Origin of the sequence: Mesorhizobium album (genome assembly GCF_033977205.1) — a bacterium.
Taxonomy (GTDB): Bacteria; Pseudomonadota; Alphaproteobacteria; order Rhizobiales; family Rhizobiaceae; genus Mesorhizobium; species Mesorhizobium album.
Map to the genome: position 1 here is coordinate 1 of NZ_JAVIIW010000022.1, position 111,541 is coordinate 111,541.

General features: G+C 64.4%; 114 protein-coding genes and 1 tRNA gene. 70 read left to right on the forward strand and 45 right to left on the reverse strand.

From position 1 onward, the window contains the following. Window positions 1-396: 396 nt before the first annotated feature. The gene (locus tag RFN28_RS18890) at window positions 397-846 is read right to left on the reverse strand and encodes a universal stress protein (protein WP_320288837.1); all 450 of its coding nucleotides are present in this window, start codon (window positions 844-846) and stop codon (window positions 397-399) included. Window positions 847-1,372: 526 nt separating this feature from the next. Here RFN28_RS18890 and RFN28_RS18895 point away from each other — a divergent pair. The 5 genes from RFN28_RS18895 (at window position 1,373) to RFN28_RS18915 (ending at window position 4,128) form a co-directional block, all read left to right on the forward strand. Then, window positions 1,373-2,314 carry a DUF1003 domain-containing protein gene (locus RFN28_RS18895; protein WP_320288838.1) on the forward strand — a complete coding sequence of 314 codons (942 nt, stop codon included), beginning with the start codon at window positions 1,373-1,375 and terminating at the stop codon, window positions 2,312-2,314. A 188-nt stretch (window positions 2,315-2,502) separates the two neighbouring features. Then, window positions 2,503-2,579: transfer RNA gene (locus RFN28_RS18900), tRNA-Arg, on the forward strand. A gap of 343 nt (window positions 2,580-2,922) precedes the next feature. Further along, complete coding sequence (locus RFN28_RS18905; RefSeq protein ID WP_320288839.1) at window positions 2,923-3,258, forward strand: hypothetical protein; 336 nt, start codon at window positions 2,923-2,925, stop codon at window positions 3,256-3,258. A gap of 70 nt (window positions 3,259-3,328) precedes the next feature. After that, window positions 3,329-3,640 carry an ArsR/SmtB family transcription factor gene (locus RFN28_RS18910; RefSeq protein WP_320288840.1) on the forward strand — a complete coding sequence of 104 codons (312 nt, stop codon included), beginning with the start codon at window positions 3,329-3,331 and terminating at the stop codon, window positions 3,638-3,640. A 2-nt stretch (window positions 3,641-3,642) separates the two neighbouring features. Further along, entirely contained in the window at window positions 3,643-4,128 is a 486-nt protein-coding gene (locus tag RFN28_RS18915; RefSeq protein WP_320288841.1) for an SRPBCC family protein, read from the forward strand. A 194-nt stretch (window positions 4,129-4,322) separates the two neighbouring features. Here the strand turns inward: RFN28_RS18915 and RFN28_RS18920 are convergent, their stop codons facing one another. Next, window positions 4,323-5,918, reverse strand: coding sequence for an aminotransferase-like domain-containing protein (locus tag RFN28_RS18920; RefSeq protein WP_320288842.1), 1,596 nt, complete (start codon window positions 5,916-5,918; stop codon window positions 4,323-4,325). A 579-nt stretch (window positions 5,919-6,497) separates the two neighbouring features. Here RFN28_RS18920 and iolE (RFN28_RS18925) point away from each other — a divergent pair. From iolE (RFN28_RS18925) to RFN28_RS18960, 8 genes are read left to right on the forward strand one after another with little or no spacing between them, the layout of a single operon-like run. Beyond that, on the forward strand, window positions 6,498-7,442 hold the full coding sequence (iolE, locus tag RFN28_RS18925) for a myo-inosose-2 dehydratase (RefSeq protein WP_320288843.1): 945 nt from the start codon (window positions 6,498-6,500) through the stop codon (window positions 7,440-7,442). After that, window positions 7,439-8,536: an ABC transporter ATP-binding protein gene (locus RFN28_RS18930; protein ID WP_320288844.1), complete on the forward strand. Its 1,098-nt coding sequence runs from the start codon at window positions 7,439-7,441 to the stop codon at window positions 8,534-8,536. Before iolE (RFN28_RS18925) ends, RFN28_RS18930 begins: the two co-directional genes overlap by 4 nt. Continuing rightward, entirely contained in the window at window positions 8,533-9,846 is a 1,314-nt protein-coding gene (locus RFN28_RS18935) for an extracellular solute-binding protein (RefSeq protein ID WP_320288845.1), read from the forward strand. Before RFN28_RS18930 ends, RFN28_RS18935 begins: the two co-directional genes overlap by 4 nt. Next, window positions 9,846-10,751: a carbohydrate ABC transporter permease gene (locus RFN28_RS18940; RefSeq protein ID WP_320288846.1), complete on the forward strand. Its 906-nt coding sequence runs from the start codon at window positions 9,846-9,848 to the stop codon at window positions 10,749-10,751. The genes RFN28_RS18935 and RFN28_RS18940 overlap by 1 nt, the downstream gene beginning before the upstream one ends. Continuing rightward, window positions 10,748-11,566 (forward strand): carbohydrate ABC transporter permease, encoded by an 819-nt coding sequence (locus RFN28_RS18945; protein ID WP_320288847.1) that lies wholly within the window; start codon window positions 10,748-10,750, stop codon window positions 11,564-11,566. Before RFN28_RS18940 ends, RFN28_RS18945 begins: the two co-directional genes overlap by 4 nt. 60 nt (window positions 11,567-11,626) lie before the next feature. Beyond that, window positions 11,627-12,619: an inositol 2-dehydrogenase gene (gene iolG, locus RFN28_RS18950; protein ID WP_320288848.1), complete on the forward strand. Its 993-nt coding sequence runs from the start codon at window positions 11,627-11,629 to the stop codon at window positions 12,617-12,619. Between the two features lie 32 nt (window positions 12,620-12,651). After that, on the forward strand, window positions 12,652-13,590 hold the full coding sequence (locus RFN28_RS18955) for a sugar phosphate isomerase/epimerase family protein (RefSeq protein WP_320288849.1): 939 nt from the start codon (window positions 12,652-12,654) through the stop codon (window positions 13,588-13,590). Beyond that, window positions 13,590-13,856: a hypothetical protein gene (locus tag RFN28_RS18960; RefSeq protein WP_320288850.1), complete on the forward strand. Its 267-nt coding sequence runs from the start codon at window positions 13,590-13,592 to the stop codon at window positions 13,854-13,856. The genes RFN28_RS18955 and RFN28_RS18960 overlap by 1 nt, the downstream gene beginning before the upstream one ends. Window positions 13,857-13,859: 3 nt before the next feature. On the opposite strand, the gene RFN28_RS18965 is transcribed toward RFN28_RS18960, so the two are convergent. Beyond that, window positions 13,860-14,612 (reverse strand): class I SAM-dependent methyltransferase, encoded by a 753-nt coding sequence (locus RFN28_RS18965; RefSeq protein WP_320288851.1) that lies wholly within the window; start codon window positions 14,610-14,612, stop codon window positions 13,860-13,862. A 308-nt stretch (window positions 14,613-14,920) separates the two neighbouring features. Beyond that, window positions 14,921-16,036 (reverse strand): LacI family DNA-binding transcriptional regulator, encoded by a 1,116-nt coding sequence (locus RFN28_RS18970; protein ID WP_320288852.1) that lies wholly within the window; start codon window positions 16,034-16,036, stop codon window positions 14,921-14,923. Window positions 16,037-16,646: 610 nt separating this feature from the next. Here RFN28_RS18970 and RFN28_RS18975 point away from each other — a divergent pair. The 7 genes from RFN28_RS18975 (at window position 16,647) to RFN28_RS19005 (ending at window position 23,826) form a co-directional block, all read left to right on the forward strand. Beyond that, the gene (locus RFN28_RS18975) at window positions 16,647-17,609 is read left to right on the forward strand and encodes a sugar-binding protein (protein ID WP_320288853.1); all 963 of its coding nucleotides are present in this window, start codon (window positions 16,647-16,649) and stop codon (window positions 17,607-17,609) included. 121 nt (window positions 17,610-17,730) lie between these two features. After that, on the forward strand, window positions 17,731-19,302 hold the full coding sequence (locus RFN28_RS18980) for a sugar ABC transporter ATP-binding protein (protein ID WP_320288944.1): 1,572 nt from the start codon (window positions 17,731-17,733) through the stop codon (window positions 19,300-19,302). Further along, window positions 19,299-20,294 carry an ABC transporter permease gene (locus RFN28_RS18985; RefSeq protein WP_320288854.1) on the forward strand — a complete coding sequence of 332 codons (996 nt, stop codon included), beginning with the start codon at window positions 19,299-19,301 and terminating at the stop codon, window positions 20,292-20,294. Before RFN28_RS18980 ends, RFN28_RS18985 begins: the two co-directional genes overlap by 4 nt. A gap of 189 nt (window positions 20,295-20,483) precedes the next feature. Next, window positions 20,484-21,326 (forward strand): transporter substrate-binding domain-containing protein, encoded by an 843-nt coding sequence (locus RFN28_RS18990; RefSeq protein WP_320288855.1) that lies wholly within the window; start codon window positions 20,484-20,486, stop codon window positions 21,324-21,326. Window positions 21,327-21,520: 194 nt separating this feature from the next. Next, window positions 21,521-22,267 (forward strand): ABC transporter permease, encoded by a 747-nt coding sequence (locus RFN28_RS18995; protein WP_320288856.1) that lies wholly within the window; start codon window positions 21,521-21,523, stop codon window positions 22,265-22,267. A 9-nt stretch (window positions 22,268-22,276) separates the two neighbouring features. Next, window positions 22,277-23,008, forward strand: a complete 732-nt coding sequence (locus RFN28_RS19000) for an ABC transporter permease (protein ID WP_320288857.1) — start codon at window positions 22,277-22,279, stop codon at window positions 23,006-23,008. After that, entirely contained in the window at window positions 23,008-23,826 is an 819-nt protein-coding gene (locus RFN28_RS19005) for an ABC transporter ATP-binding protein (protein ID WP_320288858.1), read from the forward strand. Before RFN28_RS19000 ends, RFN28_RS19005 begins: the two co-directional genes overlap by 1 nt. 45 nt (window positions 23,827-23,871) lie before the next feature. Here the strand turns inward: RFN28_RS19005 and phnN are convergent, their stop codons facing one another. From phnN to RFN28_RS19050, 9 genes are all read right to left on the reverse strand, one after another. Beyond that, the gene (phnN, locus tag RFN28_RS19010; RefSeq protein WP_320288859.1) at window positions 23,872-24,498 is read right to left on the reverse strand and encodes a phosphonate metabolism protein/1,5-bisphosphokinase (PRPP-forming) PhnN; all 627 of its coding nucleotides are present in this window, start codon (window positions 24,496-24,498) and stop codon (window positions 23,872-23,874) included. Further along, window positions 24,495-25,634, reverse strand: coding sequence for an alpha-D-ribose 1-methylphosphonate 5-triphosphate diphosphatase (locus tag RFN28_RS19015; RefSeq protein WP_320288860.1), 1,140 nt, complete (start codon window positions 25,632-25,634; stop codon window positions 24,495-24,497). The genes phnN and RFN28_RS19015 overlap by 4 nt, the downstream gene beginning before the upstream one ends. A gap of 31 nt (window positions 25,635-25,665) precedes the next feature. Next, a complete protein-coding gene (locus RFN28_RS19020) occupies window positions 25,666-26,373 on the reverse strand; it encodes a DUF1045 domain-containing protein (RefSeq protein WP_320288861.1) in 708 nt (235 codons plus the stop codon). A 148-nt stretch (window positions 26,374-26,521) separates the two neighbouring features. Then, complete coding sequence (gene iolB / locus RFN28_RS19025) at window positions 26,522-27,334, reverse strand: 5-deoxy-glucuronate isomerase (protein WP_320288862.1); 813 nt, start codon at window positions 27,332-27,334, stop codon at window positions 26,522-26,524. Window positions 27,335-27,706: 372 nt separating this feature from the next. Then, window positions 27,707-27,919: a DUF3329 domain-containing protein gene (locus RFN28_RS19030; RefSeq protein ID WP_320288863.1), complete on the reverse strand. Its 213-nt coding sequence runs from the start codon at window positions 27,917-27,919 to the stop codon at window positions 27,707-27,709. Window positions 27,920-27,983: 64 nt separating this feature from the next. Beyond that, window positions 27,984-28,898: a myo-inosose-2 dehydratase gene (gene iolE, locus RFN28_RS19035; protein ID WP_320288864.1), complete on the reverse strand. Its 915-nt coding sequence runs from the start codon at window positions 28,896-28,898 to the stop codon at window positions 27,984-27,986. 154 nt (window positions 28,899-29,052) lie between these two features. Beyond that, window positions 29,053-30,903, reverse strand: coding sequence for a 3D-(3,5/4)-trihydroxycyclohexane-1,2-dione acylhydrolase (decyclizing) (gene iolD / locus RFN28_RS19040; RefSeq protein WP_320288865.1), 1,851 nt, complete (start codon window positions 30,901-30,903; stop codon window positions 29,053-29,055). Between the two features lie 35 nt (window positions 30,904-30,938). Continuing rightward, a complete protein-coding gene (locus RFN28_RS19045) occupies window positions 30,939-32,873 on the reverse strand; it encodes a bifunctional 5-dehydro-2-deoxygluconokinase/5-dehydro-2-deoxyphosphogluconate aldolase (RefSeq protein WP_320288866.1) in 1,935 nt (644 codons plus the stop codon). 155 nt (window positions 32,874-33,028) lie between these two features. After that, window positions 33,029-33,874, reverse strand: a complete 846-nt coding sequence (locus RFN28_RS19050; RefSeq protein WP_320288867.1) for a MurR/RpiR family transcriptional regulator — start codon at window positions 33,872-33,874, stop codon at window positions 33,029-33,031. 156 nt (window positions 33,875-34,030) lie between these two features. On the opposite strand from RFN28_RS19050, the gene RFN28_RS19055 reads away from it, so the two are divergent. Next, window positions 34,031-35,140, forward strand: coding sequence for a Gfo/Idh/MocA family protein (locus tag RFN28_RS19055; protein ID WP_320288868.1), 1,110 nt, complete (start codon window positions 34,031-34,033; stop codon window positions 35,138-35,140). Between the two features lie 12 nt (window positions 35,141-35,152). Here RFN28_RS19055 and RFN28_RS19060 read toward each other — a convergent pair whose 3' ends face one another. After that, entirely contained in the window at window positions 35,153-35,854 is a 702-nt protein-coding gene (locus tag RFN28_RS19060; RefSeq protein ID WP_320288869.1) for a helix-turn-helix transcriptional regulator, read from the reverse strand. A 125-nt stretch (window positions 35,855-35,979) separates the two neighbouring features. On the opposite strand from RFN28_RS19060, the gene RFN28_RS19065 reads away from it, so the two are divergent. Beyond that, window positions 35,980-36,615, forward strand: a complete 636-nt coding sequence (locus tag RFN28_RS19065; protein ID WP_320288870.1) for a LysE family translocator — start codon at window positions 35,980-35,982, stop codon at window positions 36,613-36,615. A 25-nt stretch (window positions 36,616-36,640) separates the two neighbouring features. On the opposite strand, the gene RFN28_RS19070 is transcribed toward RFN28_RS19065, so the two are convergent. The 7 genes from RFN28_RS19070 to RFN28_RS19100 form a co-directional block, all read right to left on the reverse strand. Then, on the reverse strand, window positions 36,641-37,732 hold the full coding sequence (locus tag RFN28_RS19070; protein ID WP_320288871.1) for a 3-deoxy-7-phosphoheptulonate synthase: 1,092 nt from the start codon (window positions 37,730-37,732) through the stop codon (window positions 36,641-36,643). A gap of 261 nt (window positions 37,733-37,993) precedes the next feature. Next, on the reverse strand, window positions 37,994-38,788 hold the full coding sequence (locus RFN28_RS19075; protein ID WP_320288872.1) for an SDR family oxidoreductase: 795 nt from the start codon (window positions 38,786-38,788) through the stop codon (window positions 37,994-37,996). A gap of 378 nt (window positions 38,789-39,166) precedes the next feature. Continuing rightward, entirely contained in the window at window positions 39,167-40,159 is a 993-nt protein-coding gene (gene iolG / locus RFN28_RS19080; RefSeq protein WP_320288873.1) for an inositol 2-dehydrogenase, read from the reverse strand. An 82-nt stretch (window positions 40,160-40,241) separates the two neighbouring features. Further along, a complete protein-coding gene (locus RFN28_RS19085) occupies window positions 40,242-41,012 on the reverse strand; it encodes an ATP-binding cassette domain-containing protein (RefSeq protein WP_320288874.1) in 771 nt (256 codons plus the stop codon). Window positions 41,013-41,014: 2 nt separating this feature from the next. Then, the gene (locus RFN28_RS19090) at window positions 41,015-42,091 is read right to left on the reverse strand and encodes an ABC transporter permease (RefSeq protein ID WP_320288875.1); all 1,077 of its coding nucleotides are present in this window, start codon (window positions 42,089-42,091) and stop codon (window positions 41,015-41,017) included. 182 nt (window positions 42,092-42,273) lie between these two features. Further along, window positions 42,274-43,215 carry a sugar ABC transporter substrate-binding protein gene (locus RFN28_RS19095; protein WP_320288876.1) on the reverse strand — a complete coding sequence of 314 codons (942 nt, stop codon included), beginning with the start codon at window positions 43,213-43,215 and terminating at the stop codon, window positions 42,274-42,276. A 369-nt stretch (window positions 43,216-43,584) separates the two neighbouring features. After that, entirely contained in the window at window positions 43,585-44,616 is a 1,032-nt protein-coding gene (locus RFN28_RS19100) for a LacI family DNA-binding transcriptional regulator (protein ID WP_320288877.1), read from the reverse strand. Between the two features lie 176 nt (window positions 44,617-44,792). Here RFN28_RS19100 and RFN28_RS19105 point away from each other — a divergent pair, with 176 nt between their 5' ends. The 4 genes from RFN28_RS19105 to RFN28_RS19120 are packed head-to-tail and all read left to right on the forward strand — an operon-like array spanning window position 44,793 to window position 48,341. Beyond that, window positions 44,793-45,899, forward strand: coding sequence for a fatty acid desaturase family protein (locus tag RFN28_RS19105; protein ID WP_320288878.1), 1,107 nt, complete (start codon window positions 44,793-44,795; stop codon window positions 45,897-45,899). Between the two features lie 46 nt (window positions 45,900-45,945). After that, on the forward strand, window positions 45,946-46,260 hold the full coding sequence (locus RFN28_RS19110; protein ID WP_071100904.1) for a MocE family 2Fe-2S type ferredoxin: 315 nt from the start codon (window positions 45,946-45,948) through the stop codon (window positions 46,258-46,260). Between the two features lie 5 nt (window positions 46,261-46,265). After that, window positions 46,266-47,495, forward strand: a complete 1,230-nt coding sequence (locus tag RFN28_RS19115) for an NAD(P)/FAD-dependent oxidoreductase (protein ID WP_320288879.1) — start codon at window positions 46,266-46,268, stop codon at window positions 47,493-47,495. 36 nt (window positions 47,496-47,531) lie between these two features. Next, a complete protein-coding gene (locus RFN28_RS19120; protein ID WP_320288880.1) occupies window positions 47,532-48,341 on the forward strand; it encodes a 3-methyl-2-oxobutanoate hydroxymethyltransferase in 810 nt (269 codons plus the stop codon). An 18-nt stretch (window positions 48,342-48,359) separates the two neighbouring features. Here the strand turns inward: RFN28_RS19120 and RFN28_RS19125 are convergent, their stop codons facing one another. The 5 genes from RFN28_RS19125 to hslV form a co-directional block, all read right to left on the reverse strand. Beyond that, window positions 48,360-49,319 (reverse strand): DUF1402 family protein, encoded by a 960-nt coding sequence (locus RFN28_RS19125; protein ID WP_320288881.1) that lies wholly within the window; start codon window positions 49,317-49,319, stop codon window positions 48,360-48,362. A gap of 228 nt (window positions 49,320-49,547) precedes the next feature. Then, window positions 49,548-50,861, reverse strand: a complete 1,314-nt coding sequence (gene hslU, locus RFN28_RS19130; RefSeq protein ID WP_320288882.1) for an ATP-dependent protease ATPase subunit HslU — start codon at window positions 50,859-50,861, stop codon at window positions 49,548-49,550. A 5-nt stretch (window positions 50,862-50,866) separates the two neighbouring features. Next, window positions 50,867-51,466 (reverse strand): DUF2585 domain-containing protein, encoded by a 600-nt coding sequence (locus RFN28_RS19135; RefSeq protein ID WP_320288883.1) that lies wholly within the window; start codon window positions 51,464-51,466, stop codon window positions 50,867-50,869. Between the two features lie 4 nt (window positions 51,467-51,470). Beyond that, window positions 51,471-51,995 (reverse strand): GNAT family N-acetyltransferase, encoded by a 525-nt coding sequence (locus tag RFN28_RS19140; RefSeq protein ID WP_320288884.1) that lies wholly within the window; start codon window positions 51,993-51,995, stop codon window positions 51,471-51,473. 75 nt (window positions 51,996-52,070) lie between these two features. After that, entirely contained in the window at window positions 52,071-52,622 is a 552-nt protein-coding gene (hslV, locus tag RFN28_RS19145) for an ATP-dependent protease subunit HslV (protein ID WP_320288885.1), read from the reverse strand. Window positions 52,623-52,839: 217 nt separating this feature from the next. On the opposite strand from hslV, the gene hisB reads away from it, so the two are divergent. The 9 genes from hisB to coaA all read left to right on the forward strand — a co-directional run bounded on the left by hisB (window position 52,840) and on the right by coaA (window position 58,616). Beyond that, a complete protein-coding gene (hisB, locus tag RFN28_RS19150) occupies window positions 52,840-53,439 on the forward strand; it encodes an imidazoleglycerol-phosphate dehydratase HisB (protein ID WP_320288886.1) in 600 nt (199 codons plus the stop codon). 4 nt (window positions 53,440-53,443) lie between these two features. Beyond that, window positions 53,444-53,917, forward strand: coding sequence for a DUF2628 domain-containing protein (locus RFN28_RS19155; RefSeq protein WP_320288887.1), 474 nt, complete (start codon window positions 53,444-53,446; stop codon window positions 53,915-53,917). A 1-nt stretch (window position 53,918) separates the two neighbouring features. Beyond that, window positions 53,919-54,569 (forward strand): imidazole glycerol phosphate synthase subunit HisH, encoded by a 651-nt coding sequence (gene hisH / locus RFN28_RS19160; RefSeq protein ID WP_320288888.1) that lies wholly within the window; start codon window positions 53,919-53,921, stop codon window positions 54,567-54,569. 2 nt (window positions 54,570-54,571) lie between these two features. Then, entirely contained in the window at window positions 54,572-54,862 is a 291-nt protein-coding gene (locus RFN28_RS19165; RefSeq protein ID WP_040972857.1) for a DUF1330 domain-containing protein, read from the forward strand. A gap of 2 nt (window positions 54,863-54,864) precedes the next feature. Next, window positions 54,865-55,611 carry a 1-(5-phosphoribosyl)-5-[(5-phosphoribosylamino)methylideneamino]imidazole-4-carboxamide isomerase gene (gene hisA, locus RFN28_RS19170; RefSeq protein ID WP_320288889.1) on the forward strand — a complete coding sequence of 249 codons (747 nt, stop codon included), beginning with the start codon at window positions 54,865-54,867 and terminating at the stop codon, window positions 55,609-55,611. Further along, complete coding sequence (locus RFN28_RS19175) at window positions 55,608-56,447, forward strand: arginase family protein (protein WP_320288890.1); 840 nt, start codon at window positions 55,608-55,610, stop codon at window positions 56,445-56,447. The genes hisA and RFN28_RS19175 overlap by 4 nt, the downstream gene beginning before the upstream one ends. Then, a complete protein-coding gene (gene hisF / locus RFN28_RS19180) occupies window positions 56,444-57,238 on the forward strand; it encodes an imidazole glycerol phosphate synthase subunit HisF (RefSeq protein ID WP_320288945.1) in 795 nt (264 codons plus the stop codon). Before RFN28_RS19175 ends, hisF begins: the two co-directional genes overlap by 4 nt. 71 nt (window positions 57,239-57,309) lie before the next feature. Beyond that, window positions 57,310-57,633 carry a phosphoribosyl-ATP diphosphatase gene (locus RFN28_RS19185; protein WP_320288891.1) on the forward strand — a complete coding sequence of 108 codons (324 nt, stop codon included), beginning with the start codon at window positions 57,310-57,312 and terminating at the stop codon, window positions 57,631-57,633. Window positions 57,634-57,656: 23 nt separating this feature from the next. Continuing rightward, window positions 57,657-58,616, forward strand: coding sequence for a type I pantothenate kinase (gene coaA, locus RFN28_RS19190; protein ID WP_320288892.1), 960 nt, complete (start codon window positions 57,657-57,659; stop codon window positions 58,614-58,616). A gap of 29 nt (window positions 58,617-58,645) precedes the next feature. Here coaA and RFN28_RS19195 read toward each other — a convergent pair whose 3' ends face one another. Further along, on the reverse strand, window positions 58,646-59,407 hold the full coding sequence (locus RFN28_RS19195) for a phosphatase PAP2 family protein (RefSeq protein WP_320288893.1): 762 nt from the start codon (window positions 59,405-59,407) through the stop codon (window positions 58,646-58,648). 314 nt (window positions 59,408-59,721) lie between these two features. Between RFN28_RS19195 and RFN28_RS19200 the strand changes: the two genes are divergently transcribed. Continuing rightward, entirely contained in the window at window positions 59,722-59,973 is a 252-nt protein-coding gene (locus RFN28_RS19200) for a hypothetical protein (protein WP_320288894.1), read from the forward strand. Here RFN28_RS19200 and RFN28_RS19205 read toward each other — a convergent pair. Continuing rightward, a complete protein-coding gene (locus RFN28_RS19205) occupies window positions 59,951-61,168 on the reverse strand; it encodes a glycosyltransferase family 87 protein (protein WP_320288895.1) in 1,218 nt (405 codons plus the stop codon). The two genes, RFN28_RS19200 and RFN28_RS19205, sit on opposite strands and share 23 nt — an antisense overlap. A 188-nt stretch (window positions 61,169-61,356) precedes the next feature. Here RFN28_RS19205 and RFN28_RS19210 point away from each other — a divergent pair, with 188 nt between their 5' ends. The 3 genes from RFN28_RS19210 to RFN28_RS19220 are packed head-to-tail and all read left to right on the forward strand — an operon-like array spanning window position 61,357 to window position 64,465. Next, window positions 61,357-62,394 carry a glycosyltransferase family 2 protein gene (locus RFN28_RS19210; RefSeq protein WP_320288896.1) on the forward strand — a complete coding sequence of 346 codons (1,038 nt, stop codon included), beginning with the start codon at window positions 61,357-61,359 and terminating at the stop codon, window positions 62,392-62,394. A gap of 2 nt (window positions 62,395-62,396) precedes the next feature. Next, window positions 62,397-62,882: a GtrA family protein gene (locus RFN28_RS19215; protein ID WP_320288897.1), complete on the forward strand. Its 486-nt coding sequence runs from the start codon at window positions 62,397-62,399 to the stop codon at window positions 62,880-62,882. A gap of 41 nt (window positions 62,883-62,923) precedes the next feature. After that, a complete protein-coding gene (locus tag RFN28_RS19220) occupies window positions 62,924-64,465 on the forward strand; it encodes a hypothetical protein (RefSeq protein WP_320288898.1) in 1,542 nt (513 codons plus the stop codon). Here the strand turns inward: RFN28_RS19220 and RFN28_RS19225 are convergent. The 3 genes from RFN28_RS19225 to RFN28_RS19235 form a co-directional block, all read right to left on the reverse strand. Then, entirely contained in the window at window positions 64,432-65,088 is a 657-nt protein-coding gene (locus RFN28_RS19225; protein WP_320288899.1) for an alpha-ketoglutarate-dependent dioxygenase AlkB family protein, read from the reverse strand. The two genes, RFN28_RS19220 and RFN28_RS19225, sit on opposite strands and share 34 nt — an antisense overlap. 87 nt (window positions 65,089-65,175) lie before the next feature. Continuing rightward, the gene (gene arfB / locus RFN28_RS19230) at window positions 65,176-65,613 is read right to left on the reverse strand and encodes an alternative ribosome rescue aminoacyl-tRNA hydrolase ArfB (protein ID WP_320288946.1); all 438 of its coding nucleotides are present in this window, start codon (window positions 65,611-65,613) and stop codon (window positions 65,176-65,178) included. Window positions 65,614-65,696: 83 nt separating this feature from the next. Continuing rightward, window positions 65,697-67,307: a phosphoenolpyruvate carboxykinase gene (locus RFN28_RS19235; protein WP_320288900.1), complete on the reverse strand. Its 1,611-nt coding sequence runs from the start codon at window positions 67,305-67,307 to the stop codon at window positions 65,697-65,699. A gap of 342 nt (window positions 67,308-67,649) precedes the next feature. On the opposite strand from RFN28_RS19235, the gene RFN28_RS19240 reads away from it, so the two are divergent. The 15 genes from RFN28_RS19240 (at window position 67,650) to RFN28_RS19310 (ending at window position 86,424) form a co-directional block, all read left to right on the forward strand. After that, on the forward strand, window positions 67,650-68,351 hold the full coding sequence (locus tag RFN28_RS19240) for a response regulator transcription factor (protein ID WP_006201274.1): 702 nt from the start codon (window positions 67,650-67,652) through the stop codon (window positions 68,349-68,351). 108 nt (window positions 68,352-68,459) lie between these two features. Further along, entirely contained in the window at window positions 68,460-70,244 is a 1,785-nt protein-coding gene (locus RFN28_RS19245) for a sensor histidine kinase (RefSeq protein ID WP_320288901.1), read from the forward strand. 35 nt (window positions 70,245-70,279) lie between these two features. After that, window positions 70,280-70,741, forward strand: coding sequence for an HPr kinase/phosphorylase (locus RFN28_RS19250; protein WP_320288902.1), 462 nt, complete (start codon window positions 70,280-70,282; stop codon window positions 70,739-70,741). Window positions 70,742-70,905: 164 nt separating this feature from the next. After that, on the forward strand, window positions 70,906-71,307 hold the full coding sequence (locus tag RFN28_RS19255; RefSeq protein ID WP_320288903.1) for a PTS sugar transporter subunit IIA: 402 nt from the start codon (window positions 70,906-70,908) through the stop codon (window positions 71,305-71,307). Next, window positions 71,304-71,600 (forward strand): HPr family phosphocarrier protein, encoded by a 297-nt coding sequence (locus RFN28_RS19260; RefSeq protein WP_320288904.1) that lies wholly within the window; start codon window positions 71,304-71,306, stop codon window positions 71,598-71,600. The genes RFN28_RS19255 and RFN28_RS19260 overlap by 4 nt, the downstream gene beginning before the upstream one ends. Before the next feature lie 206 nt (window positions 71,601-71,806). Next, window positions 71,807-73,207, forward strand: coding sequence for an adenosylhomocysteinase (ahcY, locus tag RFN28_RS19265; protein ID WP_320288905.1), 1,401 nt, complete (start codon window positions 71,807-71,809; stop codon window positions 73,205-73,207). A gap of 188 nt (window positions 73,208-73,395) precedes the next feature. Next, entirely contained in the window at window positions 73,396-75,960 is a 2,565-nt protein-coding gene (locus RFN28_RS19270; RefSeq protein ID WP_320288906.1) for a sensor histidine kinase, read from the forward strand. Window positions 75,961-75,978: 18 nt separating this feature from the next. Continuing rightward, entirely contained in the window at window positions 75,979-77,469 is a 1,491-nt protein-coding gene (gene tsaE, locus RFN28_RS19275; RefSeq protein WP_430678394.1) for a tRNA (adenosine(37)-N6)-threonylcarbamoyltransferase complex ATPase subunit type 1 TsaE, read from the forward strand. A gap of 65 nt (window positions 77,470-77,534) precedes the next feature. Next, complete coding sequence (locus tag RFN28_RS19280) at window positions 77,535-78,236, forward strand: nucleotidyltransferase family protein (RefSeq protein ID WP_320288947.1); 702 nt, start codon at window positions 77,535-77,537, stop codon at window positions 78,234-78,236. After that, window positions 78,233-81,367 carry a double-strand break repair protein AddB gene (gene addB, locus RFN28_RS19285; RefSeq protein ID WP_320288908.1) on the forward strand — a complete coding sequence of 1,045 codons (3,135 nt, stop codon included), beginning with the start codon at window positions 78,233-78,235 and terminating at the stop codon, window positions 81,365-81,367. The genes RFN28_RS19280 and addB overlap by 4 nt, the downstream gene beginning before the upstream one ends. Continuing rightward, entirely contained in the window at window positions 81,364-84,876 is a 3,513-nt protein-coding gene (gene addA / locus RFN28_RS19290) for a double-strand break repair helicase AddA (RefSeq protein ID WP_320288909.1), read from the forward strand. Before addB ends, addA begins: the two co-directional genes overlap by 4 nt. A 75-nt stretch (window positions 84,877-84,951) precedes the next feature. Continuing rightward, window positions 84,952-85,275, forward strand: a complete 324-nt coding sequence (trxA, locus tag RFN28_RS19295; protein ID WP_040972836.1) for a thioredoxin — start codon at window positions 84,952-84,954, stop codon at window positions 85,273-85,275. Between the two features lie 130 nt (window positions 85,276-85,405). After that, window positions 85,406-85,687 carry a cupin domain-containing protein gene (locus tag RFN28_RS19300; protein WP_320288910.1) on the forward strand — a complete coding sequence of 94 codons (282 nt, stop codon included), beginning with the start codon at window positions 85,406-85,408 and terminating at the stop codon, window positions 85,685-85,687. A 78-nt stretch (window positions 85,688-85,765) separates the two neighbouring features. Further along, window positions 85,766-86,014: a plasmid stabilization protein gene (locus RFN28_RS19305; RefSeq protein ID WP_320288911.1), complete on the forward strand. Its 249-nt coding sequence runs from the start codon at window positions 85,766-85,768 to the stop codon at window positions 86,012-86,014. Next, window positions 86,011-86,424 (forward strand): type II toxin-antitoxin system VapC family toxin, encoded by a 414-nt coding sequence (locus RFN28_RS19310; protein ID WP_320288912.1) that lies wholly within the window; start codon window positions 86,011-86,013, stop codon window positions 86,422-86,424. The genes RFN28_RS19305 and RFN28_RS19310 overlap by 4 nt, the downstream gene beginning before the upstream one ends. Before the next feature lie 121 nt (window positions 86,425-86,545). On the opposite strand, the gene RFN28_RS19315 is transcribed toward RFN28_RS19310, so the two are convergent. From RFN28_RS19315 to RFN28_RS19340, 6 genes are all read right to left on the reverse strand, one after another. Next, a complete protein-coding gene (locus RFN28_RS19315) occupies window positions 86,546-86,965 on the reverse strand; it encodes a VOC family protein (RefSeq protein ID WP_320288913.1) in 420 nt (139 codons plus the stop codon). Window positions 86,966-87,019: 54 nt separating this feature from the next. Continuing rightward, window positions 87,020-88,345 carry a bifunctional folylpolyglutamate synthase/dihydrofolate synthase gene (locus tag RFN28_RS19320; protein WP_320288914.1) on the reverse strand — a complete coding sequence of 442 codons (1,326 nt, stop codon included), beginning with the start codon at window positions 88,343-88,345 and terminating at the stop codon, window positions 87,020-87,022. Between the two features lie 121 nt (window positions 88,346-88,466). Further along, a complete protein-coding gene (gene accD / locus RFN28_RS19325; protein WP_320288915.1) occupies window positions 88,467-89,393 on the reverse strand; it encodes an acetyl-CoA carboxylase, carboxyltransferase subunit beta in 927 nt (308 codons plus the stop codon). A gap of 95 nt (window positions 89,394-89,488) precedes the next feature. Continuing rightward, on the reverse strand, window positions 89,489-90,328 hold the full coding sequence (trpA, locus tag RFN28_RS19330; protein WP_320288916.1) for a tryptophan synthase subunit alpha: 840 nt from the start codon (window positions 90,326-90,328) through the stop codon (window positions 89,489-89,491). A 2-nt stretch (window positions 90,329-90,330) separates the two neighbouring features. After that, the gene (trpB, locus tag RFN28_RS19335) at window positions 90,331-91,581 is read right to left on the reverse strand and encodes a tryptophan synthase subunit beta (protein WP_320288917.1); all 1,251 of its coding nucleotides are present in this window, start codon (window positions 91,579-91,581) and stop codon (window positions 90,331-90,333) included. Window positions 91,582-91,609: 28 nt separating this feature from the next. Next, complete coding sequence (locus RFN28_RS19340; RefSeq protein WP_320288948.1) at window positions 91,610-92,269, reverse strand: phosphoribosylanthranilate isomerase; 660 nt, start codon at window positions 92,267-92,269, stop codon at window positions 91,610-91,612. Window positions 92,270-92,379: 110 nt separating this feature from the next. On the opposite strand from RFN28_RS19340, the gene RFN28_RS19345 reads away from it, so the two are divergent. After that, complete coding sequence (locus RFN28_RS19345) at window positions 92,380-92,598, forward strand: hypothetical protein (protein ID WP_320288918.1); 219 nt, start codon at window positions 92,380-92,382, stop codon at window positions 92,596-92,598. A 320-nt stretch (window positions 92,599-92,918) separates the two neighbouring features. On the opposite strand, the gene RFN28_RS19350 is transcribed toward RFN28_RS19345, so the two are convergent. The 4 genes from RFN28_RS19350 to RFN28_RS19365 form a co-directional block, all read right to left on the reverse strand. After that, window positions 92,919-93,677, reverse strand: coding sequence for a M48 family metallopeptidase (locus RFN28_RS19350; RefSeq protein WP_320288919.1), 759 nt, complete (start codon window positions 93,675-93,677; stop codon window positions 92,919-92,921). A gap of 222 nt (window positions 93,678-93,899) precedes the next feature. Further along, window positions 93,900-94,394 (reverse strand): DUF2852 domain-containing protein, encoded by a 495-nt coding sequence (locus RFN28_RS19355; protein WP_320288920.1) that lies wholly within the window; start codon window positions 94,392-94,394, stop codon window positions 93,900-93,902. Between the two features lie 115 nt (window positions 94,395-94,509). Continuing rightward, window positions 94,510-95,652, reverse strand: coding sequence for a benzoate/H(+) symporter BenE family transporter (locus RFN28_RS19360; protein WP_320288921.1), 1,143 nt, complete (start codon window positions 95,650-95,652; stop codon window positions 94,510-94,512). A 2-nt stretch (window positions 95,653-95,654) separates the two neighbouring features. Next, complete coding sequence (locus RFN28_RS19365) at window positions 95,655-96,425, reverse strand: alpha/beta hydrolase (protein WP_320288922.1); 771 nt, start codon at window positions 96,423-96,425, stop codon at window positions 95,655-95,657. Between the two features lie 227 nt (window positions 96,426-96,652). Between RFN28_RS19365 and infC the strand changes: the two genes are divergently transcribed. The 8 genes from infC to RFN28_RS19405 all read left to right on the forward strand — a co-directional run bounded on the left by infC (window position 96,653) and on the right by RFN28_RS19405 (window position 103,492). After that, window positions 96,653-97,189: a translation initiation factor IF-3 gene (gene infC, locus RFN28_RS19370; RefSeq protein ID WP_320288949.1), complete on the forward strand. Its 537-nt coding sequence runs from the start codon at window positions 96,653-96,655 to the stop codon at window positions 97,187-97,189. A 95-nt stretch (window positions 97,190-97,284) separates the two neighbouring features. Then, a complete protein-coding gene (locus RFN28_RS19375) occupies window positions 97,285-97,932 on the forward strand; it encodes a methyltransferase family protein (protein WP_320288923.1) in 648 nt (215 codons plus the stop codon). A 182-nt stretch (window positions 97,933-98,114) separates the two neighbouring features. Next, complete coding sequence (rpmI, locus tag RFN28_RS19380) at window positions 98,115-98,318, forward strand: 50S ribosomal protein L35 (protein ID WP_027166935.1); 204 nt, start codon at window positions 98,115-98,117, stop codon at window positions 98,316-98,318. 94 nt (window positions 98,319-98,412) lie between these two features. Continuing rightward, entirely contained in the window at window positions 98,413-98,814 is a 402-nt protein-coding gene (rplT, locus tag RFN28_RS19385; RefSeq protein WP_071100686.1) for a 50S ribosomal protein L20, read from the forward strand. A 96-nt stretch (window positions 98,815-98,910) separates the two neighbouring features. Next, complete coding sequence (pheS, locus tag RFN28_RS19390) at window positions 98,911-99,996, forward strand: phenylalanine--tRNA ligase subunit alpha (protein WP_320288924.1); 1,086 nt, start codon at window positions 98,911-98,913, stop codon at window positions 99,994-99,996. Beyond that, entirely contained in the window at window positions 99,993-100,445 is a 453-nt protein-coding gene (locus RFN28_RS19395) for a GFA family protein (protein ID WP_320288925.1), read from the forward strand. The genes pheS and RFN28_RS19395 overlap by 4 nt, the downstream gene beginning before the upstream one ends. Further along, window positions 100,442-102,850 (forward strand): phenylalanine--tRNA ligase subunit beta, encoded by a 2,409-nt coding sequence (gene pheT, locus RFN28_RS19400; RefSeq protein WP_320288926.1) that lies wholly within the window; start codon window positions 100,442-100,444, stop codon window positions 102,848-102,850. Before RFN28_RS19395 ends, pheT begins: the two co-directional genes overlap by 4 nt. Window positions 102,851-102,889: 39 nt before the next feature. Then, on the forward strand, window positions 102,890-103,492 hold the full coding sequence (locus tag RFN28_RS19405; RefSeq protein ID WP_320288927.1) for a nucleotidyltransferase family protein: 603 nt from the start codon (window positions 102,890-102,892) through the stop codon (window positions 103,490-103,492). 256 nt (window positions 103,493-103,748) lie between these two features. Here the strand turns inward: RFN28_RS19405 and RFN28_RS19410 are convergent, their stop codons facing one another. Then, complete coding sequence (locus tag RFN28_RS19410) at window positions 103,749-104,744, reverse strand: aldo/keto reductase (RefSeq protein ID WP_320288928.1); 996 nt, start codon at window positions 104,742-104,744, stop codon at window positions 103,749-103,751. Between the two features lie 96 nt (window positions 104,745-104,840). Between RFN28_RS19410 and RFN28_RS19415 the strand changes: the two genes are divergently transcribed. From RFN28_RS19415 to RFN28_RS19425, 3 genes are all read left to right on the forward strand, one after another. Continuing rightward, window positions 104,841-105,731, forward strand: coding sequence for a LysR family transcriptional regulator (locus tag RFN28_RS19415; RefSeq protein ID WP_320288929.1), 891 nt, complete (start codon window positions 104,841-104,843; stop codon window positions 105,729-105,731). Window positions 105,732-105,861: 130 nt separating this feature from the next. After that, window positions 105,862-106,473: a nucleoside triphosphate hydrolase gene (locus tag RFN28_RS19420; protein WP_320288930.1), complete on the forward strand. Its 612-nt coding sequence runs from the start codon at window positions 105,862-105,864 to the stop codon at window positions 106,471-106,473. A gap of 149 nt (window positions 106,474-106,622) precedes the next feature. After that, window positions 106,623-106,928, forward strand: a complete 306-nt coding sequence (locus RFN28_RS19425) for a hypothetical protein (protein WP_320288931.1) — start codon at window positions 106,623-106,625, stop codon at window positions 106,926-106,928. Window positions 106,929-106,933: 5 nt separating this feature from the next. Here the strand turns inward: RFN28_RS19425 and RFN28_RS19430 are convergent, their stop codons facing one another. The 3 genes from RFN28_RS19430 to RFN28_RS19440 form a co-directional block, all read right to left on the reverse strand. Further along, the gene (locus RFN28_RS19430; RefSeq protein ID WP_320288932.1) at window positions 106,934-107,638 is read right to left on the reverse strand and encodes a glutathione S-transferase family protein; all 705 of its coding nucleotides are present in this window, start codon (window positions 107,636-107,638) and stop codon (window positions 106,934-106,936) included. 166 nt (window positions 107,639-107,804) lie between these two features. Further along, a complete protein-coding gene (locus RFN28_RS19435; RefSeq protein WP_320288933.1) occupies window positions 107,805-109,013 on the reverse strand; it encodes a beta-ketoacyl-[acyl-carrier-protein] synthase family protein in 1,209 nt (402 codons plus the stop codon). 4 nt (window positions 109,014-109,017) lie between these two features. Further along, a complete protein-coding gene (locus RFN28_RS19440) occupies window positions 109,018-109,272 on the reverse strand; it encodes an acyl carrier protein (protein ID WP_040975089.1) in 255 nt (84 codons plus the stop codon). 195 nt (window positions 109,273-109,467) lie between these two features. Between RFN28_RS19440 and RFN28_RS19445 the strand changes: the two genes are divergently transcribed. From RFN28_RS19445 to RFN28_RS19460, 4 genes are read left to right on the forward strand one after another with little or no spacing between them, the layout of a single operon-like run. Beyond that, the gene (locus tag RFN28_RS19445) at window positions 109,468-110,325 is read left to right on the forward strand and encodes an urease accessory protein UreD (RefSeq protein WP_430678416.1); all 858 of its coding nucleotides are present in this window, start codon (window positions 109,468-109,470) and stop codon (window positions 110,323-110,325) included. A 22-nt stretch (window positions 110,326-110,347) separates the two neighbouring features. Next, a complete protein-coding gene (locus RFN28_RS19450; RefSeq protein WP_040975088.1) occupies window positions 110,348-110,650 on the forward strand; it encodes an urease subunit gamma in 303 nt (100 codons plus the stop codon). 10 nt (window positions 110,651-110,660) lie between these two features. Then, a complete protein-coding gene (locus RFN28_RS19455; RefSeq protein ID WP_320288935.1) occupies window positions 110,661-110,915 on the forward strand; it encodes a DUF1272 domain-containing protein in 255 nt (84 codons plus the stop codon). 26 nt (window positions 110,916-110,941) lie between these two features. Next, entirely contained in the window at window positions 110,942-111,535 is a 594-nt protein-coding gene (locus RFN28_RS19460; protein WP_320288936.1) for a HupE/UreJ family protein, read from the forward strand. Window positions 111,536-111,541: the final 6 nt, after the last annotated feature.

Consider the following 111,541-nt stretch of genomic DNA (forward strand, 5'->3'; position numbering starts at 1 on the left):
CTGGCCAGGCGGCCGGTCAAGGTCGCCGTCGTCGCCCAGGCCGCCAAGACCGCCCGCATCATCTGGGCCATGCTCACCACGGGCCAAGAATACAGGGCGCCGGTTGCGGCATAGGCCGCTACCCAGGCCCTTAACAGCGTAAGGAGCAGAAAGGCAGCACGGCAAAATGGTCAGGACCTGGGTCGGGAAAATCCGCCGTCGTCATCGCGCTTCCAAAGCGCGCTAGAATGATTGGAGCCCGATCCGCGTAACCCTTGCTGGTCAGCGGTCATCGCAATCGACCGCACGAAAGGCCGAATACATGACCGCTCCAGACCTACGCCGTCGTCGCCATTTTGCCTCTTGCCCAAAAGGGGCCGTCCATACATGACGAACTGACAGGGGCGCCGCCTCTTCCTATCTAACCACCAGCACCGGGATCTCCGTCAGCGACACCACTTCCGCGGTCTGGCTGCCGAGCACCAGGCGGCCGAGGCCGCGGCGGCCGTGCGAGGCCATGACGATCAGGTCGCAGGCTTGCGCGCGGGCCGTGTCGAGGATCGCCTCGGCGGGTGTCCGGTTCTCGATATGCAGGGTCTTCGCGCTCACGCCGAGCGCCTCGGCCGAGGCCTTGCACCTCTCCAGCACCTCGCCGGCATATTTGCGCGCGCTTTCCTCATAGTAGGTGAGCTCGTCGCCGGCCACATATCCGGCCATGGCGCCGCCCCAGGCAAGCGTTGGGAACGGCTCGGAGACGTGGATGAAGGTCACGGTGGCACCGAGGCCCTTGGCCAGTTCCAGGCCGTGGGCCACGCCCTTGCCGGCGAGTTCCGAGCCGTCGGTGGCGATCAGCAGATGTTTGTACATGGTGGCGATCCCTGTTGTGCGGGGCGACGCGCCCCTGATGGCGGGGGCCCGACCCTGCCAGCGCTTATGGGTGCGATTGGCGGCGGTCAGGCCTGATCTCGATATAATTTCCCTATCAGGCCAACCACAGGGGCCGGCTTGATCCCGATCAAGGCCAAGCGGCGCAGATGATTGCTCCAGCGCAAGACAATCGTGCACGGCGCTCCCCCGCTCCGTCTCGGCTTCGCCGAGCCACCTCTCCCCCGCTCCGCGGGGGCGAGGAACCCAGGCTTGCAAAGGTCGCGGCCTTGGCGATTGGCGTTTCCTCGCGCCCATGAAATGGGGGAGAGGTGGATCGGCGTGCAGCGCCGAGACGGAGTGGGGGCTGGCGCGGCCGTAGGCAGTTGCACGTAGCGGCCGGCGAAAAAGGCGCCCCCCTCCGCCAATCACAAGAACTTGTTCGGTCACACCAGATTCACAGTCACCATGGATATGCCGCGCCGGCTTGGCGTATCGTATCGGAAAGCCGAGAACAGGAGCACTGACCATGGCCAGCGACCCGAAGGCATCCGCGCAGAATCAGGCGGATAACGAGAACGAAAGCGGCGGCGAATATCTCGAGGCGGCCACCGTGCCGGAGGACCAGCACGAAGCGGCGGACGAGATCCTCGAAGCGCCGGAGGTGCCGGATTCGGAACCGCACGTCCCCGGCGCGGCGCGGGTCAAGCCGAAGAAGAAGCCGTCGGCGATCAGCGGCCGCAAATTCCGCAAGCGCGACCTGGTGCGCATCGACGATCTCAGACCCAGCCTTGCCGACCGCATCCGCTCCGACCATCCCGACCTGCCGCGCGGCGCCCGCATCAGCCGCCAGGAGCTTTCCCGCTACCGCATGCGCTACATGGAGGAATTGCTGCAGCAGGAGCACGGCGAATTCTCCGAGCTCGACCGCCAGGTGGTGGAATCGATCGCCAGACAGGACACGATCTCGGAAAACTCGGAAGAGGAGTTCGAGGAGCACCGCTCCTTCGCCGACCGCGTCTCCGACACCATGGCCGAGTTCGGCGGCAGCTGGTGGTTCCTGATCTCGTTTGCGGCCGTGCTCCTGATCTGGATCGGCCTCAACCTCGCCGAGGGCGCGACGAGCGCCTTCGACCCCTACCCCTTTATCCTGCTCAACCTCATGCTCTCCTGCATCGCCGCCATCCAGGCGCCGGTGATCATGATGAGCCAGAAGCGGCAGGAAGCGAAGGACCGGCTGCGCTCCTTCAACGACTACCGGGTGAACCTGAAGGCCGAGCTGGAAGTACGGCACCTGCACGAAAAGCTCGACTATTTGATCTCGCGCCAATGGCAGCGCCTAGCCGAAATGCAGCAGATGCAGCTTGATGCCATGCACGAGCTGACCGCGAAGAAACAGAAGCACACCGCAAGGGGCGTGAGGCGGCGGGCGGCGAAAAGCGAGGCGGCAAAGGGCAGTGTGGCCGAGTAAGGGCCGCGCCGCCGTACGTGCCCGCGGCAACCGGTGGCCGCCTGCCTTACGACCTGTGGGCGCGCGACCACAGCTTTGACGTCAAGTTTCTCGCCACTCCAATTGCCCGTTGAAGCCGGGGGCGGCTTCCGCTAAGAAGCCGTGACTGGCCGGCTCACCGGCCGGTTCGTTTTCCGGTTTCCTGGGAAGCACCCGTAGCTCAGCTGGATAGAGCGCTGCCCTCCGAAGGCAGAGGTCACAAGTTCGAATCTTGTCGGGTGCGCCAGACTCAAATCAAGTTGAACAATTGAAGGCTCTGGCACTATCCAGCGCTGGCGACTTTGTTAGCTGGAGGCGAGAAGATGAATAGGTCTCCTTCCGATTCATCGGTGTATGTGTCATGAGTTCGCCAGACAGCGGGGGAAAAGTGAGCAGCATTCGTTCTGGCATTAGAGACAATCGACGGAGAGGTGCGGCCTCTGAGTTTGTCGTTGAACGCGCCATACCCGGTGGCCGGCTTTCGGTAGTTTCAGCCTATTTTACCACCTTTGCGTACGGCCGGATGAGCGAGACATTGGACCGTATTGCCGGTATGCGCTTCCTCTTCGGCGAGCCTCGGTTCCTGCGTGATGCAGATACCCGCCGCCGCGAACTATGCTCGATCCGCCTGTGAGATGCTTCTGCGTAAGGAATGTGAGAAGCATAAAGTATCGTTTCCCTATGTGCCCGATCCGAAGAAGATCACATTCGAGCAGCTCAAGAAGGGCCTCGAAGGCAAGCTCGCCGGGGATCAGCCGAAACTTGACGCGCTGACGGCGATCACGCCGCATCAGGCCCGTATCCTCAATCCGCTGTCTCACGATCCTACGACTTCGCTTAACGAGGCCGAAGTGGTCGCGGCCATCGACGCGGTCGAAGCACTGATGACGGCGCTGCGAACGTGGACTGAGCACCGAGGGACCTAACTCCCAGACTGGAAATCGCCGCGCGCCTCCACCGCTTGACTCCATCATCAGTCTGTACTTATCATAAGTCATGACTGTTGATAGCGCCCAACTCGCGGCCCTGGGCGACACCACCCGCAGGCAGATTTTCGAGCTGATCGCGGAGCGGCCGCGTTCGGTGGCGGAGATCACGCGGCAGGTCGCCGTGTCGCAGTCAGCGGTGTCGCAGCATCTCAAGGTGCTCAAGGATTCGCGGCTGGTGCGCGCTGAGCCGAAGGGCGCCAGCAACGTCTATCACATCGACCCGCACGGGCTCGGCCAGATGCGCGCCTGGCTCGACCGGTTCTGGAGCAAGACGCTCGCGGCCTACAAGCTGGCCGTCGAGAACCCACCGGAGGATTGACCATGAATACCCAAGTCCCAATCGCGTCCGTGAAACAGTCCGTCGTGGTCGAGGCGCCGATCGAGCGCGCCTTCAAGGTTTTCACCGAAGGCTTCGGCAGCTTCAAACCGGCCGAGCACAATCTGCTTGCCGTGCCGATCGCCGAGACGGTGTTCGAGCCCCGGGTCGGCGGCCACGTCTATGACCGCGGCGTCGACGGCAGTGAGTGCCGCTGGGCCCGCGTGCTGGCCTATGAGCCGCCAACCCGTGTGCTCCTGAGCTGGGACATCAGCCCGCAATGGCGGATCGAGACCGATCCGGCCAGGACCAGCGAATGGGAGGTGCGCTTCACTGCCGAGACGGCAGGGCGCACCCGCGTCGAGCTCGAGCATCGCAACCTGGAGCGCCATGGCCTGGGTTGGGAAGGCGTGCGCGAGGGTGTCGGCGGCGATCAGGGCTGGCCGCTGTATTTGCAGCGATATGCGGAGGTGGTGGCGCGCGGGGCTTGAGGGCAGCCTGGCGCGCAATCGCATAGGGCGCACCCCCTCACCCAGCCTCCGCTTCGCTCGGCTGACCTCTCCCCGAGGAGATCGCCGGCGTCAGCGCCAGTTTCTTCTCCCCAACGGGGAGAAGGTGGCCGCGAAGCGGCCGGATGAGGGGGCGACGCTGCCCTATTGCGATTGGCCGCTAAGGCAGGAATCCCTCACCCCAGCGTCTCGCGGATCGCCGCTGCCAGCCGCTCCACGCCCTCCCGGGTCTGTGCGGCATCACACGCCGCATAGCCCAGCACCAGCCCTTGCGTGGCCGCCGTGTTCTGGAAATATTTCGACAGCGGCGAGACGTTGATCGCGCGCCGCGCGGCGGCCTGGCTGACCTTGATGTCGTCGATGCCGGGCTTGAGGTATCCCACCACCTGGATGCCGGCTTCGGCCGGCGAAAGCGTGATCTCGTCGCGCAGCCGTTCGGCGACGATCTCGCGGAAAAGCTGGCGGCGCTGGGCGTAGATGCGGCGCATGCGCTTCAAATGCCGGCTCATATGACCTTCGGTGATGAAGTCGGCGAGCGCCGCCTGCAAGAGCAGCGGGGCGAACTGGCCGGTGGTGGAAAGCGCGTTGGCGATACGCTCTGCCATGTCTGGCGGCAGCACCATGAAGCCGAGGCGAAGCGCCGGGAACAGAAGCTTGGCGAAGGTGCCGACATAGATGACGCGGCCGGCGCGGTCCATGCTCTGGATCGCCGGCACGGGCCGGCCCTGAAAGCGGTATTCACCGTCGAAATCGTCCTCGATCACCCAGCTGTTGGCCGTCTCGGCGATGTCGAGCAGGCGCAGCCTCTCCTCCATGCGCATGGTGATGCCGAGCGGATGCTGGCAGGCCGGCGTCACATAGATGAGGCGGGGCGAAAAGTCCGGCGCGTCGAGACCGCGACGGCGTTTCGTTGAATCGCCATCACGATCTAACTCTTTGTTGGAGCATGATCTTTCCCCGAAAGCCGGTTCCCACTTTTTGCTTTCGCTGACCTTCGGTTCGGGATCATGCTCTAAGCGCCAGCCGCGCTCCTGGTCGACCGGGATGGGCAGGATCCTGGCGCCGGCCACGGTGAAGGCGGCCTTGGCGCCGTAATAGCCGGGCTCCTCCATCCACACCGTGTCGCCGGGGTCGAGCAGCAGGCGGGCGAGAAGATCGAAGGCGGCCTGCGCGCCGGTGGTGATGACGATCTGCTCCGGCCGGCAACGCACGCCGCGCGCCGAATAGAGATAGCCGGCGATCGCGTCTTTAAGCGCCGGATGGCCGGTCACCTCGTAGGTGCCGAACAGGGTTTCGCCATGGCTGGCGCGGCGCGCCACCAGCCGGCCCCAGACGCCGAAGGGAAAGCTTGCGGCATCCGGCATGCCGGGGTGGAATGCAAAACGCCCCGGCGTGCCGTGGTGGCAGGGCTGGCTGAGCAGCGCTTCGCCGCGCCGCGAGGGCGCGCGCAGCGGCTCAGGGTGCGCCTCGGGCGGGCTCTCACGCGGGCCGTCCGGCAGGTCGACGATCACCGGGCGCGCGCCCTGGCGGTTGGCAAGATAGCCTTCGGTGACGAGCTGGTCATAGGCCGAGACGATGGTGTTGCGGCCAAGGCCGAGTTCGGCAGCCAGCGCCCGCGTCGAAGGCAGCTCCGAGCCCGGCGCCAGCGTGCGGTTGCGGATGATGGCGACCAGGCCGTGATAGAGCTGGCGGGAGAGGTGCTCGGGGCTCGAGCGGTTCACGGCGAGCATGTCGAGCGGGAAGGCCTGGGGTTTGGGGTGGAGGGGGCGCATGGGAGTTAGTCTCTGTGGCCTGCTGGCAATCGCATGGGAAGCATCCCTGAAGTGCAGAGGCTTTGCAGGCCGAGTTCCCGCCGACCCCCCTCCGTCCTGCCGGACATCTCCCCCGCAAGGGGGGAGATCAGATGTCGCCCCGGCTTTCGCCAATCGCCGACGTTGCAAAAGGAGCGACGGCGCCGACACAGCCAATCTCCCCCCTTGCGGGGGAGATGTCCGGCAGGACAGAGGGGGTGCCTCGCGCCGACGATGGACGCTTAGGTCGGGCAACGAACCTCATCTCTTCCATATGCCACACCCTTCCATGGCCCTTCCCCCATCCTGGCACAGCCGGCGACGGACACAACTGGTTCCTTCATTTTCCGGAAAACTGGCCCTCGCGATGGAGACAGAGCGGCGTAGACTCCAATCGCTGACGTTGGGGTAAGACGTCGACGAGAAGACAGGTTCGGGCAAGGCAACTGGGAGGGCGTCTGGCCAAACGAACGAGGCAGGGCTTTGCATCCTGCCGCCCTCAGCCATTCCCTCCCGACATGAACACCGCGCGGCTTTCCGGCCGTGGGTGGAAAGCGAGCAATGACGACCGTTCGACTTGGAATCAACCCGATCACCTGGACCAATGACGACGTGCCTGAATTGGGCGGCGACACGCCGCTCGAGACTTGCCTCAGCGAAACAGCGGAAGCGGGCTACGCCGGCACCGAGCTCGGCGGCAAGTTTCCGCGCGACAGCCGTACGCTGGGGCCCATCCTCGACCACTACGGGCTGGCGCTGGTCTCCGGCTGGTATGACGGCCGCATTTGCGAGAAGGAGGTGGAGGAAGAGTTTGAGGCGATCCTGCCGCATCTGACGCTGCTCAGGGATCTCGGCGCCAAACATGTCGTCTATGCCGACACCTCGCGCGGCCGCCATGGCGCGATCCACGACCCGATCTCGCAGCGGCCGAAGCTTTCGGCCGAGGAGTGGAAGCCCTACGGCGAAAAGATCACGCGATTGGCCGAACGTTTTGCTGATTTCGGCGTCGGCATGGCCTTTCATCATCACATGGGCACGATCGTCGAGACCGACCAGGAGATCGACACGCTGATGAAGACAACGGGCAAGGCGGTCGGCCTGCTCTACGACACCGGGCATTGCGCCTTCTCCGGCGGCGACCCGGAGCAGCTCTTGCGCCGGCATGTCGGCCGCGTCGTCCATGTCCACTGCAAGGATGTGCGCCCGGCGGTGCTGAAGAAGGCGCGCGAGGCCGACATGAGCTTCATGGGCGCGGTGATGGAAGGCATCTTCACCGTGCCCGGCGACGGCGCGATCGATTACCAGACGCTGCTAAAGATCCTGGCCGACAAAGGCTATTCCGGCTGGCTGGTGGTGGAGGCCGAGCAGGATCCGGCCAAGGCGCATCCGCTGACCTACGCCACGATGGGCTATCGCAATCTGCGCGACCTCGCCCGCAAGGCCGGGTTCACGGTCGACGAGCGGAAGGGCCGGGGAACAAGCGGGGAGCTCCGGCAAGGGCGATGAGTTCGGTCCTGTATAAGAACGTGGTCAAGAACTTCGGCGCGCTCAATGTGCTGAGATCGCTCGACCTCGCCGTGCCGGACCACAAATTCCTCGCCCTGCTCGGCCCGTCGGGCTGCGGCAAGACGACGGCGCTGCGCATCCTTGCCGGCCTCGACATGCCCACCACCGGCAAGGTCTTCATCGGCGAGCGCGACGTCACCCGGTTGCAGCCGCGCGACCGCGACATCGCCATGGTCTTTCAGAGCTACGCGCTCTACCCGCAGATGACAGTCGCCGAGAACATCGGCTATCCGCTGTGGATCCGCGGCACGCCCGAGGCCGGGCGCAAGGCCAAGATCGGCGAGGTCGCCGCCATCCTCGAAATCGGTCATCTGCTCGACCGCCGGCCGCGCCAGCTCTCCGGCGGCCAGCGCCAGCGTGTGGCGCTGGCCCGCGCCATCGTGCGCGACCCGGCGGCCTTCCTCATGGACGAGCCGCTCTCCAACCTCGACGCGCGGCTGCGGCTCACTATGCGCGGCGAGATCAAGCGGCTCTGCCAGCGCCTCAGCGCCACCACCATCTACGTCACCCACGACCAGGTCGAAGCCTTGACGATGGCCGACCTCGTCGCCGTCATGCATGGCGGCGAGCTGCAGCAGATGGCGCCGCCTGCCGACATCTACGACCGTCCGGCAAACCGCTTCGTGGCCACCTTCGTCGGCAACCCGCCGATGAACATCCTGCCGGCAGCGCTGGCCGAGCAAGGCGTGATGGCCGGCGGAAAGATCGTCCCGCTGGAGCGGACGCGGCTGACCGCATGCCGCCTCGCCGAGATCGTCGAGATCGGGCTGCGTCCGGAAGATTGCAGCATCGCCCAACCGGGCGAGCCGGGCGCGCTGCCCGGCGAAATCTATGTCGTCGAGCCGATGGGCAACGAGACGCTGGTCAATGTCCGCGTCGATGGCGGCAACGTCTCGGTACGGGCCGGCCGCGATTTCAGGGGCGCGGTCGGCGAAAGCATCGGCGTCGCCTTCGACCCGGCGAACGCCTGTTTCTTCAATGCGGCCGGCCTCACCGCCGTCCACAGGGTCAACAGCAATGGGAGAGAGAAATGATGCATTCCAGCAGACTTACTCGCCGCTCCGTCATCAGGGGCGGGCTCGGCCTGGCGCTCGCCACCACGGCCCTCACCACGCTCGGCATGCCCATGCCCGCCAGGGCAGCCGGCAAGAAGGTCATCATTGGCGCCTTCGCCGATGGCGGGCTGACGCCGTTCAAGCAGAAGATCATCCCGCTGGCGAAGGAGCAGGGCTTCGACATCGAGTTCCTCGAGGATGAATATGGCGTGACGCTGGAGAAGTGGTTCGCCGACGCTCAGAGCGGCGCAGGCCAGTACGACGTCTATCTGCTCGACGATCCATGGGTGCCGCAGTTCGGCGCCGCCAATGTGCTGGAGGATCTCGGCGCCGGCGGCATCGATGGCTCCGACAAGGACTGGATCGGCTCGATGATCGACATGGGCTACTGGCCGCCGCAGATGGGGCCGCGCGTCAAGGGCTTCGAGAATGCCAAGCCGACGCTGATCTGCGTGCCCTTCGTCGGCGACCTGCAGACGCTGACCTACCGCAACGACGTCTTCACCGGCGGCGCGCCCAAGACCTGGGACGAGGTGATCGCCAAAGGCAAGGAAGGTGTGGCGGCCGGCAAGATCAAATATCCGGTCGTCTTCCGCGGCGTTTCGGGCAATCCGATCGTCACCAGCTGGTATCCGATCTTCCTGTCGTTCGGCGGCTCCTTCTTCGACGACAAGTGGAACCCGATCTTCAATTCGGCCGAAGGCAAGGCGTCCGCCGATTTCTTCGTCGGTACGATGAAGCAGAACGCACCGAGCGGCGTGGTCGAGTTCGACTCCGACCAGGAAGGTGCGGCGATCCTCGGCGGCGACGCCGGCGCCATCATCCAATATTCCGGCAATGCCTTGAAGGCCGACGATCCCGCCCAGACCAAGATGGCGGGCAAGCTCGATTTCGGCGTCGTGCCGAAGCAGCAGTCGGCGATCGCCCAGATGGGCATCTTCATCGCCGGCGTGCCGAAATCGGCGCCCAACAAGGCGAACGCGATCGAGTTCCTGAAGTGGTATGTCAGCGCCGAAACCCAGGCCAAGCTGTCGGAAGCGGGCTCGATCCCGGTCAAGCGGAGCGCCTTCGGCATCGCCAAGCCCGGCAACCGGCTGATCCCGGTCGCCCTCAAGCAGCTCGACGCCGGCGCGCTGCCGAGGCCGCGCACGCCCGACTGGGCGAAGGTCGAGGAACTGCTCGGCATCGAGCTCAACAAGGCGCTGCAGGCCGGCTCGGGCGGCGGCGAGGCGTTGGATAGGGCCGCCAAGCAGGTCAAGGACTATCTGACCACGGCCGGGTACTACTGATGCACGGCGCAGCGCAGGCGCGCAAATATCGCCTGCAGGGGGCGGGGCTCGACCTCGCCCTCCCCTATCTCATGCTGGCGCCGGGCCTGACGATCGTGCTCGACGTGCTGGTCTATCCGCTCTGGGACGGTCTCAGGGCCAGTACCAGGGCCTACCGCTATGGCTCGCCGGTCGGCGACGTCGGGTTTCAGAACTACATGCGGCTGTGGAGCGATACGCAGTTCCTGAATTCGCTCTGGGTCACCGTGAAGTTCGTCGCGCTGTCGGTGTCGTTCGAAGCGGTGCTGGGCTTTGCGCTCGCCTTGTTCTGTCTGCGGGAGTTTCAGGGCATCCGCCTGCTCAGGACGGTGCTCATCATTCCGATGGTGGTCACGCCGGTCGTCGTCGCCATCGTCTTCAGGCTCATCTACGCCAGCGACGCCGGCATGCTGACGGCGCTGTCGCAGGCCATCGGCGGCGGTGCGGTGCAGATCCTCGGCAATCCGCTCAACGCCTTCATCGGCCTTGTCGTCCTCGACATCTGGGAATGGACGCCGCTGATGTTCCTGATCCTGCTCGCCGGGCTGCAATCGCTGCCGCATGAGCCATTCGAGGCCGCGCGCGTCGACGGCGCCAGCGCCTGGCGCGTCTTTGCCGATCTCACCTTCCCGATGATGCGGCCGGTGCTGGCCGTGGCGATCGTGCTCCGGACAATCGATGCCTTCGGCACCTTCGACCAGGTCTTCGTGCTGACGCGCGGCGGGCCGGGCGAGGCGACGAGGCTGATCTCCATCTACGGCTACGACACCGCCTTCAAGTTCCAGCAGACCGGGTATGCGGCGGCGCTGTTCGTGACGATCGGCCTCGTCGTGCTCGCGCTCGCCTTCAGCGCCATCAGGCTTCTGCGCAGGGTGGATGCGTCATGAGAACCCGTCTGGCGCGCATCCTCACCACGGTCTTCGTTCTGGCCGTCGTGCTTTTGCCGATCTACTGGCTGGTCTCCACCTCGCTCAAGTCCAACCGCGAGATCACGCAGGAAGGCACGCTCTACCCGCACGTGCCGACGCTCGACAATTACGTCCGGCTGTTCACCGAAAAGCAGTTCGGCTCCTACCTGACGAACTCACTGGTGGTGACCTTCTTCTCCGTCGCCATCGCGCTGGTCGCCGGCGCAATGGGCGCCTACGCGATCGTGCGCTTCCGCTTGCCTTTCGCCATGGAGGGCAAGGTCGGCCTGTTTCTGCTCACGCTGCGCATCATCCCGCCGGTCGTCATCCTGATCCCGGTCTATCTCTTGATGCTCCATCTCGGCTTGCTCGACACCTGGCTGGGGCTGATCGTGACCTACACGGCCTTCAACGTCACCTTCTGCGTCTGGATGATGGAAAGCTTCTTCCGCGAGATCCCCGTCGATCTCGAGGAGGCCGCGATGGTCGACGGCGATTCGCGCTTCGGCGCCTTCCGCCGCATCACGCTGCCGCTGGCCGCCCCGGGGCTCGCGGCGACCGCCATCTTCGCGGTGCTGGTCACCTTCAACGAGTTCCTCTTCGCGCTGGCGCTGACGGCGACGCCGCGGGCGATGACCATGCCGCGCGGCACCGCGACGCTGATCGGCCGCATCGACACCGACTGGGCCTCGATGGCGGCGGCCGGCGTCATCGGCGCGCTGCCAATCGTCTTCTTCGCACTCCTGGTGCAGCGCCATCTGGTGCGCGGCCTCACCATGGGCGCAGTCAAATGAGTGCCGCAGCGAAACATGAACGTGCCACGACAGGCGCGACCTGACAGGAAAGTCGAACGCATGATGGATGTTTGTCTGTTCGGGGTGGGGCTGATCGGCCGTGTGCACGCGGGCAATCTCTCGCGTCACCCGAGGGTGCGGCTGCGCTACATCGTCGATCCGAACCGCGAAGCGGCCGGCAAGGTCGCCGCCATGACCGGCGCCGAAATCGCCGACACCGAAACGGTGATGAACGACCCCGCAGTGAAAATGGTGTTCATTGCCTCGGCCACGCGCACACACGCCGAGCTTGCCATGGCCGCGGCGGCGAAAGGCAAGGCGATTTTTTGCGAGAAGCCGATCGATCTCGATCTCAAGCGCACGGACGAGTGCCTGGCCGCGGTCGAGAAAGCCGGCGTGCCCTTCCAGATCGGCTTCAACCGCCGCTTCGATCCGAGCTTCCGGGCGCTGAAGGAGCGCCTTGCCGCCGGCGAGATCGGCGCCGTCGAGCAGGTCATCATCACCAGCCGCGACCCCGAACCCGAAACCGAGGAAGCGCTGGCAGGCGGCGGAGGCGTCTTCCGCGAGATGACCATCCACGACTTCGACATGGCGCGGAACCTTCTCGGCGAGGAGCCGGTCGAGCTCTTTGCCACCGGCTCCTCGCTGGTGGCGCCGCAATACAGGAAGCTCGGCGACTACGACACCGCGATGTTCATCCTGCGAACCGCGTTCGGCCGGCAGTGCCATATCAACAACAGCGTCAGGGCCGCCTATGGCTACGACCAGCGCATCGAGGTGCATGGCGCCAACGGCATGCTGCAGGCCGGCAACCGGCTGCCGACCTCGGTCGAGATGTTCGGCGGCAAGGGCATTTCGCGCGACAAGCCCTACTACTTTTTCGTCGAACGCTATGCCGAGTCCTACGCCGCCGAGATCGATCACTTCATCACCTGCGTCGAAACCGGCAGGAAGCCTGCCGTCACGGCCAGCGACGGCCGCAAGGCGATGATCCTTTGCGAGGCGGCGCTTGCCTCCACCAGGTCCGGCCGGTTCGAGCCTGTGAAGCTCTGAGCGGATCGCCTCAGTCAACCGGGAGCCCCGACATGAAGATTGGCATGATCACCGACAGCCTGGGCAACCTTTCCTTCGACGAGATGCTGCGCGCCTCGGCTGAACTCGGGCTGGAGACGCTGGAGTTCGCCTGCGGCAACTGGTCGTCCGCGCCGCACATCGATCTGCAGGCGATGCTGGACAGTGCGGCGACCCGCGCCGAATTCGCCGCCAAGGTCCGCGACCACGGTTTGACGATCGCGGCGCTCAACTGCTCGGGCAACCCTCTGCATCCCGGACCGCAGGGCGAGAAGCACCGTCAGGTGACCGAGGACACGATCCGGCTGGCGAGCCTGATGGGCATCGATCGCGTGGTGATGATGTCCGGATTGCCCGGCGGCCCGGGCGATGCCAATCCAAACTGGATCGTCACCGACTGGCCGCCCGAATGCGCCGACATCCTGCGCTACCAGTGGGACGATTGCATCATTCCCTACTGGCGCGGTCTCGTTGAGTTCGCGAACAATCTCGGCATAGGCAAATTGTGCCTGGAACTGCACGGCCATCAGGCGGTGTACAATGTCCAGACACTGCTGCGGCTTCGCGACGCCGTCGGCGAGACGGTCGGCGCGAACTATGATCCGAGCCACCCGCTCTGGATGGGCGCCGACCCTGTTGCCGCCGTGCGCAAGCTCGGCTCGGCAATTTACTACGTGCACGCCAAAGATACGCGCATCGAACCGATACCGGCGGCCATCGACGGCGTGCTCGATGCGCGTCCGCCAAACCACTATGCCGATCGGGCCTGGAACTACATCACGCTGGGCTACGGTCATGGTGAGACCTGGTGGCGGCAGTTCTGCGTCGCGCTGAAGCAGGTCGGCTACGACGACGTGCTCTCCATCGAGCACGAGGATATGATGCTGTCGCCGATGGAAGGCATGCGCAAATCCGTGGCGTTGCTGCGCAACGTCGCCATCAATCTGGCTTGATGCGGGCGGATCGACCCGGAAGGCCGGCACCGCCGCCCGGCCTGGTCGCAGCGCTGGGGTGCGAACCGAAGCTGGTCGCCAAGCATCCGGCGCTCGGCAATTTCCTGCGCAGCCGATGGGCCGACGCCGCCTTCATGACGGCGGCCGGCTTGGCCGAGGCTACCGGCCTTCCCACCACCACGCTGATCAGGCTGCTTGCGCTTCTCGGGTTCCCCAGCTTCCGCAGTTTCCGCGACGCGGTGCGCGCGCAGCTCGGATCGCGGTGAAGGTCAGGGCACAATCCCGCGGCAGGCCCAGGCTACGTTGGCGAACGATCGCGGGCCGTCAGAGCGGCCGGCCTCATAGGCATCGCGCACGGCGGCTTCGGCGCGCGTCCGCCCCGCCTCGTCGAGCGTGGTCATATATTTGCCGAGCGGACCTTCGCCGGCGCCGATCGGCGCCCAGTAGTCGTCGAAATTCTGATAGTCCATCGGGATCATCAGCTCGGTTTCCGTGACATCCGTGAGCCCCTGTTCGACAAAGGTGCGCTTCATCTCGCCGGGCTGCATCATCGGCTGGAAGTAGTAGCGATTGCGCAGCTGGCGGCCGCCTTCGCTGAGCGCCGCCACGGTGTCGATCATCATGCGCATGCCCGGCATGCCGCCGAGATGGTCCCACACCACGGCCGCGACCACGCCGCCCGGCCGCACCACGCGGCGCATCTCGAATACCGCCTTGCCGGCCTCCGGCACGAAGTGCAGCACGAGCAGGGCAAGGGCACGGTCGAATACATTGTCGGCGAAGGGCAGGGCGGTGGCGTCCGCTTGGCTGATGGTGACGCGCGGATCGGTATTCCTCTCCTTGGCCGCCGCGACGAAGACCGGCGAGAAGTCGATGGCATGGATTTCGGCGAGACCGGCGGATTTCGCCAGCTCGAAGGTCAGGCTGCCGGTGCCGCAGCCGACGTCGAGTATCTTCTCGCCGCCGGCCAGGCCCGCGAAATCGATGAACAGCGGCGCGAGCCTGCGGCTCCAGCGGCCCATGAGCTGCTCATAGCCGGACGCGGCATGAACCGCGACGGCATCGCTGCCAAGGCAGTGCGATCGTTGTCAGGCAAAGATAGCGCGGCGCGCACCGACGCATATGTGGCCACTTCACGGTCGCCACGCTCTCGCTGTCGCGGACGCACCAACTTGTGGTGAGTTCCTACGAACGAATGTCAACGCGGCGACGGCGCCGAGAGCGTATCGAATATCCCATCGCAAAGACGGCGGTTCGGCCACATCAGCGTGTTTCCGCTGGCGAGAAAGGAATAGAAGCCGTGCCAGCATAGGCCTGTGTCGGAACCTGGTCATCGGAATTGTGCGGGCACGCTCGCCACGCTCTCCCTTTCCACCAGCGGGCATTCCAGCTTGGTGATGGGGTAGCGGCCGTGGCCGGGCGCCGGCGGCGTCTCCAGCTGCTCGATCGCCCATTGGCCCATCGCCAGATGCGGCAGGATCGATGTGGTCAGCGGCGGGAAGAGGTGGCGGGCGATCTCCTCGTCGTCATAGCCGACCACGGAAATGTCCTGCGGGATATGCAGGCCGGCCTCCTTCAGCGCCTCGTAGCAGCCGATCGCCGTGCGGTCGTTCTGGCAGAAGATCGCGGTCGGTCGGTCTTTCAGCGCAAGCAGCTTGACCGTCGCGGCATAGCCGGCACTGGCCGACCAGTCGCCCTCGACCACCAGTTCCGGGTCGAACGGGATGTCGGCGGTGGCCAAAGCGCGGCGATAGCCTTTCAGCCGATCCTGCGCCGCCTGCATCCAGGGCTCGCCGGTGATTGTGGCGATGCGGCGGTGGCCGTGGCCGATCAGGTGCCGGGTGGAGCTCTGGCCGCCGGCGATCTCGGAAGGCACCACTGCGGGAAAAGCATAGTCGGCGGTGTAGCAGTTGAGCAGGATGACCGGGATGTCGAGGCTGTAGAGGAAATCGGGCGCCGTGATCTCGCGGGTGAAGATGGTCATGTAGATCAGCGCCGAGATGCCGCGTCGGGTCAGCGCTGAAATAGCGCGCGGCTCCATCACCGCGTCGCCCATGGTCTGCGCCACCAGGAGCACGTTGCCGGCATTCCACGATGCCTGGCGCGCGCCCTCGATGGCCACCACCGCCTCGGGGCTGGTGGCGAGCTGGTCGACGGCAAAGCCGATGACGCCATCCAGGCCGTCGAACGGCGTCACCGGCGCACGGAGCGCCGAAAAGACCGGCGGCGAGTAGCCGAGCGCTCTGGCTGCCTCGATCACACGCTCGCGCGTCTGCTGCGACAGCCGGATGCCCGGCGAATTGTTCAGCACGAAGGAGACCGTCGCCTGCGAGCAGCCGGCCGCCCGCGCGATGTCGGTCATGGTGACGCGGCCCTTGGGCTTGGCGGCCGGCTTGCGCCGCCTGGACGTTTCCGGAGGATCGCGCAGTTCCGTCGGTTCGCTCATGGTCGTTTCCAAATCCCGGGCTCTTAAGGGCCGACGGCGATGGCAAGATGATTGAGGTCGGCACACATCTATCGCGAGCGCACCAGATTTATAACTATTACCACGCCAGGCATCTTCCTCGCTAGCCGCTCCGTCTGTCAACGAAAAACAGCTATTGGTCAGCGGAAAACCCGGCGAACTCCCGGAATTTCTTGTGTTGGCAGCGGAGCCTGCCGCCGCCATTTCCCCTCTTTGCCCGAGCGCGCCCGGCAAGATCCTCCCAGCCGTGGGTGCGCATGTTTGCGTTCATAACTAATACTCTTTACTAATAGTTGTAAGCGTTCTACTGTCAACTTGTCGCGACGGGGCGGGGATCTCCGGCCGGTGGCGGCAAGTGGGAAGAGCGCGTTTCGGCTAGCCGGCAATCCACCGGAAGAGGGCCGCTTCGCTCTCACGAAAATGTCAGACAAATCGGACTATTTACGAACGCCAAATCAGTGTCTAGTGTCTTGGTCGCGGCTGGGAGTGGCGCCGTCTTAAGTTGGCAGACCTTGGGCAGGCCCCGTGAGGAGGAGGGCGTCCAGGCCGCAGCCGAGACATCAGCGATGAGTTTCAAAAGGGAGGACGAACCATGAAATCGATGATCCGTAATGCATCCGTCGCCGCGGCGGCCTTGGCTCTTGGCCTGTCGGCGAGCGCGACCGTGCGCGCCGACGACAAGCCGACGCTGGCCTTCGTCGTCAACGGCGCGTCAGACTTCTGGAAGGCGGCGGAAGCCGGCGTGAAGAAGGCGCAGGGCGAACTGCCCGACTACAATCTCGAGCTCAAATATCCGGAACAGTCGTCGGTAGCCATCCAGCAGCGTCTGATGGACGATCTGGTGACGGCCGGCGTGAAAGGCATCATGGTCTCCGCCGTCGATCCCAAGACCTCGACCGACGGGCTGAACAAGATCGCGTCCGAGACGGCGCTGTTCACCACCGACAGCGACGCTCCGCAGACCAAGCGCGTCGCCTATATCGGTTCGTCCAACGTCGACGCCGGCAAGCAGGCGGCCGAGATCGCCAAGAAGGCGATGCCAGATGGCGGCAAGTGCTTGGGCTTCGTCGGCCTGCTCGGCGCCGACAACGCCAAGGAGCGCATCCAGGGCATGAAGGACGGGCTCGCCGGCAGCAAGATCGAGCTGGTCGACGTGCGCGGCGACGACATCGACCAGGCGCGCGCCAAGAAGAACGTCGAGGACGCGCTGGTCGCCAGCCCCGACATCACCTGCATGGTCGGCTTCTACTCCTACAACACGCCGCGCATCTATGAAGCGCTGCGCGATGCCGGCAAGCTCGGCCAGATCACCGTCGTCGGCTTCGACGACGATCCGATCACGCTGGGCGGCGTCAAGGAAGGCACCGTCGCCGCGACCGTGGTGCAGCAGCCCTTCGAATGGGCCTATCAGGGCATGAAGCTGATGGCGTCCTACCTCAAGGGCGACAAGTCGGGCATCCCGCAGAACGGCCTGATCATCGTGCCGACCAAGATCATCGGCAAGGACGATGTCGACGCCTATGCCGCCAACCTGAAGGCGATGGCGGGCAAATAAGTCCAAAACAGTCGCGCCGGCTCGAGGATCGCCTCGAGCCGGCGTCCGTATTGACGGGCCTGCCTAGGCCCGTCAGTCTGTTGCCCACCGGCTGCTGCCAGGTGCCATGAATTGTGGCGTGATGAATTATTCCGACACATCCTTCGCTCAATCGACGACCGCTCCGTTCCTGAGCCTCGAGGCCGTGCGCAAAACCTATCCCGGCGTCGTGGCGCTGGACGGGTTCTCCATGGAGGTCAGGCCGGGCGAGGTGATCGGCCTCGTCGGCGAGAACGGCGCCGGTAAATCGACGCTGATGAAGATCCTCGGCGGCGTGACGCGGCCGGACAGCGGCAGCGTCACCGTCGACGGCGTCGCGCATGACGGGCTGACCGTGGAAGCCAGCATCGGCTCCGGCATCGCCTTCGTGCACCAGGAACTCAATCTGTTCGAAAATCTCGACGTCGCCGCCAACATCTTCTTCGGCCGCGAGCCGCTGAAGGCCGGGCCGCTGAGGCTGGTCGACCGCGCCAGCCTGCGCGAGATGGTGGCGCCGCTCTTGAAACGCGTCGGCGCCAATTTCTCGGCCGACACGCCGGTCGCTTCGCTGTCGCTGGCGCAGCAGCAGATGGTCGAGATCGCCAAGGCGCTGTCGATCAAGGCGCGGCTGGTGATCCTCGACGAGCCGACCTCCAGCCTGCCGATCGCCGAGACCGAGAAGCTGCTCGACGTGATCAAGGGGCTGAGGGCGGAAGACATCAGCGTCATCTTCATCTCGCACCGCCTGCACGAGGTGGAGCGCGTCGCCGACCGCGTCGTGGTGCTGCGCGACGGCATGCTCGCAGGCACGCTGCCCAAGAGCGAGATCAATCACGACCAGATGGTCAAGCTGATGATCGGGCGCATGCTGAAGGAGCGCGAGAAGGCCGCGGAAGCGGGGCGCGCGCCCGGCGGCGTCGCGCTCTCCGCCAGTGCGGTGCGCACCACGGCCTATCCGGATCACCCGGTCGATCTCGAAATCAGGCGCGGCGAAATCCTCGGTCTCGCCGGGCTGGTCGGCTCCGGCCGCACCGAGCTCGCGCGCGTTCTGTTCGGCATCGACGAGCGGCTCGGCGGCAGCGTCGCGCTGGACGGCAAAGCGCTCGATGTCGGATCGGCCGCCGATGCGGTGGCGAACGGCATCTTCCTCGTGCCGGAGGACCGCAAGCTCACCGGCATTCTGCTCGACCTCTCGATAGCGCAGAATATTTCGCTACCCAATCTGCCGGCGCATGCCAGACGCTTGCTGGTCTCGACCGGCGCCGAGATCGCCACCGCCGAGAAGCAGAAGAAGGATCTCGGCATCAAGGCGCCGTCGGTCCTGACCCGCACCGGCACGCTGTCCGGCGGCAACCAGCAGAAAGTGGTTTTGGCCAAATGGCTGGCGATGAACCCCAAGGTGATGATCCTCGACGAACCGACGCGCGGCATCGACATCGGCGCCAAGGCGGAGATCTACGGGCTGATGCGGGCGCTGGCCGATGCCGGTGTCGCGGTGCTGATGATCTCCAGCGACATGGAAGAGGTGATCGGCGTCTCGGACCGCATCGCGGTCATGCATGAGGGGCAGATCTCCGGCATTCTCGACCGGGACGATTTCAGCCAGGAAAACGTGCTTTTGCTGGCGGTGGGCAAGAAGCCAAGGCTGGCGCATGCTGCGGGAGGAGCGCAATGAGCAAGAAAGACCTCGGCCTGCTGGTCCTGATCCTGGTGGTCGGCGCGGTCGTCGCCATCATCAATCCGCGTTTCCTGCTGCCGATCAACCTCGCCAACACCTCCAACCTGATCGGCCTGTTCGGCATCCTTTCCATCGGCCAGGCCTTCGTCATCATCACCGGCGGCATCGAACTCTCGGTCGGCTCGCTGGTGGCGCTCCTCGGCACGCTGTTCATCGACTTCATCGCCGTGCGCGAGATGGACTGGCCGCTGGCCTTCGTGCTGATCATCGCGCTCGGCGCCGTCATCGGCTTCGTACACGGCTGGCTGATCACGCGGCTCAAGATGCAGCCCTTCGTGGTGACGCTCTGCGGCCTCTTGATCTATCGCGGCGTCGCCCGCTTCTACACCGCCGACGGCACCGCCGGCTTCGCCTTCGGCCAGAATTTCCCGGATCTAGAGTTCCTGACCGCCGGCCGGTCGGGGGGCGTGCCGAACAGCTTCATCGCGCTGATCGCCATCGCCATCGTCATGTGGGTGGTTCTGCACCGCTCGGTGTTCGGGCGCTATCTCTACGCCATCGGCAAGAACGAGGAAGCGGCGAAATATTCGGGCATCCGCACCGGGCGCGTTGTGATTGCGGCTTACGTCATCTGCGGCGTGCTGACTGCGCTGTCGGCGATCTATTTCGCCATGTACACGCGCTCGATCTCGCCGGCGAGTCACGGCCAGTTCTACGAGCTTTATGCCATCGCCGCGGCCGTGCTTGGCGGCTTCTCGCTGCGCGGCGGCGAAGGCTCGCTGATCGGCGTCATCCTTGGCACGGTTCTGCTGCAGGAACTGCAGAACCTGGTCAACCTGCTCGGCATCCCCTCCTCGCTCAACTTCGCGGTGATGGGCGGCGTCATCCTGATCGGTGTGCTGGTCGACCAGCAATGGGGCGTGTTCCGCGCCCGGCGCCGGATGCTGGAAGCGACGCGCAGGAACGTCGCCGGCGCTCCGGCGGAGTAGCGTCGCTCCCTGGATCGGACCCCCTCGGGTTCGCACGATTCCCCGTAGAAGCAGCGGACAATCCGGCTTTTGCGGTGGATTGCGTCGAAGCACGCGGAACCGAAAACAGCACTTGTCCGGAAATTGGGGCTGGGCTAAGCAATTCGGCATCGCATGCATCCAAAGAACAAAAAAATGGGAGAAGGTACCGTGGCATCATCGCGTTGGACTGCACTTGCTGCGCTTGCACTGATCTGTTCGACCCCCGCGGTCGCCAAGGACTGGAAGTCCGTTACAGTCGCAATGGAGGGCTCTTACGCCCCGTGGAACCAAACCGACGCCAGCGGCAAGATCGTCGGATTCGAGGTGGACATACTCAACGACGTCTGCGCTCGCATGAAGATAGAATGCACTATCGTGGCGCAGGATTGGGACGGCGTTATTCCTGGCCTCACGGCGGGCAAGTTCGACATTGTGATGGATGGAATGTCGATCACCGAGGAGCGCATGAAGACGATCGACTTCTCGATCCCCTATGCCTCTTCGCCTGTGGCTTTCCTTGCCGACAAGAATGGCCCGCTGGCGCAGTTGTCGAACAGCGGCAAGATGATCGATCTTTCCAAGGACGACGCCGAGTCCAAGGCCGCGCTCGACACGCTGCGCAAGGAACTTGCGGGCAAGAATGTCGGCCTGCAGGTTTCGACCACGGAAGCCACGTTTGCCGACAAGTATCTGAAGGATGTCGCCAACGTCCACGAATACAAGACCACCGACGAGCACGATCTTGACCTGATGGCGGGCCGCATCGACGTGGCCTTCGCCGACACCACCTACTTCCTCGGCACGCTGGCCAAGCCCGATGCCAAGGACCTGGCATTTGTCGGGCCGCAGTTCAAGGGAGGCCCGATCCTGGGGCCGGGCATTGGCGCCGCTTTCCGCAAAACCGATAAAGACCTGCAGGACATGTACAACAAGGCCCTCAAGGCCGCTCTCGACGACGGCTCCGTCAAGAAATACAGCATGCAGTGGTTTAAGATCGACATCACCCAGTGATGTCGTCACGGGAGCAGCCTCGGCTGCTCCCGTTTTGCATTTAGTGCATGTCTCTCAAAAAGCGAGCAGCGATTTTGGGCGAACGACATGCATCAAAACAAGGACTTAAAGCACGTCGCCTGAATCCGTTTCGACGCGACGCGCTTTGAGGTGAGCAGCCAGTCGACGTGTCTCGGCGCCCGGAGGAGGCGTACGTGGAATTTCTCAACAATCTGCTCGATCAGCTGTCAACGGCCTACGAGCTGTTGGCTGCGGGTTGGGGCGTTCAGCTTCTCTGGGGCATTGCTTGGACCCTGGCGGTCACCGTGGTCTCGATGCTGATCGGCGCGACGCTCGGATCGCTCGTGGCGGCAGCCAAGCTTTCACAACGCGGCGGGCTGAGATTCCTCGGCGAAAGCTACACCACCGTGTTTCGCGGCGAACCGGAACTGCTGATCATCTATCTTTTCTACTATGGCGGCACGCAGGTCTTGACGGGCGTGGCGAGGTCCACCGGGTCGATAGGCCCTACCGACATATTGAACATGCCGAGCTTTCTGGGCGGCGTTCTCGCGGTTGGCATCATTTCCGGCGCCTATCAGGCGGAAGTCTTTCGCGGGTCGTTTCTGGCAATCCATCGCGGCGAGCTGGAAGCGGCACGGGCCTATGGCATGTCGGCCCTAACGCGTTTTCGTCTCGTGATAATGCCTCAGGTCTTGCGCCTGGCTGTGCCGGGGCTGGGCAATGTGTGGCAGCTGACCATCAAGGATTCTGCGCTTATTTCGGTTACCGGCGTGGCTGAACTCATGCTGTCGGCCAACAAGGCGGCGCGCTCAACCCACCACTCCCTGCTTTTCTACACCCTTGCAGGCATCCTTTACCTCGTCATGACGTCAGTTTCGACGCCGATCTTCGACAAGGCCGAGCGTTACACCTCACGCAGTTTTGTGCGGCCGAAATGAGGGGTTGCGGTGGATCCTAACTTCTACCTGTCAACCATCTGGAGCGTGCTGAAAGCTCTGCCGCTCACGCTTGAGATCTGGTTCTTTGGTGTCGCAATTGGTCTAGTTCTCGCCTCCGGCCTGACCTGGATGCGAGCGTCGGGCTACAGATTGGGTGAGCTTTTTGCCCGAGCCTACGTCTTTGTTTTTCGCGGGTCACCGCTGCTGGTGCAGCTTTACCTGATCTATTTCGGGCTTTCGCAGTTCGATTTCGTTCGCCACAGCCCGATCCTGTGGCCGATCCTGCGGGATCCCATGTATTGCACGATCCTCGCAATGGCGCTGAACACAGCAGCCTATTCCAGCGAGATTTTCCGGGGAGCGCTGCGGGCAGTGCCTGTCGGCCAGATCGAGGCCGCCAAGGCCTTTGGCATGCCAATGTTTACACGATTCCGCCTTGTCACGCTGCCGATCGCCCTGCGGCTGGCCCTGCCGGCCTACTCAACCGAGATCATTCTCATGACAAAGGCAACGGCGCTCGCCTCTATGGTCACAATCATGGAGATGATGGGAACTGCGCAGAAGATCCAGCACGACACTTTCCGCCCGATCGAGGTGCTGACCTGCGCCGGCGTGATCTATCTGCTTCTCAACCTTTCGATCGCCCGGTTGTTTGCTTTTGTCGAATACCTGCTCTCGCCGCATCTGCGTCCCCCGCCCGAACAATCCCAGCAGATCAAACCCGTCCCGGAGGTGTTGTGATGCCGGCAAATCTTTCCGCCGCCTCGAAAGCAGCATCGTCGCCCGACGACGACAAGGCGGCCATCAGCGTCAAAGACATGCGCAAGTGCTTCGGCGACCATGAAGTGCTCAAGGGCATTTCGCTTGAAGCCCACAAGGGCGATGTCATTTCGATACTCGGCTCCTCGGGTTCCGGCAAAAGCACCTTCCTGCGCTGCATCAACTTGCTGGAAATCCCGGATTCCGGCGAGGTGCGGGTGGATGGCGAGTTGATCCGGATGAAGCAAGGCCGGGATGGCCGGCAAATGCCGGCTGACATGCGCCAGGTCGAGCGGATGCGTGCCAATCTCGCCATGGTTTTCCAGAGCTTCAATCTCTGGTCCCACATGACGGTGCTTGAAAATCTTGTCGCCGCGCCGACGCATGTGCTCAAGCGGCCGCGGGCGGAATGCCTCGAGCAGGCTGAAGCATTGCTGAAGCGCGTGGGCATTTGGGAGCGGCGCAACTATTACCCGCCTCACATGTCGGGCGGCCAGCAACAGCGCGCCGCCATAGCGCGCGCGCTGGCGATGAATCCCAAGGTGATGCTGTTCGACGAGCCTACATCCGCGCTTGATCCGGAACTGGTCGGCGAGGTGCTGCGCGTCATGCGCTCGCTCGCGGAGGAAGGCCGCACCATGCTGGTGGTGACGCATGAAATGGGTTTCGCCCGCGACGTATCGAGCCAGGTGATGTTCCTGCACAAGGGCGAGGTGGATTCGCTGGGTGAGCCAAAAGAGATGTTCGCCCGTCCCCCCACCCAGCAGTTCAAGCAGTTTATCGCGAATTTCAACAAATGACCGCGGCGCTGGCGGCGGCGTTTTGCAGGACCGGCGCCCAGCAAATCAGATCATGCTGGACAGGTCCGAGAACGCCATCGCCTTGCGCAGCACCTCGGCGAAGCGCTCGCCGGCGATCTCTTTCGCGCCGCTGTTATCGATCGAGGTAACGTCCGGACCGGAAAGCGTAACGCTCGTGCTGCGCGCCAGGCGGGCCAGCACCTCGCCGCGCGATTCGCGGCCGCGCGCCGCAAGTCGGTTGGCGAGGATTTCCGGCGCGGCGGTGATCTCAACCACCGCCAGATTGGCATAGCGCTCACGCAGCGCAGGGATGACCGCGCGGGAGACATTCGCCACGGCCACATGGCCATTGGCGACCGCCCAGTCGACATCGGCCGGCAGTCCGTAGCGCAGGCCATGCGCGTCCCAGCAGATGGCGAAGGCGCCGTCTGCTTCCGCCTCGGCAAAAGCGGCATCGGCCAGCGTGTCGTGGTCCTCGCTCGCCGAATCGCTCGGCCGGGTGATGACGCGGCGCACGAATTCCAGCCGCGTTTCGTCGGCGAAGCGCGCCTTGGCATAACCGATCAGCGTGTCCTTGCCGGCGCCGCTCGGCCCGACGACCGCGACGAAGACGCCGTTGCGGATGGGAAGCGTTTCGGTGAGCTCGCGTTCGATCAAAGCCGAAACCATCATGCGACCCGGCGTCCTTCGCGCCAGACGGTGCGAACGACCGGCACATGCTTGTCGACGCGCACGCGCACGAGATCGGCGCGGCGGCCGGGCTCGATAACGCCGCGATCGGAAAGGCCGACCGCGTCGGCCGGGTTCTTCGACACCATGGCGACCGCCTGCGGCAGCGAGATGCTCTCGACGACATCGCCGAGGAAGAAGGCCGACTGGATCAGGCTGAAGGGGATGTAGTCGGAAGACAGGATATCGAGCAGGCCGTCGCCGGCAAGCGCGCGCGCCGACACATTGCCCGAATGCGAGGAGCCGCGCATGACGTTGGGCGCGCCCATCAGCACGCCGAGGCCTGCCGCCTTCGAGGCCCTTGCCGCCTCCTCGGTGGTGGGGAATTCGGCGACACGCACGCCCTGCTCCACCGCCTCGTCGACATGGCCGGCGGTGGCGTCGTCATGGCTGGCGAGCACGATGCCGCGTTCGCGGCAGGCGGCGGAGATGAAGACGCGGTTCGGGCCGGAATTCATGGCCGATTCGGCCATCCGCTTCTCGCAGAACTTCTGGAAGTCGCGGTCGGTCAGCTTCAGCTTGCGCTGGTAGTAATAGGCATAGGTCTCGAGGTTGACGAACTGGCGCTGGCCCGGCGCATGGTCCATCAGCGAGGCGAGCTTCACCCGGTCGTCGGTTTCGAAATTGGCGAAGGCCTCGAGACAGTCCGGCGCCGAGACCTCGCAGCGCAGGTGGATGAAATGGTCGGCCCGCAGCCGATCCTGGCGCACGCTGTCTTCGATCGCGTCGGCGAGCTTGCGCACGTCGTCGGACTTCAAATCGGCATCCTCGTCCATGCCGACGCGCAAGGCATCGAGCACGGTGGTGATGCCGGCGGTCGCCACCTGGGCATCATGGGCAAGCACAGCAGCGATCGGGTTCCAGCGCACCTTCGGGCGCGGCGCGTAATGGCCTTCGAGATGGTCGGTATGCAGCTCGACGAGGCCCGGGATGATGTAGTCGCCGCCCATGTCCTCGCCGGTGCGGACGGCACCCGGCTCGATCGCAGCGATCAGGCCATCGCGCAGCAGCAGCGAGCCCTCGACGATCTCATCGGGCAGGACGATGCGGGCGTTGTTCAGAACGGTCTCGGCGGTCATCTCAGGCGGTCCTTGGTCTCGGGCAATAGCATCAGGCGGTCTTTCTGGCCGGTCGGCGGCCGAGTTCATGGTGGGAAAGCACCATGAAGGGGGCGCCCGGTTCGGTCTCGACGAACAGCGTCAGCGCATCCACCGGCACCGGGTGCTGCAGCACCTCCGCGAACAGGCTGTCGATTGCTGCGCGAAGACGTGGGCTTTCCTGTGGCCCGACGCGCCCGGACAACGTCATGTGGAAGCGGAAGGTCTCGAAAACGTAAGGATAGCCCCACTGGCAGAGGTTGCGGAACTCATCCGGCTTCAGCGAGTCTGGGCTGCGCCGCTCGATCTCTGCCTCGGTCAGCGGCGCGCGGAAGCGGTCGAAAGCGCGCACGACTTCGTCGGCGAAACTGTTGAGCGGCGCGAAAGGGGCTTCCGGCACCAGCGCGAAGAAACCGTCGATCTGGCCGACGACGAGGCGGGGGATGACGACCGGCGGTGCGGCTTCGGCAAAATCGACGAGCGCGGCGCGCAGCGAGGCTTCCGTCTCGTTCGGCGCCAGCCGGAACGGCGCCTTCAGCGTCGCGTGGAACCCGTAGCGCCGTGCCGAGGCAGTGTGGAAGGCAACCTCCGCCGCCGACAGCTCACCGACGGCCTCGACCGGTCGCGTTGCCGCGCCGAAGGGGTCGCGGCCCAGCCAATTGGCGGCGATGCGCGCCAGCGGCTCGTCCTGCCGTGGGGTGAAATAGATGGCGTAGCGCATGGAAAGTCCTCGTCAGCCCGCTGCCATAGGCGATTTCCATGACGGATTGACGAAGCTTTCGTGGGTTTTCGAAGGCAAATAGACCCTCGCGGTCCTTAGCCGACGATTTTTCCCAGCTGGACCAATAGCTTGAGCGCGGTGAGTAACCTTAGGCCTTCATCAGCCACTCATGCTCGGCGGCGTTGTGGAATTTCCAGGTCCGCTTCGGGCCGGCCATGACGTTGAGATAGTAGAGGTCGTAGCCGTGGCAGGCCGCGCAGGGATGATAGCCCTTCGGCACCAAGACGACATCGCCATCCTCGATCGCCATCGCCTCGTCGAGGTCGCGCACGCCGTTCCTGTCAGCGTCGGTGTAGACGCGCTGGAAGGCGAAGCCCTGCGGCGGGTTGAGGCGGTGGTAGTAGGTCTCCTCGAGATAGGATTCGGCGGGGAGGTTGTCCTGGTCGTGCTTGTGCGGCGGATAGCTGGAGGTGTGGCCGCCGGGCGTGATGACCTCGACCACCAGCAGCGAATCCGCCGGCTTGCCCTCGGGCAGGATGTTGGTGACGTAGCGCGTGTTCGTGCCCTTGCCGCGCACCTCCTGGCCGAGATCGTCCGGCGCAATCACACGCGCCGGCAGGCCGCCGCCAAGGCCCGGCGCCGAGCAGACGGCAAGCTCCAGCTCGGTGTCGGCGGTGACCGACCAGTCGGAGCCTTGCGGCACATAGACCGACCAGGGCTTGCCCTCGAAGGGCGACATGCGCTCGCCGAGCAGGCCGAGATCGTTGCCGCTTGCCGAGGCCTTGCCCTTGCCGGTGACGAACACCAGGCAGACCTCGCGCTCGCCCGTCTTGCCGGCAACGGTCTCGCCCGGCCGCAAGCGGTGGAGATCGAAACCGACATAAGTCCAGCCGGCGCTTTGCGGGGTGACGTGAGCGACGTGGCCGTGGCCCTTGTCGGCCTTGACGAGCAGTTTCGACATTATTGTCTCCCTAATTACCCGACACTTCGATTTTCAGGTCTGCTTTGCAGCCAAGGTTTCACCGTTTGATGGACTGTCCGGAAACCTTGGAGATTGGCTGAAGCCTCTCAACTTCGTCATCCTAGGGCGAAGCAGGAGCGCAGCTCCGTCGCGGAGACCCTAGGATCCATGCCGTAACCTCAATCGAAGAGCGCAGCGGAGCCGAATTCTGCACCGCAGCGGGTGTTTTGAAGTCACGGCATGGATCCCGGGGTCTGCGCCGCATCGCTTCGCCCCAGGATGACGAAGCGAGAGGCGTTTCGGCTAGTCACCAACGTATGCGATCCGCCACGCACCCAGTATCCAACCCGTAGAAACTTAGCCATGGATCAGTCATTCCTTCTGCTCGGCTGGAGGCTTGGCCTCCTCAACCGGCTTGTACAGGTAGAAGAACTGCCACACCGCGTAACCGGCGAAGCCGAGCGCAATGACGCCCCAGAACGGCGTGCCGGTGGCGAACTCGATCACCGACCAGATCAGGCAGACGGCGACGACGGCGATGCGTCGCCACAGCGGCCGGAAGAAGGGGTGCTCATAGTCTTTCATCGCGCCAATCCCGGATTTGCCCAAAGCGTGTCAGATAGACCGCGCGCCGTGGCAAATCCACCGTTTACGCCGGGAAGCCCTGCGTCTCCACCGTATAGCCGGCGGCCGTCATCACCCGCATCAGCTCTTTGTGGCCGACCTGAGCCATCTTCAGCGGCGGGTTCTTCTTCGGATCCTGCTCGGCCTCGACAACGAACCAGCCTTCATAGCCGTAATCGGCGAAGCGCTGGACGATGGCGCCGAAATCGAGCGAGCCGTCGCCCGGCACGGTGAAAGCGCCAAGCGCCACGGCATCGAGGAAGGACTGCTTCGTGCGGTCGAGCCCGTCGATCACGCCCATGCGCACGTCCTTCACATGCACGTGGTTGATGCGCTTGTGATGGTTGTCGATGGCGCGCAGCACATCGCCGCCGGCAAAGGCGAGATGGCCGGCATCGAGCAGCAGCGGAATGCCTTCGCCGGAATGGCGCATGAAGGCGTCTAGCTCCGGCTCGGTCTCGACCACAGCCGCCATGTGATGATGATAGGAGAGCGGCATGCCCTGGTCGGCGCACCATTCGCCGAATTCGGTGACGCGGCGGCTATAAGCCTTCATCTCGTCGTCGGTGAGCTTGGGCTTGGTGGCCAGAGGCTTGGAGCGGTCGCCCTGGATGGAGCGGCCGACCTCGCCATAGACGATGCAGGGCGCGTTGACCGCCTTGAACAGGTCGATCATCGGCTGGATGCGATCCTTGTTCCTGCCCAAGTCCTCGTTGACCAGCGTGCCGGAAAACCAGCCGCCGCAGAGCGTCACGTCGGCCTCCTTCAGGATCGGCAGCATCACCTTCGGGTCGTTCGGGAAGCGACGGCCCATCTCCATGCCGGTGAAGCCGGCCGAGCGCGACTGGCGCAGGCATTCCTCCAGCGACACGTCATCGCTCAATTCCACGAGATCGTCGTTCCACCACGCGATGGGGGACATTCCCAGTTTGGCTTTCAAGTCGTCACTCCAGTGTCAGGTTCGTTCCTACCCTCCCCCTTGTGGAGGGTCGCTGCGAAGCAGCGGGGTGGGGGTGCGGCGCCGACCACCACCCGGAGGACCTTCGGTCCGACCTCCCCACAAAGAGGAGGTAGGGGGGTTGGCAGCGCCGGCTTCAATCACCGATGCTCTGCATCTGCTTTTTGTCCTCATACGCCTTGCGCGCGGCGTTCACTTCGCTACGCGACGAGACTTCCGGCACGGCGACATCCCACCAATGGCCCCCGGCTTCGGTCGAGAGCAGCGGATCGGTGTCGATGACCAGCACGGTGGTCTTGTCGTTGCCTCTTGCCTTGGCCAGCGCTGTCTCCAATTCGGCGATCGACGCCACCTTCTCGGCGACGGCGCCAAGGCTTGCCGCATGCGCGGCGAAGTCGACGTCCGGCATCACCTCGTGGCGGGCGTCCTTCAGGAGATTGTTGAAGTTGGCGCCGCCGGTCGCCATCTGCAGCCGGTTGATGCAGCCATAGCCGCGGTTGTCGAGGAGCACGATGGTGAGCTTCAAGCCCAGCATCACCGATGTGGCGATCTCGGAATTGAGCATCAGATAGGAGCCGTCGCCAACCATGACGACGACCTCCTGGTCGGGCTTCGCCATCTTGACGCCAAGCCCGCCGGCGATCTCGTAACCCATGGTCGAGAAGCCGTATTCGGCATGGTAGGAGCCCGGCGCGCCCGCCTGCCAGAGCTTGTGCAATTCGCCCGGCAGGCCGCCGGCGGCATGCAGCAAGGTGACGCCCGAGCCCATCGCGCGCTGCACGGCGCCGATCACCTGCGCGTCCGACGGATAGGCGGCGTTGGTCGAGGCTGTCACCTTGGCGGCGGCCGCCTGCCATTCCGTCTTGCCCTTCAGCGCGTTGTCGGTCCAGGCCGTCGGCGCCTTCCAGCCTTTCAGCGCGGCATTGAGCTCGGCAAGCCCTTCGGCGGCGTCGGCGACCAGCGGCAGCGCCCAGTGCTTGCCGGCATCGAAGACCTGGGTATTCAGGCCAATGATCGTACGACCCGCATTCTTGAACAGCGCCCAGGACCCGGTGGTGAAATCCTGCAGCCTAGTGCCGACGGCAAGCACGACATCCGCCTCTTCCGCCAGTCGGTTGGCGGCGGAGGTGCCGGTGACGCCGACCGCGGCCATGTTGAGCGGATGATCGTCGGGGAGCGAGGATTTTCCCCCTTGAGTCTCGCAGACGGGAATGCCGGCGCCTTGCACCAGCTTCGCCAGCTCGCCCGAAGCTTGCGAATAAAGGACGCCGCCGCCGGCGATCACCAGCGGTTTCTTGGCGCCCTTCAGCGCCGCGACGGCGGCCGCCAACTCGTGGCGATCCGGGCGCAGCCGGCGCGGCGTCCAGACGCGCTCGGCAAACAGGCTCTCGGGATAGTCATAGGCCTCGGCCTGCACGTCCTGGCAGAGCGAGAGCGTGACCGGGCCGCATTCGGCCGGATCGGTCAGCACCTGCATGGCCCGGTTCAGCGCCGGGATGATCTGTTCCGGCCGCGTGATGCGGTCGAAATAGCGCGACACGGGGCGGAAGCAGTCGTTGACGCTCGCCGTACCGTCTGAGAAATCCTCGGCCTGCTGCAGCACCGGGTCTGGCAAGCGGTTGGCGAAGACATCGCCGGGCAGCAGAAGCACCGGCAGTCGGTTGACATGGGCAAGGGCGGCCGCCGTCACCATGTTCAGCGCGCCCGGGCCGATCGAGGTGGTGGCCGCCATGAATCGGCGGCGGAAATTCGCCTTGCCATAGGCGATCGCGGCATGCACCATCGCCTGTTCGTTGTGGGCGCGGAAGGTCGGCAGCTCGTCGCGCACTTGATAGAGCGCCTCGCCGACGCCGGCGACATTGCCGTGGCCGAAGATCGCCCAGACGCCGCCGAAGATCGGCACGTTTCTGCCGTCGATTTCGGTCATCTGCCGGCTGAGAAAGCGGGTCAGCGCCTGCGCCATCGTCAGGCGAACGGTCTTGGTCATCGGTCGTTTCCTCCGGCTTTCCTTGTGCCGTCTTGTTATGCGGCCTTGCGGCCGCGCGCGGCAAGCCATGCCTCGGTCAGCTGCTCGAAGCGCGAGGCCATGTCGGCGATAGCCTCGTCATCCGACATCCTGCCGGCAAGCCATTGTTCGGCGGCGTTGATGAAGATGGTGCGACCGACGGCAAATCCCTTGACGATCGGCGCATTCGCGGTGGCGGCAAAGGCCGCGACCAGCTCGTCCTGCGGCGCCTCCAGGCCTAGCAGCACGACGCCGCGGCACCAAGGATCGTTTTTGACGATCACCTGCTCGATCTTCGCCCAGGCGTTGGCGGAAGCCTGCGGCTCGAGCTTCCACCAGTCGGGTTTGATGCCCAGCGCATAGAGTTCCTCGAGCGCGCGCGGAATGGTGGTGTCGTCGAGCTTGCCGTGCTTCCCGGCGATGATTTCGACGAGCAGTTCGCGGCCGACTTTTCGTGCCGCCTCGAACAGGGCCCGCAGCTTCTGCTGCTGCTCGGCCTTCAGCGCCTCCGGATCGTCCGGATGGTAGAAGCACAGGCATTTGATGCAGTGGTCGACCGGCCATTCGATCAGCTGCGAGCCAATGTCCTGCGAGAATTCGAAGCGCAGCGGCCGCGATCCAGGCAATTCGACCGGACGGCCGAGCCAAGCGAAGGAATGGCGAGCGAATTCGAACATCGCGTCGCGCCCATATTTCTCGTCGATCAGCATGCCGTAACCATCGCGGCCGGCAGCGACTTTTGCCGCCGCCTTGACGGTGAGCACCTTGAAGTCGGGGATGCGCGAAACATCGGCGCCGACCCTGGCCGCGACATCTTCCAGCTGGACGCGGTGGTCGCAGGCAAGCGCCATCAGCGACGGGATATCGCGCCGGCGCGTGGTGGCCCAATGGATGTGGTTGATCGCCTCGTCCTTGCGCAGCGCCAGATGCTTGCTGCCATGCTTCAGGAAGAACTGCAGTTCCTCGAAGGTCGGATATTCCGGTGCGCAGAGCAGGCGCGACACCGCAAAGGCGCCGCAGGCATTGGCCCAGGTTGCCGCCGTCGCAAAACTTTCGCCACCGAGCCAGCCGCGCAGGAAGCCCGACATGAACGCGTCGCCGGCGCCGAGCACGTTGTAGACCTCGATCGGAAAACCCTGGCCGACGATGCCGTCCTCGAGGTTGTCGCTAATCGGGCCGTCATAGACGATGCAGCCCTTGGCGCCGCGCTTCAGCACAATGGTGGCCGCGGACAGCGAGCGGATTGTCTTCAATGCGCTGAGGCAATCGTCGGCGCCCGACGCGATCATGATCTCCTCCTCGGTGCCGACGATGAGATCGCAATCCGGCAGCACCGTCTGCAGCTGCGCCGAGACGCGGTCCGACTTGACGTAGCGCTCGAAACCTTCGGCATGGCCGGCGAGCCCCCAGAGGTTCGGGCGATAGTCGATGTCGAACACCACCTTGCCGCCCCTGGCCTTCATCAGGCGGATAGCTTTGCGCTGCGCGGCGTCCGAATTGGGCCGCGAGAAATGCGTGCCGGTGACGACGACCGCGCGCGCCGACGCGATGAAAGCTTCGTCAATGTCCTCTTCCGCAAGCGCCATGTCGGCGCAGTCGGAGCGATAGAAGATCATCGGCGAGACGCCTTCGTCCTCGACGGAAAGCAGGACCAGCGCGGTCAGGCGCTCCTTGTCGGTCTTCAGGCCGTCGACCGAGACGCCCTCACGTCTGAGCTGCTCGCGAATGAAGCGGCCCATCTGCTCGTCGCCGACGCGGGTGAGCAGCGCCGAGCGCAGGCCGAGTCTTGCCGTGCCGACGGAAATATTGGCCGGGCAGCCGCCGACCGACTTGGCGAAGGAGGTGATGTCCTCCAGCCGCGAGCCGATCTGCTGGCCGTAGAGATCGACCGAGGCGCGGCCGATCGTGATGACGTCGAGCGGCGGATATTTTGCTTCCACGGCTTCGCCCATTCGAACCTCCCATCGGCCTTGTTGTGCAGAGCAGCGTCGTTTTGGGCAGCACGCGCGAACGGCATCGTGGCGCCGTCAATATGAAATAATAATTCCAATCCATAGTCAATATGGAATGAGCATTCCCGGATGGAAAAACTGCCTGTTCGGTCTGCTCAGGCCTTGCGCTTGCGGCCGGCGTCGCGACGCTTCTCGCCGACGGCGACGGTGAGCGCCATGGCGAGCGCCATGGTCGCCGAGATCGAACGGAAGCCGCCGAAATCGGCTTCCGCCACCTCGAACCAGACCTTGGCGAACTGGGCCAGCGGCGAAAACGAGCTGTCGGTGATGGCGACGATCGGCACGCCTTGCTCGGCGATCGCGCGCGTCTCCTCGATGGTCGCGGGAGCGTAAGGCGAGAAGCTGATGGCGATGACGGCGTCGCGCGGCGTGGCGAAGCCGATCATCTCGGCATTGAGCCCCGCCGCCGATTCCACCAGCTGGTTGCGGATCTTGAGCTTGCCCAGTGCGTAGGCGATGTAGGAGGCGACCGGATAGGAGCGGCGCTTGGCCAGCACATAGATTGTCTCGGCTTTAGCCAGAAGCGTGATTGCTTCCTCGAAATGCGCATCGTTCAACGAGCGCGAAATGTCGCTGAGCGAGGTGCTGGCCGCGGCGACGAACCCGTCGAAGATCGCGCGGTGGCCGCCACCTTCCTCGGCCTTGGCGCGCAGTGCCGCCAGCCTTTCGTCATAGGAAGAAGTGCGTTCGCGCAGACGTTCCCGAAACACCTGCTGCAGGCTGGTGAAGCCGTCGAAGCCGAGCTGCTGGGCGAAACGGATCAGCGTCGAGGGCTGGACACCGGCCGAGGCCGCGATGCTCGCCGCCGTGCCGAAGGCGATGTCGTCGGGATTGTCGAGCGCATAGGCGGCGATCTGGGCGATGCGCTTGGGCAGGCTCGCGCGCCGGTCCAGGATCGTTGCGCGCAACGTCTCGAAATCGCGAGGCACCCGTTCGTCCATCGTCGCTCCGCCCACGGCCATACTGGTGTCCCTCTCCTGCCTCATCATAGCGGTTTCGCGCAAGAACACCATAAAAAATGATTTGGACGTTCCATTCCTGGGAAAAATGGATTAACTCATCCACACGAACATTCCCCTATCGCGGAGACAATCGACATGGTCGGAGTGGGCCTCATCGGCACGGGTTTCATGGGCAAGTGCCACGCCATCGCCTGGAACGCTGTCGGCACAGTCTTTCCCGATGTCGAGAAGCCGAGACTGGTGCATCTGGGCGAGGTCAATGACGAGCTCGCAAAGCGCAAGGCCGGCGAATTCGGCTTCGCCAAGGGTTCCGGCGACTGGCGCGCGGTGGTGAACGATCCTGAGGTCGATGTCGTCTCATTGACCACGCCCAACCAGTTCCATCCGGAAATGGCGATCGCCATCCTCGAAGCCGGCAAACATTTGTGGTGCGAGAAGCCGATGGCGCCAAGTTTCGCCGAGGCCGAGGCGATGGCGAAGGCGGCCACGAAATCCGGCAAGGTGGCAGCGCTCGGCTACAACTACATTCAGAATCCGGCCATCCGCCATATCGGCGCGCTGCTCGAGGAAAAGATCATCGGCGACGTCAATCTCGTGCGTATCGAGATGGACGAGGATTTCATGGCCGATCCGGAGGCGCTGTTCTTCTGGAAGCATGAGGCGGCTTCAGGCTACGGCGCGCTCGACGATTTCGCCGTCCATCCGCTGTCACTGATCAAGGTGCTGTTCGGCCGCGTCGCCTGCGTCATGTGCGACATGGCGAAGCCCTATGCCGACCGGCGTGTCGCTTCCGGCGGGCGCCGCGCGGTCGAAACCTACGACATCGCCAGCGTGCTGATGCATCTCGAGAACGGCGTCGCCGGCACGCTGCTGGTCAGCCGTTCAGCCTGGGGCCGCAAGGGGCGCATCGCCATCCAGATCTTTGGCTCGAAGGGCTCGATCCTCTACGACCAGGAGCGGATGAACGAGTTCCAGCTCTACCTCACCGCCGACCGGCCGACCGAGCAGGGTTATCGCACCATCCTGGTGGCGCCGCATCATAAGCCCTACGATTCCTTCCTGCCTGCGCCCGGCCATGGCCTCGGCTTCAACGACCTCAAGATGATCGAGTGCCGCGAGGTGCTGATGCGGATTGCCGGCAAGCCGGCACGGATCATCGACTTCGACGAAGGGCTGGAGATCGAGCGCACGGTGCATGCGATGGCGTGCTCGTTCCAGGAACAGCGCTGGATGGATGTACGGTAGGCCTGCGACGCGTCACGTGCCGGCGGCCGGGCTATTGATCTCCCAGCCGTCCACCCAGATCTGCCGCAGGCGGTCGCCGTCACCTTTGAACCAAAGGCCGGCCGGCTGGCAGTCCTGGATGCGGTCGCTGCGGAAGTTGCGGATGGCCTGGCGCAGTTCGCACCAGGCGACGATGTTGGCGCTCTCGGCATAGTAGATCAGCGCGATCGGTCGGATGATGCGCTTTGTGTCGCGGCCTGCTTCGTCACGATAGGCAAGGTCCAGCTTTTCCTCGTCACGGATGGCGCGGCGCACCAGCGCCAGATCGACCGCCGAGGCCGAAGGCGCTGCAAATCCCCAGGCATGCAGCGCGTTGGCGTCGAGGGTCTGCCGCAAGGGCGGCGGCACCGCGCCGGCGATCTTGGCGCCGACGCGTTTTGCCGCCTGCTTGAGCTCGTCATCGCCGGTGCGCTCGAGCAGCGCCAGCGACAGCACGATCGCCTCCATCTCCTCGATCGAGAACATCAGCGGCGGCAGGTCGAAGCCGGGACGCAGGATGTAGCCGATGCCGCGCCCGCCCTCGATCGGCACCCGCATCGCCTGCAGTGCCGCAATGTCGCGATAGACCGAGCGCACCGTCACTTCCAGCTGTTCGGCGATCGTCGCAGCGGTGACCGGTTTCCTGGCCAGCCGCAGGATCTGGATGATCTCGAACAGGCGCGACGCCTTGCGCATTTCCTCACCCGGCCGAAACGCAACTGACACACCCCCGTCAGTTGGGTGGCCTATAGGGCCGCCTACGCGTTTGAAAATCAACAGATTCCTTCTCGCCCTGGCTGACGAGGAGGCAGGCAACTGACATGAACTACACAGAAAACCTCTGGCTCTTCTTCATCCTGCTGGTCGGCATCATCGCTGTGCCGGGCATGGACATGCTGTTCGTGCTGGCTAATGCGCTGACCGGTGGCGGCAACAGAGGATTGGCCGCGACCGCCGGCATCATGCTGGGCGGCGCGGTGCATACGCTGAACGGCGCGATCGGCGTCGGCCTGCTCATGCATTTCGTGCCAATCCTGTTCAAGCCGCTGCTGATCGCCGGCGCCGCCTACATGGCCTATATCGGCATTTCGCTGATGCGCAGCTCGATCACTGTCGGCGACGATGGGCTCACCGGCAGCCGCTCCGCCTGGAAGGCCTTTCGCCAGGGATTGGTCACCTGCCTGATCAACCCCAAGGCATATCTCTTCATCCTTGCCGTCTATCCGCAGTTCTTGAAGCCGGCTTATGGTCCGATCTGGATGCAGGCGACAATCATGGGGCTGCTGACCGTCGCCATGCAGGCGGGAATCTATGGCGGGCTCGCCATCACCGCCGGCCGCAGCCGGGCGCTGCTGGTCGGCAATCCGCAGGCGACGGTTGTTGCCGTCCGCGCGGCCGGGTTGCTGCTGTTTGCCGTCTCGGTGTTCACCGCATGGGAAGGGCTGAGGGCGGCGTGATTACCGCCCCCTTCCATGACTCGGCTCAGGCGGCGCCTTGTCTGGCTGCCAACATTTCGCGCTTCACCGAGCGGCGCCATTCGACGGCGCCGGCAAGGCCGTGCAGCACCGTCTCGGTGGTCGCCCAGTCGATGCAGCCGTCGGTGATGCTCTGGCCGTAGGTGAGCGGCTTGCCGGGTACCACGTCCTGGCGGCCGGCGACGAGATTGCTCTCGATCATGACGCCGATGATGCGCTCGTCGCCCGCGGCGACCTGCCCCGCCACGTCATGCGCGACCTTGGGCTGGTTCTCCGGCTTCTTGCCGCTGTTGGCGTGGCTGACATCGATCATCAGGCGCGGCGCGATACCGATGCGGCCGAGCTCGGCGGCGGCGGCGTCGACGCTTGCCGCATCGTAGTTCGGCACGACACCGCCGCGCAGGATGACGTGGCAATCCTCATTGCCGGTGGTCGCCGCAATGGCGCTGCGGCCGCCCTTGGTCACCGCCATGAAATGATGCGGCTGGGCGGCCGACTTCACCGCTTCGCCGGCAATGCGCAGATTGCCGTCGGTGCCATTCTTGAAGCCGACCGGGCAGGAGAGGCCCGAGGCCAACTCGCGGTGGATCTGGCTTTCGGTCGTGCGCGCGCCGATGGCGCCCCAGGCGACAAGGTCGGCGATATATTGCGGCGTCGTCATGTCGAGGAACTCGGTCGCCGCCGGCAGGCCGAGATTGTTGACGGCGGAAAGCACGTTGCGCGCCATGCGCAACCCCTTGTCGATGTGGAAGCTGCCGTCGAGGTCGGGGTCGTTGATCAAGCCCTTCCAGCCGACCGTGGTGCGCGGCTTCTCAAAATAGACGCGCATGACGATCTCGAGCCGGTCCGCCAGGGCCTCGCGCAGCGCCGCCAGACGGCTGGCGTAGTCCACGGCGGCGACCGGGTCGTGGATGGAACAAGGGCCGACGATGACTACCAGTCGATCGTCGGCCCCCGTCAGGATGGAATGGATGGCGTTGCGCGAAGCGGCAACGGTGCGCGTCGTCGTCAGTGAGCGCGGTATCTCGCGCATCACCTCGTCCGGCGTGCTCAGGACTTTGAGTTCCTTGACCCGAAGGTCGTCTGTGGTAGTCAACACGGCTTTCTGCTCCTGGTTAGGAGACCTGCCGGCTGAAACGAAAAAGCCGCCAGGTCTGGCGGCTTTTCGGATTTAGCTGCTGCAATCTTCAGATCGAGCGCAATCCTCCCGCCGCCAGCGAGCTGTCGTAATAAAAGTACCAAAACGAGGCGGTCAGGTGGATCATGCGGCTCATATAGTCGATGCCGGGGCGCTTGTCACTCTCTCTTTGTTTGCGCAATTCCGGACGGAAAATCGCTTCACACTTTTCCTGGAATTGCTCTATTCGCCGATCACGCCGGCGATGTTCTGGTCGTAGTCGACCAGTGAGCCGGTCATGACGCCGGCTTGCGGGCTCAGCATATAGGTGATCAGCCGGGCAAGCTGGGCCGGCTTCACAAGCTGGCCCATCGGCTGGGCGGCCTCGGCCTTTGCCAGCCAGTCGTCCGGCGCGTCATGCCACTTCTTCTGCACGATCGCCTCGCCTTCGGTGTCCATCCAGCCAGGCAGCACGGCGTTGCAGCGGATGCGGTTCCGCCGATACGAGCTCGCAACATTCTTGGTCAGCGTCATCAGCGCGCCCTTGCTGGTCGAGTAGGGCGTCAGGAAAGACTGGCCGGCATGCGCCGACATCGACAGCACGTTGACGATCGAGCCTGGCGCCTTGCGCTCCAGAAGATGCGCGACGAGGCTCTGCATCAGGAAGAAGGGTCCGCGCACGTTGGTGTCGAAGATCTGGTCGAAAAGCTCCTCGGTGGTTTCCACCAGCGAGCCGCGCGCCGAGGTGGCGGCGGCGTTGACCAGCGCGTTCAGCGTGCCGAAATGGCCGAGCGCGGTCGCGACGGCACGCTTGCAGTCGGCGACCTTGGCGACGTCGGCGCTGATGAAGATGGCGTCAACGCCGCTCTTCTTCAGCGCGGCGACTGCCTTGTCGCCCTTCTCCTGCGAGCGGCCGATCAGCGCCAGCGCCCGGCAGCCCTCGTCGACCAACGCCTCGGCAACGGCGAAGCCGATGCCTTGCGCGCCGCCGGTGACGATGGCGCGCGTTTCTGAGTTGCGACCGGCCAAACCGTTCATCGCTCTGCTCCTGTGTTTTGATAACCAATGGTTTTCCGAGATTCATTGAGGTTCCGATCGGTTTCTTCGGCGCCTTGTCGCAACGTTAAGAACTTGGTCGAAGCGTCCTCAACTTCGTCATCCTAGGGCGAAGCAGGAGCGAAGCTCCGTCGCGGAGACCCTAGGATCCATGCCGTGACCCCGGCCGAAGAAGGCAGCGAAGCAGAATTTCTGCACCGTTAGCATCGTTCTGATGTAACGGCATGGATCCTGGGGTCTGCGCCGCGTCGCTTCGCTCCTTGCTCCGCCCCAGGATGACGATGCGATGGGTGTTGCGACTAATCGCCAGGCCTGGGAGACTGGCAACCTGACCGTCCTCAAAACATTCGCCTCACCGAATTACTCGACGCGGACAGTCTTGCCCGTCTTCGCCGACTGCAAGGCCGCGTCGGCCAGCTTCAAGGCGACCAGCCCATCCTTGCCGCTCGGCGCCGCCTTCTTGCCGGCAGTCGCCGCGGCAATGAAAGCCGCGATCTCGTTGGCATAGGCGTCGATGTAGCGGGTCATGAAGAAATCGTGCAGCGGCGGGCGCGTATAGCCCTTGTCGTTGGCGAGCTCGATCGACACCGGGCGCTGGTTTTCGGCCGCGACCATGCCCTTGGAGCCATGCACCTCGATGCGCTGGTCGTAGCCATAGGTGGCGCGGCGCGAATTGGAGATGACGGCCTGCTTGCCCGAGGCCGTTTCCAGGATGACGCTGACCGAGTCGAAATCGCCGGCTTCGCCGATCTTCTTGTCGACCAGTACCGAGGCATGGGCGCTGACGGCAACTGGCTCCTCGCCGAGCAGGAAGCGCGCCATGTCGAAATCATGGATGGTCATGTCGCGAAAAATGCCGCCCGAGCGAGCGATGTATTCGAGCGGTGGAGCGCCAGGATCGCGCGAGGTGATGGTGACCATCTCGACCGCGCCGATGGCGCCGTCGTCGATCGCCTTGCGGACCGCGGCGAAATGCGGATCGAAGCGGCGGTTGAAGCCGACCATCAGCGTTGCGTTGGCCTTCTCGACCACGGCAAGGCACTGCTCGACGCGCTTGACGTCGAGGTCGATCGGCTTCTCGCAGAAGATCGCCTTGCCGGCCTTGGCGAAGCGCTCGATGAGGTCCGCATGGGTGTCGGTCGGCGTGCAGATGATGACGGCATCGATGTCCTTGGCCTGCTCTATGGCATCGATCGTGCGCACCTCGGCGCCATAGGCGGAGGCGAGCTCCGTTGCCGCTTTCTCGAAGGCGTCGGCCACGGCCACCAGTTTGGCCTGCGGGTTGGAGGCAACGGCGCGGGCATGCACCTTGCCGATACGGCCGGCGCCGAGAAGAGCGAAGCGGAGAGTCATGGAATGTCCTTCGAGGGTGGTTTTAAAACATGTCCGCGCCTGCCGGCGCGGACGATTTGGTTGATCCCGTCGTGGCGCCCTGTCAGGCGGCCTTAAGCTCCGCCTGTCCGGTCTTGGCGCCGGTGATGTAGGCGACGATGTCGTTGCCGTCGGTATCCTGCTTGCGCAGGTTGGCGACGATGCGGCCGCGGCGGAAGACGACGATGCGGTCGACCAGGTCGAATACCTGGCGCATGTTGTGGCTGATCAGGATCAGCGGCTCGCCGTTTTCCTTGAGCGTGCGGATGATGTTTTCGACCTGCGCCGTCTCCTGCACGCCGAGCGCGGCCGTCGGCTCGTCCATGATGATCAGCTTGGAAGCGAAGGTCGCTGTGCGGGCGATCGCCACGCACTGGCGCTGGCCACCCGACATGTGGCGGATGGTGCTGGAGAGGTTGGGTATCTTCACCGCCGTGCGGACAAGTGCTGCCTCGGTCGCCTTGCGCATGGCCTTGCGGTCAAGGATCGAGAAGGGGCCGAGGTTGAACAGCACCTTCTCGCGGCCGAGGAACAGGTTCGACGGCACGTCGAGGTCGTCGGCCAGCGCAAGGTTCTGGAACACGGTCTCGATGCCCGCTTCGCGCGCCTCGATCGGTCCGGCGAAGTTCACTTCCTTGCCGTCGAACCAGATCTTGCCGTCGGTGCGCTGCTCGACGCCGGTGATCTGGCGCACGAAGGTCGATTTGCCGGCGCCGTTATCGCCCATGATGGCGACATGCTCGCCCTTGCGCAGCTCGAAATTCGCCTCCTGCAGCGCGTGCACGCCGCCATAGTGCTTGGTGAGGTTTTCGGTCTTCAGAACGATGTCTGACATGGTCAAGCTCCTATCGCCCGGCGGCGCTGGCGCCATTGATCGAGAACGACTGCGCCGACGATGATCACGCCCTTGACCATCTCCTGGTAGTAGGCGTCGAGGCGCAGGAAGGTGAAGCCGGAGATGATGACGCCGAAGATCAGCGAGCCGATCACGGTGCCTATGATAGACCCGCGGCCGCCCGACAGCGAGACGCCGCCGATGACCGCCATGGCGATCGCGTCGAGCTCGTACATCACGCCCATGCCGGCCTGGGCGGTGAGGTTCTTGGATGAGAGAACCACCGCGGCGATCGAGGCGAGGATGCCGGCAATCACATAGACCAGCACCTTGTGGTTGGCGATCTTGATGCCGGACATGCGCGCGGCGTCCTCGTTGGAACCAATCGCGTAACAGTGCTTGCCGTATCTGGTGTAGCTCAGGATGAGCTGGAACAGGATCGCCAGCGAAATGAAGATGATGACCGGCATCAGCCCCTTACCGATGGCCGCGAAGCTGTCGGTCGGGAAAGAGATCGGCTGGCCCTTCGACCACCATTTGGCGATGCCGCGCGCGGTGACCATCATGCCGAGCGTGGCGATGAAGGGCGGAATGCGGGTGTAGGCGATCAAGGAGCCGTTGATCAGGCCGGCGATAAGACCGCAGCCGACGGCGACCAGAAGCGGCACGATGACCGGCAGGTCGGTCCAGCCATAGGCGATGAACATCGCCTTCGGGTTGGGATTGCCGTTGACGGTCGCCACCTGGGCAAAGCTCATGGCGATCATGGCGGTGGCGCCGACGATCGAGCCCGAGGACAGGTCGATGCCGCCGCTGATGATGACCTGGGTGACGCCGATGGCGATGATGCCGACGATCGACACCTGCAGGATGATGATCTGCAGGCGCTGCTCGTTGAAGATGCCGGTGACATTCTCGCGGGTGTTGAACAGGAAACTGTCGCCGAGGAATACGCGGCCGATCACTTCGAACGCGCCGACCAGGATGACGAGCGCTAGGAACACGTTGAACTCGGCAGGCCAGGGGCGCTTCTTGGCGTCGTAACTCAAGCCGCCAATGCCATGCGATGTCTGTGACACGTCTTCTTCCTCCGAATGACCGCGCCCGCTCTCCCGCCCGGTGGAGCGGGAGAAGGTCGGGAGCGGCGCCGCTCTGTCAGCAGCCGGTTTCAGCCAGTCCGATGCGTCGGAGCGCCGCTCCAGGGTTTGTCTTCACGCAATTCCGTACGGGAAGCCTTTCCTGGAACTGCGTTGGCGCGGCCTCAGTTCTTCTTCAGGAACTTGTCGATGTTCGCCGGCGTCACGAGCTGGAAGGGGATATAGACCTTGTGTTCCACCTTCTCGCCCTTGGCGAGCTTCAGCGCCGCGTCGAGCGCGCCGGCGCCCTGGCCGGCCGCGTCCTGGAAGACACTTACGTCGAGATCGCCCGCCTGCATCGCGGCAAGCGCATCCTGGGTGGCGTCGACGCCGCCGACCACGACCGACTTCATGTCGATGTTGGCGGCCTTGATCGCCTGGATGGCGCCGATGGCGCTTTCGTCGTTGTTGGCGATGACGCCGTCGAACTGTTTGCCGGACGACAGCCAGTTGGTCATCAGGTTCTGCGCTTCGTCACGCTTCCAGTTCGAGGTCTGCTTGTCGATGATCTTGATGAAGTTGCAGTCGGGCGTGCTGATGACTTCTTCGATGTCCTTGGTGCGCTGCACGGCGGCCTGGTTGGAAAGCTCGCCCATGATCACGTAGACATTGGCTTCCTTCTTGCCGGCTTCCTTGAAAAGGCGGCAGGCCTCCTTGGTCTCGAGCGTGCCGGATTCGGCCTCGTTCGAGGCGACGAAGGCCTGGTTGTCGGGCAGCTTGTCGACATTGACCGGCTCGCGATTGACATAGACCAGCGGGATCTTGGCCGCGGCGGCCGCATCCGACATCGCCTGGGTGGCCGAGGTGTCGACAGGGTTGACGATGATGGCATCGACGCCCGAGGCGGCGAAGTTCTTGATCTGGTCGAGCTGCTTGGCCACGTCGTTCTGCGCGTCCTCGACCTGCAGCTCGACGCCGCTCATGCCCTTGGCCTGCGCGATCATGCCGTTGCGCAGCACGGTCAGGAAGTTGTCGTCGAAAAGGGCCATCGAAACGCCGATCTTGGCGGCAAAGGCGGATGAACACATCAGCGCCGAAAGCGCGACGCCCAAAAGCAGTTTCTTCATTTTATTTCTCCTCCACATGGTGTCCGGCTGCACCGATTGAACCGGAATCCCCGATCTCTCCGGGGAATCTCTCCCTACGGCCTTTCCGGCGGCGTTTTCCTCACACAATGGAACGCCCGGTTCCCCGTTTGAAACAGATGTTCCGGAACGAAAGAACCAAAATACCCAGTTGATGAAATATTTATTCCATTTCGCTTGCGGCCGTCAAGGGAGATTCGGAATGGACATGCCGGTTTTTCGATCTCGACAGGCGTGCGGCGCCCTCCGTGGCCGGGGACGCGAGCGTCCTGCAGCGGAATCCCGGGCGGATTCCCGCCGCGAAAGGATTCCATCAGTCTGATGGATCACATCATTTCGGCGGGCGGCGGCTCAGATGTTTTCCGGCAGATAGATGTCGAAAGGCAGAAAGGTCTGCCCGGGCGCATTGGCGGCGCCGCTCTCAATGGCATGCGCCATCAGCCCGACAAGTTCGCGGCAGAGCGCCGCCAGCGGTGTCGAGATCACCATGGTGAGGATGTTGTCGGCAAGTGCTGCGCGCGACTCGGCGTTGATCTCGTTGCAGATCACCACCGGCATGTTGGCTGGCCGCGCCTCCCTCAGAGCCGCGACCGCGCCCTCCATGCCGCCGCCGGCGACGTAGCAGCCGGCAAGGTCCGCATGCCGGGCCAGAAGATCGAGCATCGCATCATGCGTCACCTGGTTGGCTTCCAGATTGACCAGCGTCTCCATCACCGTGAAATCCGGCGCATGCTCGCGGAAATAGGAGCGGAAGCCGATCTCGCGCAATTCGTGGCCATGGAAGCGGTGGCTGCCGACAAAGAGCGCGACCTTGCCGGGCGTCCTGGCCGCCTTGGCGATCATCCAGGCCGCGGTGCGCCCAACCTTGCGGTTGTCGAGCCCGACATAGCCCTCGCGGATGCCGGCAGCGAAGTCGGACAGCAGCGAAAAGACGGGCTGCCCTCGCGCCTTTAGCGCCTCCACCACCGCTGTCAGCGTCGGATGGTCCGGGCCGACCACGGCGATGGCTCTGGATTTCGCCGCCAGCTTGCGCATCTGGACGGCGATCTCGTCGGGCGCCAGCGAGGCGGCGAAGTCGACCGTCGCGACGCCGCGGAAGCGCTGCGACTGCTCGACTGCAAGCTCCAGCTCCCGCGCGAAATCGCCGTAGAAGACATCATTGCCGCGCAGGAGCAGGAAGCCGAGGCGGTATTCCGGCAATTCCTGGCGCATGCGCTGCTTGATCAGACCGGCGGCGTGATAGCCGATATCGGTCGCGGCCTCGTAGACACGGCGCGCCGTTTCCTCGCGCACCGGCAGGCGGTTGTTCAGCACCCTGTCGACGGTGGCGACGCTGAAGCCGGAGACGCGCGCGAGATCAGTAATGGTCGGCCGCTTTGCCATGAATGCTCCATCGCTTGCCCGACTCAGAATAACTCATCCTGATAGGAAATGATAGAAACTATCTTTGTGACGTTGAGACTATCATGGCTTGGCGCTATGGTGAAGTCGAAGCCAGCCACAGGCGATCCGCGGCATGCCAAGGGCCCATTCGCCAGGTGCTGATGGAGGAACCCGCAATGACGGCAATCACGTCTCCGGCACCGTCCGGACGCGACTACAGCCTGACCGGCCGCGACGCCCGGCTTGCGGTCGAGAACGGGCTGTCGGCGGCCGAGTGGTATCATACCGACATCCCACGCAAGCAGATGAAGGAGCTGATGCAGCGCTCCGACCAGCCGGCGATCCGCGACACCATCATCTGGCTCGCCGTGCTGATCCTCAGCGGCGCCGGCGGCGCCTGGTTCTGGGGCAGCTGGTGGTGCGTGCCGTTCTTCTTCGTCTATGGCGTGCTCTACGGCTCCTCGACCGATTCCCGCTGGCATGAATGCGGGCACGGCACGGCCTTCCGCACCCAGTGGATGAACGATGCCGTCTACCAGATCGCCTGCTTCATGATCATGCGCAATCCGGTGACCTGGCGCTGGAGCCACACGCGCCACCACACCGACACCATCATCGTTGGCCGCGACCCGGAGATCGCCGTCATGCGGCCGCCGGACCTTGTGCGCCTGGTCCTGAACTTCTTCGGCATCCTCGACGTCTGGCACGCGATGACCGACATGGTGCGCAACGCCGCCGGTGTCATCAGCGCCGCGGAGAAAACCTTCATTCCCGAACAGGAGCAGCCCAAGGCCATCCGCGCCGCCCGCATCTGGCTGGCCATCTATGTCGCGACCATCGCGCTGGCGCTCTATCTGCATTCATGGCTGCCGCTGATGCTCGTCGGCCTGCCCCGCCTCTATGGCGCCTGGCATCACGTCATGACCGGTCTGCTGCAGCATGGCGGCTTGGCCGACAATGTCATTGACCACCGCCTGAACAGCCGCACCGTCTACATGAATCCGATCAGCCGGTTCATCTACTGGAACATGAACTACCATGTGGAGCACCACATGTTCCCGATGGTGCCCTATCACGCGCTGCCGAAGCTGCATGAGTTGATCAAGCACGATTTGCCGGCGCCGACGCCGTCGATCCTGGCCGGCTACCGCGAGATGATCCCCGCCTTCCTGCGCCAGCTCCGCAACGAGGATTATTTCATCAAGCGCGAGCTGCCGCCGACGGCAAAACCCTATCGGGAAGAGCTGCACAACGACAATCCGGCAGCGGCTGCGGCCGAGTGACCGGTCCCGACACAACCGACAACGAAGAATTTCGCCGGAGGACGACATGAGCGACTGGGTCGAGGCCTGCGCGGCCGGAGACATCGACGAAGAGGATGTAATGCGGTTCGATCACGCCGGCCGCACCTACGCCATCTATCGCAGCCCGGAGGACGAATATTTCGCGACCGACGGCCTGTGCTCGCACGAGAAAGTACATCTGGCCGATGGGCTGGTGATGGACGACATCATCGAATGCCCGAAGCACAATGGCCGGTTCAACTACAAGACCGGCGACGCGCGCGGCGCGCCGGTCTGCGTCAACCTCAAGACCTATCCGGTCAAGGTCGACGCCGGCAAAGTCCTCATTCAGGTCGGGTGACGGCGATGGCGGGAGGAATGGTCATCATCGGCGCCGGCGAATGCGGCGGGCGCGCCGCGCTCACCTTGCGCGACCTCGGTTTCGAAGGGCCGGTGACGCTGGTTGGCGACGAGCCGCATCTGCCCTATGAGCGGCCGCCGCTGTCGAAAGAGGCGATGACCAGCGAGGCGCCGCTGATCAAGGCGATCGCCAGCGACGAGCTGCTGGCCGAGCGCTCGATCCGCCATATCCATTCCGTCCGGGCCGTGGCGATCGACCGCGCCGCGCAAATCGTGCGCCTGTCGGACGGCTCTTCGCTTGCCTATGACAAGCTGCTGCTTGCGACCGGGTCCGTGCCGCGCAAGCTGCCGATGCCGGGCCTGGGCGGCCGCTGCGTTTATCTCCGGACCTTCAACGACGCGCTCGCCATCCGCGCCCACCTCAGCGCCGGCAACCGCGTCGCCATCATCGGCGGCGGCTTCATCGGCCTCGAGCTTGCCGCTTCGGCGCGCAAGCTCGGCGCCGCGGTTACGGTGCTGGAGGCGCAGCCGCGCATCCTGATGCGCGGCGTGCCGGCCGAAATCGCGGAAATCATCCACAAGGCGCATGAGGCTGAAGGCGCGAAAGTGCTCACCGGCCAGGGCGTCGCCGCGATCGCCGATGACGGCGCCGAGGTTTGCATCACGCTTGCCGACGGGCAGGAGATCGTCGCCGATCTCGCGGTGATCGGCATCGGTGCCGTGCCGGTGACGACGCTTGCCGCCGAAGCGGGCCTGGCGATCGACAACGGCATCGCCGTCGATGGCACGCTGCGCACCGAGGATCCGGACGTCTTCGCCGCCGGCGACTGCTGCTCCTTCCCGCTGGCAATCTATGGCGGCCGGCGCGTGCGGCTGGAGGCCTGGCGCAACGCGCAGGAACAGGGCGCGCTCGCCGCGAAGAACATGCTGGGCGCCGATGAGCCGCATGCCGCTGTCCCGTGGTTCTGGTCGGATCAGTACGGGCTGACGCTGCAGATCGCCGGGCTTTCGGACGAAGGGCGCTCGACGGTGCGGCGCGACCTCGATGACAATGCCTTCATCCTGTTCCATCTGGCGGAAGACGGAAGGCTGGTCGCCGCGAGCGGCATCGGCCCCGGCAATGCGGTGGCGCGCGATATCCGTCTGGCGGAAATGCTGATCGCCAGAAAGGCTACGCCGGCGCCCGAGGCGCTGGGATCGCAAGCGGTCAAGCTGAAGTCGCTGCTGGCGGCATAGTCCGCCAATCTAACCGGCATTGTGGGGATCAGGGATATGGCACGCAACAGACCGACCGTCGCCGATCTGCAGGCGCTGAAGGGCAAGCGCCAGCTTTCGAAGCTGCGCGTCTTTTCGCTAGAAGAGGCCGAGGCCGCAGAGCACGCGGGCATCGACATCATCTCGGTCACTTACGATGTGATGTTCGATCCGCGTTTCCGCGACGCCGCGCCCACCTGCTTTGCCATTCCCGGCGACGAACGCATCAAGCTGGGCGCCACCACCGACGAGATCCTGCGCATGGCGGTGAAGCTGCGCGCCGCCAGCGCCGACGCCATGTATTGCTCGGCCAGTCTGCAGACCATCCGCCGGCTGCGCGACGAACACATCCCGGTTTGCGGCCATGTCGGCCTGATCCCCGCGCATGCGACCTGGACGGGCGGCTTCAAGGCGGTCGGCAAGACGGCCGAGAGTGCCGCCTTCGTGTGGAAGCAGGTCAAGGACCTCGAAGCCGCCGGCGCCTTCGCCGCCGAGATCGAGGTGGTGCCGGCTGGCGTCGCAAGCGCGATCTCCAGGCGCACGCCGCTGATCATGATCTCGATGGGCGCGGGCGCCGGCTGCGATGCGCAATATCTGTTCTCGGAAGACGTGCTCGGCACCAATCGCGGCCGCTACCCGCGCCATGCCAAGCGCTACCGCGACTTCGCGGCGGAATTCGACCGGCTGCAGAACGAGCGCATCGCCGCCTTCTGCGAATATGCCGACGACATCCAGTCGGGCGCCTATCCGGAGCCGCGCCACATGGTCGAGGCTGATCCGGAGGAATTGCGCAAGTTCGAGGTGTTCTTGGCTTCGGAAGGCTACTGAGCGGTCGAATTCAAGCCGCTAGAACAGCGCCCTCAGCTCGTCCAGCTTGTCGTTGATCAGCCAGCCGTAATAGTTCTCTTCCGGCAGCTTTTCAGGTTCCCCGGCAGCGCGGCGCTTCTCGTTCTCCTCCTTCAGCGCATAGGCGCGCTGCTCGGGATTGCCGACATTGTAGAGCGTGGCCGTCAGGCCCGGATTGTGCGAGATGTCGAAGCCGGCGATACTCTTGTAGGCGTCGATCGACTTCCTGATGGTCGCGGCGACGTAAGGCAGCGTGAGATCCGGATCCATGATGGTCTTGTAGACCGTGTTGGGGTCCTTGACGTCGAGCTCGGGCAGGCCGGAGACCTTGTGCACGAGGTCGCTCATCTGCAGCGCCGTCAGCGGGTTGAGCTGGCCGAGGCCGAAGGTCTGGCCGGCATAGTAGGGCTGGAAGAAGGTGGCGCCGAAGCGGTCGTTGGGGAAGCTTGTTCCGTCGACCGTCTTGCCGCGGAAGGAGCGGTTCCAGACCTGCTCGCGGCATTCCCAGAGATCGTAACTGTCGTCCTTGCCGGCGCATTTCTTGAATTCCGGCCGTTGCACGAAATCGCTCACGTCCTCGCCGTCATAGGCGAAGGTGAGCTTGCTCGACAGGTAGGAGATCGCCTTGACGTAATAGGTCTGCAGCCGGTCGTAGGCGTCGACATTGTAGGTGTGCTCGCCGACGATGGCGCCGACGATGTGCATCGGATCGATGCCGTAGGCCGCCGCCGCCTTCTTGATCTTGGCGCGAAGCTCGGCGTCGTTCTGCAACAGCGCATAGACCTTGCGGTACTTGGCCTGGAAGGTGGTGTTGGTGGCCTGGGTGCGCCGGCTGGACGCACCGGGAATATCCGGCTGCACGCTGTTGCGGTTGCCCGGCGGCACCATGGTTGCGGCATCGGCGCTCGCCACCGCCGCCGCTAATGCCAGGCCAACAAGGAGAAGTACGCGTTTCTTCATGCGCCGCCGCTCTGGAGCAGCTCAGCCATCAATGAAAGCCGACCCGCTCCAATCATTTGTTTATGCAATTCCTGACGGAAAACCGCTAGGCACTTTTCCGGGAACTGCTCCCAGGAATCGGCGGCAAACTAGGTAAAGCGGGCCAGAGAGTCGAGACAGGGCTAGCTTGCGCCGGAACGAAAGGTGGCCAGATGGTACCGTCTGGCCACACATCGCCCGGGCTTACTTTTAGAGGATGAACCGAGACAGGTCGGTGTTGCGCGACAGATCTCCGACATGCTTCTGCACATAATCGGCATCGATGGTGACCGCCGTGCCGTGGCGGTCCGGAGCGTCGTAGGAAATCTCGTCCAGCACCCGCTCCATCACCGTCTGCAGGCGCCGGGCGCCGATGTTCTCGACGCTGGCGTTGAGATCGACGGCAATGCCGGCGAGCGAATCGATGGCGTCGTCGGTGAAGACGAGATCGACGCCTTCGGTCTTCATCAGCGCGATGTATTGCTTGATGAGGCTGGCCTCGGTCTCGGTGAGGATGCGGACGAAATCCTCCTTCTCCAGCGCGCGCAGCTCGACGCGGATCGGCAGGCGGCCCTGGAGCTCCGGCAACAGGTCCGAGGGCTTGGAGACATGGAAGGCGCCTGAGGCGATGAACAGGATGTGGTCCGTCTTGACCGGCCCGTATTTGGTCGCGACCGTCGTGCCTTCGACCAGCGGCAGCAGGTCGCGCTGCACGCCCTCACGTGAAACGCCGGCGCCCATGCCGCCCTCGCGCGAGGCGATCTTGTCGATCTCGTCGAGGAAGACGATGCCGTCATTTTCCGTCGATTCCAGCGCACGGCGCACCACCTCGTCCTGGTCGAGCAGCTTGTCGGATTCGTCATTGACCAAAAGCGTATAGGAATCGCGCACCGTGGTTTTGCGGGCCTTGGTCCGGCGGCCGCCCATCGCCTTCGACAGCATGTCGTTGATGTTGAGCACGCCGATATTGGCGCCGGGCATGCCGGGGATCTCGAAACCGGGCATGCCGCCGGTGCCGGTGTCGGCCACCTCGATCTCGATCTCCTTGTCGTCGAGCTCGCCATCGCGCAGCCTCTTGCGGAAGCTGTCGCGCGTGGCCGGGCTCGCCGTCTTGCCGACGAGGGCTTCCAGCACCCTTTCCTCGGCATTGACCTGGGCGCGCGCCCTGACGTCCTCGCGCATCTTCTCGCGCGTCAGGCCGATGGCGACCTCGACAAGGTCGCGCACGATCTGCTCGACATCGCGGCCGACATAGCCGACCTCGGTGAACTTGGTGGCCTCGACCTTGACGAAGGGTGCGCCGGCCAACCGCGCCAGGCGGCGCGAGATCTCGGTCTTGCCGACGCCGGTCGGGCCGATCATCAGGATGTTCTTCGGCATCACCTCCTCGCGCATCTGGCCTTCCAGCTGCTGGCGGCGCCAGCGGTTGCGCAAGGCTATGGCCACGGCGCGCTTGGCGTCCTTCTGGCCGATGATGAAGCGATCGAGTTCCGAAACGATTTCGCGGGGGGAGAAGGTGCTCATACCACTCAAATTCCACTTTGCCACTGCTTGATGGACTCGAACGGATGCAGCAGCATGATCACGTTGAGCGTCAGATTGTCCCGGATGATGTAGCCCGTGCCGAACTCGAAAATGAGCGCCAGAGCGACAATCACCCATATAGGAAGCTTTCGCGCCATCACAAATCCCAGCACCATGAAGAGGGTGTCGGACACCGAGTTGATGACGCTGTCGCCGTAGTAATTGAGAGAGATAGTGCCGGAGCGGTAGCGGTCGATGATGAAGGGGCTGTTTTCGAGCAGCTCCCAGCCGCCCTCGATGAGGACGGCGAAGGCAAGCCGCAGCCCGACCGGCGAGCGCGGGAACAGGAACCGCGCCAGCGCATAGAACAGGAAACCGTGGATGATGTGCGAGAAGGAGTACCAGTCGGCGATATGCTGGGAATTCTCCGAGCTGTTCACCACGCCGTGCCAGAGCTTGACATAGCCGCAGGTGCAGATCGGCGGGTGCCCCATGCCGTAGAGCGCTCCGGCCTGGAAGATGACCATGGCGAGCACGAGAAGCAGCCCCATGCGCCAGCTGTCTTCATAGGCAGAAAGCGTCTTGTCTTCCCCGGATGCGGTCATCTGGTCAGTTCCCCTCTTCCATCTCGGCTTCGGCCGCATCGACGGCCATCAGCACGACGTCCCCATATTGCGAATGCCTGCGGCCGATCGGCCTGAAGCCGGCTTTTTCATAGGCGCGGATGGCGCGGCCGTTCTCCGGATGCGGATCGATGATGACGCGTGGCGCGCCTTCCTCGAACAGTTCCTCGACAAACTGGCGGACGATCGCCGAGCCATGGCCGATGCCGACCAGCTCTGGCGGGCCGATCGACAGATCGATGCCTAGCGTGCCGAACGGCTGGTCGGCATAGGGATGATCGTCCTCGAGATGCGGATCGTAGCTTTGCAGGTAGGCGATCGGCCTGCCGTCGAGCTCGACGATCAGCGGCTCCACCGAAACCGACGAGATGTGCTCGCGGATTTCGGCGATCTCCTTTTTCGGATCGTCCCACCATTCGGCGATATGCGGCTCGGCCAACCAACGTGCGATCATCGGCAGGTCCTTCTCGGTGACCGGCCGAAAATCGTAGCTATCTTCCTGTTCGACCATGATCTTTTCCGAACCGGAGGTCAGCGAAGTAAAAAAGCCGGTTCCCACTTTTGGAGACCATGGTCAGGATTTGCCTCAAGCAGCATCGAGCGTTTCGACGACGAAGTTGCTGTTGGTGTAGACGCAGATATCGGCCGCGATCTGCATTGCTCTGCGGGCGATCTCCTCGGCGTCCTTGTCGGTGTCCATCAGCGCGCGGGCCGCGGCCAGCGCATAATTGCCGCCGGAACCGATGGCCATGACGCCATATTCGGGCTCGAGCACGTCGCCGGTGCCGGTCAGCGCCAGCGAGATCGACTTGTCGGCCACCAGCATCATCGCCTCCAGCCGCCGCAGATAGCGGTCGGTGCGCCAGTCCTTGGCGAGCTCGACACAGGCGCGTGTCAGCTGGTCTGGATATTGTTCGAGCTTGGCTTCGAGCCGCTCCAGGAGGGTGAAGGCATCGGCGGTGGCGCCGGCAAAACCGGCGATGACGCTGCCGCCCTTGCCGATGCGGCGCACCTTGCGGGCGTTGCCCTTCATGATGGTCTGGCCGAAGCTGACCTGGCCGTCGCCGGCGATCACGACCTTGTTGCCCTTGCGCACGCTGACGATGGTCGTGGCGTGCATGGTCGGTTCATTCGACATTTGGTGCTCCGATTCGCGCTATCCCTTTGAAAGGCGATCGGCGCGCTACGAGTGACTTTTGATTGCCATATGTATGCATGGGGCGAGTGATTGCAAACCGTGCTCCCGGCAAGCCGATACCGCCAGGAAAGGCAACTGGCAATCGCCGGATCATGCTGATAGAAGGCTCTCGTTTTCAAGCCCGTGCCACGGGACAAGGACCGCAAGGACTTAAATTATGCCGCCCCGTTCCGCCGAAATCAGCCGCAAGACCAAGGAAACCGAGATCTCGGTTTCGGTCCATGTCGACGGCAAGGGCAAATCCGACATTTCGACCGGCGTCGGCTTTTTCGACCATATGCTCGACCAGCTGTCGCGCCATTCGCTGATCGACATGACGGTGAAGGCCAAGGGTGATCTGCATATCGACGACCACCACACGGTCGAGGACACCGGCATCGCGATCGGCCAGGCGCTGGGCAAGGCGCTGGGCGAGCGGCGCGGCATCATGCGCTATGCCTCGATCGACCTTGCCATGGACGAGACGCTGACCAGGGCGGCGATCGATGTCTCCGGCCGGCCTTTTCTGGTCTGGAATGTTTCCTTCTCGTCGCCCAAGATCGGCACGTTCGACACCGAGCTGGTGCGCGAGTTCTTCCAGGCGCTGGCGCAGAATGCCGGCGTTACGCTGCATGTGACCAACCACTACGGCGCCAACAACCATCATATCGCCGAGACCTGCTTCAAGGCGGTGGCCAGGGTGCTGCGCGCCGCGCTGGAGCCCGATCCGCGCCAGCCGGATGCGGTGCCGTCCACCAAGGGATCCCTGAAAGGATAACCCTATGGCCAGCTATGTCGTGATGGAGCCGCCGGCAGGCGGCCGAGAAGCCGAAGCGACTTTCGTGCGCGACGGCTTCACTTGGCTTGGTTTCCTGGTCCCGCCGGTCTGGCTCGCCTGGCACCGGCTTTGGATCGAGGCCCTGCTCACCTTCGTGGTCATGGCGATCCTGTCGGCGCTCGGCGAAAGACTGGGGCAGGAAGGAGCCGGATCGGCGCTTTCGCTGCTGGTTTCGCTCTATGTCGGGCTCGAAGGCCAGGGGCTGCGCATCTCGGCGCTGCGCCGCCGCGGTTGGCGCGAATGGGGCGTGGTCGAGGCCGGCAGCCTCGGCGACGCCGAGATTCGCCATGTTCTGGAAATCGGCGAAGGCGGCGACGAACCGGAGCCCCTGCCGCGCATCGTTCCCGATACGAGCCAGGCGCGCCCCGCCCAGACAGGCATGGCGCTTGGACTGACGCATACGCCCGGAAGGCCCTGACATGCGGGTTGCCATCATCGACTACGGCTCGGGCAATCTGCGCTCGGCCACCAAGGCCTTCGAGCGCGCCGCGCATGAGGCCGGCATTGCCGCGATCATCGATCTCACGGCCGATGCCGAACGGGTGCGCAGCGCCGACCGCATCGTGCTGCCGGGCGTCGGCGCCTACGCCGACTGCGCCGCCGGACTGCATGCCGTCGCCGGCATGTGGGAAGCGGTGGAAGAGGTGGCTCTTCGCAAAGGACGGCCGTTCCTCGGCATCTGCGTCGGCATGCAATTGATGTCGGAGCGCGGCCTGGAGAAGACGATCACCAGGGGCCTCGGCTGGATCGCGGGCGACGTCAAGGAGATCACGCCGAAGGATTCGGCGCTGAAGATCCCGCAGATCGGCTGGAACACGATCGAGCTCAAGCGCAGGCATCCGCTGTTTTCGGGCATCGAGACCGGTCCGAAAGGGCTGCATGCCTATTTCGTCCACTCCTACCATCTTGAGTCGAAGAACCCTGACGAGGTGCTGGCGACAGCCGACTATGGCGGACCGGTAACGGCCGCGGTTGCCCGCGACAACCTCGCCGGCACGCAGTTCCACCCGGAGAAAAGCCAGGCGCTGGGCCTGGCGCTGATCACCAATTTCCTGCAGTGGAGGCCCTAGGCATGAGCAAGAAGGGCTATTGGATCGCCATGATCGATGTCCGCGACCCGGGCGCCTACAAGAACTACATCGAGGCCAACGCAAAAGCCTTCGCCAAATACGGCGCCAAGTTTCCGGTGCGGGCGGGACGCTACACAAATCCTGAGGGGCCGACGGGGAACCGCCATGTGGTGGTGGAGTTTTCGTCCTACGAAACGGCGCTCGCCTGTTATGAGTCGCCGGAGTACCAGGAAGCCTTGAAGTTCCGGCTGGCCGCGTCAACCGGCCATTTCGTCATCGTCGAGGGCGCCTGATCGTGATCCTGTTTCCCGCCATCGACCTCAAGGACGGCAAATGCGTGCGCCTGAAGCATGGCGACATGGCGACCGCCACCATCTACAACGATGATCCGGCGGCCCAGGCCCAGGCCTTCGAGGAACAAGGCTTCGAGTGGCTGCACGTCGTCGACCTCAACGGCGCCTTCAAAGGCCAGAGCGTCAATTCCGCGGCCGTCGGCGCCATCCTCAAGGCGACAAAGAATCCGGTGCAGCTCGGCGGCGGCATCCGCACGCTGGAGCAGATCGAGGACTGGCTGGAGCGCGGCCTGGCGCGCGTCATCCTGGGCACGGTTGCCGTGCGCGATCCCGAACTGGTGAAGGAGGCCTGCAAGGCCTTTCCGGGCAGGATAGCGGTGGGCATCGACGCCAAGGGCGGCAAGGTGGCGGTCGAGGGCTGGGCCGAGGCGTCGGAACTCGGCGTCATCGAGCTGGCGCAGAAGTTCGAGGGCGCCGGCGTCGCCGCCATCATCTACACCGACATCGACCGTGACGGTGTGCTCACCGGCATAAACTGGGACTCCACGATCAGCCTTGCCGAAGCAGTTTCGATCCCGGTGATCGCGTCCGGCGGGCTCGCCTCGATCGCCGACATCGTGCGCATGACCATGCCCGACGCCAGGAGGCTCGAAGGGGCGATTTCCGGCCGGGCGCTTTACGACGGGCGCATCGACCCCTCGGAAGCGCTGGCGATCCTGCGTGGCGAGGGGATGGAGGCAAGACCGTGAACATCTCGATCATCCTGGCGTCCTATGACAGTGGCCACTATCACGGCGGCTGCGGCCAGGGTCCCGACGCGTTGATCGCCGGCGGGCTAGCGGACGCGCTGAAGCTCGCCGGCCACGACGTCGCCGTGCACGATATCGGCAAGGTGGTCGAGGACGAGCAGGAACGCGAGATCGGCACTGGATTTGCCGTCTGCAACGCCGTGTCGGGCGAAGTCCGCATCGCGCTGGACAAAGGGCGGTTTCCGATCGTGCTGGCCGGCAACTGCCTGACCAGCGCCGGCGCCGTGGCCGGCGAAGGTGCGGATGCCATCATCTGGGCCGACCAGCATGGCGACATCAACACGCCCGAGACCTCCACCTCCGGCTTTCTCGACGGCATGGCGCTGGCGACGGTGCTTGGTCTGTGCTGGCGGCGGATGGCTGCGCAGGTTCCGGGGTTCAAGGCAATCGATCCGGCCCGTTGCGTGCTGGTCAACGCGCGCGACCTCGACCCGGCGGAGAATGAGCTTTTGGAAACGCTGCCGATCATCCGCACCGAATGCCTGGACTGGTCGACCGCGGCGCAAAGGCTGAAAGCCGATGGTGCCGAACGGGTCCACATGCATATCGACCTCGACGTGCACGACCCCGAGGAACTGCAAGCCAATCGCTACACCACCCCCGGCGGCCCGGCGCCCCAGCAGGTTCGCAGCGCGATGTGCGGGCTCGCCGGTCCTCTCAACATCGCCGGACTCACGATCTCCGCCTACGATCCCGCATTCGACCCCAAGGGCGACGTGCCGCCGCTGGTCGGCGAGCTGGTGGTCGACCTGCTCTCGACCATGGAAGCGCGCTGATGCTGAAAGCCCGCGTCATTCCCTGTCTCGACGTCAAGAACGGCCGCGTCGTCAAGGGCGTCAATTTCGTCGACCTGGTCGACGCCGGCGATCCGGTCGAGGCCGCCAAGGCCTATGACGCGGCGGGCGCCGACGAGCTTTGCTTCCTCGATATCACTGCCTCTTCCGACAATCGCGAGACGATCTTCGACGTCGTCGCCCGCACGGCCGAACAGTGCTTCATGCCGCTCACCGTCGGCGGCGGCGTGCGCCAGGTAGCCGACATCCGCAAGCTGCTTCTGGCCGGCGCCGACAAGGTCTCGATCAACACGGCAGCGGTGAAGAATCCGGACTTCGTCGCGGAAGCCGCCGACAAGTTCGGCAACCAGTGCATCGTCGTCGCCATCGACGCCAAAAAAGTGTCGGCGGCCGGCGAGGCCGATCGCTGGGAGATCTTCACCCATGGCGGGCGCGAGAAGACCGGCATCGACGCGGTCGACTTCGCCAGTCGCATGGTCGATCGCGGCGCCGGCGAGATCCTTTTAACTTCGATGGACCGGGACGGCACCAAGGCTGGCTACGACATCGCGCTGACCCGCGCCGTCGCCGACGCGGTGCGCGTGCCGGTCATCGCTTCGGGCGGCGTCGGCACGCTCGATCACTTGGTCGAGGGCATCCGCGACGGCCATGCGGGCGCCGTCCTTGCCGCCTCGATCTTCCATTTCGGCACCTACACCATTGCCGAAGCCAAGGCCTATATGGCAAGCGCCGGCCTGCCGATGCGGCTGGACTCGGCCATCCATCGGGCTTAAAGCATGATCCCAAAAAGTAGGAACCGGTTTTCGGAAAAGATCATGCTTAAACAAGCAGATAGATGACTGCCATGGCTCAATTTTCCCTCGCCGAGCTGGAAACGATCATCCATCAGCGCGCCCATTCCGGCGACCCGGAGTCATGGACGGCGAAGCTGTTCGCCAAGGGCATGGACAAGGCGGCGCAGAAACTCGGCGAGGAAGCCGTGGAGGCGGTGATCGCTGCCATTCGCGGCGACCGGCAGGCTCTCGTTTCGGAAAGCGCCGATCTTCTATATCATTGGCTGGTCGTCCTCGGCATTGCGGGCATTCCGCTGGACGACGTGCTGAAGGAGCTCGAAGGCCGCACCGGCCGCTCGGGCATCGCCGAAAAGGCGTCCCGGCCCCGGGGCTGACGGCGAGGAGGGCAGGAGACTCGATGGACCAGCTTGCTCCGACCGAGAAATACTCCCCCTTTCGTTTCTTCTCCGCCGAGCAATGGTCGCAGTTCCGCGCCGACACGCCGCTCACGCTCACCGAAGACGAGATCGACCGGCTGCGGTCGCTCAACGACCCGGTCGACCTCGAAGAGGTCAAGCGCATCTACCTGTCGCTGTCCCGCCTGCTTTCGGCGCATGTCGAGGCGAGCCAGCTGCTGTTCAGGCAGCGCCAGGCCTTCTTCAAGGCCCAGGACGTGGTCAAGACGCCCTTCATCATCGGCATCGCCGGCTCGGTCGCGGTCGGCAAATCGACCACGGCCCGCGTGCTCAAGGAACTGCTGGCGCGCTGGCCGTCGAGCCCAAAGGTCGATCTCATCACCACCGACGGCTTCCTCCTGCCCAACGAGATCCTGCGCCGCAACAATCTGATGGAGCGCAAGGGCTTTCCCGAAAGCTACGATGTTGGCGCGCTGCTGAGGTTCCTGTCCGGCATCAAGTCGGCGCAACGCGACGTCCGGGCGCCGGTCTACTCGCATCTGACCTACGATGTCATTCCGGGCGAGTTCCAGACCATCGACCGGCCGGACATATTGATCTTCGAAGGCATCAACGTCTTGCAGCCGGGTAAATTGCCGAAGGACGGCAAGATCGTGCCGTTCCTGTCGGATTTCTTCGACTTCGCCATCTATATCGACGCCGACGAGAAGCTGATCCACCAGTGGTACACGCAGCGCTTCATGCGGCTGCGCGAGACCGCCTTCCGCAATCCGGACTCCTTCTTCCACCGCTATTCGCAGCTTTCGGAGGATGCCGCGCGCGCCATTGCCGAGGGCCTGTGGACCAACATCAACCTGAAGAACCTGCGCGAGAACATCCTGCCGACGCGGGCGCGGGCCGACCTCATCCTGCGCAAGGGCACGAACCATCTGGTGGAGGAAGTGGCGCTGCGGAAGCTTTGATCAGCGTCACCCGACGCAACTTGACTTCTTCAAGATGGAAGCGGCGGCGATCCGCTCTTGTTATGCCCGTCGCTAACGGGCAAAGGCAATGCAGCGGAGGGCCGCAGGACAGACCAATGTGCCTGCCCCATATGGCGGAGCACTTGGCTTACGGCGTAGATTGAAAAACCTGCGACGGCGACCCCGGCAATGACGTCGACAAGGTAATGGTTGGCGTGAGAAACCGCCGAAATGCCCATAAGCACATTCCATGCGATGAAAAAGTAGCGCACTGGCTTTAGGTCCCATGCCGCCCAGGCGCAGAGGAATGCGACGGCGGCATGGACGGAGGGGAACGTTACGATCCCGTAGGCATCGGTCGCCGAAAGGACGAATTCGGCCTGTTGGCGAACCGCGGTGAAATCGCCGAGAAAAGCGAACCCGTAGTAAGCGTTTATGCTCTGAAGCTGGTGCTGCGTCACTCCGTAGGTTGAATAAGTCCCGAGTGCGGGGAACCAGATCGAGACGAAGCTGGAGATATAGCAGATCACGCCATACGAAAGGATCATCGTATAGCAGCGCGCGTAGCGACCGGCCGCTCCGAGAATGAGCGGCAGCACCAACAATTGGATACCAAAAGAACTGTAGGCCACGGCAAGGACGTGGGCGAAAGTCGGATGCGCATCGACGAATTGGATGAAGGCAATCCAGTGCAGACCCAGCGCCGCATCGGCACGCGTCAGCGGGGCATCCATGAGCGGCATGTCAAGCGACGCCGCAAGGTAGGTCGAAATGAGAATCGGCACCGTCATGATGGTACCGAGTGCGAGTGCCTCCAATGATGGCGCAAGGCGAAACAGCTTGCGCTTCCAGCAGTAAATCGACAGCCCATAGAAGACAAAAACTAAGTAACAAAAAGCACCGGGCGTATCGTATTCGAAGCTGATTTCTGCAGTAGTGTAAAAACGGAAGCCGTCGATATCAGTGTAAACCAGATCGTCAATTGACGCGCGTTGGTTGCATAAGCGTTCATCTCCCGGCCACCCATGTCATCGCCCCATTGCTGAACCATAGACGCGTTTGCTCAAGCGAATGCTACGAGCAAGCGCTAAAGTGAGAGTAATCTGTGCACGATCTCTACAAGATTGACTGGCTGGCCATTGGCGAGAACGCACCCTCCCTTTGGTGGCCGAGCGGCGTGGACCGTCATAGCCAGCGCGACCAAATCGAAGCTGTTGTTGGTGGCAATCTCGGCCGCTATTTTCGGGCCGGATACTTGGCGCGTTTGTTCGCGATCCTTTTGCGGCACTGCGCGACCGGCCTTACGCCTGACTTCCTGCGGCAGCGCGTTAGCGTCAAGATGGACGCAGCACCGTAGATCGGGCCCTCGCCCATATCGAATGCAGCATCCACACTGCAAGAAACGACGGCACCAAGACGCCGACGTGGAACCCGGCATTGTTGAGGATGTGCGCGACGAACGGGTAGAGCCAGCAGATCGCGAGGATCAGTCGGGGCGGTCTCGAAACCATAATCGACAGCAGTGCAACCGCCACCGCCACACCGATCGTGTCGTAGGTATAGCCGTAGGGTGTGGCGAGGATCGCAAGAACAGCTGTAAGCACCACCCTTTCACGATGCTCCGCTTCCCGGCCCGGTCGCCAGAGCCAGACGACGGCGGCGATGGCAGCAATCGTTGCAATCGCTTGCAGGCCATATGCGGCTGCGACACCGAAGCCGACCGCCCGCGCCGTGAAGAACACGGTTATGGCATTGGCATGGTAGTGCTGGGGAAAAGGTGCTTCCAAGATCCCGGTCATCAGCGGCCGGGTTTGCGTGTAAAACAGCGACCAGACATCGAAGCCGAAAAACAGGCCTGTGGCCACTGCAACGAGAGCCGCGGTCCCGGCGGCTGCGGCGATGGCTCGCCAATTGCCGCCGGCGAGCAGGCAGAACGGGACGAGGATGCCAAGATGCGGCTTGATCGTCAGCAGACCGAACAAGATCCCCGCCGACACCGGACGCCTTGGCGCCACCGCGAGGCCTCCGATCAGCAAGGCGGTCGTCAGCGCGCCGTTCTGGCCGAAGACTGCGTCCCAGATAACGGCAGGGCTTAAGACAATCGCCAGTTCCGCGGGTCCTCCCAACTTCAGAGGCCGGACTGCCAGCCAGAGGCACACAACGGTGCCAAAGGTCCAGGCCAGATAGGCCGGGAATATCGGCAGGGCCGCGAGCGGCGCGCCAATCAGCAGGATGCTCGGCGGATAGCTCCATTCCTGGTTTGGAAGATTTGGCGCGAACATGCCGCGTAACGCCGCCCGGTAGGCGTCCACGTCAAAAAGGATGCCGACATGGCCGTCGAGCGCCATGCGCCCACCGGCCCAGAGATTGCTGAAATCCCAGTAAGGCAGCGTCTTTGAGAGCGCCGATAGGCCACCCGGACCAATGGTCCACAACCTGCGCAGGTAAAAGTCGGCCATGCCGAAACCGACAATCGACACCGCAGTGACGATAGCCACGTCAAAGAGGCCTCGGGACCTGATCCGGCTTGGTTGCATGGCGACCTCGGTCATGGAGCCTCTTTAGTCCTCCGCCCTTAAGATCGCGTTGCCGCCGGCGTCAGCCGGCACCCGCCGCAGCGTCCCTCGCCATCGGGCAAGGCGATGTCGCCGTCCCTTGTCGTGCTCCCAAAAGTTAACGGCACCTTAGGCAAATCCCGTTAGCTTTCGCTCCCAACTCCAGCGGGTGTCGGGAGGCACCGGTGATCAATGCGGGCAATGCCGAGGGCCGCAAGGCCCCGGTCTATTCACTGGTCATTCCGATCTTCAATGAAGAGGCGGTGCTGCCGCTGCTGGTCCGCCGGATCACAACCTTGCTCGACTCACTGGATGCGAGCGCCGAAGCCATCTTCGTCGACGACGGCAGCCGGGACACCAGCGTCATCTTTCTGCGCGGCATGGCCGCCGGGGAACCGCGCTTCAAGCTGATCGAGTTGTCGCGCAATTTCGGCCATCAGATCGCGATCACCGCCGGCATGGACGCGGCCGCAGGCGATGCCGTCATCGTCATGGACGCCGATCTCCAGGACCCGCCCGAAGTGGTGCTCGATCTCGTCGCCAAATGGAAGGAAGGCTACGAGATCGTCTATGCCCGTCGCATCAAGCGCGAGGGCGAGACGCTGCTCAAACGGCTGACCGCCAGCCTGTTCTATCGCGTGCTGGAGCAGATGACCTCCGTCACCATCCCGCGCGACGTCGGCGACTTCCGCCTTGTCGGGCGCAAGGCGCTGGAGACGTTCAAACGGATGCCGGAGCGCGACCGTTTCGTGCGCGGCATGTTCGGCTGGATGGGCTTCAAGCAGACCGCGGTGGCGTTCGAGCGGCCGGTGCGGGCGGCCGGCGAAACCAAATACCCGTTTTGGAAGATGGTGCGGCTGGCGGTGCACGGCATCGTCAGCTTTTCCGACAAGCCGCTGCGGCTGGCCTTGTGGGCCGGCATTGCCATTTCCGGCGTCGCCGCCTTGCTCGGCTTCTACGCCCTGTTCTCCTGGCTGTTCGTCAGCAGCGTCGTCCACGGTTGGACGTCGACGGTGGTGATCATCTCCTTCCTGTCGGGCATCAACCTCTTCATGACCGGGGTGATCGGCCTCTATGTCGGGGGCATCCACGCGGAAGTGAAACGGCGGCCGCTTTATGTCGTCGACCGGCTGACCGGCTTCGAGGAAGCGATCGCCGCGATGAGCCGCTCCGAGGCGACGACGGGCAGGCTGCCCGCGTCGCGCGAACGCCGGTTCGGCTGACCGTGCGGCAACCAGCGACCGACCCCGAAACGGTCTTTGACAGGGCCGAAGATACGCCCTCCGCGGGTGGTCAGTTCATCGCTTGGGCGACGGGCCGTTCGGAGGCCGCGCGCATCCTGAGGTTCGCTGCGATCGGCGGCTTGTCGACATTGATCTACGCGGTGCTCACGCTGGCGCTTTCGGATCGACATGGTCTCGGCATGCCAGCGACGATTGCCTCGATAGCAGGCTACGGCGCCGGCGCGGTGTTTTCCTATTGCGGGCATCGGTTTGTGACATTCATGTCGGGTGGCGCGGTCGGGTTTGAAATCCCGCGCTTCGCCATCGCCACCGCCATTGGGTTCCTGCTCTCGCTCGCGCTGGCCGCGGTCCTTACCGATCTCGCCGGAGTTTCGTCCTCGGTACCGGTGGCGCTGTCCTCCATCCTGGTGCCGGCGCTGAATTTCGTCATGCTTCGAAAATTCGTTTTCGTGGCGGCCAGCCGATGAGCATGTCGGAGCAAGTCACGGGTGCGACGCAGGATCATGCGATGGCAGGCGTCTCCGTCGCGCGGGCACGAACGGAATATGCCGGGTCTGTCGCTACTTTTGTGATACTCCTGGCCATCGCCGTTCTATGGCAGGTGCGCTGGGGCACGATCCCCGACACGAGTTGGCTGATCATCGTCTGCGAGCGGGTGCTTTCGGGTGAGCGGCTCTATGCGCAAGTGCACGAGGTCAATCCCCCCTTCAGCGTATGGCTCTATCTGCCGCCGGTGGCCGCTGCCAGAATTCTCGACGTGGCGCCAGAAATCCTTGTCCAGGCCTGGACTTACCTCGCCGCGCTGATCGGCGTTGCGTTTTCCGGCGCAATCGTCAGACGCGCGGGATTTCCCGAGAGGACCACCCTGTTTGCTCTCGGCCCGGCCTTTTACGCAGTGCTGGTGATCTTCCCGGGCAATGTCTTCACCGAGCGCGAGCACTTGGGCGTTGCTCTGTTCCTGCCGCTGCTGGCGCTGCACGCCTGGCGCGCGCGCAGGGACGCCGAGGCCGAGCCGGGCGCCGGCATCGCGGCACTCGCCGGACTTTGCGGAAGCATCTTGCTGCTGGTCAAGCCTTACTATGCGGTGATGGTGCTGGCCTCGGCCCTGCTCGTCGCAGCGCGCCGGCGCAGCCTGAAACCGATCTTCGCGCCGGAGCACTGGGTCATCGGCGGCATTTGCGTCGCCTATCTGGTCGCGGTCATCCTGATCCATCCGGAGTTCCTGCGCGATGCTTATCCCCTGCTGGTGGAATTTTATGCGAACGGCATCGCCTCCGCGCATGTGATGGCCTATTACGGATGCGCCTGGTTTTTTCTGGTGTTCCTCGCGCTATGGTCCTGGCCGGTCGGCCGATTTCCGGAACTGGCCGCAGTAACGCTGGCAGCATCGGCGGCGGCCTTGTTGCCGCTCTTCTATCAAGCCAAAGGCTGGCCTTACCACGCCTATCCCGCGCTCTCCCTGGCTGTCGCGGCCAATCTCTGCCTGCTTGCCTTGCCAAGAATGAAGCGCCGGATGGCGGGGCTGCTCTCCTATCTGGCGGTACCGCCGCCGGCCCTGATATCGATGGCGATCATGGTCGCCTTTGTTTTGAATTGGCCGACTCAGAAGCCGAACAGCGCAGTGGTGGCCACCATTCGCGCGGCGACCTTTGAACCGACCGTCGCCGTCATGAACACGGATTTGGATACCGCGCATCCGCTGAGCCGCATGATCGGCGGGCAATACGTTTCGGCCGGAGCCTATGACTGGCCTGGACCGGACGCGACTGCCCTGTACCTGCGGGCAGCCCGTAGCGGTGACGACCTCAGCGCGGCGCATTACCAAGCCATCATGACGCGCTACGCCGAAAGCAAGCGCCAGGCGTTTGAGCGCCTCCGTCCGGACCTCATCATCAGCAAGATCGACAATGGCCCCTGGACGCGCCAGCTGACCGAGCATTTCGGCTTCGACCGCATACTGGCCGGCTATCATGTGCTCCTCGAGCAGGGGCGCCTGCGTGTCTATCTGCGCAACGACTATGTCCGGCCCGACCCGCCGCCGGCAGGCTGAGCTGCCTCTGCCGGCACCGTCACCCGCCGCAGCGTCAGATTGATGCGGCCGCCATTCTTCAACAGCGCCGAGGTCGCAGGGTAGATGCGGTCGACGCCGTGGAATGAGAGGCGTCCCTCGCCGCCGAGCACGACGACATCGCCGCTTTTCAGCCTGAACGACTTGGTGGCGCCTTCGCGCGTGGTCTGGCCGACCCGGAACAGGCAGTCGTCGCCCAGCGACACCGAGACGACGGGCGCTGCGAAATCCTGCTCGTCGCGGTCCTGGTGCAGGCCCATCTTGGCCTCGCTCGAATAGAAATTGACGAGACAGGCCTCCGGCGGATGAGGATAGGCCGAAACCTCACGCCATAATTGCATCAAGGCTTCCGGGATCGGCGGCCAGGGCTCTCCCGTCACCGGATGCGTCGGCTGGTAGCGATAGCCGCGCTCCCTGTCGGTGACCCAGCCGAGCGTGCCGCAATTGGTCATGCGCACGCTCATCTCCTTGCCGCTGCGCGGCATCGCCGGCACGTAGAGCGGCGCCGCCTGCACAACGCGCCTGATCTCCTCGACCAGCGCTTCCTGCGCTGCGCGCGGCAGATAACCCGGCATGTGGCGAACGCCTTTGGGCAGAACGAGCATGGGATTCGGTCCGATCAATTCGCCCGAGCATGCCACCGATGGAACGGCTCCGCGACCCGAAAGCGATCGCCGATCGGAACTTGGGCCTCAGTCGTTCTCCACCCGGCCGCGCAGCTTCTTCACTGTCGAGCGACCCGCCTTGGTCTTGAGGCGGCGCTCAACGGCGCCCTTCGAAGGCTTCGTCTTCTTGCGTGGCGGCGGCGGTGGTTCGGCCGCCTTGGCGACCAGCGCCGTCAGCCTCACCCGCGCGTCTGCCCGGTTCTGCTCCTGGGTGCGGAAGCGGCCGGCCTCGATAACGATGACGCCGTCCTTGGTGGCGCGCTGGCCGGCAAGCTTGATGGCGCGCTCCCGCACGCGGTCGGAGAGGCCCGATGCATTTGCCGCGTCGAAGCGCAGCTGCACAGCCGTCGCCACCTTGTTGACGTTCTGGCCGCCCGGACCGGAGGAGCGGATGAAATCCTCATGCAGGTCGTCCGGATGGATAACCGCGTCGTTGGCGATGATGATCCTGTCGTCGGCATTCATGCGCGCAGTCATGACGCGGCGGCGGCAAAAAGAAAAGGCCCGGCACAAGCCGGGCCCTGGAGGAACGATGTTTGGAGCGGCGACTATTCCGCCGCCTCCTGCAGACGCGGAGCCGCGCCGAGGATGGCCGCATCGACATGCGTTTCGAATTTCTCGAAGTTGGTGGCGAACATATTGACCAGCTTCGCGGCCTGGCGGTCGTAGGCCAGCTTGTCGGCCCAGGTCGAACGCGGATCGAGAATGGCGCCGTCGACACCCGGAACCGCTACCGGCACCTCGAAACCGAAATTGGCGTCGGTGCGGAAGTCGGCGGCATTGAGCGAGCCGTCGAGCGCCGCGCCGAGCAGGGCGCGCGTCACCTTGATCGGCATGCGACGGCCGATGCCGTAGGCGCCGCCGGTCCAGCCGGTATTGACCAGCCAGCAATCGACGCCGTGGCCGGCGATCAGCTCGCGCAGCAGATTGCCGTATTCGGACGGATGGCGCGGCATGAAAGGCGCGCCGAAGCAGGTCGAGAACGTCGCCTCGGGCTCGGTGACACCCTTCTCGGTTCCTGCGACCTTCGCGGTATAACCGGAGAGGAAGTGGTACATCGCCTGCGCCGGCGTCAGCCTGGCGATCGGCGGCATGACGCCGAAGGCGTCGGCGGTCAGCATGATGATGTTCTTCGGATGGCCGGCGCGGCCGGTCCTCGAGGCATTCGGAATGTAGTCCAGCGGATAGGCGCAGCGGGTGTTCTCGGTGAGGCTGCCGTCATCGAAATCCGGCACGCGGCCGGCATCGAGAACCACATTCTCCAGCACCGTGCCGAAACGCTGGGTGGTGGCGAAGATCTCCGGTTCGGCCTCGGCCGACAGCCTGATCGTCTTGGCGTAGCAGCCGCCTTCGAAATTGAAGATGCCGTGCGGACCCCAGCCATGCTCGTCGTCGCCGGTCAGCGTGCGCGACGGATCGGCCGACAGCGTCGTCTTGCCGGTCCCGGACAGGCCGAAGAAGACGGCTGCATCGCCTGCAAGCCCCTCATTGGCCGAGCAATGCATCGGCATCACGCCTTTTTGCGGCAGCAGGTAGTTGAGCACGGTGAACACAGACTTCTTCATCTCGCCTGCATAGGACGTGCCGCCGATCAGCACGATCTTGCGGGTCAGATCAACCGCGATCACCGTTTCGGTGCGTGTGCCGTGGCGAGCCGGGTCGGCGCGGAAGGACGGCAGGTCGATGATCGTCATCTCCGGCAGGAAACGCTCGAGCTCTGCGGCTTCCGGCCGGATCAAGAGATTGCGGATGAACAGCGAATGCCAGGCGAATTCGGTGACGACCCGAACCGGCAGCTGGAGCTCGGCATCGGCACCGCCGACGAGATCCTGTACGTAGAGATCCTTGGCTGCAGCATGGGCACGGAAATCGGCAAGGAGCGTCTCGAACTGCGCCGGCGAGATCGCCTTGTTGTTGTCCCACCAGACATGCGGGGCGGTGCTGTCGTCGCGCACGACGAACTTGTCCTTGGGCGAGCGGCCGGTGTGCTGGCCGGTTACGGCAACCAGCGCGCCCTGCGCCGTCAGTTTCGCCTCGCCGCGGCGGATCGCTTCCTCATAGAGCTCGGCGGCAGCGAAATTGTAACGCACCGTGCCGGTTGTCCTCAGGCCGATGGCGTCAATAGCGCAATCGGAATTGCGTTTGCCGGCTTCCGACATCAATTTTCCTCTCTGGATTTGGCCGCATCTGGCCGGTGAATTTCTGGGGCCCGCGTAGAGGGCAGATAGGCTCAGAACCAGAAAAGGCAAATGATATCAAATCATTAATCGATTTAAAAAATTTGAAAGTTGTTTAAATCGTTTAGATGTGCAAAAACTCACAGAGGTTGCCCAAAGGATTGGCAGGCTTTGTTCGTCTAATCCTTGAGTCGGGTGCGATCGTATGTAGCGGCAGGCCGCCCGTGACTTCGGAGAGGGGCCATGCCACATTTTGTACCCAATTTGTCCACAAAAGCCCCTTCTCGACGACAGAAGGGACAGCTCATGAGGGAGCCGCTTGAAATGGCAACTATCGCGCTTGTCGATGACGACCGCAACATTCTGACTTCGGTCTCGATCGCCCTCGAATCCGAGGGCTACCGCGTCGAAACCTACACGGATGGTGCGTCGGCGCTGGAAGGCCTGGCGGCTCGTCCGCCGAACCTTGCCATACTCGACATCAAGATGCCGCGCATGGACGGCATGGAGCTGCTGCGCCGGATGCGCCAGAAATCCGACCTGCCGGTGATCTTCCTGACGTCGAAGGACGACGAGATCGACGAATTGTTCGGCCTCAAGATGGGCGCCGACGACTTCATCCGCAAACCGTTCTCGCAGCGCCTGCTGGTCGAGCGGGTGCGGGCGGTGCTGCGTCGCACCAGCGCCCGTGAGGCGGCCGCCAAGGCGCCCAGCCAGCAGGCCCGCTCGCTCGAACGCGGCCAGCTGGTGATGGACCAGGAGCGGCATACCTGCACCTGGAAGGGCGAGCCGGTGACGCTGACGGTGACGGAGTTCCTGATCCTGCACTCGCTGGCGCAGCGCCCCGGCGTGGTAAAAAGCCGTGATGCGCTGATGGATTCGGCCTATGATGAGCAGGTCTATGTTGACGACCGCACCATCGACAGCCACATCAAGCGGCTGCGCAAGAAGTTCAAGGCCGTCGACGACGACTTCGAGATGATCGAAACCCTGTACGGAGTCGGATACCGGTTTCGGGAAGCTTGATATAGTGGATAGTCAATGGTGAATGGTGCGAGCGGCCTACCGGCTGTATCTTAAGCGCCCCATTTTCCATTCACATTTCACCATTCACCAAACAGGGACTGCTAGTTGATGGCAGTGGAAGTAGAGCGAGGCAGGCGGGCGGGCGCGGCGAGGCGCCCGTCGCGGATCGTGCCCGCATTCGTGTCGAAGATCACGGTGCCGATGCGCCGGTTCCTCGGCCATCACATCTTCTCCAGCCTGACGCGGCGCATCCTGTTCCTCAACCTGGCCGGCCTCGCGGTGCTGGTCACCGGCATCCTCTACCTCAACACCTTCCGCGACGGGCTGATCGATGCCCGTGTCGAAAGCCTGATGACGCAAGGCGAGATCATCGCCGGCGCCATCGCGGCCTCGGCGACGGTCGAGACCGACTCGATCAGCATCGATCCGGAAAAGCTGCTGGAGCTGCAGGCCGGCGAAAGCCTAGGACCGGGCTCCGACCAGCTCGACAATCTCGATTTCCCGATCAACCCCGAGCGCGTGGCGCCGGTGCTGAGACGGCTGATCTCGCCGACGCGCACGCGCGCCCGCATCTACGACCGCGACGCCAACCTGCTGCTCGATTCGCGCCACCTCTATTCGCGCGGCCAGATCCTGCGCTACGACCTGCCGCCCGTCGACGACGAGCAGCCGGACCTTCTGGAGCGCGTCGAGAAATTCGTCTTCGATTTCTTCCGCAACAAGGACCTGCCCATCTATCACGAGCAGCCGGGCGGCAACGGCGCGGCCTTCCCCGAAGTGGTGAAGGCGCTGACCGGCGGTCCCTCGACCATCGTGCGGGTGAGCGAGCAGGGCGAACAGATCGTCTCGGTCGCGGTGCCGATCCAGCGCTTCCGCGCCGTGCTCGGCGTGCTGATGCTCTCGACTGAAGGCGGCGACATCGACAAGATCGTCGCGGCCGAGCGCAAGGCGATCCTGCGCGTGTTCGGCGTCGCTGCCCTCGTCACCGCCATCCTCTCGATGCTGTTGGCCTCGACCATCGCCAATCCGCTGCGGCGGCTTTCCGCCGCCGCCGTCAGGGTGCGGCGCGGCGTCAAGAGCCGCGAGGAAATCCCGGACTTCTCCGACCGTCAGGACGAGATCGGCAATCTGTCGATCGCGGTGCGTGACATGACCAACGCGCTCTATGCTCGCATCGAGGCGATCGAAAGCTTCGCCGCCGACGTTTCGCATGAGCTCAAGAACCCGCTGACCTCGCTGCGCAGCGCGGTCGAAACGCTGCCGCTGGCCAAGAATGATGCTTCACGCGCGCGCCTGATGGAGATCATCCAGCACGACGTGAAGCGGCTCGACCGGCTGATCACCGACATTTCGGATGCTTCCCGCCTCGACGCCGAATTGGCGCGCGAGGATGCCTCGACGGTCGATCTGAAGAAGTTCATCACCGACCTCATCGCGGTCTCGCGTGAGACGACGCGCAACAAGAAGGCGGTCGAGATCGAGCTCAAGGTCGCCAAGCTGCCGCAGGGCGTCAAAGGCTATGTCGTGACCGGCCACGATCTCAGGATCGGCCAGGTCATCACCAACCTGATCGAGAACGCCCGCTCCTTCGTTCCCGAGGAGCATGGTCACATCACCATCTCGCTGGCGCGGGCCGGCAAGTTCAACATCGTCACCGTCGACGACAACGGCCCGGGCATCAGGGCCGAGAAGATCGACCGCATCTTCGAGCGCTTCTATACCGACCGGCCGGCCAGCGAGGCTTTCGGCCAGAATTCCGGCCTTGGCCTGTCGATCAGCCGCCAGATCGTCGAGGCGCATGGCGGCACGCTCACGGCGGAAAACATCCCCGGCACCAAGCCCGGCGAGATCAAGGGTGCGCGCTTCGTGGTGACGCTGCCGGCCGAAGGCTGATCGCCGGGTCTCAGACACGATTTCAAGACACGATCATGCCCGCCCCCGCCGTCAAGCCTGAAAACATCCATGGGACGGCGATCCTCATCGGCGAGCGCGGCGTGCTCATCACAGGACCGTCCGGCGCCGGCAAGACGACGCTGGCGCTGACGCTCATCGACCATTGCCGGGCGCGCGGGTTGTTTTCGCGGCTGATCGGCGACGACAGGCTGCTTGCCGCCGCGCATCGCGGACGGCTGGTCTGCCGGGCGCCGTCCACCATCGCCGGGCTCGCCGAAGTGCCGGGCTTCATTCCGAGCCCGCTGCCGTTCGAACCGGGTGGCGTGATCGACCTCCATATCCGGCTGGTGCCGAGGGAAGAAATGGCTCGCTTCCAGGAAGAGATCAGCGAGCCGGTCGCGGGCTGTGCGGTGCCGCGCATCGATCTTGCCGAGCGCAATGCCGCCACGGCGTTGCCGGCCGTGATGGCGCGGCTGTCGATCCCGCCTTTTTCATGATCCGGCCCGGCTTTTTTGCTGCAATGCGTCAAAATGGCTCGGATCGTCGCAATTTTGGGCTTGTCAACCGGCCGTGCGTCGACAAGATAGCGCTCCCGCCGCCTGGAATGGTTGGCGAACATAAGATACGCCAGTGAAACGGCGATGACGGGAGCCACCAAAGAATGATCGGACTCGTGCTCGTGACGCACGGTCAACTCGCCACCGAGTTCCGGCATGCCGTAGAACATGTGGTGGGGCCACAAGACAACTTCGAAACCGTGGCGATCGGCGCCGACGACGACATGGAGAGGCGCAGGGCCGATATCGTCGACGCGGTCGCGCGCGTCGATTCCGGGGCCGGCGTGATCGTGCTCACCGACATGTTCGGCGGCACGCCTTCCAACCTTGCGATCTCGGTGATGGAATCCGGCCGCACCGAGGTGATCGCCGGCATGAACCTGCCGATGCTGATCAAGCTCTCCTCGGTCCGCAAGGGCGACAACATGGCCGTCGCGCTCGACGAAGCGCAGGCCGCGGGCCGCAAATACATCAACGTCGCCAGCCAGCTTCTGAGCAGCAAATGAACGCCCATGCGCCGGACGGGGACGAGGTGGTGCGGGAACTCCCGATCGTCAATCAGCGCGGCCTGCATGCCCGCGCCTCGGCCAAGTTCGTCCAGGTCGCCAGCGGCTTCGACGCCACCATTCATGTCGAGAAGGACGGCGTGAAGGTCGGCGGCACGTCGATCATGGGCCTGATGATGCTGGCGGCAAGCCCCGGCTATTCGATCCGCGTCACCGCCACCGGCCCGGAAGCCGGTCCGGCCATGGACGCGCTGGAACAGCTGGTCGCCTCGCGCTTCGGCGAGGAAATCTGAATTTTAGTTTTATGCATGTCGTTGCCCCAAAACCGCTGCGCACTTTTGGGCGACAAGCATTGACGCAAAGACATGCACGAATAAAGATTTCTTTATATCCCATTGTCGTTTGACGGCCGATCTGCTAGTCAGGCCGGCAATTCGCGCCCCTCCATGCGCCGTCCCGGCGCGGGCGCGGTTTGAAACAATCACACCGGAGCACTGCCATGACGGGTAGCAAGGACTATGTGGTCGCCGACATCTCGCTTGCCGGCTGGGGCCGCAAGGAGATCGAGATCGCCGAAACCGAAATGCCGGGCCTGATGGCCTGTCGCGAGGAGTTCGGCGACAAGAAGCCGCTCAAGGGCGCGCGCATCTCCGGCTCGCTGCACATGACGATCCAGACGGCGGTGCTGATCGAGACGCTGAAGGCGCTGGGCGCCGATATCCGCTGGGCCTCCTGCAACATCTTCTCCACGCAGGATCATGCCGCGGCGGCCATTGCCGAGGCTGGCATTCCGGTGTTCGCCATCAAGGGCGAGTCGCTCGAGGATTATTGGGAATACACCGACCGGATCTTCCAGTGGACCGACGGCGGCGCCTCCAACATGATCCTCGACGACGGCGGCGATGCCACCATGTACATTCTGCTCGGCGCCCGCGCCGAGGCCGGCGAGGACGTGCTGTCCAATCCCGGCAGCGAGGAGGAAGAGATCCTCTTCGCCCAGATCAAGAAGCGCATGAAGGCTTCGCCCGGCTTCTTCACCAGGCAGAGGGAAGCGATCCGCGGCGTGACTGAAGAGACGACCACCGGCGTCAACCGTCTCTACCAGCTGCAGAAGAAGGGTCTGCTGCCCTTCCCGGCGATCAACGTCAACGACTCCGTCACCAAGTCGAAATTCGACAACAAATACGGCTGCAAGGAATCGCTCGTCGACGGCATCCGCCGCGGCACCGACACCATGATGGCCGGCAAGGTCGCGGTGGTCTGCGGCTATGGCGACGTCGGCAAGGGTTCGTCGGCCTCGCTGCGCGGCGCCGGCGCCCGCGTCAAGGTCACCGAAGTCGACCCGATCTGCGCGCTGCAGGCGGCGATGGACGGCTATGAGGTGGTGACGCTGGAGGACGCGGCCCCCACCGCCGACATCGTCATCACCACCACCGGCAACAAGGATGTCGTCACGCTCGACCACATGCGGGCGATGAAGGACATGGTGATCGTCGGCAACATCGGCCACTTCGACAACGAGATCCAGGTAGCGGCGCTGCGCAACCTGAAATGGACCAACGTCAAGCCGCAGGTGGACATGATCACCTTCCCCGACGGCAAGCGCATGATCCTTCTGTCGGAAGGCCGGCTGCTCAACCTCGGCAACGCCACCGGTCATCCGAGCTTCGTCATGTCGGCCTCGTTCACCAACCAGGTGCTGGCGCAGATCGAGCTTTTCACCAAGCACGGCCAGTACCAGAACCAGGTCTATGTGCTGCCCAAGCACCTCGACGAGAAGGTCGCGCGGCTGCATCTCGGCAAGCTCGGCGCACGTCTGACCGAGCTTTCGCCTGAGCAGGCGGCCTATATCGGCGTGACCCCGCAGGGTCCATACAAGCCGGAACACTACCGCTATTAACCAAAACGAAATTATCTACAATATATTGAAGCCGGGTGTTGACTTTCCACCCGGCTTCATTTTTTGCGCCCGTGATTCTTCACGCCGATTCCGGCAGGGGTTATTGTTGTGATTCGCGGTCCGGGGACATTTGGGCCGGGGACGCATTCAGGGCGGTCTTGTATTCAAGCGGCGAAGAGGACCAAGACATGCCGGGGGAAAACCCGCCACGCGCGGGACAGGCCGTTTCCGGCGGCCATGAGGATTCGATCACGACCGGCTCCGCCCCGACAGGCGGGGGTTTCCCATGGCGTGCACGCGCCCGCATAGGCGCGCTTCTTGCCACCTCCACGCTCGCCGCCCCAATGCTGGCGTTTACGGCGCATGCCGAAACAGGCATTGCGCGGCAGGCCGGTCAGTCCGTCAGCACCGTCGAGGTGATGCAGCTTGCCATGTTCGTCGGCGTGATGGGCGCAGCGCTTGTCTCGGCCATCTTCCTGATCCGCGAGCGGGCGCGCACCTCGACGCAGAATGTCGAGCTCCGGGCCCGCATCGCCGATATCAATGCGGCGCTCCAGCGTTCCGAGGCCCTGCTCAATCTGCGCGATCAGCGCGTCGTCGTCTGGACGTCGGAGAACAAGAAGGCGGAACTGATCGGCAGCCTGCCGCTGGAAAGCGGCGCGCCCGACGAGAGGTCCGCTTTCCTCGCCTTCGGCCGTTGGCTGATGCCGCGTTCGGCCGCGGCGCTCGAGAACGCCATAGCCGCCCTGCGCGACGGGTCGAAGGCCTTCGACCTCGTCATTGAGACGCAGGCGGGCATGCCGCTCGAAGTGCATGGCCGCAAGAGCGCCGCGCATGTGCTGGTCCGGTTCATCTCGCTGTCGGAAACGCTGCGCAGCCAGGCCAGGCTGAAGATCGAGAACCAGCGGCTGAGCGCTGATTACGACACCATCGTCGGGCTGCTCGATGCGCTCAAGATGCCTACATGGCTGCGCGGCACCGACGGGCGGCTGAAATGGGTCAACCGCGCCTATGCCGAAGCAGTGGAGGCTGAAGGCCCCGTGGCTGCCGTGCGCGAGGCGAAGGAGTTCTTCGGCGGCCAGGCGCGCGAGCAGATCGCCGAGCAGCACAAGTCGCGCCCCGTCTTCGAGCAGACACTGTCGACAGTGATCGAGGGCGACCGCCGCATGTTCGCGGTCACCGACTTCGCGGGCGCCGACGGCTCGGCGGGGCTCGCCTGCGACATCAGCGCCATCGAGACGATCCGCGCCGAATATGAGCGGACCGTGCGCAGCCATGCCGACACGCTCGACCAGCTCAACACGGCGGTGGCGATCTTCGACACCGACGAGAAGCTGCGCTTCTTCAACCAGGCTTTCCAAAAGCTGTGGGACCTCGACAGCGGCTTCCTGCACAGCGCCCCTTCCAACGCGCTGCTGCTCGACCGGCTGCGCAGCGAAGGCAAGATCGCCGAGCAGCCGGAATGGCGGCGCTGGAAGGAAAACCTGCTTGGCGCCTATCGCGCCGTCGAATCGCAGGAGCATTGGTGGCACCTGCCGGATGGCAAGACGATCCGCGTGGTGGCCAACCCGCAGCCCAAGGGCGGCGTCACCTGGGTGTTCGAGAACCTGACAGAGAAGATAGACCTCGAAAGCCGCTACCGGACCGCCGTGCGCGTGCAGGGCGAGACGCTGGACAATCTGGCGGAGGGCGTGGCGGTGTTCGGGCCGGACGGACGGCTCCGCCTGTCCAATCCGGCCTTCGTCACGCTCTGGGGGTTGGAAGCGGATGCGATCAAGCCCAATGTCCATGTCTCGGCGATCCGCGATCTTTGCGATCGCCGCGCCCCCGACAGCCCATGGGGCGGTTTCGTCGCCGCCATCACCGGCTTCGACGACGAGCGCCGCGACCGCCGCGGCCAGACCGAGCTCGTCAACGGCACGGTGCTGAGCTATGCCGTTATCCACCTGCCCAACGGGCAGGTGATGATGACCTTTGTCGACGTCACCGACACCGTCAATGTCGAACGGGCGCTGAAGGACAGGAACGAGGCGCTCGAGAAGTCGGACCAGTTGAAGAACGAGTTCGTGCAACACGTCTCCTATGAGCTGCGCTCGCCGCTGACCAACATCATCGGCTTCACCGAGCTTCTGTCACTGCCGTCCACCGGGCCGCTGACGCCGAAGCAGCGCGAATATGTCGAGCATGTCGGCTCGTCGTCCTCGGTGCTGCTCACCATCGTCAACGACATATTGGACCTCGCGACCGTCGATGCCGGCATCATGCAGCTCGACATTTCCGAGATGAGCATCGACAGGACGATCGCGGCGGCAGCCGAGCTGGTCGCCGACCGGCTGGAGGAGCACCAGATCAAGCTCAAGGTCGACGCGGCGTCGGCGCCAAAGAGCTTCCATGGCGACGAGACCCGTGTCCGTCAGATTCTCTACAATCTTTTAAGCAACGCTGCGAACTATGCGCCGGAGGCGAGCACGATAACGCTCACCTGCCGCCGAATGGCCGAGGGCGTGGAATTCTCCGTGCATGACGACGGGCCAGGCATGCCGCCGGACGTGCTGGAATCCGTCTTCCGTCGTTTCGAGCCGCGCGCCAATGGCGGCCGCCGGCGCGGCGCGGGACTGGGGCTCTCGATCGTGAAGAGCTTCGTCGAGTTGCATGGCGGAACCGTGCGCATCGAAACCGGCATGGACAGGGGCACGACGGTGATCTGCACCTTCCCCGACACGCCTTCGGGCATCCGCGAAGCGGCCGAGTAACGCGCTTTGGCAGAGACGATGCTGGAACGTTTTCTCGCCGACGAGGCGGCGACGGCAAGGCTTGGCGAAGACCTTGCCATGGCTGTGCGCGCCGGCGACGCGATCGCGCTGAAGGGCGACCTCGGCGCCGGCAAGTCGACGCTGGCCCGCGCGCTGATCCGGGCGCTTGCCGACGATGCCGGTCTCGAAGTGCCGAGCCCGACCTTCACGCTGGTGCAGAGCTACGACACGCGGATCCCGGTCCACCATTTCGACCTCTACCGCCTGTCTTCGCCGGACGAGCTCGACGAGCTCGGCCTCGACGATGCGCTGGCGCAGGGTGCGGCGCTGATCGAGTGGCCGGAACGGGCCGGGGATCAGCTGCCGGCAAATGCGCTTGAGGTCGAGCTTGCCGAGCAGGGCGCCGGCCGGTCGGCAAAAATCTCCGGGCAGGGAGCCGCCTTCGAGCGCGTGGCGCGCTCGCTTGCGATGCGCGATTTTCTCGCCTCCGCCGGATGGGGGAAGGCGAGCCGCCGGCATTTCGTCGGCGATGCGTCCGCCCGCTCCTACGAGATCGTCTCGCTTCCCGGCCAGGCGCCGCGCGTGCTGATGAACTCGCCGCGCCTGGTGCTCGGTCCGCCGGTGCGCGACGGTAAGCCCTACGCGGTGATCGCCCACACGGCCCAGTCCGTCACCGCCTTCGTCGCCATCGACCGGGCGCTGCTCGCTGCCGGCGTCAGCGTTCCGGTCATTCATGCGCAGGACCTCGACCAGGGTTTTCTGCTGCTCGAACATCTCGGCTCGGAAGGATTTTTGGGCAGCGATGGCCAGCCCATCGCTGAACGCTATGAAGCAGCGGCGCAACTGCTCGCCATGATGCATGGCAAGGCGTGGCCGCAGCGTATGGAGGCCGCGCCCGGCGTGTTCCACGACGTGCCGCCCTTCGACCGCGAGGCCATGCTGATCGAGGCCGATCTGCTGGTCGACTGGTATGTGCCGATGGTCACCGGCAAGCCGGCAAACGATGCATTGCGGGCCGGCTACCACAAGCAATGGAATGCCGTGCTCGACCGGCTCGCGGGCGCAGAATACACGCTGATGCTGCGCGACTTCCATTCGCCCAACATCATCTGGCGTGCAGAGCGCTCCGGCCTCGACCGGCTCGGCATCGTCGACGTCCAGGACGCGCTGATCGGCCCGGCCGCCTATGATGTCGCCTCGCTCGCCATGGATGCACGCGTCACAGTCCCGCCCGGGATCGAGCGGCGGACGGTCGAGGCCTATGTCGCAGCCCGGCGCGCCGCTGGCACCTTCGACGAAGCCGGCTTCGCCGAGGCCTACGCGATCATGGCGGCGCAACGCAATTCGAAGATCCTCGGCATCTTCGTGCGGCTCGAAAAGCGCGACGGCAAGCCTTACTATCTGAAACACCTGCCGCGCATCCGCGACTATCTGAGGCGGGCGCTGGCGCATCCGGCGCTCTCTGGGTTACATGATTTCTATGACGCCCATGGCCTGCTAGAGGAATGACCGACTTGGAGGTGAACGATCTGGGCTTAAGGTTGATGGACGACGCTCTCGTCCCAACCACCGCGATGGTGCTCGCCGCAGGTCTTGGCAAGCGCATGCGGCCGATCACCGACACGATACCCAAGCCATTGGTGAAAATCGCCGACAAGGCACTGCTCGATTGGGGACTCGACAGCCTAGCCAGCGTCGGCGTCAAAAGAGCCGTTGTAAATGTCCACTATCTTCCCGACCAGATAGTCGCCCATGTTAAACAGCGACACACACCGCGGGTCGTCATTTCCGATGAGCGCCAAGGTTTGCTGGACTCCGCTGGTGGAATCATCAAAGCGCTCCCTAACCTGGGCGCCCGGTTCTACGTGCTCAACGCAGACACGTTTTGGATAGAGAGAGAGGTTTCCAATCTCTCGCGACTCGCCCATGCTTGGCGGGGTGCGAAAATGGACATCCTGCTGATGCTCGCGGAACTCCAATCGGCGACCGGACATTGCGGCAGCACGGATTTTCTTATGGCGCCTGACGGCACTCTGCGGCGCTCAAAAGGAGACCCTGCGGGCCTAATCTACGCTGGCGCGGCGATTGTCCACAAACGCATATTCAATGATGCACCATCCGGGCCGCATTCGCTGAACGCCTATTTCGACAAGGCGATCGCCGCCGGCCGCCTGTTCGGCATGAAGATGCAGGGCCATTGGATCACCGTCGGCACGCCCGACGCCATTCCGGCCGCCGAAGCGGCTGTCGCCGGCGCCCTTGCGAAGGCGGTATGAGCGGCTCGCGCCGCGTCTTTTCCATCCCGCCCGGAGCGCCGTTCCTGCCGACGCTGGCGGAGGCGTTGCTCGATGGCCGGCTCATCCCCGGCTTCCGCTTCGACGGCGACCCCCTGGCGCTCGCAGACGCGACCATTTATGTGCCGACCCGGCGTGCCGCGCGAGCACTGCGTGGCGCCTTTGTCGAGGTGCTTTCTGAGTCGGGAGGGGCCAAACGCTCGGCCATCCTGCCGACGGTGCGTCCGCTCGGCGAATTCGACGAAGATGAGGCGGCTTTCGACACCGAGGCGGCACCGGCCATCGATCTCGCGCCGCCGATCGCCGCGCAGGAGCGGCTGCTTCTGCTGGCGCCGCTGGTCCGCGCCTGGAAAGAGAGCCTGCCGGCGCATGTCGCGGCGCGCTTCAATGAGGAATTCGTCGTGCCGACTTCGGCCGCCGACGCCATCTGGCTTGCGCGCGATCTTGCCCGGCTGATGGACGAGATCGAGACCGAGGGCACGGATTGGGCAAAGCTTGCGACGCTTGTGACCGGCAACCTCGCCGGCTGGTGGCAGGTGACGCTCGATTTCCTCGGCATCGTCACCGACAATTGGCCAAAGCTGCTTGAAGAACGCAACCGCTCCAACCCGGCGGCGCATCGCAGCGCGCTGATCCGGCTGGAAGCGGCGCGGTTGAAGCGCAATCCGCCGGCAGGACCGGTGATCGCCGCCGGCTCGACCGGCTCCATTCCCGCCACCGCCGAGCTGCTTGCCGTGATTGCGAGCTTGCCCAATGGGGCGGTGGTGTTACCTGGCCTCGACCGCGAGTTGGACGACGCATCCTTCGCGGCCATCAAAATGCCCGGCGCGCGGCCGGCAACGCTCGGCCACCCGCAGTACGGCCTCGCCAAGCTGATCGGCGGCATCGGAGTTGAGCGCCGCGATGTCGAGGAAATCGGCCTGGCGACGAGGCCGCTGGCGCTGCGCTCAGCCCTTGTCGGCGAGGCGCTGCGTCCGGCCGAAACGACCGAGCATTGGACGGAGACGCGGCCACGCTTCGCGGCAACGGATGTCGAGCAGGCGCTGGCCGGCGTGACGCTGGTCGAGGCGGCCAACGAGCGCGACGAGGCGGCGGCGATCGCGATCGCGCTGAAGCGTGCGGTGGAAATACCGGGTCAGCGCGCGGCGCTCGTCACCGGCGACCGCGCCCTGGCGCGGCGGGTTTCCGCCGAGCTTCTGCGCTTTGGCGTCGTCGCCGACGATTCCGGCGGCACGCCGCTAAGCAACACACCAGCGGCCAGCCTGCTCCGGCTGGCGCTGCAGGCAGCGTTCCGGCCCGGCGATCCGGTAGGTCTGTTGTCACTGCTCAAGCATCCCCTGCTTGGCCCCGGCCTCGAACGCCAGACCGTTCGCAAGGCGGCCGAGCTGATCGAGCTGGTTGCCTTGCGCGGCGGCACCGGCCGGCCGGACATCGTCTCGCTCGGCGAGCTTTTCGAGACGCGGCTCGCGGACCTTGGTAGCGACAGCCGTCAACCCTTCTGGTTCCCGCGCCTCACCGTGCGCGGCATCGAGCAGACACGGGATGTGCTTAGCCGCCTTGCCGATGCGCTCTCCCCGCTTACGGCGATGCGCGGCGAGAAGGATGCGGACATCGCAACACTGACACGGGCGAGCGTCACGGCGCTGGAAGGTCTTGGCCGCGCGGTCGACGGCAGCCTGACCGAGCTCTATGCCGGCGACGCCGGCGAGAAACTCGCCGAGCTGCTGCGCGGACTAGTTGCCGCGCCATCGCCCTTCACCTTTCCCGCCGGCGAATGGCCGGACGTAGTCGAGGCGCTGGTCGCGCCGGAAACGGTCAAGCCGGCGCAAGGCACCGACCGCAACATCGCCATCTGGGGCGCGCTGGAAGCGCGCCTGCAGAGTGTCGACACGCTCGTCATCGGCGGGCTCAACGAAGGCGTGTGGCCGCGCAAGCCGGAGAGCGACCGCTTCATGTCGCGGCTGATGAAGACCGGGATCGATCTCGAGCCGCCGGAGCGGCGCATCGGCCTCGCCGCGCATGATTTCCAGATGGCGATGGGCGCCAGGCAGGTGGTGCTGACGCGCTCGGCCCGGTCCGGCGACGCGCCCGCGGTGCCGTCGCGCTGGCTGCAGCGCATCCTCACCTTCATCGGTAGGGACCAGGCGACGGCGCTTAGCCGGCGCGGCGAGGCGCTGCTTGCCTGGGCGCGTTCGCTCGATGCTGGCGAAAGAAAAGAGTTCGCGGCCCGGCCGCAGCCGAAGCCGCCGCTGCGCCTCAGGCCGCAGCATTTCTCGGTCACCGAGATCGAGACACTGCGCCGCGACCCCTATGCGATCTATGCCAGGCGCATCCTCGGCCTGATGCCGCTCGACCCGGTGATCCGCGATCCGGGCGCCGCCGAACGCGGCACGCTGTTCCACGAAATCCTGCACCTGTTTTCGCGCCGGGTGGAGGACCCAAGGGCGCCGGGTGCACTGGCAGCCCTTATCGAGGCCGGGCGGGCTTGCTTTGCCGACGCAAAGCTTCCGCCGGACATAGAGGCGGTATGGTGGCCGCGCTTCGAGAAACTCGCCGAAAACATCCTCGAATGGGAGCATACCCGCGCCGAGGCGGTCGCCAGGCGCCATGCCGAGGAGCGCGCCGAAAAGACCGTCGTCGGCCGCAGCGGCGTCACGCTCTCCGGCTATGCCGACCGCGTCGACCTGCTTGCCGGTGGCATGGCGGACATCCTCGACTACAAGACAGGCTCCTCGCCCTCGAAGGCGCAGGCGCACACGCTGCTATCGCCGCAGCTCGCGCTTGAGGGCGCGCTGCTCAGGCGCGGCGCCTTCAGGGAGCTCGGCATCTGCGAGCCCTCACAGCTTGCCTTCGTGCGGCTGAAGCCGAACGGCGAGGTGTTCGAGGAATCGATCCTCGAATACAATCGCAAGCCGAAGACCGCCAACGAGCTTGCCGAGGAAGCCTGGGCGCGGCTGGAGAGGCTGCTCTTCCACTACGCCGATCCTGCGACCGGCTATCTGTCTCGCGCGCTGCCCTTCCGCGAAGGCGAGGCCGATGGCGACTACGACCACCTAGCCCGCGTGCTCGAATGGTCGGCTGGCGGCGCAAGCGAGGACGAGGCGGAAGGATGAGATATCCGATCCCGTCCGACACCGCCGCCAGCCAGGCGCGCGCCTCCGACCCGCAAAATTCCGCCTGGGTGTCGGCCAATGCCGGTTCGGGCAAGACGCATGTGCTGGCGCAGCGTGTCATCCGGCTTCTGCTCAACGGCACCGATCCGTCGAAGATCCTGTGTCTCACCTACACGCGTGCCGCCGCCGCCAACATGTCGAACCGCGTGTTCTCGACGCTGTCGGAATGGACCTCGCTGCCCGATGCCGAGCTGGCGTCGCGGATTGCCGCGCTCGACGGGCGCGGCGCCGACCGCGACATCATGCGGCGCGCGCGCCGATTGTTCGCCGAGGCGCTGGAGACGCCGGGCGGTCTAAAAATCCAGACCATCCACGCCTTCTGCGAATCGGTGCTGCATCAGTTCCCGCTTGAAGCCAACATCCCCGCGCATTTCGAGATGCTCGATCCGCAGATGGAAGCCTCGCTGTTCGCCGACGCCCGCCGCGACATGATTTCGGGTGCCGGCGCCGGCGTCGAAGGCCTGGCGGAAGCGTTCGCCACGGTGCTGGAGCGCGGCGGCGAATTCGGGCTCGACACGTTGCTGTCGGAGATGGTGAACAAGCGCGACGAGCTACGCGGGTTCGTCGCCAAGATCGCCAAGGGCGGGGATTTCCGGCCGCTCTTTGCCGAATTCGGCTTCAGGCCAGGCCAGACGGCCGACGGTATCGCCGCTTCCGTCTGGCCGCTGCCGGGCTTTGCGTCCGGCGAGTTCAGCGAATTCGCGCGCGCCGCTGAAGCCGCCGACGCGCGGCAGGTGCTGAACAATGTTCTGCCCTATGCGCAGAGCGCCTTTGCCGAGGCCGATCCGACCCGGCGGCTGCGGCTGCTCGCCAAGGCTTTCCTGCGGTCCGATGGCGACCCCTACGACCCGCCGAAGATCTTCAAGAAAGCGTTGGTCGACCGGTTGCCGGACCTACCGGAACGCTACCTCGCGGCGGCCAAGGCGATCCTCGATGTCTCGGATCGGCTGGCATTGTTCCGCATGCTGGAAGGCACGGCCGCCGCGCTCACCGTCGCCGGCTGGCTGATCGCCCGCTACGAGCAGCTGAAGCGCAGCCGCGGCTTCCTCGACTTCAACGACCTGATCACCCGCACCGTCAGCCTGTTGTCGCGGCCGGATGCCGGCCCCTGGGTGCAATACAAGCTCGACCAGGGCATCGACCACATCCTGCTCGACGAGGCGCAGGACACCAGCCCCGACCAATGGGAGGTGGTGAAGAAGCTGACGGAAGAGTTCTTTGCCGGGCTCGGCCAGCGCGAGGCGGTGCTGCGCACGGTGTTCGCCGTCGGCGACGAGAAGCAGTCGATCTATTCCTTTCAAGGAGCCGCACCCGATTCCTTTGCCGAAAGCCGGCTTTTGTTTGCCGGCCGCGTGCGCAGCGCGGAAGCCTCCTTCGCCGACCTGAAGCTCACCTGGTCGTTCCGCTCGAGCGACGACGTGCTCGCCGCCGTCGACCGCGTCTTCGCCGAGCCAGGGGTGCGGCGCGGCATCAGCCACGATCCCGATCCGCTGAGCCACAAGGCGATCCGCACCGATGCGCCCGGCTATGTCGAAGTCTGGCCCTCGATCGGCGCCGAAATGGTCGAGGAGCCGGACGACTGGACCTTGCCGGTCAACCACGCCAGCGCGCCCGCCGTGCGTGTCGCTGAGCATGTGGCGACAACCATCCAGAACTGGCTAAGGAACGGCGAGATTATCGAAGGCAAGGGCCGGAAGCTGACGGCCGGCGATATCCTTGTTCTGGTTCGCAAGCGCGACCGCTTCGTGCATGCGCTGTCGCGCAGCCTCAAGAACCGGCAGATCCCGGTCGCCGGCGCCGACAGGCTTAGCCTGCCCGGCCATATCGCCGTGCAGGACCTGATCGCCCTCGGCCATTTCTTGATCCAGCCGGAGGATGACCTGTCCCTGGCCGCAGTGCTGCGCAGCCCGATCTTCGACGTTTCCGAGGAAACCTTGCTGACGCTCGCCGGCGAGCGGCCATCCGGCCAGTCACTGATCGCCTCGCTGAGGCAACATGCGGCCGGAGACGAGGCCTTGGCCGCCATCGTTAGCCGGCTCGATGCCTGGGCGAACGAGGTCGCGTTCAGGCCGGTTTTCGAATTCTACGCCGCGGCACTGGCGCGCGACGGCTTGCGCCGCAGGATGACGGCCCGGCTCGGGCCGGAAGCCGGCGACATTCTCGACGAGTTCCTGAGCTTCTGCCTGGCCGAGGAACGCACCGGCCTGCCGGGGCTGGAAGCCTTCCTCTCGACGCTCGAAAACAGCGGGCCCGAAATCAAGCGCGAGATGGACCAGACCCGCGACGAGGTGCGCGTCATGACCGTGCATGCCGCGAAAGGCCTCGAAGCTCCGGTCGTCTTCCTGGTTGATGGCGGCTCGGCGCCGTTCAGCGACCAGCATCTGCCGCGGCTGATGGCCTTCGAAGGCTCGGGCGCGCAATGGAAGGGCAAGGGCTATCTCTGGCGCTCGGCCAGCGACGTCGCCAATGGCGTCTCAAGAGCTGCCTCAGTGCGGGCGCGCGAGCTTGCCGACGACGAATACCGGCGGCTGCTTTATGTCGGCATGACGCGCGCAGAGGATCGGCTGATCGTCTGCGGCTATCACGGCAAGCGGGCGCCCAGCACCGGCACCTGGCATTCGATCGTTAGCCGAGCGCTGCTAGCTGCGCCTGAAAGCACCGAGCGCCGGCATCCGGCGACGGCCGAGGTGGCGGTGCATCGCTTCCATATGACCAAGCTGCCGCCGGTGGCTTTCGCCGGGGCCGACGAGACGGCGCCGTTCGAGCATGCCGCGCCGCTGCCGGACGGCCTGTTCCGGCCGCTGCCGCCCTATGAGGACCTGCCGCGACCGCTCTCGCCCTCCGGCGCGTCGGCGCTGATCGACGAGACGACAGAAGCCCTCCCCGACACGCGCTCGCCGGTGCTCGACGCCGAGGCCGAGCCAGGCGTTGCAGTGGTGCGCGGCCTGGCCCTGCACAAATTGCTGCAAATGCTGCCCGGCATTGCGGAGGAGGAAAGGCGAAGCGCCGCGGAACGCTATCTGGCGCGCGCCGGCGCCGAATGGCCTCGGGGCGAGCGTGACAAGGCGCTGGAAGCGGTGCTTTCCATCCTCTCCGACAGCCGCTTCGGTGCGCTGTTCTCGCCGTCGTCACGACCGGAAGTCGCGGTCATGGGCAGCTTGGAGGTGAAGGGCAAGCTGCGTTCCATCTCCGGCAAGATCGACCGGCTGGCCGTCACCCAAGAAAAGGTGTCGATCGTCGACTACAAGACCAACCGGCCGGCGCCGGCGAGCCTGGCCGAAGTGCCGCCGGCTTATGTGCTGCAGCTTGCGCTCTACCGCGCGCTGCTTCAGCCGCTCTATGCGGGCCGCGAGGTGACGGCGGCGCTGCTCTTCACCGAGGCGCCGCGCCTGATCGGGCTCCCGGCAAAGGCGATGGACGATGCCCTTGCCCGACTCACGGGAGCGTGACACAAGAACTGCTTGAACATCGCCGCCACAACCACCACATTTGGTGCAATCCCGAGTTTTCGAAAGGATTCCAGCATGGCCACCGTCAAGGTCGACAAGGGCAATTTCCAGGCCGATGTGCTCAACGCAAAGGAGCCGGTTGTGGTGGATTTCTGGGCAGAGTGGTGCGGTCCGTGCAAGATGATTGCCCCGGCGCTGGAAGACATCGCCAAGGAGCTCGGCTCGAAGATCAAGGTCGCCAAGCTCAACATCGATGAGAATCCCGAGTTGGCCGCTCAGTACGGCGTGCGTTCGATCCCGACGCTGATGATCTTCAAGGGCGGCGAAGTGGCCGACATGAAGGTGGGTGCCGCGCCGAAGACCGCGCTGTCGCACTGGATCAACGGCAGCCTCGCCTGAGCCAAGCATAATATTTCAGGAATGGGCCCGGCCATCGCGCCGGGCTTTTTCTTTGGCGCCATCGCTGGCGGCGCTCTGGCCCTGACGCTGTGACCTGCCATCTCCTCTTCTACAAGAAAAGGAGAGCCCCATGACCGGAACAGCCAAGGCCACCGTCTTTGTCGACAATGAGCGAGTCATCGTCACGGAATACCGCTTCGCCCCGGGCGCCAACACCGGCTGGCACCGCCACGGCCACGACTATGTCGTGGTGCCGCTCATGGACGGCAAGCTGAAGCTTGTGACCAAGGACGGCGTCACCTTCGCCGAGATGAAGAAGGGCGCGCCCTATTTCCGCAGGGAAGGCGTCGAGCACGACGTCATCAACGCCAATGACAGCGAATATGCCTTCATCGAGATCGAGCTGAAGTGAAATTTGATGGCAAGCCACCTTCTGCCATCTTGATGGCAGAAGCCCGCAAGCCTATATCTCCCTCAAACGGAGTTTCAGATGGCCGAACCGCAGCTCTCGGTCCGTAGCGCAAAGGCACGAGACCTTGCTCATCGACTTGCCCGTCGCGAAAATCGCTCCGTAGCCGATGTCGTCGAACGCGCGCTTGAATCCTATGAGATCCGTGAAGCGGGGCGCGAACCCGCATCCACCTTCTATGCTCGCCTGGCGGCAAACTATGGCGCAGACATTGATCTGGAGAAGATCATCCGCGAAGGCCGCCAAGTTCATACCGGACCCGAGCTTTGATTTTCGTCGACACCAACGTAATTTCGGAGACTCTTAAGAAGGTACCGGACGCGGCCGTGATGGCTTGGCTTGTCCGGAACGACGCCGAACTGGTTCTTCCCACAGTGGCGATTGCTGAAATCGCCTTCGGCATCCAGAAGATACGACCTGATGAGCGTGCCGATCGCCTCGAGCAGGGGCTTTCTCAGTGGCGCCGTCGCTTTGCCGACCGCATTTTCGGACTGACCGAGGAGGCCGCCCTGGCTTATGGCGAGATCATGGGGAGCGCCTGGCGCCAAGGCCGGGGCATGTCGGCTCCCGACGGCATGATTGCAGCCATCGCGCGCGTGAACGGTGGTCGGCTGGCAACACGCAATCTGAACGACTTCGGTTCCGCCAGCCTTGACCTGATCTCACCGTGGGACTTCTGAACTGCATTTCAGACTGATCCACTACCGAAAGCGCGTCGCGTTAAGACGGGTTGCAGCTACGCGCTTCAGGTCTTTGATGTCGTTTCCCAAAACCGCTGCGCACTTCGGGCGACATGCATGATCACCAGTCGGCGACGCGATCGCCGCCGGTGAATTGCGCGCTTTTCCCGGTATATTCGAACAGCTCGATCTTCACCCCGTTGGGATCTGTGATCCAGGCCTGAAAAGTGTCATCGCAGGCGAGCTTCTTCGGCGTCACCTCGACGCCTTTCAATCGAATGTGGGCGATGGCCGCCTCGATATCTTCCACCTCCAGGCAGAAGTGGTTGATCTGGTTGCGCTCGCTGTAGCTGGCCTCGCCCTTCTCGAACACCTCGACATGGCTGCGGCCGCCGCAATCGAGATAGAAGCCGAAGATCTCGCCGTCGCGCAGGAAATTGAACCGCGTGTCCATGCCGAGCACATCCCGGTAGAAGCCGCGCGTCGCCTCCAGGTCATGCGCGAAGATGCAGACATGGGCGAGCTGCTTTACCTTGATCATGCCCGGTTCCCTTCGGTCCCCGCCAAATCCGCCTCAAGCGCTTGCCTGAGTTGTTCAGGTCGGCGGCGTGCCGTTCTCGTCGAGCACCGCGCCGGCGAAATAGAGCGAGCCCCCGATGAGGATGCGCGGCGCCGGGCCGTCCCAGCTGTCGCGCAGGAGCATCAGCGCATTGGCGACGGAGCCGACCGGCTCGGCCGACAGGCCGGCGTCCGTGGCGCGCAGCGCCAGCTCGTCATTCGGCACGCCGGCGTCGCTCTTGCTCACCGGCACCGTGTAGACATGCCGGGCAAGCCCCTTGAAGGCGCTGAAATAGCCGCTCTGGTCCTTGGTGTTGATCATGCCGGAGATGAGGAATAGTGGGCGCGGGTTCTTTTCCTCCTGCTCGGCCAGCGCTTCGGCGATGACGACGCCGGCGCCCGGATTGTGGCCGCCGTCGAGCCAGATCTCGGCGCCCTTGGGCGCCAGGTCCACCAGCTTGCCCTGCGACAATTTCTGCATCCGGGCTGGCCAGGCGACTTGTGCCATCGCTTTTTCGGCCGCGCGGTGGCCGATCTCGAAGCCCGCGGCCTTGACCGCGGCGATCGCCGCGGCGGCATTGGCGAACTGATAGCGCCCGGGCAGCCGCGGCAGCGGCAGGTCCAGCAAGCCGTCCTCGTCCTGATAGACCATGCGGCCGTTCTCCTCGAAGGCGAGGAAATCCTGACCGTAGACGACGGTCGGACAGTCGAGCCGCTCGGCGGTCTCGATCAGCACCTCGAGCGCCGTCTCGCTTTCCTGCGCGCCGATCACCACCGGGCAGCCACGTTTCATGATGCCGGCCTTCTCGGCAGCAATCACCTCGACCCGGTCGCCGAGATAGGCTTCGTGGTCCAGCGACACCGGCATGATCACCGACACCGCCGGCCGCGTGATGACATTGGTGGCGTCGAAACGGCCGCCGAGGCCGACCTCGATGATCGCAGCTTCGGCCGGATGCTCGGAGAACAAGATGAAGGTGACGGCGGTGAGGATTTCGAAGACGGTGATCTTCTCACCCTTATTGGCCTTGGCGACGCGCGCGATGGCCTCCGCGAAGACCTTGTCGTCCACCAGCCTGCCGCCGCCCTCGGCCGCCAGCCGGTAGCGCTCGTGCCAGTTCACCAGATGCGGCGAGGTGTGGACATGGACCAGATGACCCGCCGCCTCCAGCAGCGCGCGCGAGAAGGCGGCGCAGGAGCCCTTGCCGTTGGTGCCGGCAATATGAATGACCGGCGGCAGCCGGTCCTGCGGATTGCCGAGACGGTCGAGCAGGCGGGTGATGCGGTCCAGCGAAAGGTCGAAGCCTTTCGGGTGGAGTGTCATCAGATGTTCGATTTCGCGATCGGCGGCGAGCGTTGTCATGGCGGAATCCTAGCGCATGACCCCGAAAACCGGAAATCGGTTTTCGGAAAGGATCATGCGCAAATAGCTACTGCGCACCACGGCTGGCGCGCAATCGCGGTTCGCGGCGAACTATGTCGCGTCAGGCCTGCGGCCGCGCCTCGGCATTGATAACCGCCGGCGGCAGGATGTCCTGCTCCGCCGGCTTCTCGGCCGCCGGCACCTTGAGCAGCATCTTCAACAGCCGCGCGGTGGTGGGGCGCATCTCCAGACGGGAGACCACCATGTCGACCATGCCATGCTCCATCAGGTATTCGGAACGCTGGAAGCCGTCCGGCAGCTTTTCCCGAATTGTCTGCTCGATGACGCGCGGGCCGGCAAAGCCGATCAGCGCGCCGGGTTCGGCGATATGCACGTCGCCCAGCATGGCGTAGGAAGCCGTGACGCCGCCGGTCGTCGGATTGGTGAGCACGACGATATAGGGCAGGCCGGCTTCCTTCAGCCGGTCGACGCCGACCGTGGTGCGCGGCAGCTGCATCAGGGACAAAATGCCTTCCTGCATGCGGGCGCCGCCGGAGGCGGCGAACAGGATCAGCGGCCGCCTGCGCTGCAACGCCGCCTCAAAGGCGTGCACGATCGCATCGCCCGCCGCCATGCCGAGCGAGCCACCCATGAAGGCGAAATCCTGCACCGTTACCACCACCGGCAGCCCTTCGATGGTGCCGACCGCGTTGAGGATGGCGTCCTCCAGCCCGGTCTTCGTCTTCGCCTCTTTCAGGCGATCGGTGTAGCGCTTCTCGTCGCGGAACTTCAGCGGGTCCTGGACGACCTTGGGGTTTTCCAGCGTCTCGTATCTGCCGTCGTCGAAGAAGTATTTCAGCCGCTCCCTGGCCGAGATCTTCATATGGTGGCCGGAGGACGGGATGACGAACTGGTTGGATTCAAGATCCTTGTGAAAGACCATCTCGCCGGTCTCGGGATCCTTGATCCAAAGGTTTTCCGGCATGTCGGTACGCCGGCCGAGCATCGAATTGATCTTCGGGCGAACGTAATTGGTGATCCAGTTCATGGCTTCGGCTCCTGTCCTGGAAAAGACCTGGAGCAATTCCAGGAAAACTGTTTGGCGGTTTTCCGTCCGGAACTGCGTAACAACAAATAGTTGGACTATTCGGCGGCAGCAAGGCGGGCCAAGCGCACGCCCTGGGCAAGGCCGCTGACCAGAGTGGCGACGGCTTCGGCCGGATCGGCGGTCTTCTCCCCCTTCGGCCCCAGCACATTGGCGATCGCGTTGACGATCGCCGTGCCGACGACGACGCCGTCGGCCGAAGCGCCGATGATGCGGGCCTGCTCGGCGGTCTTGACGCCGAAGCCGACGCAGATCGGCAGCGCGGTGTGGCCCTTGATGCGCTTGACCGCCGCCGCCACCTTGGCGGTGTCGGCAAGCGCGGAGCCGGTTATGCCGGTCATCGAGACGTAATAGACGAAGCCTGAAGTGTTCTCGAGCACCTTGGGCAGGCGCTTGTCGTCGGTGGTCGGCGTCGCCAGGCGGATGAAGTTGACGCCGGCCTTCAGCGCCGGGATGCAGAGCTCCTCGTCCATTTCCGGCGGCAGGTCGACGACGATCAGCCCGTCGATGCCGCTGGCCTTGGCATCAGTGAGGAAGCGATCGACGCCGTAAATGTAGATAGGGTTGTAGTAACCCATCAGCACGATCGGCGTCTCGTCGTCGCCGGCGCGGAATTCGGCCGCCATCCTCAGCGTCTTGACCAGCGTCTGGCCGCCCTTCAGCGCCCTCAAGCCCGCCGCCTGGATAGCCGGGCCGTCGGCCATCGGATCGGAGAAGGGCATGCCGAGCTCGATGATGTCGCTGCCGGCGCCCGGCAGCGCCTTCATGATGGACAAAGAGGTGTCGTAGTCAGGATCGCCGCCCATGAAATAGGTGACGAGGGCCGGGCGGCCTTCGGATTTGAGCTTCGCCATGCGGCGGTCGATGCGGGTGGTCATTGTCAAATCTCCATGCCCAGCATCTTGGCCACCGTATGCACGTCCTTGTCGCCGCGGCCGGACAGGTTGACGATGACGATCTGGTCCTTGTCCATCTTCGGCACGATCTTCATCGCGTGCGCGATGGCGTGGGCGGATTCCAGCGCCGGGATGATGCCCTCGACGCGGGTGGTCAGCTGGAAAGCCTCCAGCGCCTCGTCGTCGAGGATCGGCACATATTCGACGCGGCCGCTATCGCGCAGCCAGGAATGCTCCGGCCCGACGCCCGGATAGTCGAGGCCGGCCGAGATCGAATGACCGTCGAGGATCTGGCCGTCCGAATTCTGCAAGAGATAGGTGCGGTTGCCGTGCAGCACGCCGGGAGAGCCGGCACTCATCGAGGCGCAGTGCTCGACGCCGTCCAGGCCGCGGCCGCCGGCTTCGACGCCGATGATGCGGACCTCATTGTCGTCGAGGAAGGGATGGAACAGCCCGATGGCGTTGGAGCCGCCGCCGACCGCGGCGATGATGGTGTCCGGCAGCCGGCCTTCCTGCTCCAGCATCTGGGCGCGGGCTTCCGTGCCGATCACCGACTGGAAATCGCGCACCAGCTCCGGATAGGGATGCGGACCGGCGGCGGTGCCGATCAGGTAATAGGTGTCCTCGACATTGGTCACCCAGTCGCGCAGCGCCTCGTTCATGGCGTCCTTCAGCGTGCCGTGGCCGGCGGTGACCGGCCGCACCTCGGCGCCGAGCAACTTCATGCGAAAGACGTTGGGGCTCTGGCGGGCGACGTCGGTGGCGCCCATGTAGACCACGCAAGGATAGCCAAAGCGCGCCGCAACGGTTGCCGAGGCGACGCCGTGCTGGCCGGCACCCGTTTCGGCGATGATGCGTTTCTTGCCCATGCGCTTGGCAAGCAGGATCTGGCCGAGGCAGTTGTTGATCTTGTGCGAGCCGGTGTGGTTCAGGTCCTCGCGCTTGAAATAGACCTTGGCGCCGCCCCCGAGGCCCTTCGCGGAGGAAACCTCACGAAGATGTTTCGTCAGGCCTTCGGCGAAATAGAGCTTCGACGGCCGCCCGGCATAGTGGGTCGACAGATTCTGCAACTCGGCCTTGAACTCCGGATCGTTCTTGGCCTTGTTCCACTGCTCTTCCAGATCGAGGATCAGCGGCATCAGCGTCTCGGCGACGAAGCGGCCGCCGAAAATGCCGAACATGCCCTGCTCGTCGGGCCCGGTGCGGAAGGAATTGGGCATAGCCGGCTTGTTCATCGCCGATCTCCTGGTTTGAAAGAGTTCTTCAGGCGGCGCGATCGTCGCGCGCGGTCCTTACGGCCCGGAAAAACTGCTCGATCAGCGCCGGATCCTTGACGCCCGGAGCGCTTTCCACGCCCGACGAGATGTCTATTCCGGGCGGATTGGCCAGTCTCAGGGCATCGCCGACATTGGCGGCGTTGAGCCCCCCGGAAAGCATGTAATCGAGCCCGGCGTCAAGGCCGGTAAGGATGCGCCAGTCGAAGGCGACACCGTTGCCGCCGGGCAATTGCGATCCCTTGGGCGGCTTGGCGTCGAACATGAAGCGGTCGGCAATGCCGATATAAGGCTTTATCCGCTCGATATCCGCCGCTTCGCTGACCGAAAGCACCTTCATCACCGGCAGGCCGTAGCGGGACTTGAGCTCCGCCACCCGCGCCGGCGTCTCGGCGCCATGGAGCTGCAGCATGTCCGGCTGCATCCCGGCGACGATCTCGTCGAGGAAAGCATCATCGGCGTCGACGGTGACCGCAACTGCCTTGGCCCTGCCGGTGGCAGCTTGGCGCAGGCGGCCGGCCTCGGCCGGCTCGACATAGCGCGGGCTTTTGGCAAAGAAGATGAAGCCGACATGGCTAGCGCCGCCGGCAAGGGCAGCAGCCATCGCGGCGTCGGTCTTCAATCCGCAGATCTTGATGTCGAGCGTCATGCCGCGGGATTGGCACGAAACGGGCGAAGAGTCGAGAAAAAGCATGCTGTTGCCGGATGATCAGAAAGCGCTAACTTGAATTCAAGGCAATGCAGGCGGGAGCAGACAAAATGGCCGACCAGACTGTCGCCGAACTCAGGCAGAAAATCGCGCAGGCGCGCGAGGTGATCGCGCATCTGATGGAGAAATCCGACTTCAACGGCGCCGAGGCGCACCGGGCGCTCGAATATTTCGGCAGCGACATCTTCGACCGCAATTTCTTGCCGTGGCCGCATCAGGGCGAGGAAGGGCTGCGGCCGGAGGAGCTCAACGCGGCGAATGACGATTGAGCGGTTTCGTAGGTCGATGCGACCGTGCCGTCGTCATCCTCGGGCGGAGCAAGGAGCGAAGCGACGCGGCGCAGACCCGAGGATCCTGTGTGTTGGCCGAAAGGTGCGATGACGAAGAATAAACGCCTTCTGGGACGTCTTGTTGGAGGCATCACGACTTCTGGACCGCTGCAAACGCTTACACGTCACGGCATGGATCCCAGGGTCTCCGCGACAGAGCTTCTCTCCTGCTTCGCCCTGGGATGACGAAGTTCGGGCGGATTCGTCAATCTCTAACGTTTGCGCCAAGGCACGCGGCCTTTGCACCGCCGCGGCCAGCCCTACTCAAACACAATCGCCTGCAGCGCCCCGCCGTTGCGCTTCAGCCAGTCCTTGCAGCGGTCGGTGTCGGGGCAGAGCTTCTCGCATAATTTCCAGAATTTCGGGCCGTGGTTCATCTCTTTCAGATGCGCGACCTCATGCGCCACCAGGTAATTGATCACCGGCGGCGGCGCCATCATGATGCGCCACGAGAAGGAGAGATTGCCCTCCGAGGTGCATGACCCCCAGCGGCTGGAGGTATCCTTGTAACGGATCGCCTTGGCGCGCTTGCCGATCGCCTCGGTGTGCTTGACCACCAGCTTCTCGATCTCGCGCTTGGCCTCGCGCTTGAGGTAGTCGGCGACGCGGCGCGGCAGGTGCACGCGCTCGCCATGCACGATCAGCAACGGGCCGCGATCGTCGCGGGCGATGGTGACGGTGCCGCGCTTTGCCGGCTCATGGACGATGCGGTGCGGCACGCCGCGGATCGGAACCTTGATACCGGGCCGCACCTGCGGCCGCATCGGCACCTTGGCCAGGCGTTGCTCCAGCCAGTCCTGGTGGCGATCGAGAAACTTCTCCACCTCGCCGCGGCGCAAACCGGGCGGCACGGTGATGCGCAGGCCCTGGCCGCCGGAATCGATGCGCAGCGTCAGCCGCCTTGCCCTCGCGCTCTCGACGATCTTGAGCGGCAGCGTGCGGCCAGCGACGCAATGCTCGCGCTCGACGACGGGCGCAGGCTTGGACTTGGTGAGATTGCGAAAGAAGCCGAGGGACATGGCTGGACGATACGCGATTCGAGAAAAACGGCCAGTGGAACGAAGTCACATGAAGAACAAAAAAGAAACGGCGCCGCTTTGCGCGACGCCGCGTATCATACCGGGCCTGTCCCTACAGCGCCGCGCGTCCTGTCGGACGCGCAAAGGACGCTGTAGCACTCTAAGGTTGCGCATGATCCTTTCCGAAAATCGGCGTCGATTTTCGGGGTCATGCGCACGGCCTTAGTCGTCAAGCAGGTTGGTGCCCTTGTCGTGATTTGGGTCGTGATTTGGGGCGGTCTTTCCAGTCGTCTCGTTCGTGGCGGTCGGCGCGGTCCGCTTGTTGCGCTCAGCCATGAAGCGGTCGAACTCTTCCTGGTCTTTGGCGCGGCGCAGCTCGCGGGCATATTCGTCGAACTCGGTCAGCATCTCGTCGAGCTTGCGGCGCTCCTCGGCGAGGCGCTCCAGCTCTTTCTCGCGCCAGTCGTCGAAGGCGACGTTGCCTGTGCGGGACGAGCCGTGGCCCCAGCGGGCGGCCTTCTCGGAGCTGCGGCGGCAGCCGGCGAAGATGCCGTCGGTGGCGCGGTTCACGTCGCGCTTGAAGCCCTCGAGCCGGTCGCCCCAGATGATGTAGGCGAGCATGGCGAAGCCGAGCGGCCAGAACACCATGAAGCCGATCACCATCAGCGCGATGGTGGCCGGCGTCCAGGCCGGACGGATCAATGCGGTTGTGTTCATTTCTCCCAATCCTTCCATTGGAGACAGCCAAACCGGCTGCGTGGAATCGAAATGGGAAGGCAAAATCGGCGATTCAAGGCAAATCCGGCCAAAACCGGCGAAGCATCTGAAATGATTATCGCTTTTTGAGATTTTCGAGGAAAAGCACTGCCATTCCGGCAACCAGGCCCCAGAACGCCGCGCCGACGCCGGACAGCGTGAGCCCCGAAGCGGTCACCGCAAAGGTGACCGTGGCCGGCATGCGCTCGCCCGTGTCGTGAAGGGCGATCGATAGCGCGTTGGCCAAAGGCGCCATCAGCGCCAGTCCAGCAACCAGCACGATCAGGCTCTGCGGCAGGACGGCGAAAAGCGCCACCAGCGAAGCGCCGAAAATGGCGAAGACCAGATAGGCGAGCGCGTAGAACGGCCCGGTCTTCCAGCGCTCGGCGAGGTCCGGATGGACATCCGGGCCGGTGCAGATCGCCGCCGAGATCGCCGCCAGATTGGTGGTCGAGGCGCCGAACGGCGCCGAGAGCAGCGAAAACAGGCCGGTGACGCCGATCAACGGGCCGGGCTCCGGGTGATAGCCGGCGGCTTTCAGCACGGCGAGGCCGGACAGGTTCTGCGAGGCCATGGTGACGAGGTAAAGCGGCAAGGCCAGCCCAACGATCGCCGAGGCGCTGATCTGCGGCGCAATCAGCGTCAGCGCCGACAGTTCCGGCGCCGGCAGGCCGCCGACGCGGCCCGTGAGGAAAGCGGCGAGGCCGCCACCAATTAGCACCACCAGCACCGACAATGCCGGATTGAACAGCCGGATGACGAAGAAGGCCGCGATCAGCGGCAGGATCAGCCACGGATCGGAAGGGATGGCCTTCACCGCGCTGATGGCGAAGCCGACCAGGATGCCGGCCAGCATGCCGGACGCGACCGAGGCCGGAATCATCGCGATCAGCCGGGTCAGCGGCTTGAACAGGCCGGTGGCGATCAGAAGGATGCCGGTGACGATGAAGGCGCCGACGGCTTCCGGCATGGTGAAGCCGCTGGAGGCGGCAATCAACGCCAGGCCCGGCGTCGACCAGGCGGTGATGACCGGCATCTTCGTGCGCCAGGAAAGCCACAGGCATTCGATCGCCATGGCCAGGCAGATCGCCGTTACCCAGCTCGCAGTTTCGATCTGGCTGGCGCCGACCGTCTTGGCGGCGGCAATGACGACGGCGAGCGTGCCGCCAAAGCCGACGATCGCCGCGACGAAGGCGGATATCGGGATGGAAATGCGCATGCTTACGAAACCCGCTTGACCAGGTCGCCGACGGCGCGCTTGAGCATGTCGAGATCCTCGGGGCGGGACAGGCGATGATCGCCGTCGGGGATCAGCGACAGCGTCACGTCGTCGGCCGGCAAGAGTGCGGCGAGCTTCAGCGCATGGCCGGACGGCACGTCGGGGTCGGCCAGGCCCTGCAGGATGTGAACCGGGCAGTGGGTGTCGATCGGCCCGGTCATCACCCGGTTCGCCCTGCCGTCCTCGATCAGCGCACGCGTGTAGACATAGGGCTCAGCCGAATAGTCGGACGGTTCCTCGAAAAATCCCTTCTTCGAAAGGTCGCGCTTCTGCGCCTTGGTCAGCACCGGCTCGATCAGCTCGACCGTAAAATCCGGCGCCGGTGCCAGCAGAACCAGCCCGGCGACGCGATCGTCGCCGGCTTTGCGCAATTCCTGCACCATGCGCAGCGCAATCCATGCCCCCATCGAGGAGCCGACCAGGATCTGCTTGCCCTTGCTGAAGCGGCGAAAGACGGCGAGGCTCTCGGCCAGCCATTTCGAGATCGTGCCGTCGGCAAAATCGCCGCCCGATTCGCCGTGGCCGGAATAGTCGTGGCGCAGATAGGCGCGGCCTTCACTGGCCGTCCAGGCCGACAGCGCCTCGGCCTTGGTGCCCAGCATGTCGGATTTGTAGCCGCCCAGCCAGACGATACCGGGCACGGCACCCGGCGCCTGCCTGACGGCAATCTCTGCCCCGTCGACGTCGATGAAAACTGGCGTGCTGGCGTTCATGACCTTGTCCTTCCGGCCGGTCTTTTGGCACAACCTGTGGTGCTCGGAAAAGTGCTCGCGACCTTTCTTTGCTTGGTGCAGGCGATGGCAGGCTTCAGGGGCAAGCTTTGAGGTGATTTCCTGGCGAGGCTGTGCTATTGACTCCGGCCGCGCGCTCACCACATACGCGCGTCCAAGGATTTGAATCTAAAGAAACCCTGAACGAAACGGCCGAGGAGACCACGACCATTCGCAGACCTTTCAAAGCAGCGGCACCCACCAAGGACGGGCCGCGCTCCAACCGAGACATCCGGGTTCCCCGGGTCCAGCTTATCGACGCCGAAGGCCAGAACCGCGGCGAAGTCTCCATCAACGAAGCGCTGTTGCTGGCCGAAGAGGCCGGGCTCGATCTCGTCGAGATATCGCCCAACGCGCAGCCGCCCGTCGTCAAGATCCTCGATCTCGGCAAGCTGAAATACGCCAACCAGAAGAAGGCGGCGGAAGCGCGCAAGAACCAGAAGGTCATCGAGATCAAGGAGATCAAGATGCGCCCGAACATCGACAGCCATGACTACGAGACCAAGATGAAGGCCGTGCGGCGCTTCTTCGAGGACGGCGACAAGGTCAAGCTGACGCTGCGCTTCCGCGGCCGCGAGATGGCGCATATGGAGCTCGGCATGCAGCTCCTGAACAAGGTGCGCGAGGAAGTGGCGCCGATCGCCAAGGTCGAGGCCGAGCCGAAGCTCGAAGGCCGCCAGATGATGATGGTGCTGGCGCCCCGCTAAAATCCGCCAAAATCATGGTGCAAGGCGTCCCGACGATCGGCGGGGCGCCTGTTAACGATCCGATCGCTCTCAACTCTCGGCGATCGGTTCTCGTCATGGTCAATGAAGTGAAGTCTCCGCCTGCCAGGCAACCAGAAGGTCTTGGCGGCTACCAGCAGATGCGCAGGCTGGTGCTTGCGGTGCTGATCGCGGTGCTGTTCGCGGCGCTGCTCTTCGGCCAATCGACCTTCCCGCCGGGCACGCCGGTCCACGAGTCGATCGAGATGTTCGGCGTGCTGCTAATCTTCCTCGGCATCGTCGGGCGGCTGTGGGCGACGCTCTATATCGGTGGGCGCAAGTCCTCCGAAGTCGTCACCGGCGGACCTTATTCGATCACCCGCAACCCGCTCTATGTGTTCTCGACGGTGGCCGCAGCCGGCGTCGGCGCGCAGATCGGCTCGTTCACCGGGATCGTCCTCTTCGCTGCTCTGTGCGCCGGCGCCTTCCACATCGTCATCCTGCGCGAGGAGAAATATCTCAAGCAGGTGCTCGGCGCCCCCTACGAAGCCTATCTGGCGCGCGTGCCGCGCTTCTTTCCAAAGCTCTCGCTCTACCAGGAAGGCGACACCGGCAGCTTCAAGCCGCGCCTGCTCTTGAACACGCTGCTCGACGGGCTGGTGTTCCTTGTGGCGCTGCCGGCCTTCGAATTGATCGACGGCGCGCAGCAGTCGGGAATGCTGCCGGTGTGGTTCACGCTGCCCTGACCGAGGACAGAGGGCCGCATCGTCTGAGGTGTTGCGCATGGGCGCTCTTTGATCTATAGGACCGCCGTTCCAAGAAAACCGCCCGGCAGGGCATGCCGTGGCGGTTTCATTTGCTTTTCGGGCTTTGGTCGGCCCGAAGCGATATCGGCCCGATTTTGGGCCACCATGAAAGGATAAGCAAAATGCCCAAGATGAAGACCAAATCGGCCGCCAAGAAGCGGTTCAAGATTACTGCCACCGGCAAGGTGCTGTCGGCTGCCGCCGGCAAGCGCCACGGCATGATCAAGCGTTCCAACAAGTTCATTCGCGATGCCCGCGGCACGATGGTTCTGGCTGAACCGGACGGCAAGAAGGTCATCAAGAATTTTCTGCCGAACGGCCTCTAAGCATTTCGGTCCGGAACAGCTTTTGTTTTTACGCAATTCCGAACGGAAAACCGCTGAACACTTTTCCTGGAATTGCTTTTAAGGAGATCATGACATGGCACGCGTAAAGAGAGGCGTCACCGCCCACGCCAAGCACAAGAAGGTCCTGAAAGCCGCCAAGGGCTTCTACGGCCGCCGCAAGAACACCATCCGCATCGCCAAGCAGGCGGTGGAGAAGTCGCTGCAGTATGCCTATCGCGACCGCAAGAATCGCAAGCGCTCGTTCCGCGCGCTGTGGATCCAGCGCATCAATGCGGCGGTGCACGAGCACGGCCTGACCTATGGCCGCTTCATCGACGGCCTCAACAAGGCCGGCATCGAGATCGACCGCAAGATCCTTTCGGACATGGCCATCCATGAGCCACAGGCTTTCGCCGCCTTGGTGGCCAAGGCCAAGGTCGCGCTCGAATATCTGAAGAACACCACGCCGAATGCTTTTGAGAGCGCTGTAGCCTAACCAGCGCCTTCCCAAGCATATTCGACACTTGATTTGGGAAACCCGCGCTGGCAGGGCTGGCGCGGGTTTTTCTTTGCTTCCACTCGGGTCCGGAACATGAGCGACATGGAAACTCTCGAAAATTCCCTGATGGCCGACATCGCGGCGGCGGCCGACGAGCAGGCGATCGAGGCGGTGCGCGTCTCGGCGCTGGGCAAGAAGGGCTCGGTCTCCGAAATGCTGAAGACGCTTGGCGCCATGAGCCCCGAGGAACGGCAGGTCAAAGGTCCGGCGATCAACGGGCTCAAGAACCGCGTCACCGAGGCGCTGACGGCGCGCAAGGCGGAGCTGAAGGACGTGGCGATCGCCGCTCGCCTCGCGGCCGAGACGGTCGACGTGACGCTGCCGGTGCGCCAGTCGCCGGCCGAGCGCGGCCGCATCCATCCGATCAGCCAGGTGATCGACGAGATCGCGGCGATCTTCGGCGATCTCGGCTTCTCGATCGCCGAAGGTCCGGACATCGAGACAGACCATTACAACTTCACGGCGCTGAATTTCCCGGAAGGCCACCCAGCGCGCGAGATGCACGACACCTTCTTCTTCCAGCCGGACGAGAAGGGGGAGCGCAAGCTGTTGCGCACGCATACCTCGCCCGTGCAGATCCGCACCATGGAGCAGCAGAAGCCGCCGATCCGTATCGTCATCCCCGGCAAGACGTACCGGCAGGATTCGGACGCCACGCACTCGCCGATGTTCCATCAGGTCGAGGGGCTGGTGATCGACAAAACCGCCAACATCGCCAACATGAAGTGGGTGCTGGAGGAGTTCTGCAAGGCCTTCTTCGAGGTGCCGAGCGTCAAGATGCGCTTCCGTCCGTCCTTCTTCCCGTTCACCGAGCCCAGCCTCGAGGTCGACATCCAGTGCGACCGCTCGCGGCCCGGCGAAGTGCGCTTCGGCGAAGGCTCCGACTGGATGGAGATCCTGGGCTGCGGCATGGTGCATCCCAACGTGATGCGTTACGGCGGGCTCGACCCCGACGAGTACCAGGGCTTTGCCTGGGGCATGGGCATCGACCGCATCGCCATGCTGAAATACGGCATGCCGGACCTGCGCGCCTTCTTCGACGCCGACGTGCGCTGGCTTACGCATTACGGCTTCCGGCCGCTCGACCTGCCGACGCTGTTCGGGGGACTCTCGACATGACCGCTCCCCACACCGGGGGCTGCCGCTGTGGCGCGGTGCGGTTCGAGGCGTCGGTCGAGCCGCACCATATCAGCTATTGCCATTGCAGCGACTGCCGGCGCGCGAGCGGCGCGCCGGTGTCGGCCTTCGTCGGCTTCATGGCCGATCAGATCACGCTCGATGGCAAATCGCTGAAGGCCTACCGGAACGGCCCGGTGGAGCGATCGTTTTGCGGCATCTGCGGCTCGCCGATCGCCTATACCGACGAGCGGCTCGCCAACCAGATCTATTTCATGCTCGGCGCCATGGACATGCCGGCCTATTTCCGGCCGACGCTACATGCGCACGTGCGCGAGCAGCTTCCATTCCTGCATATGCCGGACGACTTGCCGCGCCATCTCAGAACCAGCGTGCCCAGACCGGACAAGCAAAGACCGGACAGGCAAAGACCAGACGGAACAAAGTCATGAAATTCACCCTCTCCTGGCTCAAGGACCATCTCGAGACCGAGGCCTCGCTTGCCGAGATCGTCGAGCGGCTGACCGCCATCGGCCTCGAAGTCGAGCATGTCGACGACAAGGCGGGCCTGAAGCCCTTCGTCATCGCCAAGGTGCTGACCGCGGTCCAGCATCCCGACGCCGACCGGCTGCGCGTGCTCACCGTCGACACCGGCGACGGCAATCCGCCGGTTCAGGTGGTGTGCGGCGCGCCGAATGCCCGCGCGGGCCTGATCGGCGCTTTTGCCGCGCCCGGCACCTACATTCCCGGCATCGACGTGACGCTCTCGGTCGGCAAGATCCGCGGCGTCGAGAGCCATGGCATGATGTGCTCCGAGCGCGAGCTGCAGCTTTCGGACGAGCATAGCGGCATCATCGACCTGCCTGAGGACGCGCCGGTCGGCACCAGCTTCGCGGCCTACGCGCATCTCGACGATCCGGTGATCGAAATCAATCTGACGCCGAACCGGCCGGATGCGACCAGCGTCTACGGCATCGCGCGCGATCTCGCGGCGAGCGGCCTCGGCCGCCTGGTGGGCGGGGCGATCATGCCGCATGCCGGCAACGGCCTGTGCCCGGTCAAGGTCACGATCGAGGCGCCGGAACTTTGCCCCGGCTTCGCGCTGACGCTGGTGCGGAGCGTGAAGAACGGCCCGTCGCCGAAATGGCTGCAGCAGCGGCTGATTGCGATCGGGCTTCGGCCGATCAGCGCGCTGGTCGACATCACCAACTACGTCACCTTCGACCGCGGCCGGCCGCTGCATGTCTTCGACGCCAACAAGGTTGCCGGCAACCTCGTGGTGCGCCGCGCCAAGGATGGCGAGAAGGTACTGGCTCTCGACGGCCGCGAATACACGCTGACGCCGGAAATGTGCGTGATCGCCGACGACAACGGCGTCGAATCGATCGCCGGGATCATGGGCGGCGAGCATTCGGGCTGCGATGAGAATACCACCGACGTGCTGATCGAATCCGCGCTTTGGGATCCGATCACCACCGCCCGCACCGGCCGCACGCTCGGTATCATCAGCGATGCGCGCTACCGCTTCGAGCGCGGCGTCGACCCCGAGTTCATGGTGCCGGGCGTCGAACTGGCGACCAAGCTGGTGCTCGACTTCTGCGGCGGCACGCCGAGCGAGATCGAGGTCGCCGGTTATGCCGGTCACAAGCCGATGATCGTGTCTTTCCCGATCTCGGAAGTGAAGCGGCTGACCGGCATCGAGGTGCCGAAAGAAGAAGCGCTCGGCATCCTCACCCGGCTCGGCTTCGAGCCGCAGGGCTCGGGCGACATTGTCAAGGTGAAGGTGCCGTCGTGGCGGCCGGATATCGACGGCAAGGCGGATCTGGTCGAGGAGGTGATGCGCATCCACGGCGTCGACAACATAGCGCCGCAGCCGCTGACCTCGCATGACGCCGTCAACGGCAAGATCCTGACCACGCTTCAGGTGCGCACCCGCGCGGCCAAGCGCGCGCTTGCCGTGCGCGGTATGATGGAGGCCGTCACCTGGTCGTTCATCCCGGCTAGGCACGCCGAACTGTTCGGCGGCGGCCAGACCGGGCTCAAGCTCGCCAATCCGATCGCCGCCGATATGTCCGACATGCGGCCTTCGCTGCTGCCGGGGCTGATTGCTGCCGCACAGCGCAATGCCGACCGAGGCATCGGCGATGTGGCGCTGTTTGAGGTCTCCGGCATCTACGAGGGAGACGCGCCGGAACAGCAGCGGCGTGCGGCCGCCGGCGTGCGGCGCGGCACGGCGAAGCTCGACGGCTCCGGCCGCAGCTGGGCCGGCAATTCCGAACCGGTCGGCGTGTTCGATGCCAAGGCCGACGCGATCGCGGCGCTGGAAGCCTGCGGCGCGCCGGTCGACCGGCTGCAGATCGAGCCCGGCGGCCCGGCCTGGTACCATCCCGGCCGCTCCGGCACGATCAAGCTCGGACCGAAGACGGTGCTCGGCACCTTCGGCGAATTCCACCCGAAGACGCTTGCTACGCTCGACGTTTCCGGCCCTTTCTGTGGCTTCGAGGTCTATGTCGATGCCGTGCCGGAGCCCAAGGCCAAGCCGACGCGCACCAAGCCGAAGCTGGAGCTTTCGCCCTTCCAGGCGGTGAAGCGCGACTTCGCCTTCGTCATCGACAAATCGGTCGAGGCCGGCACGCTGGTGCGCGCGGCGCTCGCCGCCGACAAGAAGCTGGTCACTGGCGTGTCGGTGTTCGACGTCTTCGAGGGCGCCTCGCTCGGCGCCGCCAAGAAGTCGATCGCGATCGAGGTCTCGATCCAGCCGGTCGAAAAGACGCTGACCGACGAGGATTTCGAGGCGCTCGCAAAGCGCATCGTCGAGAACGTCAGGAAGCAGACGGGCGGCGTGCTGCGCACTTAGTGGATTGCCGGCAGGTGGCGAATCGCCCTTCAAAGGGCGATGCACCATCTCCGCTACTCGGGCCTTCCGTTCGAACAGCAGCGCGCGGCCTTCCTCGCCATCGTCGCGGCCGACCCGCTGCTGGCTGAAACGCTGGCGCGGGTGCGTGAACTTGCGCTGCCGGACTGGCTGCTGGTTTCCGGCGCGCTCTACAACAGCGTCTGGAACCATCTGACCGGCAAGCCGCCGGGCTACGGCATCAAGGATGTCGACCTGTTCTATTTCGACGACGCCGACCTCTCCTATGAGGCCGAGGATGCGGTGATCCGCCGGGCGGAGGCGCATTTCGAGGGGTTGGCGCTGCCGGTCGAGGTGCGCAACCAGGCGCGCGTGCATCTGTGGTATCCGACGAAGTTCGGGCAGGAATGCCCGCGCTATGTGAGCTCGAGCGAATCCGTCAGCTATTTTGCCTCGAAGACGCACGCGGTCGGGGTGCGGTACGGCCGCGATGGACAGCTTGAATTGGTAGCGCCGTTTGGGTTGGACGACATCTTCTCGTTCCGGATCACGCCGAATAGGTCGCTGGACAATCGGCGGACGCATGAGGCGAAGGGGTTACGGGCGAGGGAGACTTGGCCGGAGATCACGGTAGTGCCTTGGTAGGAGATGTGGGCGCGAGGCACCCCCTTTGCCCTACCGGGCATCTCCCCCTCAAGGGGGAGATTAGCAGCTTCATCGGTGGCGCTCTTCCTGTAACGTTGGTGATTGGCGAAAGCAGCGGCGATATCCGATCTCGCCCCTTGCGGGGGAGATGGCCGGCAGGCCAGAGGGGGGTGCCTCGCGCCGAGGTCTCACAACACTTTGCATCGCACCGCGCTAGTCAAAAAGGGGCGCCGAAGCGCCCCTCCTCGACCGCCGCTCACCCATTCACCAGCGCCAGCAGATCCTCGGTGTAGCGCTTGCCGACCACCTTGTCGGGCGACAGCGCGTCGCCGATCGCGGCGACCTCGGCGGCGCTCAGCTTGATCGCAGCGGCCGCCGTGTTCTGCTCCAGGTGGCGGATTTTCCGCGCGCCGGGGATCGGCACGATGAAATCGCCCTGGTGCAGCACCCAGGCGAGCGCCATCTGCGCCGGCGTCACGCCCTTTTCCTCCGCCATCTTCTCCAGCACAGCGATGACGGCGTTGTTGGCTTCCATGGCTTCGGCCTGGAAGCGCGGCAGGCCGAGGCGCCAGTCGCCGGCGCCGAGCACATCCGGCTTGGCGATCGTGCCGGTGAGCAGGCCGCGGCCGAGCGGGCTGTAGGGTACAAAACCGATGCCGAGCTCGCGGCAGACGGCAAAGACCTCGTCTTCCGGGTCGCGGCTCCACAGAGAGTATTCGCTCTGCACGGCGGCGATCGGATGCACGGCATGCGCCCGCCGGATGGTCGCCGCACTTGCTTCCGAAAGGCCGAGGGCGCGGACCTTGCCCTCGCGCACCAATTCGGCCATGGCGCCGACGGTGTCCTCGATCGGCACGTTCGGGTCGACGCGGTGCTGGTAATAAAGGTCGATGACATCGGTGCCCAGCCGCTTCAGCGAGGCTTCGGCCACTGCCTTGACATGCTCGGGGCGGCTGTCGACGCCGACCATGCGCTCGGTGCCCGAGCCCTCCTCGGCGATCTTGAAGCCGAATTTGGTGGCGATCGTCACCTTGTCACGCACCGGCTTCAGCGCCTTGCCGAGCAGGATCTCGTTCTCATAGGGCCCGTAGACCTCGGCCGTGTCGAAGAAGTTGACTCCGATCTCGACGGCGCGGCGCAGCGTGGCGATCGCCTCGGTCTCCGGCTGGCCGCCATAGCCGAAGGTCATGCCCATGCAGCCGAGGCCGACGGGGAAGACTTCGAGTTCAGTTCCAAGTTTGCGGGTTTGCATGGCGCATCTCCTTGTTGCGGTGAGGGAGAGATATCGCCTCGCAATGCGTTCGATAATTCTGTCTCTTTTGCACGGCTCGTTCTATAAAATAGATCAATGAGCCGAACCAACCTTTCCCAACTCGCCGTGCTCGCCACCGTCGCCCAATGCGCCAGCTTCCGCGGCGCCGCGCGCGAGCTCGGCATCGCGCCTTCGGCGGTGAGCCATGCGGTATCGAGCCTCGAAGCCCGGCTTGGCGTGCGGCTCTTGGCGCGCAGCACGCGTAGCGTCGCGCCGACCGAGGAAGGCGCACAGCTGTTAGAGCGGCTGCGGCCGGCATTGTCCGAGATCGACCTCGCGCTGGAAACGGCCGTCGAGGCGCGCGACCGGCCGGCCGGCAATCTGCGGCTCACCGTGCCGCGGACGGCCGCGCACCTGACCCTCACGCCCAGGCTCGGCGCCTTCGCCGCCGCCTATCCCGACATTGTGCTGGAGATCGTCATCGAGGACCGCTTCACCGATGTGGTCGAAGGCGGCTTCGACGCCGGTGTGCGGCTCGGCGAAAGCCTGCAGCGCGACATGATCGCGGTGCGCATCGGGCCCGACCTTCGCGGTGCCGTCGTCGGCGCGCCGTCCTATTTCGAGGCGATGCCGAAACCTCGCCATCCGCGCGATTTGGCCGATCACCGCTGTATCCGCTTCCGTTTCTCCAGCGGCATCCTTTACCGCTGGGAGTTCGAAAAGGACGGCGAGGAAATAGAAATCGCCGCGCAAGGGCCGCTGATCCTCGACGAAGATCACCTGATCGCCCAGGCGGCAGTCGACGGCGCCGGTCTCGCCTTCGTCTTCGAGCCCTATGTCCGGGCGCCGCTCGCCGACGGCCGGCTGATCCGCGTGCTGGAGGACTGGTGTCCGTCCTTCGACGGCTTCTTCGTCTACTATCCGAGCCGCCGCCAGATGCGGCCGTCGCTCAGGGCTTTCGTCGATTTCTTCAGGGTCACAGGCTAATGCATGTCGCCTAAAAGTGGGCAGCGGTTTTGGGAGCACAACTGGCCGCCGCCTTTGCGTGATCGCGATTTGAAATTTCCGTTATTCGCCGCCAAGATGCGGGCCGAAATCGCTACGCGGAAAGGCGCCTATGTCCGAGATTGCCCATATAACAGCCGCCATCTTCAAGCGCGCCGGCAAGGCCAAGCGCTTCATCGTCGCCATCGCCGGCCCGCCCGGCTCCGGCAAGTCGCTACTGTCCGGCAGGCTGCATGAATTGCTGCCGGAAGGCACGTCGGAAGTCGTGCCGATGGACGGCTTCCACTATGACGACATCGTGCTCAACCAGCGCGGCCTGCGCGCGCGCAAGGGCGCGCCGGAAACCTTCGACTTTGCCGGCTTCGAGACGCTTTTGAAGCGCATCCGCTCCGGCGAGCCGGACATTGCCATCCCGGTCTTCGACCGCAGCATGGAATTGTCGCGCGCCGCGGCCGCGATCATTTCCGCCGACACCAAGTTCATCCTGGTCGAAGGCAACTATCTGCTGCTCGACGAGGAGCCGTGGTCACGGCTGGCGCCCTTGTTCGATTTCACCATCTTCGTCGATGTGCCGCGCAACGAGCTCGAGCGCCGCCTGATGGAGCGTTGGCGCGGCCATGGCAAGTCCGACGAGGACGCACGTGCGTGGATCGCTTCCAACGACATGCCGAACATAGAGCGCGTGCTGGCGCGCCGCCGCGAGGCGGATCTGGTGATTGGTTAACCTGCTCAATTTTCACTATTTTTGGGCGGGAACCTTAAGAGTTTCGCACCGTTATGCCCCTATCCCGAATTGTCCGGCGCTAAAGCAATTCCAGGAAGGGGTGTAACGGTTTTCCGTCCGGAATTGCGCGAATAACAGGGAACCGTCTGATGGCAACCAAGACCAGAAAACCCGCGCCTGCCAGAAGCAGAGCTAATCAATCCAGAGCCGGTGCCGCTCCGGCAACGGCCGAGCGTTCCAAGGACGCCAAGCCGAGCTTCGGCAAGGCGGCGCCCAAGAAAGTTGTGCCTGGGGCTTCGCACAAAGTCGCCGCGAAGGCCGCCAAGCCTCACAAGCCGGCGGCGAAGTCAGGCCCGATCCGCACCATGGCAACCGTGGCGACCGGCGCGGTGGTAGCCACCGCGCGGCTTGCCGCGTCCGTGCTCGGCCGGGGCACCAAGGCCAAGACGAAGTAGATTTTTTAGCCCCTCGCCGGAATGGTGAGGCCCCTCTGCACGGCGGGCCGAGCGAGGCCGCGCTCCAGCCATGCCGCGACGATCGGGAAATCGTCGAACCCGACGAGGTCGCGCGCTTCGTAGAAGCCGATCAGGTTTCGCACCCAGCCGAGCGTCGCGACATCGGCGATGGTATAGTCGTCATCCATGATCCACCGTCGGCCTTTCAGCCGCGTTTCCAGCACGCCGATCAGCCGCCGTGACTCGTCGCGATAGCGCTCCAGCGGCCGCTTGTCGGCGATCTCGCGCCCGGCGAATTTGTTGAAGAAGCCGACCTGCCCGAAGATCGGGCCGATCGCGGCCATCTGGAAGAACACCCACTGGATCGTCTCGTAGCGCCGGATCGGGTCGGCCGGGATGAGCTTGCCGGTCTTGTCGCTGAGATAGAGCAGGATGGCGCCGGATTCGAACAGCCCGATCGGCTTTCCGCCGGGTCCGTTCGGATCGATGATCGCCGGTATCTTGCCGTTCGGGTTGAGCGACAGGAATTCCGGCGTCCAGCTCTCGTTCTTGCCGATATCGACATAGTGTGGCTCGTAGGCCAGGCCGATCTCCTCCAGCGCGATGGAGATCTTCACGCCATTGGGCGTCGGCGAGGAATAGAGCTGCAGGCGGTCGGGGTGCTTGGCCGGCCAGCGCTTGGCGATCGGAAAGGCGGACAGGTCGGTCATCGGGGGGCTCCGGATGCGGATCGGCGCCGAATGGCGCCCGTGGCGGGTGGGCAAGAATTAGGATCGTGATCCGCCAGGATCAACATGCCGGCAATCGGCTTGCCGTGCACGAAGAGTCAACCAAAGCGACCCGCTAAGACGGAAAGCGGGCTGCCCGGCGGTTGTATCAGATCGCCTTGAAGGCCAGCACCGCATTGGTGCCGCCGAAGGCGAAGCTGTTGCTGAGCGCCACCCGCACCTTGCGCTCGCGCGCCACGTTGGGCGTCACGTCGAGGTCGCATTCGGGATCGGGCTCGCGGAAATTGGCAGTCGGCGGCACGATGCCTTCGCGGATCGCCATGACGCAGGCGATCATCTCCAGCCCGCCCGACGCGCCGAGGCAATGCGCATGCATCGACTTGGTCGAGGAGACGGAGAGCGCGCGCGCATGCTCGCCGAAGACGCGCTTGATCGCCGCCGTCTCGATCTGGTCGTTGGCCTTGGTGCCGGTGCCATGCGCGTTGAGATAGTCGACATCCTCGGGATTGAGCCCGGCATCCACCAGGCAGAAGCGCATCGCCGCTTCCGGCCCCTCGATCGTCGGCGCGACGATGTCGGAAGCGTCGGCCGAGACGCCCGAGCCGGCGATCTCGGCCAGGATGGTGGCGCCGCGCGCCACGGCGTGGTCATAGCTTTCCAGCACCGCCATGCCGGCGCCTTCGCCGAGCGACAGGCCCTGGCGGTCGGCCGAGAACGGCCGGCAGGTGTCGGGCGAAAGCACCCTCAGCGCCTCCCAGCCCTTGAGCACGCCCCAGACCAACGGCGCTTCGGTGCCGCCGGCGACCATGACGTCGGCGCGGCCGAGCCTGATCTGGTCGACGGCGCTAGCAATGGCATGGTTGGCCGAAGAGCAGGCGGAGGTGACGCCGAACACCGGGCCGCGCAGGCCGAGAGTCATGCTGACCTGGCCGGCGGCCGCGCCCGGCATCACCTTCGGCACCGTGAAGATCGCCGCACGATTGCGCCCTTCGAGAAGGATGGCGCGGTAGTTTTCCTCGATCGTCTCGAAGCCGGCGACGCCGATGCCGACGACGGCGCCCATCCGGTAGGTGTTGTCGGCATGCGCGACCAGCCCGGACTGCCGCATCGCCTCGCGCGCCGCAATCACCGCCAGCAGGCTGAAACGGTCCATCGACACAACTTGCTTGCGGTCGATACCGTGATCGGGCAACTCCTTGATTTCGCAGCCAACCTTGACTTTCAGGTCATGCAGGGAAGGATTGTCGATCGGGCCGATCGCCGACCGGCCGGAGCGCATGGCGTCCCATATCGCCGGCGCATCGTTGCCGAGCCCGCATATCCCGCCAATGCCGGTGATGACGACGCGCTTCAGCATGCAGTCAGGCTTTTTTCGCGATCAGTTCGCGAACCGCCTCGACCATGTCGCCGACGTTCTTGAGGTTGCTCCAGGCGTCGACCGTGTTCATCTCGATCTCGATGCCGTATTTTTCCTCGAGATCGAAGATGATCTCGGTCAGTTCCAGCGAATGGATGCCCAGCGTGTTGAGATCCGTGCTCGGCGTGATTTCCTCGCCGCCGGGTTCGGCATGCGCCTTGATCTTTTCGATGATTTCGGTGGTCAGCTGGTCAGCCATTCGGTTCCTTCCCCTGTCGTTTTCCGACGCCAACTGATCAGCGCCCCTTGGTCCCCGGATTCACAAACGTCGTCGCCCCTACCTCGCCAGGCATCGCGTGATCGCTCCAGGGTGGCTCACTCTATAGAAACCGAAACGATGTCAAGCAACAAGCTATATATCGACAAAGCCGCCGGAGTGCTTAACGTTGGCGCCGTGGACATGATCGACGATACCCTGGTTCCCCCGCCTGCCGCCCAGCGTGTTGCCGCGCGAGCCAGGCTTTTCTGCGGCAGGAGCGGCGGCCGGACCCGGCTTCGGCGCCTCTATCAGGACGGATCGGCCAAGATTCGCATGCCGGCGGTGCAAGGCGACCCGCTCGAGGCCGTGCTGATCAACACGGCCGGCGGATTGACCGGCGGCGACCGGCTTGGCTGGGACATCGAGGTCGGCGAGGGCGCATCGGCATCGATCACCACCCAGGCCTGCGAGAAGATCTATCGCGCCGCTTCCGACCGGGCCGAGACGAACGTCAGCCTCACCGTCTGCGCCAACGGCCGCATCGCTTGGCTGCCGCAGGAAACCATCGTTTTCGACCGTGCGGCCTTCGCCCGCACGCTGGATGTGGAGCTTGCGGCGGGCGCGGAGGCGCTGCTCCTGGAGGCGACACTGTTCGGCCGGCTGGCGATGGGCGAACAAACGGTCGACGGCAGTTTCCACGATCGCTGGCGGGTCCGCCAGGATGGCAAGCTCATCCATGCCGAGGATTTTCGCATCGGGCCGGACATCGCAGCCAGGCTCCAGCGTCCGGCGGTGGCCGGCGGCGCGCTCGCCATCGCGACGCTGCTCCTGGTCTCGCCGCGCGCGGAAACCTTGCTGGACACGGCCCGCGCGGTCATTGGTGAGCCCGGCATCGGGGATTCGGGCGGCGCCAGCTTCTGGAGCGTCGGGCAATCTGGCAAGCTTCTTGCGAGGCTCACCGCCGGCGACGGCTACCAGCTCCGCAAGCGGCTGGTTCCGCTTGTCGAACTGCTCAACGGACGGGCGGGCCTGCCAAAATTATGGTCACTCTGATCTCGAATACCGGGAAGAACGCATGAATCTGACGCCGCGTGAAAAGGACAAGCTGCTCATCGCCATGGCGGCGATGGTGGCGCGCAAGCGGCTGGAGCGCGGAGTCAAGCTCAACCACCCCGAGGCGATCGCGCTGATCACCGACTTCGTCGTCGAAGGCGCCCGCGACGGCCGCTCGGTGGCCGAGCTGATGGAGGCCGGCGCGCATGTCGTCACCCGGGCGCAAGTCATGGACGGCATTGCCGAGATGATCCACGACGTCCAGGTCGAGGCGACCTTCCCAGACGGCACCAAGCTGGTGACCGTGCATGAACCGATCCGGTGAGGAGCAACCGATGCTGGAACTCAGGCCCAATTGCGAATGCTGCGACAAGGATCTGCCGCCGGAGGCTGAGGATGCGCTGATCTGCACCTTCGAATGCACTTTTTGCGCTGACTGCGCGGAAAACGTGCTTGGCGGCGTTTGCCCGAACTGTGGCGGCAATTTCGCACCGCGGCCGATCCGGCCGGCGGCAATGCTGAAGAAATATCCGGCCTCGACAAAGCGCGTGCTCAAGGCCGAGGGCTGCGGCGCGCGCAAAGCCGCGTGATCATTGCTAGATTGGAAGGCAGACCCATGATCTCCGCTTCAACGAAACGCACCGCTCTCGCCGCATTCCTGTTCCTGGCCGCGGCGATGCCCGCCTATGCCCATGTCGGCATTGGCACGGCCTCTTCCTTCACGGCCGGCTTCATGCATCCGTTGTCCGGCCTTGACCATATTACGGTCATGATCGCCGTCGGCCTGTGGGCGGCGATGAAGGGCGGCAGGGCGGCATGGGCCTGGCCGCTCGCTTTTGTCGGCGTGATGCTCGCGGGCGCAGCGCTCGCCATGCTGCATGTGCCGGTGCCTTTCGTCGAGCCAGGCATCCTCGCCTCCGTCGTGGTGGTTGGACTGCTGGTAGCGCTGGCGGTCGACCTGCCGATCTCGGCCGGGCTCGCCATCATCGGCGTGTTCGCCTTGTTCCACGGCCACGCGCATGGCACCGAAGTGCCGGAGAATGCCGGTGGGCTGGAATATGTGGCGGGCTTTGCCGTTGCGACGGCGCTTCTTCATGCCGCAGGCATCGCGGCCGCTCTCGGGCTTGGGCTGCGCTTCCGCGGCCTGGCACGAGCCGCAGGTGCTGCCTGCGCGGCGGTCAGCGTCGGCCTCGCCTTCGGCTTGCTGTGAGGCGCG

Bases quoted from the DNA above. Each gene is read 5' to 3' on its own strand.
- RFN28_RS18890 (WP_320288837.1), bottom strand. From the start codon at position 846: ATGTACAAACATCTGCTGATCGCCACCGACGGCTCGGAACTCGCCGGC.
- RFN28_RS18895 (WP_320288838.1), top strand. From the start codon at position 1,373: ATGGCCAGCGACCCGAAGGCATCCGCGCAGAATCAGGCGGATAACGAG.
- RFN28_RS18905 (WP_320288839.1), top strand. From the start codon at position 2,923: ATGCAGATACCCGCCGCCGCGAACTATGCTCGATCCGCCTGTGAGATG.
- RFN28_RS18910 (WP_320288840.1), top strand. From the start codon at position 3,329: ATGACTGTTGATAGCGCCCAACTCGCGGCCCTGGGCGACACCACCCGC.
- RFN28_RS18915 (WP_320288841.1), top strand. From the start codon at position 3,643: ATGAATACCCAAGTCCCAATCGCGTCCGTGAAACAGTCCGTCGTGGTC.
- RFN28_RS18920 (WP_320288842.1), bottom strand. From the start codon at position 5,918: ATGCGCCCCCTCCACCCCAAACCCCAGGCCTTCCCGCTCGACATGCTC.
- iolE (WP_320288843.1), top strand. From the start codon at position 6,498: ATGACGACCGTTCGACTTGGAATCAACCCGATCACCTGGACCAATGAC.
- RFN28_RS18930 (WP_320288844.1), top strand. From the start codon at position 7,439: ATGAGTTCGGTCCTGTATAAGAACGTGGTCAAGAACTTCGGCGCGCTC.
- RFN28_RS18935 (WP_320288845.1), top strand. From the start codon at position 8,533: ATGATGCATTCCAGCAGACTTACTCGCCGCTCCGTCATCAGGGGCGGG.
- RFN28_RS18940 (WP_320288846.1), top strand. From the start codon at position 9,846: ATGCACGGCGCAGCGCAGGCGCGCAAATATCGCCTGCAGGGGGCGGGG.
- RFN28_RS18945 (WP_320288847.1), top strand. From the start codon at position 10,748: ATGAGAACCCGTCTGGCGCGCATCCTCACCACGGTCTTCGTTCTGGCC.
- iolG (WP_320288848.1), top strand. From the start codon at position 11,627: ATGATGGATGTTTGTCTGTTCGGGGTGGGGCTGATCGGCCGTGTGCAC.
- RFN28_RS18955 (WP_320288849.1), top strand. From the start codon at position 12,652: ATGAAGATTGGCATGATCACCGACAGCCTGGGCAACCTTTCCTTCGAC.
- RFN28_RS18960 (WP_320288850.1), top strand. From the start codon at position 13,590: ATGCGGGCGGATCGACCCGGAAGGCCGGCACCGCCGCCCGGCCTGGTC.
- RFN28_RS18965 (WP_320288851.1), bottom strand. From the start codon at position 14,612: ATGGGCCGCTGGAGCCGCAGGCTCGCGCCGCTGTTCATCGATTTCGCG.
- RFN28_RS18970 (WP_320288852.1), bottom strand. From the start codon at position 16,036: ATGAGCGAACCGACGGAACTGCGCGATCCTCCGGAAACGTCCAGGCGG.
- RFN28_RS18975 (WP_320288853.1), top strand. From the start codon at position 16,647: ATGAAATCGATGATCCGTAATGCATCCGTCGCCGCGGCGGCCTTGGCT.
- RFN28_RS18980 (WP_320288944.1), top strand. From the start codon at position 17,731: ATGAATTATTCCGACACATCCTTCGCTCAATCGACGACCGCTCCGTTC.
- RFN28_RS18985 (WP_320288854.1), top strand. From the start codon at position 19,299: ATGAGCAAGAAAGACCTCGGCCTGCTGGTCCTGATCCTGGTGGTCGGC.
- RFN28_RS19005 (WP_320288858.1), top strand. From the start codon at position 23,008: ATGCCGGCAAATCTTTCCGCCGCCTCGAAAGCAGCATCGTCGCCCGAC.
- phnN (WP_320288859.1), bottom strand. From the start codon at position 24,498: ATGATGGTTTCGGCTTTGATCGAACGCGAGCTCACCGAAACGCTTCCC.
- RFN28_RS19015 (WP_320288860.1), bottom strand. From the start codon at position 25,634: ATGACCGCCGAGACCGTTCTGAACAACGCCCGCATCGTCCTGCCCGAT.
- RFN28_RS19020 (WP_320288861.1), bottom strand. From the start codon at position 26,373: ATGCGCTACGCCATCTATTTCACCCCACGGCAGGACGAGCCGCTGGCG.
- iolB (WP_320288862.1), bottom strand. From the start codon at position 27,334: ATGTCGAAACTGCTCGTCAAGGCCGACAAGGGCCACGGCCACGTCGCT.
- RFN28_RS19030 (WP_320288863.1), bottom strand. From the start codon at position 27,919: ATGAAAGACTATGAGCACCCCTTCTTCCGGCCGCTGTGGCGACGCATC.
- iolD (WP_320288865.1), bottom strand. From the start codon at position 30,903: ATGACCAAGACCGTTCGCCTGACGATGGCGCAGGCGCTGACCCGCTTT.
- RFN28_RS19045 (WP_320288866.1), bottom strand. From the start codon at position 32,873: ATGGGCGAAGCCGTGGAAGCAAAATATCCGCCGCTCGACGTCATCACG.
- RFN28_RS19050 (WP_320288867.1), bottom strand. From the start codon at position 33,874: ATGGACGAACGGGTGCCTCGCGATTTCGAGACGTTGCGCGCAACGATC.
- RFN28_RS19055 (WP_320288868.1), top strand. From the start codon at position 34,031: ATGGTCGGAGTGGGCCTCATCGGCACGGGTTTCATGGGCAAGTGCCAC.
- RFN28_RS19060 (WP_320288869.1), bottom strand. From the start codon at position 35,854: ATGCGCAAGGCGTCGCGCCTGTTCGAGATCATCCAGATCCTGCGGCTG.
- RFN28_RS19065 (WP_320288870.1), top strand. From the start codon at position 35,980: ATGAACTACACAGAAAACCTCTGGCTCTTCTTCATCCTGCTGGTCGGC.
- RFN28_RS19075 (WP_320288872.1), bottom strand. From the start codon at position 38,788: ATGAACGGTTTGGCCGGTCGCAACTCAGAAACGCGCGCCATCGTCACC.
- iolG (WP_320288873.1), bottom strand. From the start codon at position 40,159: ATGACTCTCCGCTTCGCTCTTCTCGGCGCCGGCCGTATCGGCAAGGTG.
- RFN28_RS19085 (WP_320288874.1), bottom strand. From the start codon at position 41,012: ATGTCAGACATCGTTCTGAAGACCGAAAACCTCACCAAGCACTATGGC.
- RFN28_RS19095 (WP_320288876.1), bottom strand. From the start codon at position 43,215: ATGAAGAAACTGCTTTTGGGCGTCGCGCTTTCGGCGCTGATGTGTTCA.
- RFN28_RS19100 (WP_320288877.1), bottom strand. From the start codon at position 44,616: ATGGCAAAGCGGCCGACCATTACTGATCTCGCGCGCGTCTCCGGCTTC.
- RFN28_RS19105 (WP_320288878.1), top strand. From the start codon at position 44,793: ATGACGGCAATCACGTCTCCGGCACCGTCCGGACGCGACTACAGCCTG.
- RFN28_RS19110 (WP_071100904.1), top strand. From the start codon at position 45,946: ATGAGCGACTGGGTCGAGGCCTGCGCGGCCGGAGACATCGACGAAGAG.
- RFN28_RS19115 (WP_320288879.1), top strand. From the start codon at position 46,266: ATGGCGGGAGGAATGGTCATCATCGGCGCCGGCGAATGCGGCGGGCGC.
- RFN28_RS19120 (WP_320288880.1), top strand. From the start codon at position 47,532: ATGGCACGCAACAGACCGACCGTCGCCGATCTGCAGGCGCTGAAGGGC.
- RFN28_RS19125 (WP_320288881.1), bottom strand. From the start codon at position 49,319: ATGAAGAAACGCGTACTTCTCCTTGTTGGCCTGGCATTAGCGGCGGCG.
- hslU (WP_320288882.1), bottom strand. From the start codon at position 50,861: ATGAGCACCTTCTCCCCCCGCGAAATCGTTTCGGAACTCGATCGCTTC.
- RFN28_RS19135 (WP_320288883.1), bottom strand. From the start codon at position 51,466: ATGACCGCATCCGGGGAAGACAAGACGCTTTCTGCCTATGAAGACAGC.
- RFN28_RS19140 (WP_320288884.1), bottom strand. From the start codon at position 51,995: ATGGTCGAACAGGAAGATAGCTACGATTTTCGGCCGGTCACCGAGAAG.
- hslV (WP_320288885.1), bottom strand. From the start codon at position 52,622: ATGTCGAATGAACCGACCATGCACGCCACGACCATCGTCAGCGTGCGC.
- hisB (WP_320288886.1), top strand. From the start codon at position 52,840: ATGCCGCCCCGTTCCGCCGAAATCAGCCGCAAGACCAAGGAAACCGAG.
- RFN28_RS19155 (WP_320288887.1), top strand. From the start codon at position 53,444: ATGGCCAGCTATGTCGTGATGGAGCCGCCGGCAGGCGGCCGAGAAGCC.
- hisH (WP_320288888.1), top strand. From the start codon at position 53,919: ATGCGGGTTGCCATCATCGACTACGGCTCGGGCAATCTGCGCTCGGCC.
- RFN28_RS19165 (WP_040972857.1), top strand. From the start codon at position 54,572: ATGAGCAAGAAGGGCTATTGGATCGCCATGATCGATGTCCGCGACCCG.
- RFN28_RS19185 (WP_320288891.1), top strand. From the start codon at position 57,310: ATGGCTCAATTTTCCCTCGCCGAGCTGGAAACGATCATCCATCAGCGC.
- coaA (WP_320288892.1), top strand. From the start codon at position 57,657: ATGGACCAGCTTGCTCCGACCGAGAAATACTCCCCCTTTCGTTTCTTC.
- RFN28_RS19195 (WP_320288893.1), bottom strand. From the start codon at position 59,407: ATGACGGTGCCGATTCTCATTTCGACCTACCTTGCGGCGTCGCTTGAC.
- RFN28_RS19205 (WP_320288895.1), bottom strand. From the start codon at position 61,168: ATGACCGAGGTCGCCATGCAACCAAGCCGGATCAGGTCCCGAGGCCTC.
- RFN28_RS19220 (WP_320288898.1), top strand. From the start codon at position 62,924: ATGGCAGGCGTCTCCGTCGCGCGGGCACGAACGGAATATGCCGGGTCT.
- RFN28_RS19225 (WP_320288899.1), bottom strand. From the start codon at position 65,088: ATGCTCGTTCTGCCCAAAGGCGTTCGCCACATGCCGGGTTATCTGCCG.
- arfB (WP_320288946.1), bottom strand. From the start codon at position 65,613: ATGAATGCCGACGACAGGATCATCATCGCCAACGACGCGGTTATCCAT.
- RFN28_RS19235 (WP_320288900.1), bottom strand. From the start codon at position 67,307: ATGTCGGAAGCCGGCAAACGCAATTCCGATTGCGCTATTGACGCCATC.
- RFN28_RS19240 (WP_006201274.1), top strand. From the start codon at position 67,650: ATGGCAACTATCGCGCTTGTCGATGACGACCGCAACATTCTGACTTCG.
- RFN28_RS19245 (WP_320288901.1), top strand. From the start codon at position 68,460: ATGGCAGTGGAAGTAGAGCGAGGCAGGCGGGCGGGCGCGGCGAGGCGC.
- RFN28_RS19250 (WP_320288902.1), top strand. From the start codon at position 70,280: ATGCCCGCCCCCGCCGTCAAGCCTGAAAACATCCATGGGACGGCGATC.
- RFN28_RS19255 (WP_320288903.1), top strand. From the start codon at position 70,906: ATGATCGGACTCGTGCTCGTGACGCACGGTCAACTCGCCACCGAGTTC.
- RFN28_RS19260 (WP_320288904.1), top strand. From the start codon at position 71,304: ATGAACGCCCATGCGCCGGACGGGGACGAGGTGGTGCGGGAACTCCCG.
- ahcY (WP_320288905.1), top strand. From the start codon at position 71,807: ATGACGGGTAGCAAGGACTATGTGGTCGCCGACATCTCGCTTGCCGGC.
- RFN28_RS19270 (WP_320288906.1), top strand. From the start codon at position 73,396: ATGCCGGGGGAAAACCCGCCACGCGCGGGACAGGCCGTTTCCGGCGGC.
- tsaE (WP_430678394.1), top strand. From the start codon at position 75,979: ATGCTGGAACGTTTTCTCGCCGACGAGGCGGCGACGGCAAGGCTTGGC.
- RFN28_RS19280 (WP_320288947.1), top strand. From the start codon at position 77,535: ATGGTGCTCGCCGCAGGTCTTGGCAAGCGCATGCGGCCGATCACCGAC.
- addB (WP_320288908.1), top strand. From the start codon at position 78,233: ATGAGCGGCTCGCGCCGCGTCTTTTCCATCCCGCCCGGAGCGCCGTTC.
- addA (WP_320288909.1), top strand. From the start codon at position 81,364: ATGAGATATCCGATCCCGTCCGACACCGCCGCCAGCCAGGCGCGCGCC.
- trxA (WP_040972836.1), top strand. From the start codon at position 84,952: ATGGCCACCGTCAAGGTCGACAAGGGCAATTTCCAGGCCGATGTGCTC.
- RFN28_RS19300 (WP_320288910.1), top strand. From the start codon at position 85,406: ATGACCGGAACAGCCAAGGCCACCGTCTTTGTCGACAATGAGCGAGTC.
- RFN28_RS19305 (WP_320288911.1), top strand. From the start codon at position 85,766: ATGGCCGAACCGCAGCTCTCGGTCCGTAGCGCAAAGGCACGAGACCTT.
- RFN28_RS19315 (WP_320288913.1), bottom strand. From the start codon at position 86,965: ATGATCAAGGTAAAGCAGCTCGCCCATGTCTGCATCTTCGCGCATGAC.
- RFN28_RS19320 (WP_320288914.1), bottom strand. From the start codon at position 88,345: ATGACAACGCTCGCCGCCGATCGCGAAATCGAACATCTGATGACACTC.
- accD (WP_320288915.1), bottom strand. From the start codon at position 89,393: ATGAACTGGATCACCAATTACGTTCGCCCGAAGATCAATTCGATGCTC.
- trpA (WP_320288916.1), bottom strand. From the start codon at position 90,328: ATGACCACCCGCATCGACCGCCGCATGGCGAAGCTCAAATCCGAAGGC.
- trpB (WP_320288917.1), bottom strand. From the start codon at position 91,581: ATGAACAAGCCGGCTATGCCCAATTCCTTCCGCACCGGGCCCGACGAG.
- RFN28_RS19340 (WP_320288948.1), bottom strand. From the start codon at position 92,269: ATGACGCTCGACATCAAGATCTGCGGATTGAAGACCGACGCCGCGATG.
- RFN28_RS19345 (WP_320288918.1), top strand. From the start codon at position 92,380: ATGGCCGACCAGACTGTCGCCGAACTCAGGCAGAAAATCGCGCAGGCG.
- RFN28_RS19350 (WP_320288919.1), bottom strand. From the start codon at position 93,677: ATGTCCCTCGGCTTCTTTCGCAATCTCACCAAGTCCAAGCCTGCGCCC.
- RFN28_RS19355 (WP_320288920.1), bottom strand. From the start codon at position 94,394: ATGAACACAACCGCATTGATCCGTCCGGCCTGGACGCCGGCCACCATC.
- RFN28_RS19360 (WP_320288921.1), bottom strand. From the start codon at position 95,652: ATGCGCATTTCCATCCCGATATCCGCCTTCGTCGCGGCGATCGTCGGC.
- RFN28_RS19365 (WP_320288922.1), bottom strand. From the start codon at position 96,425: ATGAACGCCAGCACGCCAGTTTTCATCGACGTCGACGGGGCAGAGATT.
- RFN28_RS19375 (WP_320288923.1), top strand. From the start codon at position 97,285: ATGGTCAATGAAGTGAAGTCTCCGCCTGCCAGGCAACCAGAAGGTCTT.
- rpmI (WP_027166935.1), top strand. From the start codon at position 98,115: ATGCCCAAGATGAAGACCAAATCGGCCGCCAAGAAGCGGTTCAAGATT.
- rplT (WP_071100686.1), top strand. From the start codon at position 98,413: ATGGCACGCGTAAAGAGAGGCGTCACCGCCCACGCCAAGCACAAGAAG.
- pheS (WP_320288924.1), top strand. From the start codon at position 98,911: ATGAGCGACATGGAAACTCTCGAAAATTCCCTGATGGCCGACATCGCG.
- RFN28_RS19395 (WP_320288925.1), top strand. From the start codon at position 99,993: ATGACCGCTCCCCACACCGGGGGCTGCCGCTGTGGCGCGGTGCGGTTC.
- pheT (WP_320288926.1), top strand. From the start codon at position 100,442: ATGAAATTCACCCTCTCCTGGCTCAAGGACCATCTCGAGACCGAGGCC.
- RFN28_RS19405 (WP_320288927.1), top strand. From the start codon at position 102,890: ATGCACCATCTCCGCTACTCGGGCCTTCCGTTCGAACAGCAGCGCGCG.
- RFN28_RS19410 (WP_320288928.1), bottom strand. From the start codon at position 104,744: ATGCAAACCCGCAAACTTGGAACTGAACTCGAAGTCTTCCCCGTCGGC.
- RFN28_RS19415 (WP_320288929.1), top strand. From the start codon at position 104,841: ATGAGCCGAACCAACCTTTCCCAACTCGCCGTGCTCGCCACCGTCGCC.
- RFN28_RS19420 (WP_320288930.1), top strand. From the start codon at position 105,862: ATGTCCGAGATTGCCCATATAACAGCCGCCATCTTCAAGCGCGCCGGC.
- RFN28_RS19425 (WP_320288931.1), top strand. From the start codon at position 106,623: ATGGCAACCAAGACCAGAAAACCCGCGCCTGCCAGAAGCAGAGCTAAT.
- RFN28_RS19430 (WP_320288932.1), bottom strand. From the start codon at position 107,638: ATGACCGACCTGTCCGCCTTTCCGATCGCCAAGCGCTGGCCGGCCAAG.
- RFN28_RS19435 (WP_320288933.1), bottom strand. From the start codon at position 109,013: ATGCTGAAGCGCGTCGTCATCACCGGCATTGGCGGGATATGCGGGCTC.
- RFN28_RS19440 (WP_040975089.1), bottom strand. From the start codon at position 109,272: ATGGCTGACCAGCTGACCACCGAAATCATCGAAAAGATCAAGGCGCAT.
- RFN28_RS19450 (WP_040975088.1), top strand. From the start codon at position 110,348: ATGAATCTGACGCCGCGTGAAAAGGACAAGCTGCTCATCGCCATGGCG.
- RFN28_RS19455 (WP_320288935.1), top strand. From the start codon at position 110,661: ATGCTGGAACTCAGGCCCAATTGCGAATGCTGCGACAAGGATCTGCCG.
- RFN28_RS19460 (WP_320288936.1), top strand. From the start codon at position 110,942: ATGATCTCCGCTTCAACGAAACGCACCGCTCTCGCCGCATTCCTGTTC.